This is a genomic window from Microbacterium capsulatum, assembly GCF_030865425.1.
Taxonomy (GTDB): domain Bacteria; phylum Actinomycetota; class Actinomycetes; order Actinomycetales; family Microbacteriaceae; genus Microbacterium; species Microbacterium capsulatum.
The window spans coordinates 1-114048 of the sequence record NZ_JAVFCB010000003.1 but is presented as its reverse complement, the minus strand read 5'-3'; the positions used below and the strand labels follow the sequence as shown (position 1 = coordinate 114048).

Annotated in this window: 101 protein-coding genes (1 of these 101 only partly in view); 67 read left to right on the top strand and 34 right to left on the bottom strand. The window is 71.3% G+C overall.

Annotated elements, in window-relative coordinates:
- From RBR11_RS05980 to RBR11_RS05900, 17 genes are all read left to right on the top strand, one after another.
- Positions 1–1175: the 3' portion of a DUF58 domain-containing protein gene (locus RBR11_RS05980; RefSeq protein WP_308488405.1), read on the top strand. Its footprint begins 109 nt before the window's first position; only the last 1175 of its 1284 coding nucleotides appear in the window; its start codon lies beyond the left edge, outside the window; it ends in the stop codon at positions 1173–1175.
- Positions 1172–3460, top strand: a complete 2289-nt coding sequence (locus RBR11_RS05975) for a transglutaminase TgpA family protein (protein ID WP_308488404.1) — start codon at positions 1172–1174, stop codon at positions 3458–3460. The genes RBR11_RS05980 and RBR11_RS05975 overlap by 4 nt, the downstream gene beginning before the upstream one ends.
- Positions 3460–4272: a PP2C family protein-serine/threonine phosphatase gene (locus tag RBR11_RS05970; protein WP_308488732.1), complete on the top strand. Its 813-nt coding sequence runs from the start codon at positions 3460–3462 to the stop codon at positions 4270–4272. Before RBR11_RS05975 ends, RBR11_RS05970 begins: the two co-directional genes overlap by 1 nt.
- Positions 4259–5713, top strand: a complete 1455-nt coding sequence (locus RBR11_RS05965; protein WP_308488403.1) for an FHA domain-containing protein — start codon at positions 4259–4261, stop codon at positions 5711–5713. Before RBR11_RS05970 ends, RBR11_RS05965 begins: the two co-directional genes overlap by 14 nt.
- The gene (locus RBR11_RS05960; RefSeq protein ID WP_308488402.1) at positions 5713–7404 is read left to right on the top strand and encodes a serine/threonine-protein kinase; all 1692 of its coding nucleotides are present in this window, start codon (positions 5713–5715) and stop codon (positions 7402–7404) included. The genes RBR11_RS05965 and RBR11_RS05960 overlap by 1 nt, the downstream gene beginning before the upstream one ends.
- Positions 7401–8147 carry an FHA domain-containing protein gene (locus RBR11_RS05955; protein WP_308488401.1) on the top strand — a complete coding sequence of 249 codons (747 nt, stop codon included), beginning with the start codon at positions 7401–7403 and terminating at the stop codon, positions 8145–8147. The genes RBR11_RS05960 and RBR11_RS05955 overlap by 4 nt, the downstream gene beginning before the upstream one ends.
- Positions 8144–12550 (top strand): FtsK/SpoIIIE domain-containing protein, encoded by a 4407-nt coding sequence (locus tag RBR11_RS05950; protein WP_308488400.1) that lies wholly within the window; start codon positions 8144–8146, stop codon positions 12548–12550. Before RBR11_RS05955 ends, RBR11_RS05950 begins: the two co-directional genes overlap by 4 nt.
- Before the next feature lie 119 nt (positions 12551–12669).
- Entirely contained in the window at positions 12670–12933 is a 264-nt protein-coding gene (locus RBR11_RS05945) for a WXG100 family type VII secretion target (protein WP_308488399.1), read from the top strand.
- A 65-nt stretch (positions 12934–12998) separates the two neighbouring features.
- Positions 12999–13856: a WXG100 family type VII secretion target gene (locus RBR11_RS05940; RefSeq protein WP_308488398.1), complete on the top strand. Its 858-nt coding sequence runs from the start codon at positions 12999–13001 to the stop codon at positions 13854–13856.
- A gap of 9 nt (positions 13857–13865) precedes the next feature.
- Positions 13866–14477, top strand: coding sequence for a hypothetical protein (locus RBR11_RS05935; RefSeq protein WP_308488397.1), 612 nt, complete (start codon positions 13866–13868; stop codon positions 14475–14477).
- Positions 14474–15676, top strand: a complete 1203-nt coding sequence (locus RBR11_RS05930) for a DUF805 domain-containing protein (protein ID WP_308488396.1) — start codon at positions 14474–14476, stop codon at positions 15674–15676. The genes RBR11_RS05935 and RBR11_RS05930 overlap by 4 nt, the downstream gene beginning before the upstream one ends.
- The gene (locus tag RBR11_RS05925; protein WP_308488395.1) at positions 15676–17382 is read left to right on the top strand and encodes an FHA domain-containing protein; all 1707 of its coding nucleotides are present in this window, start codon (positions 15676–15678) and stop codon (positions 17380–17382) included. Before RBR11_RS05930 ends, RBR11_RS05925 begins: the two co-directional genes overlap by 1 nt.
- 14 nt (positions 17383–17396) lie before the next feature.
- Positions 17397–17795: a DUF4190 domain-containing protein gene (locus RBR11_RS05920; RefSeq protein ID WP_308488394.1), complete on the top strand. Its 399-nt coding sequence runs from the start codon at positions 17397–17399 to the stop codon at positions 17793–17795.
- A gap of 150 nt (positions 17796–17945) precedes the next feature.
- Positions 17946–19412 carry a variant leucine-rich repeat-containing protein gene (locus RBR11_RS05915; protein ID WP_308488393.1) on the top strand — a complete coding sequence of 489 codons (1467 nt, stop codon included), beginning with the start codon at positions 17946–17948 and terminating at the stop codon, positions 19410–19412.
- 532 nt (positions 19413–19944) lie between these two features.
- Positions 19945–22176, top strand: coding sequence for an ATP-dependent Clp protease ATP-binding subunit (locus RBR11_RS05910; protein WP_308488392.1), 2232 nt, complete (start codon positions 19945–19947; stop codon positions 22174–22176).
- Positions 22177–22550: 374 nt separating this feature from the next.
- Positions 22551–23918 carry an 8-oxoguanine deaminase gene (locus RBR11_RS05905; RefSeq protein ID WP_308488391.1) on the top strand — a complete coding sequence of 456 codons (1368 nt, stop codon included), beginning with the start codon at positions 22551–22553 and terminating at the stop codon, positions 23916–23918.
- Between the two features lie 50 nt (positions 23919–23968).
- The gene (locus RBR11_RS05900) at positions 23969–25432 is read left to right on the top strand and encodes a nucleobase:cation symporter-2 family protein (RefSeq protein WP_308488390.1); all 1464 of its coding nucleotides are present in this window, start codon (positions 23969–23971) and stop codon (positions 25430–25432) included.
- 219 nt (positions 25433–25651) lie between these two features.
- Here RBR11_RS05900 and RBR11_RS05895 read toward each other — a convergent pair whose 3' ends face one another.
- On the bottom strand, positions 25652–27022 hold the full coding sequence (locus RBR11_RS05895; RefSeq protein ID WP_308488389.1) for a glucose-6-phosphate dehydrogenase: 1371 nt from the start codon (positions 27020–27022) through the stop codon (positions 25652–25654).
- 66 nt (positions 27023–27088) lie between these two features.
- Here RBR11_RS05895 and RBR11_RS05890 point away from each other — a divergent pair, with 66 nt between their 5' ends.
- On the top strand, positions 27089–28981 hold the full coding sequence (locus tag RBR11_RS05890; RefSeq protein WP_308488388.1) for a glycoside hydrolase family 15 protein: 1893 nt from the start codon (positions 27089–27091) through the stop codon (positions 28979–28981).
- Positions 28982–29062: 81 nt separating this feature from the next.
- On the opposite strand, the gene RBR11_RS05885 is transcribed toward RBR11_RS05890, so the two are convergent.
- The 3 genes from RBR11_RS05885 to RBR11_RS05875 form a co-directional block, all read right to left on the bottom strand.
- The gene (locus RBR11_RS05885) at positions 29063–29650 is read right to left on the bottom strand and encodes a nitroreductase family protein (protein WP_308488387.1); all 588 of its coding nucleotides are present in this window, start codon (positions 29648–29650) and stop codon (positions 29063–29065) included.
- A gap of 120 nt (positions 29651–29770) precedes the next feature.
- Complete coding sequence (locus RBR11_RS05880; RefSeq protein ID WP_308488386.1) at positions 29771–30871, bottom strand: ABC transporter permease; 1101 nt, start codon at positions 30869–30871, stop codon at positions 29771–29773.
- Positions 30868–31764 (bottom strand): ABC transporter ATP-binding protein, encoded by an 897-nt coding sequence (locus RBR11_RS05875; protein ID WP_308488385.1) that lies wholly within the window; start codon positions 31762–31764, stop codon positions 30868–30870. Before RBR11_RS05875 ends, RBR11_RS05880 begins: the two co-directional genes overlap by 4 nt.
- A 127-nt stretch (positions 31765–31891) precedes the next feature.
- On the opposite strand from RBR11_RS05875, the gene pnuC reads away from it, so the two are divergent.
- Together pnuC and RBR11_RS05865 are read left to right on the top strand one after the other, a co-directional pair.
- On the top strand, positions 31892–32605 hold the full coding sequence (pnuC, locus tag RBR11_RS05870) for a nicotinamide riboside transporter PnuC (protein ID WP_308488384.1): 714 nt from the start codon (positions 31892–31894) through the stop codon (positions 32603–32605).
- 135 nt (positions 32606–32740) lie between these two features.
- A complete protein-coding gene (locus RBR11_RS05865; protein WP_308488383.1) occupies positions 32741–33313 on the top strand; it encodes an NADPH-dependent FMN reductase in 573 nt (190 codons plus the stop codon).
- Positions 33314–33537: 224 nt separating this feature from the next.
- On the opposite strand, the gene RBR11_RS05860 is transcribed toward RBR11_RS05865, so the two are convergent.
- Genes RBR11_RS05860 through RBR11_RS05850 form a run of 3 tightly spaced genes read right to left on the bottom strand, consistent with a single transcriptional unit; the run spans position 33538 to position 36813 of the window.
- Complete coding sequence (locus RBR11_RS05860; RefSeq protein WP_308488382.1) at positions 33538–34734, bottom strand: benzoate/H(+) symporter BenE family transporter; 1197 nt, start codon at positions 34732–34734, stop codon at positions 33538–33540.
- Between the two features lie 49 nt (positions 34735–34783).
- Complete coding sequence (locus RBR11_RS05855) at positions 34784–35506, bottom strand: response regulator (protein WP_308488381.1); 723 nt, start codon at positions 35504–35506, stop codon at positions 34784–34786.
- Positions 35503–36813 carry a sensor histidine kinase gene (locus RBR11_RS05850; protein ID WP_308488380.1) on the bottom strand — a complete coding sequence of 437 codons (1311 nt, stop codon included), beginning with the start codon at positions 36811–36813 and terminating at the stop codon, positions 35503–35505. Before RBR11_RS05850 ends, RBR11_RS05855 begins: the two co-directional genes overlap by 4 nt.
- 379 nt (positions 36814–37192) lie before the next feature.
- Here RBR11_RS05850 and RBR11_RS05845 point away from each other — a divergent pair, with 379 nt between their 5' ends.
- The 5 genes from RBR11_RS05845 (at position 37193) to RBR11_RS05825 (ending at position 41809) form a co-directional block, all read left to right on the top strand.
- Entirely contained in the window at positions 37193–37636 is a 444-nt protein-coding gene (locus RBR11_RS05845; protein WP_308488379.1) for a VOC family protein, read from the top strand.
- Between the two features lie 30 nt (positions 37637–37666).
- Positions 37667–38398, top strand: a complete 732-nt coding sequence (locus tag RBR11_RS05840; RefSeq protein ID WP_308488378.1) for a winged helix-turn-helix transcriptional regulator — start codon at positions 37667–37669, stop codon at positions 38396–38398.
- A gap of 20 nt (positions 38399–38418) precedes the next feature.
- Positions 38419–39042, top strand: coding sequence for a dihydrofolate reductase family protein (locus RBR11_RS05835; protein WP_308488377.1), 624 nt, complete (start codon positions 38419–38421; stop codon positions 39040–39042).
- A gap of 170 nt (positions 39043–39212) precedes the next feature.
- Positions 39213–40487, top strand: coding sequence for a carboxypeptidase-like regulatory domain-containing protein (locus RBR11_RS05830; RefSeq protein ID WP_308488376.1), 1275 nt, complete (start codon positions 39213–39215; stop codon positions 40485–40487).
- A gap of 194 nt (positions 40488–40681) precedes the next feature.
- Positions 40682–41809 carry a carboxypeptidase regulatory-like domain-containing protein gene (locus RBR11_RS05825; RefSeq protein WP_308488375.1) on the top strand — a complete coding sequence of 376 codons (1128 nt, stop codon included), beginning with the start codon at positions 40682–40684 and terminating at the stop codon, positions 41807–41809.
- A gap of 37 nt (positions 41810–41846) precedes the next feature.
- Here the strand turns inward: RBR11_RS05825 and RBR11_RS05820 are convergent, their stop codons facing one another.
- A complete protein-coding gene (locus tag RBR11_RS05820) occupies positions 41847–42746 on the bottom strand; it encodes a Cof-type HAD-IIB family hydrolase (RefSeq protein WP_308488374.1) in 900 nt (299 codons plus the stop codon).
- A gap of 2 nt (positions 42747–42748) precedes the next feature.
- On the bottom strand, positions 42749–43594 hold the full coding sequence (locus RBR11_RS05815) for an exodeoxyribonuclease III (RefSeq protein ID WP_308488373.1): 846 nt from the start codon (positions 43592–43594) through the stop codon (positions 42749–42751).
- A 335-nt stretch (positions 43595–43929) separates the two neighbouring features.
- Between RBR11_RS05815 and RBR11_RS05810 the strand changes: the two genes are divergently transcribed.
- On the top strand, positions 43930–44520 hold the full coding sequence (locus tag RBR11_RS05810) for a DUF6611 family protein (protein ID WP_308488372.1): 591 nt from the start codon (positions 43930–43932) through the stop codon (positions 44518–44520).
- Positions 44521–44610: 90 nt separating this feature from the next.
- Here RBR11_RS05810 and RBR11_RS05805 read toward each other — a convergent pair whose 3' ends face one another.
- The 3 genes from RBR11_RS05805 to RBR11_RS05795 form a co-directional block, all read right to left on the bottom strand.
- On the bottom strand, positions 44611–46797 hold the full coding sequence (locus tag RBR11_RS05805) for a malate synthase G (protein ID WP_308488371.1): 2187 nt from the start codon (positions 46795–46797) through the stop codon (positions 44611–44613).
- Positions 46794–47228 (bottom strand): GlcG/HbpS family heme-binding protein, encoded by a 435-nt coding sequence (locus RBR11_RS05800; protein WP_308488370.1) that lies wholly within the window; start codon positions 47226–47228, stop codon positions 46794–46796. Before RBR11_RS05800 ends, RBR11_RS05805 begins: the two co-directional genes overlap by 4 nt.
- 117 nt (positions 47229–47345) lie before the next feature.
- Positions 47346–47888, bottom strand: a complete 543-nt coding sequence (locus RBR11_RS05795; RefSeq protein ID WP_308488369.1) for a YbhB/YbcL family Raf kinase inhibitor-like protein — start codon at positions 47886–47888, stop codon at positions 47346–47348.
- A 118-nt stretch (positions 47889–48006) separates the two neighbouring features.
- Between RBR11_RS05795 and pyrE the strand changes: the two genes are divergently transcribed.
- Together pyrE and RBR11_RS05785 are read left to right on the top strand one after the other, a co-directional pair.
- Entirely contained in the window at positions 48007–48582 is a 576-nt protein-coding gene (gene pyrE, locus RBR11_RS05790; protein ID WP_373889775.1) for an orotate phosphoribosyltransferase, read from the top strand.
- Positions 48583–48703: 121 nt separating this feature from the next.
- Entirely contained in the window at positions 48704–49606 is a 903-nt protein-coding gene (locus RBR11_RS05785) for an ROK family protein (RefSeq protein WP_308488367.1), read from the top strand.
- A 180-nt stretch (positions 49607–49786) separates the two neighbouring features.
- On the opposite strand, the gene RBR11_RS05780 is transcribed toward RBR11_RS05785, so the two are convergent.
- The 5 genes from RBR11_RS05780 to RBR11_RS05760 all read right to left on the bottom strand — a co-directional run bounded on the left by RBR11_RS05780 (position 49787) and on the right by RBR11_RS05760 (position 52706).
- Entirely contained in the window at positions 49787–49960 is a 174-nt protein-coding gene (locus RBR11_RS05780) for a hypothetical protein (RefSeq protein WP_308488366.1), read from the bottom strand.
- Positions 49957–50529, bottom strand: a complete 573-nt coding sequence (locus tag RBR11_RS05775; protein WP_308488365.1) for a YdeI/OmpD-associated family protein — start codon at positions 50527–50529, stop codon at positions 49957–49959. Before RBR11_RS05775 ends, RBR11_RS05780 begins: the two co-directional genes overlap by 4 nt.
- A 2-nt stretch (positions 50530–50531) precedes the next feature.
- Positions 50532–51335 carry an HAD-IIA family hydrolase gene (locus RBR11_RS05770; RefSeq protein WP_308488364.1) on the bottom strand — a complete coding sequence of 268 codons (804 nt, stop codon included), beginning with the start codon at positions 51333–51335 and terminating at the stop codon, positions 50532–50534.
- Positions 51336–51684: 349 nt separating this feature from the next.
- Complete coding sequence (locus RBR11_RS05765; protein ID WP_308488363.1) at positions 51685–52317, bottom strand: metal-dependent transcriptional regulator; 633 nt, start codon at positions 52315–52317, stop codon at positions 51685–51687.
- 38 nt (positions 52318–52355) lie between these two features.
- Entirely contained in the window at positions 52356–52706 is a 351-nt protein-coding gene (locus RBR11_RS05760) for a hypothetical protein (RefSeq protein WP_308488362.1), read from the bottom strand.
- Between the two features lie 156 nt (positions 52707–52862).
- On the opposite strand from RBR11_RS05760, the gene RBR11_RS05755 reads away from it, so the two are divergent.
- On the top strand, positions 52863–53462 hold the full coding sequence (locus RBR11_RS05755; protein WP_308488361.1) for a DUF1003 domain-containing protein: 600 nt from the start codon (positions 52863–52865) through the stop codon (positions 53460–53462).
- A 9-nt stretch (positions 53463–53471) separates the two neighbouring features.
- Here the strand turns inward: RBR11_RS05755 and RBR11_RS05750 are convergent, their stop codons facing one another.
- Positions 53472–54764, bottom strand: coding sequence for an Nramp family divalent metal transporter (locus RBR11_RS05750; protein ID WP_308488360.1), 1293 nt, complete (start codon positions 54762–54764; stop codon positions 53472–53474).
- Positions 54765–54834: 70 nt separating this feature from the next.
- On the opposite strand from RBR11_RS05750, the gene RBR11_RS05745 reads away from it, so the two are divergent.
- The gene (locus RBR11_RS05745) at positions 54835–55494 is read left to right on the top strand and encodes a TrmH family RNA methyltransferase (protein ID WP_373889774.1); all 660 of its coding nucleotides are present in this window, start codon (positions 54835–54837) and stop codon (positions 55492–55494) included.
- 78 nt (positions 55495–55572) lie between these two features.
- Here RBR11_RS05745 and RBR11_RS05740 read toward each other — a convergent pair whose 3' ends face one another.
- The 3 genes from RBR11_RS05740 to RBR11_RS05730 all read right to left on the bottom strand — a co-directional run bounded on the left by RBR11_RS05740 (position 55573) and on the right by RBR11_RS05730 (position 58798).
- Positions 55573–55818 (bottom strand): hypothetical protein, encoded by a 246-nt coding sequence (locus tag RBR11_RS05740; RefSeq protein WP_308488359.1) that lies wholly within the window; start codon positions 55816–55818, stop codon positions 55573–55575.
- A gap of 115 nt (positions 55819–55933) precedes the next feature.
- Positions 55934–57253: an MATE family efflux transporter gene (locus tag RBR11_RS05735; RefSeq protein WP_308488358.1), complete on the bottom strand. Its 1320-nt coding sequence runs from the start codon at positions 57251–57253 to the stop codon at positions 55934–55936.
- Positions 57254–57361: 108 nt separating this feature from the next.
- Positions 57362–58798 (bottom strand): HNH endonuclease signature motif containing protein, encoded by a 1437-nt coding sequence (locus tag RBR11_RS05730; protein ID WP_308488357.1) that lies wholly within the window; start codon positions 58796–58798, stop codon positions 57362–57364.
- Between the two features lie 181 nt (positions 58799–58979).
- Here RBR11_RS05730 and RBR11_RS05725 point away from each other — a divergent pair, with 181 nt between their 5' ends.
- On the top strand, positions 58980–59504 hold the full coding sequence (locus RBR11_RS05725) for a DnaJ family domain-containing protein (RefSeq protein ID WP_308488356.1): 525 nt from the start codon (positions 58980–58982) through the stop codon (positions 59502–59504).
- Between the two features lie 83 nt (positions 59505–59587).
- On the opposite strand, the gene RBR11_RS05720 is transcribed toward RBR11_RS05725, so the two are convergent.
- Positions 59588–60097: a hypothetical protein gene (locus RBR11_RS05720; RefSeq protein WP_308488355.1), complete on the bottom strand. Its 510-nt coding sequence runs from the start codon at positions 60095–60097 to the stop codon at positions 59588–59590.
- On the bottom strand, positions 60094–60537 hold the full coding sequence (locus RBR11_RS05715; protein WP_308488354.1) for a DM13 domain-containing protein: 444 nt from the start codon (positions 60535–60537) through the stop codon (positions 60094–60096). The genes RBR11_RS05720 and RBR11_RS05715 overlap by 4 nt, the downstream gene beginning before the upstream one ends.
- A 168-nt stretch (positions 60538–60705) precedes the next feature.
- Between RBR11_RS05715 and RBR11_RS05710 the strand changes: the two genes are divergently transcribed.
- From RBR11_RS05710 to RBR11_RS05645, 14 genes are all read left to right on the top strand, one after another.
- On the top strand, positions 60706–61452 hold the full coding sequence (locus RBR11_RS05710) for a response regulator transcription factor (protein ID WP_308488353.1): 747 nt from the start codon (positions 60706–60708) through the stop codon (positions 61450–61452).
- A gap of 10 nt (positions 61453–61462) precedes the next feature.
- On the top strand, positions 61463–62620 hold the full coding sequence (locus RBR11_RS05705) for a sensor histidine kinase (protein ID WP_308488352.1): 1158 nt from the start codon (positions 61463–61465) through the stop codon (positions 62618–62620).
- Positions 62621–62849: 229 nt separating this feature from the next.
- Positions 62850–63032 (top strand): Flp family type IVb pilin, encoded by a 183-nt coding sequence (locus tag RBR11_RS05700; RefSeq protein ID WP_308488351.1) that lies wholly within the window; start codon positions 62850–62852, stop codon positions 63030–63032.
- 105 nt (positions 63033–63137) lie between these two features.
- Positions 63138–63542 (top strand): TadE family protein, encoded by a 405-nt coding sequence (locus tag RBR11_RS05695; RefSeq protein ID WP_308488350.1) that lies wholly within the window; start codon positions 63138–63140, stop codon positions 63540–63542.
- Entirely contained in the window at positions 63482–64573 is a 1092-nt protein-coding gene (locus RBR11_RS05690) for a pilus assembly protein TadG-related protein (RefSeq protein ID WP_308488730.1), read from the top strand. The genes RBR11_RS05695 and RBR11_RS05690 overlap by 61 nt, the downstream gene beginning before the upstream one ends.
- A 74-nt stretch (positions 64574–64647) precedes the next feature.
- Entirely contained in the window at positions 64648–65421 is a 774-nt protein-coding gene (cpaB, locus tag RBR11_RS05685; RefSeq protein WP_308488349.1) for a Flp pilus assembly protein CpaB, read from the top strand.
- Positions 65418–66743, top strand: a complete 1326-nt coding sequence (locus RBR11_RS05680; RefSeq protein WP_308488348.1) for a CpaE/TadZ family protein — start codon at positions 65418–65420, stop codon at positions 66741–66743. The genes cpaB and RBR11_RS05680 overlap by 4 nt, the downstream gene beginning before the upstream one ends.
- Positions 66740–68326: a TadA family conjugal transfer-associated ATPase gene (locus tag RBR11_RS05675; RefSeq protein WP_308488347.1), complete on the top strand. Its 1587-nt coding sequence runs from the start codon at positions 66740–66742 to the stop codon at positions 68324–68326. The genes RBR11_RS05680 and RBR11_RS05675 overlap by 4 nt, the downstream gene beginning before the upstream one ends.
- Positions 68323–69279, top strand: a complete 957-nt coding sequence (locus RBR11_RS05670) for a type II secretion system F family protein (RefSeq protein ID WP_308488346.1) — start codon at positions 68323–68325, stop codon at positions 69277–69279. Before RBR11_RS05675 ends, RBR11_RS05670 begins: the two co-directional genes overlap by 4 nt.
- Complete coding sequence (locus tag RBR11_RS05665) at positions 69279–70175, top strand: type II secretion system F family protein (RefSeq protein WP_308488345.1); 897 nt, start codon at positions 69279–69281, stop codon at positions 70173–70175. The genes RBR11_RS05670 and RBR11_RS05665 overlap by 1 nt, the downstream gene beginning before the upstream one ends.
- A gap of 27 nt (positions 70176–70202) precedes the next feature.
- Positions 70203–70850, top strand: coding sequence for a prepilin peptidase (locus tag RBR11_RS05660; protein ID WP_308488344.1), 648 nt, complete (start codon positions 70203–70205; stop codon positions 70848–70850).
- Positions 70851–70904: 54 nt separating this feature from the next.
- Complete coding sequence (locus RBR11_RS05655) at positions 70905–71333, top strand: SRPBCC family protein (RefSeq protein ID WP_308488343.1); 429 nt, start codon at positions 70905–70907, stop codon at positions 71331–71333.
- Between the two features lie 58 nt (positions 71334–71391).
- Positions 71392–73359 carry a M13 family metallopeptidase gene (locus RBR11_RS05650; protein WP_308488342.1) on the top strand — a complete coding sequence of 656 codons (1968 nt, stop codon included), beginning with the start codon at positions 71392–71394 and terminating at the stop codon, positions 73357–73359.
- 306 nt (positions 73360–73665) lie between these two features.
- On the top strand, positions 73666–74058 hold the full coding sequence (locus RBR11_RS05645; protein ID WP_308488341.1) for a hypothetical protein: 393 nt from the start codon (positions 73666–73668) through the stop codon (positions 74056–74058).
- A gap of 3 nt (positions 74059–74061) precedes the next feature.
- Here the strand turns inward: RBR11_RS05645 and RBR11_RS05640 are convergent, their stop codons facing one another.
- Complete coding sequence (locus RBR11_RS05640) at positions 74062–75531, bottom strand: peptide MFS transporter (RefSeq protein WP_308488340.1); 1470 nt, start codon at positions 75529–75531, stop codon at positions 74062–74064.
- Between the two features lie 149 nt (positions 75532–75680).
- Between RBR11_RS05640 and RBR11_RS05635 the strand changes: the two genes are divergently transcribed.
- Positions 75681–77066: a glycine--tRNA ligase gene (locus tag RBR11_RS05635; RefSeq protein ID WP_308488339.1), complete on the top strand. Its 1386-nt coding sequence runs from the start codon at positions 75681–75683 to the stop codon at positions 77064–77066.
- A gap of 253 nt (positions 77067–77319) precedes the next feature.
- On the opposite strand, the gene RBR11_RS05630 is transcribed toward RBR11_RS05635, so the two are convergent.
- Complete coding sequence (locus RBR11_RS05630) at positions 77320–78216, bottom strand: RNA polymerase sigma-70 factor (RefSeq protein ID WP_308488338.1); 897 nt, start codon at positions 78214–78216, stop codon at positions 77320–77322.
- Positions 78213–78809 (bottom strand): carboxymuconolactone decarboxylase family protein, encoded by a 597-nt coding sequence (locus RBR11_RS05625; RefSeq protein ID WP_308488337.1) that lies wholly within the window; start codon positions 78807–78809, stop codon positions 78213–78215. The genes RBR11_RS05630 and RBR11_RS05625 overlap by 4 nt, the downstream gene beginning before the upstream one ends.
- A gap of 112 nt (positions 78810–78921) precedes the next feature.
- Between RBR11_RS05625 and RBR11_RS05620 the strand changes: the two genes are divergently transcribed.
- The gene (locus RBR11_RS05620) at positions 78922–79740 is read left to right on the top strand and encodes a serine hydrolase domain-containing protein (protein ID WP_308488336.1); all 819 of its coding nucleotides are present in this window, start codon (positions 78922–78924) and stop codon (positions 79738–79740) included.
- A 368-nt stretch (positions 79741–80108) separates the two neighbouring features.
- On the opposite strand, the gene RBR11_RS05615 is transcribed toward RBR11_RS05620, so the two are convergent.
- A complete protein-coding gene (locus RBR11_RS05615; protein ID WP_308488335.1) occupies positions 80109–81065 on the bottom strand; it encodes a helix-turn-helix transcriptional regulator in 957 nt (318 codons plus the stop codon).
- A 66-nt stretch (positions 81066–81131) separates the two neighbouring features.
- Between RBR11_RS05615 and RBR11_RS05610 the strand changes: the two genes are divergently transcribed.
- Positions 81132–82274: an epoxide hydrolase family protein gene (locus RBR11_RS05610; RefSeq protein ID WP_308488334.1), complete on the top strand. Its 1143-nt coding sequence runs from the start codon at positions 81132–81134 to the stop codon at positions 82272–82274.
- 288 nt (positions 82275–82562) lie between these two features.
- Complete coding sequence (locus tag RBR11_RS05605; RefSeq protein WP_308488333.1) at positions 82563–83036, top strand: S-ribosylhomocysteine lyase; 474 nt, start codon at positions 82563–82565, stop codon at positions 83034–83036.
- Between the two features lie 460 nt (positions 83037–83496).
- On the opposite strand, the gene RBR11_RS05600 is transcribed toward RBR11_RS05605, so the two are convergent.
- Positions 83497–86559: an alpha-mannosidase gene (locus RBR11_RS05600; protein WP_308488332.1), complete on the bottom strand. Its 3063-nt coding sequence runs from the start codon at positions 86557–86559 to the stop codon at positions 83497–83499.
- A gap of 97 nt (positions 86560–86656) precedes the next feature.
- On the opposite strand from RBR11_RS05600, the gene RBR11_RS05595 reads away from it, so the two are divergent.
- Together RBR11_RS05595 and RBR11_RS05590 are read left to right on the top strand one after the other, a co-directional pair.
- Entirely contained in the window at positions 86657–87679 is a 1023-nt protein-coding gene (locus RBR11_RS05595) for a LacI family DNA-binding transcriptional regulator (protein WP_308488331.1), read from the top strand.
- Between the two features lie 87 nt (positions 87680–87766).
- Entirely contained in the window at positions 87767–88240 is a 474-nt protein-coding gene (locus tag RBR11_RS05590) for an adenylyltransferase/cytidyltransferase family protein (RefSeq protein ID WP_308488330.1), read from the top strand.
- Between the two features lie 988 nt (positions 88241–89228).
- Here the strand turns inward: RBR11_RS05590 and RBR11_RS05585 are convergent.
- The 3 genes from RBR11_RS05585 to RBR11_RS05575 are packed head-to-tail and all read right to left on the bottom strand — an operon-like array spanning position 89229 to position 93297.
- Positions 89229–90530 (bottom strand): sulfatase-like hydrolase/transferase, encoded by a 1302-nt coding sequence (locus RBR11_RS05585; protein ID WP_308488329.1) that lies wholly within the window; start codon positions 90528–90530, stop codon positions 89229–89231.
- A complete protein-coding gene (locus RBR11_RS05580) occupies positions 90527–91873 on the bottom strand; it encodes a glycoside hydrolase 5 family protein (protein WP_308488328.1) in 1347 nt (448 codons plus the stop codon). Before RBR11_RS05580 ends, RBR11_RS05585 begins: the two co-directional genes overlap by 4 nt.
- A complete protein-coding gene (locus RBR11_RS05575; protein ID WP_308488327.1) occupies positions 91870–93297 on the bottom strand; it encodes a sulfatase family protein in 1428 nt (475 codons plus the stop codon). Before RBR11_RS05575 ends, RBR11_RS05580 begins: the two co-directional genes overlap by 4 nt.
- A gap of 190 nt (positions 93298–93487) precedes the next feature.
- On the opposite strand from RBR11_RS05575, the gene RBR11_RS05570 reads away from it, so the two are divergent.
- The 5 genes from RBR11_RS05570 to RBR11_RS05550 are packed head-to-tail and all read left to right on the top strand — an operon-like array spanning position 93488 to position 99702.
- Positions 93488–94786, top strand: coding sequence for an extracellular solute-binding protein (locus tag RBR11_RS05570; protein ID WP_308488326.1), 1299 nt, complete (start codon positions 93488–93490; stop codon positions 94784–94786).
- A gap of 33 nt (positions 94787–94819) precedes the next feature.
- Entirely contained in the window at positions 94820–95791 is a 972-nt protein-coding gene (locus RBR11_RS05565; protein ID WP_308488325.1) for a carbohydrate ABC transporter permease, read from the top strand.
- Positions 95788–96765, top strand: a complete 978-nt coding sequence (locus RBR11_RS05560) for a carbohydrate ABC transporter permease (protein WP_308488324.1) — start codon at positions 95788–95790, stop codon at positions 96763–96765. The genes RBR11_RS05565 and RBR11_RS05560 overlap by 4 nt, the downstream gene beginning before the upstream one ends.
- Positions 96762–98381, top strand: coding sequence for a family 20 glycosylhydrolase (locus RBR11_RS05555; RefSeq protein WP_308488323.1), 1620 nt, complete (start codon positions 96762–96764; stop codon positions 98379–98381). Before RBR11_RS05560 ends, RBR11_RS05555 begins: the two co-directional genes overlap by 4 nt.
- Before the next feature lie 4 nt (positions 98382–98385).
- Entirely contained in the window at positions 98386–99702 is a 1317-nt protein-coding gene (locus RBR11_RS05550) for an alpha-L-fucosidase (RefSeq protein ID WP_308488322.1), read from the top strand.
- A gap of 116 nt (positions 99703–99818) precedes the next feature.
- Here the strand turns inward: RBR11_RS05550 and RBR11_RS05545 are convergent, their stop codons facing one another.
- The 3 genes from RBR11_RS05545 to RBR11_RS05535 form a co-directional block, all read right to left on the bottom strand.
- On the bottom strand, positions 99819–100385 hold the full coding sequence (locus tag RBR11_RS05545; protein ID WP_308488321.1) for an HhH-GPD-type base excision DNA repair protein: 567 nt from the start codon (positions 100383–100385) through the stop codon (positions 99819–99821).
- Positions 100386–100621: 236 nt separating this feature from the next.
- A complete protein-coding gene (locus tag RBR11_RS05540; RefSeq protein WP_308488320.1) occupies positions 100622–101929 on the bottom strand; it encodes a glutamyl-tRNA reductase in 1308 nt (435 codons plus the stop codon).
- 78 nt (positions 101930–102007) lie between these two features.
- On the bottom strand, positions 102008–103489 hold the full coding sequence (locus tag RBR11_RS05535; protein WP_308488319.1) for a hypothetical protein: 1482 nt from the start codon (positions 103487–103489) through the stop codon (positions 102008–102010).
- A gap of 165 nt (positions 103490–103654) precedes the next feature.
- On the opposite strand from RBR11_RS05535, the gene hemE reads away from it, so the two are divergent.
- The 11 genes from hemE to RBR11_RS05480 all read left to right on the top strand — a co-directional run bounded on the left by hemE (position 103655) and on the right by RBR11_RS05480 (position 114022).
- On the top strand, positions 103655–104719 hold the full coding sequence (hemE, locus tag RBR11_RS05530; RefSeq protein WP_308488318.1) for a uroporphyrinogen decarboxylase: 1065 nt from the start codon (positions 103655–103657) through the stop codon (positions 104717–104719).
- The gene (locus RBR11_RS05525; RefSeq protein ID WP_308488317.1) at positions 104716–106248 is read left to right on the top strand and encodes a protoporphyrinogen/coproporphyrinogen oxidase; all 1533 of its coding nucleotides are present in this window, start codon (positions 104716–104718) and stop codon (positions 106246–106248) included. The genes hemE and RBR11_RS05525 overlap by 4 nt, the downstream gene beginning before the upstream one ends.
- Before the next feature lie 175 nt (positions 106249–106423).
- Positions 106424–106798: a hypothetical protein gene (locus RBR11_RS05520; RefSeq protein ID WP_308488316.1), complete on the top strand. Its 375-nt coding sequence runs from the start codon at positions 106424–106426 to the stop codon at positions 106796–106798.
- A 1-nt stretch (position 106799) separates the two neighbouring features.
- Positions 106800–107204 (top strand): phage holin family protein, encoded by a 405-nt coding sequence (locus tag RBR11_RS05515; protein WP_308488315.1) that lies wholly within the window; start codon positions 106800–106802, stop codon positions 107202–107204.
- Positions 107194–107466 carry a hypothetical protein gene (locus RBR11_RS05510; protein ID WP_308488314.1) on the top strand — a complete coding sequence of 91 codons (273 nt, stop codon included), beginning with the start codon at positions 107194–107196 and terminating at the stop codon, positions 107464–107466. Before RBR11_RS05515 ends, RBR11_RS05510 begins: the two co-directional genes overlap by 11 nt.
- Positions 107467–107576: 110 nt before the next feature.
- Positions 107577–108287, top strand: coding sequence for a hydrogen peroxide-dependent heme synthase (hemQ, locus tag RBR11_RS05505; protein WP_308488313.1), 711 nt, complete (start codon positions 107577–107579; stop codon positions 108285–108287).
- Positions 108284–109306, top strand: a complete 1023-nt coding sequence (gene hemC, locus RBR11_RS05500; protein ID WP_308488312.1) for a hydroxymethylbilane synthase — start codon at positions 108284–108286, stop codon at positions 109304–109306. Before hemQ ends, hemC begins: the two co-directional genes overlap by 4 nt.
- Positions 109307–109318: 12 nt before the next feature.
- Positions 109319–110113, top strand: coding sequence for a uroporphyrinogen-III synthase (locus RBR11_RS05495; RefSeq protein ID WP_308488311.1), 795 nt, complete (start codon positions 109319–109321; stop codon positions 110111–110113).
- A complete protein-coding gene (hemB, locus tag RBR11_RS05490; protein WP_308488310.1) occupies positions 110110–111114 on the top strand; it encodes a porphobilinogen synthase in 1005 nt (334 codons plus the stop codon). Before RBR11_RS05495 ends, hemB begins: the two co-directional genes overlap by 4 nt.
- Before the next feature lie 129 nt (positions 111115–111243).
- A complete protein-coding gene (gene hemL, locus RBR11_RS05485) occupies positions 111244–112566 on the top strand; it encodes a glutamate-1-semialdehyde 2,1-aminomutase (protein ID WP_308488309.1) in 1323 nt (440 codons plus the stop codon).
- Positions 112567–112792: 226 nt separating this feature from the next.
- Positions 112793–114022 carry an integrase core domain-containing protein gene (locus tag RBR11_RS05480; protein ID WP_419956798.1) on the top strand — a complete coding sequence of 410 codons (1230 nt, stop codon included), beginning with the start codon at positions 112793–112795 and terminating at the stop codon, positions 114020–114022.
- Positions 114023–114048 lie beyond the last annotated feature (26 nt).

The following is a 114048-nucleotide window of genomic DNA, read 5'->3' as shown; positions in this document are numbered from 1 at the left end:
GAGCGGCGCTCGCCGCGGTCGGCCGCAGGCTGCGCATCGCCACCGCGCTCGGCTGGGCGCTCGCGGGCGTCGCCGTCCTCGCGCTCGCCGCCGGCGTGCTCTGGGGGTGGGCCGAGCTGATCGCCGTCGGGGCGGCCGCCGTGCTGGTGCTCGTGCTTGCGGTCCCGTTCGTGATCGGACGGGCGCAGTACGCCGTCGCCGTCGAGCTGGCCTCACCTCGGGTCGTCGTCGGGGAGTCCGCGGTCGGGCGGGTGGTCGTGCGTGCAGCCGGACGGCGCGGGTCGCCCTCCGCCTGGATCGTGCTGCCTGTGGGGCAGGCGAAGGCGCAGTTCCGGGTGCCGCGGCTGGCCGCGGATGCCGTGCACGACGAGCTGTTCCAGATCCCCACCCAGCGCCGTGCGGTGCTCACCCTCGGACCGGTCTCCTCGGAGCGCACGGATCCGCTCGGCGTCCTGCGTCGTGAGGTCGCCTGGACCGAACCGACCCAGCTGTACGTTCATCCGCGCACCGTGCCGCTGGACGGCGACACGACCGGTCTTCTGCGCGATCTCGAGGGACTGCCGACGCGCGACCTCGCCGACGACGACGTGTCGTTCCACGCGTTGCGCGAGTACGTGCCCGGTGACGACCTGCGTTACGTGCACTGGAAGTCGACCGCCCGCACGCAGAAACTCATGATCCGGCAGTTCGAGCAGACCCGGCGCTCCCAGCTCGTGATCGCCCTGTCGACCCGCGCCGACGAGTACTCCGACGACGACGAGTTCGAACTCGCCGTGTCGATCGCGGGATCCATCGCGGTGAGCGCTCTGCGGGACGGGAAGGACGTGCGGGTCGCGGCGTCCGAGAGCCTGCTGCACGCGCCCACCCCGGCCGCCCTGCTCGACCTGCTCTCCGGTGTGGAGCGCACCGCTGCCGCGGCGACGCTCGCAGAGACCGCTCGCACCGTCGCGACCAAGGCCCCCGCGGTCTCGATCGTCGCGTTCGTGGCCGGATCCGCGGTCCCGCTGCAGCAGCTGCGGCAGGCCGCCACACGGGTCCCTCCCGCCGCGCAGGCGCTGGCGCTGCGGGCGACCTCCGCGGAGAGCCTCGCCCGGCACGTCGTCGGCGACCTCGTGACCGTGGACGTGCCCGCTCTCGGCGAGCTGCGCCGCGCCATGTCGGCGGTGGCGACATGAAGTCCCGTTCCTGGACAGACGTCACGGTCATCGTCGTCTTGATCGGCCTGGCCATCGTCCCGCTCTCCTCGGCGTTCCAGAGCATCGGGTTCTGGGTGGCCGCGAGTGCCGGAACACTGCTCGGCGCCCTCATCGCGGTCCTCGGCGCCTGGCGTCGCTGGGGCGTGCTCGTCGTCGCCGCGGCGGTGGTGGTCGCGTACTTCCTCGTCGGCGGGGCGATCGGGCACGGCGACATCGCCTTGTTCGGCGTCGTGCCCACGCTGAGCGTGCTCAGCGCCCTCGCCACCGACGCCGTGGAGGTCTGGCGGCAGCTGCTCACGCTGCCGGCGCCGTTCCAGGGCTTCGGTTCGCTCGTCATCGGACCGTTCATCGCCGCCCTGATCGCGGCCACCGTCGCGGTCACCATCGCAGTGCGGGTGCGCCGCGTGCTCTTCGCCCTCATCCCGACCGGGATGCTGCTCGTGTTCGCGATGGCGTTCAGCACCTACCTCGGTTCGTTCCCCGTGGCGGTCGGCGCCGCGTTCGCCCTCGTGGGGGTGAGCTGGGCGGCCTGGTGGGCGCAGCGGGCTCGACATGCGGGGGAGCTGGCCGTCGTCGGCGAGCAGGCCCCCTCCCGGTCGGGCAGGGTCGTCGGCGCGGCGATCGCCGGCGCCATCGTCGTCGCTGCGGCGGCCGGGGGCGGTGCGGCGGCCGCGATCGCCGCCCCGAACCGCGACGTGCTGCGCGATCACGTCGTCCCTCCGCTCGAGCTGCACGACTACGCCTCACCGCTGATGAGCTTCCGGAAGTGGACGCGGGACGGATCCGACTCCTCGCTTTTCGACGTCACGGGGCTCCCCGACGGGGTGCCGGTACGCCTCGCCACCCTCGACCTGTACGACGGCATCGTCTACAAGGTGTCCGGCAGCGGAGGCCCGGGATCCGGTGTGTTCAGCCGCCTCGGGCGCTCGGTCGACGATCCCCTTCACGGAACGCGCGCCCGGATCGGGATCACGATCGACGACCTCGGCGGCGTGTGGATGCCGACGGTCGGCTACCTCGACGACTTCGCCGCGGAGGGCAAGGTGGACGCCGAGGCCGTGAACTACAACGCCGCGACCGGCACGGCGGTGGTCACCACGGGCCTGAGCAAGGGCTCGCACTACACCCTCGATGTGACGGTGCCCGCGACGCCCACCGACGCCCAGCTCGCGAAGGCGCAGGTCGCGAAGATCAGCATGCCGGCCCCTGCCAAGATCCCGGACGCGATCTCCGGAATCATCGGCGACACCGTGCCGTCCACGGGCACCCCGATCGAACAGATCAAGGCGCTCGAGGCGTTCTTCCGCAAGGGGTACTTCAGCCACGGCCTGGCCGGTCAGGCGGCCTCCCGCTCGGGCCACTCCCTGAACCGCGAGCAGGCTCTCGTCGGGCAGGAGCAGATGATCGGCGACGACGAGCAGTACTCGGTCGCGATGGCGCTCGCGCTCGCCCAGATGGGTGTGCCCTCCCGCGTCGTGCTCGGCTTCACGCCCGCGGCCGGAAAGACGGCCGTCACCGGCAAGGACGTGCACGCGTGGGTGGAGGTGCCCTTCGACGGCGCGGGCTGGGTCGCGTTCCACCCGACCCCGCCGGAAGACAGGATCCCCACCGAGCAGGCGCCCAAGCCGCGGCAGAAGCCGCGTGCGCAGGTCGCCCAGCCGCCGCAGCAGCCGCAGGAGCCGGCGCAGCTGCCGCCGGCACCACCCGTCGAGGACTCTCAGAAGGGCCATCAGCCGGTCGACCTCGGCTGGCTGTGGGCGACGCTGCAGATCACAGGGCTGTCGCTGCTCGTGCTGCTGGTTCTGTGCGGCCCGTCGATCGCCCTCGCGATCCTCCAGGCGCGTCGTCGTCGCGGCCGTGCGGGGCGTGGCGGAAGCGTCGGCCGGGTCGACGGCGGGTGGGCGGAGCTCATCGACGCCGCGGGCGATGTCGGCTACGCGGTCCCGCGGGGCGGAACGCGGCGCGAGCAGGGTGCGGCGCTCGACGCGCGCGTGCCCGAGGGCGGGGCCGTGGCACTCGCGCACCGAGCGGACGCTGCGGTGTTCGGGGCGGGCGAACCCGACGAGGCCGATGCCCGGCAGTACTGGGCGGACACGGAGCAGGCCCGGGTGCTCCTCGCACGCGCCATGCCTTGGCATCGTCGCGTGCGGGCACGTCTGTTCCCCGCGTCTGTGCTGCGCGGGATCCGCCGGCCGAGGCTGCGCGGGTTCCACCGGCCGGTGCTGCGCCTTCCTCTGCGCCGGAAGAACGGGGAGTCGACGTGATGCGCCTGAACGGCGTGGAGCTCGCCTGGGGATCGGCCTCGGATCGCGGGCTCCGCCGTCCGCGCAACGAGGACTCCCACCTCGCCGAGGCCCCGCTGTTCCTCGTCGCCGACGGCATGGGCGGACACGAGGCCGGGGCTGAGGCGAGCGCGCGGGCGATCGCCGAATTCACCGGTCTCGTCGGCACTCGCCTCGCTCCGGACGCCGTTCAGGAGGCCTTCGCGCGGGCGGCGCGCAGTGTCGACGAGCTGGGATCCGGATCCTTCCCGCCCGGCACCACGCTCTGCGGTGCGGTGCTCTGCGAGCAGGCGGGCGAGCCGTACTGGGTGATCCTCAATGTCGGCGATTCGCGGACATACCGGCTCTTCGGCGGCTCGCTGGCCCAGATCAGCGTCGACCATTCATCCGTGCAGCAGCTCATCGACAGCGGCAGCATCTCGGCCGCCGAGGCCGAGCGGCACCCGCAGCGCAGTGTCATCACGCGCGCTCTGGGGGCGGGATCCACGGCGACACCGGACTACTGGCTGCTGCCGGTCGTGACCGCGGAGCGTCTGCTGGTCTGCTCCGACGGGCTCACCAAAGAACTCGGTGCCGACGACATCGGGCGTGTCCTGTGCGACGAGCCGTCGCCCCAAGGCGCCGCCACGAGGCTCGTGCACGAGGCGCTGCTCCGAGGCGGGCGCGACAACATCACGGTCGTCGTGGTCGACGTGATCGAGGCGCTCACCGATGAGGAGAGCGAGGACGACACCGCGGGCGCCACCTTGCCGCGCCCGGCGGAGCAGGAAGGGGAAGCGCATGGTCGCCTATAGTCGGGGGGATTGGACCGCGGTCGTCGGTAAGGGCGTGGCGGCGCTGTTCTCAGCGGAACTGCCGGCCGCGTCCGTGAGTGCCATGTGGTCGGCGCTGTCCGCCGACCCCGTGCCCGGCGCGGTGATCCAGGTGCTCGTGGGCTCCTTCGGCTCGTCCCTCGGCGCGCTGCCCTCGTTCGCCGTCGCGTTCCGCGACGAGGACGCGGACGAGGTGCGGCTCATGGTGCGCGGCACCGCCCGTGCACGATTGACCCGGGCCGACGGCTCGGTCGAGGAGGTCGGCGGGCTGGGCGTCGCTACCTGGAGCGAGCGCTCGGTGGCAGGCGTGGTGGCCGTCGAGCTGGCGGGCGCCGGCGACGAGCCGGTGCTCTACCCGCTCGCCGACGGCGTGGCTGCGGTCGGTCGGGTGCACTGGGAGCTCTCGCGCGTGCGGACCGAGATCGACACCTCGGCGCCGCACCGCCCTGTGATCGGCGAGACGGCAGCCTCGGAGGGCACCCGATCCGCATCGACCGCTCCGGATCCGATCCCGGTCGCCGCCGCGCCGGCTCCGGTCGAGGAGTCCGAGGACGACGGCCGGCATTCCGAGCCTTCTGCGCTCGCAGAGCCGATCGTCATCGCCGAACCGCCCGATCCCGCGCCGTCGGACCCCGATCCTCGTGACACCGTGCCCATCGTTCGCGCGACCGAGCTCGACGAGCCGGCCGCAGAAGCGAGCGCGGACGAGACTCTCGGCTCGGTTCTCGGCCAGACCTACGTCGCCCCGCTCGACGAGACGTTCGGCGAGACCTCGGACGATGAGACCGCGGAGGACGGGGAGGAGGCGCCAGACCTGACCACCGGCTACGACCACCTGCTCTGGGGTGAGACACGGATCCAGTCCGTGGAGGCGGCGGCGGTGCGTCCCGAGACCGCCCCGGGCTCGGTCATGATCACGGGGATCCCCAGGGGGACGTCGACCGGCGCACCCGCGGCGGCTCCCGCCGGCCCGGCGGGCGTGCAGCAGGGCGATCACGACGGCGAGACGGTGTCCGCCGAGCATCTGCTCGGGCTCCAGGGGCTGGTGGCTGCCGCGGTCGCAGCGCCGGCGGCCGTCGCTGCGTCCGCACCCGCCGTGCTCCTGGTGTCGTCGGGGGAGCGGGTCGTGCTCGACCGCGGCGCCGTGATCGGCCGTCGTCCCAGGGCCGTGCGCGCGACAGGGCTCATCCCCCACCTGGTCACGGTCGACAGCCCGAACCAGGACGTCTCGCGCAGTCACGTCGAGCTGCGGGTGGAAGGGGCCGACATCGTCGCGACCGATCTCAATACGACCAACGGCACGCGGCTGCTGCGGGTCGGGGCTGAGCCGGTGCGCCTGCACCCCGGCGAGGCGACGCTTCTCGTCGGCGGCGACCGGCTCGACCTCGGCGACGACATCGTTCTCTCCTTCGAAGGGCTGTGATGGCTGCGCGTCCTCCTTCCAGTCCACCCGTCATCCCGGGCTTCGAGAGCATCCGCCTGCTCGGCTCCGGCGGCTTCGCCGACGTGTTCCTGTACCAGCAGTCGCATCCGCGCCGGCAGGTCGCGGTGAAGGTGCTGCTCAAGGAGCGCATGGCCGCGTCCACCATCGCGGGGTTCACCGAAGAGGCGAACGTGATGGCGCAGTTCGCGAATCATCCGTCGATCGTCGCCGTCTACCAGGCCGGCGTCTCGGACGACGGGCGCCCGTACCTCGTCATGGAGTACTGCTCCAAGCCGAACCTGCAGATGCGGCACCGCGCCGAGCGGTTCAGCGAGGCCGACACGCTGCGGATCGGGATCCAGATCGCGGGAGCCATCGAGACCACGCACCGCGCCGGGATCCTGCACCGGGACATCAAGCCCGCGAACATCCTCGTCACGGAGTACGGCAAGCCGAAGCTCACCGACTTCGGAATCTCAGCGGCCGGCGGGCAGGAGCTCGTCGGCATGAGCATCCCCTGGTCGCCGCCCGAGTCGCTCGCGGTGCCGCCGACCGGCACTGCCGCGTCCGACGTGTACTCGCTGGCCGCAACCCTGTACACGCTGCTCGTGAACCGCACGCCGTTCCAGATCGTGGGCGGGGCGAACAGTGAGATCGACGTGATCTCGCGGATCCAGGCGGCGCCGCTGCCCCCGCTCGGCCGCCACGACGTCTCGGAGGAGCTCGAGGCCGTGCTGCGCCGCGCCATGGCCAAGCGTCCTGAGGACCGATACGCGAGCGCGCTCGAGTTCGCGCGCGCCCTGCAGCGCGTGCAGATCGGCCTCGGCATGCAGCCCACATCGATCGACGTCGTCGAGGAGGAACTCGCCTCGACCCCGCATGACGACGGCGAGGAGGAGACGCGCTTCCGCGGCATCGTGCGGATCGACGCGCAGACCGGGACGACCGTGCCCGGCGCCTCCACCGCCTCTGTCGCGCCGGCGGGCACGACGGTCCCGGATCCGACGAAGGTGCTCGGGGGGTCGCCTGCCGGACCGTCGGCCGATACATCGGGGGCGACTCGTCACGGCGCCCTTGGTGCTGCGGCAGGCCTCGCCGCCCCTCTCGACGACGCGAGCGTGGTGCGTCCGCCCGACACCGTGTCGCCGGCGCAGGGATACGTCGCAGGCCCCGTGCTCGGCGACCCGGGTGCATTCGCCGCCCCCATCGCCGCCGCGGTCGACGAGACGATCGTGCGCGAGTCCGCGGCGCCGTCTCAGTCCCCGCCGGAGGCGTCGCCGAAGCGCCGTCGTGGTGCGCGGATCGGCCTGCTCGTAGGCGGGGTGGCACTCCTCGCGGCCGTCGTGACGATCGCGCTCGTGGTGGTGCCGCCCGGGTCGGCGGCCCCGAAGTCGAGCTCCTCACCGGATCCGATCGACGTCGGAAGCGACCAGCCGGTCGACGTCAAGGACCTGAAGGGCATCGTGACGGGCGACCAGGTCGCGTTCATGTGGACCGACCCGGATCCGAAGAAGGGCGACACCTATCGCTGGCGCCCGGTGGTCGCGGGTCAGGAGTCCACGTTCCAGACCTCGACGGCGGCGACCGCCACTGTTCCGGTCGCCGCGGGCGGCCGCACGTGCATCCAGGTGCTGCTGGTACGCGCGTCCGGGGTGGCCTCCGCCGACGGCGTACAGGGATGCGCGCCATGACCGGATCGATCGCGGTCGTCGCCGGTATCACGCCCGATCCGGACGAGCCCGCGCTGCACGTCGAGTACTGCGGGGAATGGCACGCGCTGCGCGCCGGCGGCAGCATGTCCATCGGCCGCGAGGCCGACCTCGTCATCGATGACAATCCGTTCCTGCACCGGCACCTGCTGGACGTGCGCCAGGTCGAGGGGCTCTGGGTGATGTCGAACGTCGGTACCCGGCTCGCGGTCACGGTCACGGACGGTGCGGGGCGGCTGCAGTCGTGGCTCGGCCCCGGAGCCCGGCTGCCGCTCGTGTTCGGGCTCACCACGGTCGTCTTCACCGCCGGGCCGACGACCTACGAGCTCTCCGTGCACATGGCCGAACCCGCGTTCGCCGAGGCGGCACCGAGACCGGTGCACGGCATCACCACGGTCGGCGACGTCACGCTGACTCCCTCGCAGAAGCTGGTGATCCTCGCGCTCGCCGAGTCGATGCTGCTGCGCGACGGCGTCGGGATGGGGGAGATCCCCACCGGTGCCAGGGCTGCGGCGCGCCTGGGCTGGAGCATCACCCGCTTCAACCGCAAGCTCGACAACGTCTGCGACAAGTTCGACCGCCTCGGTGTGCGGGGGCTGCGCGGCGGCATGCGCTCGTACGCGACCAACCGACGGATCCGCCTCGTCGAGTACGCGATCGCCGCACGGATCGTGACCCGGGCGGATCTCCCGCTCCTCGACATGAGCCCGGAGGACACTGCATGAAGCTGAAGGTCACTCTTCACTCGGGCTCCGCCCGCACCGATCTCGCGATCACCGTGGATGCGACCGCGACCGTGGGCGACGTCGCCCGACGGCTCGTGCGGACGGATCCCCAGGGGATCGGATCCGGCGCGTCCGCGGGCGGCGCCGTGTCGCTGCGGATCCTCGACGCGTCCGCACCGCACGGCGGGCGCCCGCTGGCTGCCGACACGACCATCGCCGAGGCCGGGCTGCTCTCGGGCATGCACGTCGAGGCGATAGCGGTGCCCGAACAGGATCGCTTCGCGCCTCGCGACCGCGGGCCTGCCGCCGCCCGGCTGCGGGTGCTGGCCGGACCGGACGCCGGTGCGGAGTTCGCCCTCCCCGAGGGCGCGACCGTGATCGGGCGGGACCGCGACGTCGACGTGCGTCTCGGCGATCCGCTGGTCTCCAAACGGCACGCCAGGATCAACGTCTCCGACCGGATCGAGATCGTCGACCTCGGATCCGCGAACGGGGTGGTCGTGGACGGGACCCGCATCGGCCGGGTCGTGCTCGGGCCGACGGACACGGCGACGATCGGCGACTCGGTGCTCTCTCTGTCCCGCCTGCAGCAGGGCGGGGCGGCCTCCGCGCCGCAGATCGACCACATCCGCTCTCCGCGCGTTGTTCCGCGCTTCCCGGGCGAGAAGGTCGCCGCGCCGGCGCCGCCCCAGCTGCCTCCTCGGCAGCGCTTCCCGTACATCGCGCTGGCCGCGCCGCTCGTGATGGGCGCCGTGATGTGGGCTCTGACCGGTCAGCTGCTCGGCGTGCTCATGATGGCGATGAGCCCCTTGCTGCTCGTCGGCGCGTTCATCGATCAGGCGCTCGTCGGGAGGCGCACGCTCAAGGCCGGGAAGAAGGCGTTCGCGGGGGCGATGCAGCTCACTCGGGAGCGGCTCGACGAGCTGCAGACGCGAGAGCGCACGGTGCGCGAGGAGGAGCTGCCCAGCCTCGCCGCCCTGCAGCAGGACGCGCTCCGGCTCGGACCGCTGCTGTGGACGGAACGCGCCGAGTCCGGCACGTTCCTCGCCGTTCGCACCGGCACCGGTGCAGATCGCTCCCGCACCGAGGTCGAACTGCCTCCCGCGCAGCAGACCCTGCCGGAGAGCATTCGCGAGCTGCACGAGCTCCGCGACCGCTACGCGACGATCGCGGACGTGCCGGTGGCGGTGGCGCTGCGGGAGTCGGGATCCGTCGGCGTCGCCGGATCGCTTGCCCGCGACGTCGCGCGGGGGCTGCTCGCCCAGCTCGCGATCCGGCACGCCCCGACCGAGATGGCGATCGCGGCGCTCATCCCGCCGACCGCCGCACCCGAGTGGCAGTGGCTGGCGTGGCTGCCCCACACGAGCACAGCCCACAGCCCTCTCGGCGGGGTGCATCTCGCCGACAACCGCGGTGCTCTCGGCGCGGTGCTGTCGCGGATCGAGGAGGCCATCGACGCTCGGATCGGGGACGTCGCGCGACGTGGCATCATCGACGAGTCCGCGCCGTCCGACATGCCCGAACCTCGTGTCCCGGCGCTCGTCGTGTTCGTCGAGCACGGCGTGCCCGCCGACCGGGCGAGGCTGACCCGCATCGCCGAACGCGGCCCGGACGCCGGCGTGCACCTGGTGTGGTGCGCTCCGAGGGTCGAGCAGCTGCCGGCGGCCTGCCGCGCGGTGGTGCACGTGGACGATCAGGGCACCGCCGCAACCGGACAGGTGCGTCACGGCACGCTGGCCACTCCCATCGTTCCGGAGCGGCTCGACATCGCCGGGGCCGAGTACCTCGCCCGTCAGCTGGCCCCGGTCGTCGACATCGGCACGCCGGACGTCGACGACTCCGACCTGCCGCGATCCATCGGGCTGCCCGCGCTGCTCGGAGACGACGTGCTCGATGACGCGGACGCGATCGTCGACCGCTGGCGCCAGAGCGGATCCATCACGGCACGCGGCGACGCTGCCGCCCCGCGCAGGCGAGACGGGACGCTGCGGGCGGTGTTCGGCCATGCCGGATCGGAGCCGTTCTCGCTCGACCTGCGTGCCGACGGCCCGCACGCGCTCGTCGGCGGAACGACCGGCGCGGGAAAGAGCGAGTTCCTGCAGTCCTGGGTGCTCGCGATGGCTGCCGCGCACAGCCCCGACCGGCTCACGTTCCTGTTCGTCGACTACAAGGGCGGAGCGGCGTTCGCCGACTGCGTCCAGCTTCCGCACACCGTGGGGCTCGTCACCGACCTCTCCCCGCACCTCGTGCGGCGGGCGCTCGAGTCGCTGCGCGCAGAGCTGCGCCACCGCGAGCATGTGCTCAATGCGGCCGGCGCGAAGGATCTCGCGTCGATGGAGAAGAGCGGGGATCCGGCGTGCCCGCCGAGTCTCGTGATCGTGGTCGACGAGTTCGCCGCACTCGTGCAGGAGGTGCCCGAGTTCGTCGACGGCGTCGTGGACGTCGCTCAGCGCGGCCGTTCGCTGGGCCTGCATCTGGTACTCGCTACCCAGCGCCCGGCGGGCGTGATCAAGGACAACCTGCGTGCCAACACTAACCTGCGCATCGCCTTGCGGATGGCCGACGCCGAGGACTCCGCCGACATCCTCGGCGATCAGATGGCCGCCTTCTTCGACCCGTCGGTCCCCGGCAGGGGAGCGGTGAAGATCGGGCCGGGCCGCCTGATCCCGTTCCAGACCGGCTACGCCGGCGGGCACACCAGCGGTGAGCCGCCGACGCCCCGGATCGACGTCGCCGGCCTGGGCTTCGGCGTGCACGCCGACTGGGAGGAGCCGCAGGCCGAGCAGGTCGCCGTGGAGAGCGGCCCGAACGACATCTCCCGCATCGTGCGCACGGCGGGCGAGGCGGCGACCCGTGCCGGGATCCCCGCGCCGCGGAGACCCTGGCTCGACGAGCTCGCGGCGGTGTACCGGTTCGACCGGCTGCCCAACCCGAGGGTCGACACCGCGCTGCCGCTCGGCGTGATCGACGAACCGGCCCGGCAGGCACAGCCGGCGTTCTTCTTCGAGCCCGACGACGGCAACCTGGTGATCTTCGGGGCGGGCGGAGCCGGCAAGAGTACGGCGCTGCGCACGATCGCCGTCGCGGCCGCGGCGACCGCCCGTCACGGCGGACCGGCGCACGTCTACGGCCTCGATTTCGGCTCCCGGGGTCTCAGCATGCTCGACGGGCTCCCGCACGTCGGCGCGATCATCCAGGGCGACGATGAGGAGCGTGTGGTGCGCCTGCTGCGCCTCCTCCGTGACATCGTCGACGAGCGTGCCGTCCGCTATGCGGCCGTGAACGCCGGATCCGTCTCGGAGTACCGTGCGCTCGCGCAGGCGCCCGAGGAGCCGCGTATCCTGCTGCTCGTCGACGGGATCGGTGCCTTCAAGGAGCAGTACGAGTTCGGGGCCGCGCATCTGAGCGCCTCGTTCAGCGCTTTCGCTCAGATCGCCGCGGACGGTCGCGCGCTCGGCGTGCATGTGGTCGCCACGGCGGATCGGCCGAATGCGTTGCCGACCTCGATCGCGTCGACCATGCAGCAGCGCATCGTGCTGCGACTCGCGCACGAGGACGACTACCTCATGCTCGGTGCGCCGCGCGACGTGCTGAGCCCGGTCTCCCCGCCAGGGCGGGGCATCGTGCGCGGGCTGGAGGTGCAGATCGCCGTGCTCGGGGCGAGCGGGAACATCGCCGAGCAGGCCCGCGAGATGGAGCGGCTGGGTCGCAGCCTCGGCCGCGCCACGGGTCCCCGGCCTGCCGGCGTCGGACGGGTGCCCGAGCATGTGCTGCTCGCGGATCTTCCGGTGGGCCCGGCCGAGACCCCGGTGATCGGCGTGGACGACGTCACGCTGGGCGCCGCGGTCGTGCGCACCAGCGGTCCGCTGCTGCTCGCCGGCCCTCCGGGCAGCGGGCGCACCACCGCGGTCGCGACGCTGGGCGCCGCGGTGCGTCGAGCGGATCCGGCCCTGCAGACGGTCCTGCTCTCGTCGCGGCGCAGCGTGCTCGCGAGCGCCGGATGGAGTCGCAGGGCCGAGGGCCCGGAGGCCGTGCTCGCCCTGGCGTCCGAACTCGTCCCGCGGATCGAGGCTCGCGAGCGCTTCGCGCTCTTCGTCGAAGGGCTGCCAGAGTTCACCGGGACCGAAGCGGAGTACGAGCTCGACCGGCTCGTGAAGGCCGCGGCCCGCGAAGAGCTGTTCGTCGTCGGCGAGGGCGAGTCCTCCACCTGGTCGCAGGCCTACACGCTCGGGCAGCCGTTCAAGGCGTCGCGCCGGGGGCTCATCCTCGTGCCGGGAGAGATGGACGGGGACCTGCTCCTCGGGACTCCGCTCGGCCGGATCCGTCGTGCGGATTTCCCCGCTGGCCGGGGATTCCTCATCGCGGGAGGCCGTGCCGCGAAGGTTCAGGTGGCGCATGTGTGACGGTCCGCGGATGGGACATGTTCTCCATCGACAGCCCCGCGGGGCCGCCCCTAGCTTGTGGGTATCGCAGGAGCGAGAAGACGTCGGATCGATCGATCCGCAGAGGAAAGGAAACCGACATGGCCGTGTGGGGTCTTGACGTACAGCAGGTCCGGCAGCTGAGCACCCAGCTCAGCCAGAAGGCGTCGGACATCGACTCAATCCTGAGCAGCCTCACCGGCGCGCTCAACAACACCCAGTGGGAGGGCCCCGACGCGACCAAGTTCCGCAACGACTGGTCGGGCCAGCACACCTCCGCGCTGAAGCAGGTCGCCCAGGCTCTCCGCGACGCCGCGCAGAACGCCCAGCAGAACGCCGCTCAGCAGGAGCAGGCCTCGCAGTAAGCCCGGATCGGCCCGCCACGACACGTCGTCGCGGCGGGCCGGGAACGATTCAGAAGGGACCGCCCATGGCCATGTACGGTGCGGACATCGCGCAGCTGCGCACCCTCGCGCAGCAGTTCGACCGCCACGCGCAGCAGCTGGACGCGCATCGGATGACGGTGGGCAGCGCGATCCAGATCTCCGCCTGGCTCGGGCCGGTCGCTGTGCGCTTCCGGCACCTGTGGGACTCGGATTACAGCCGCCGCGTGCACAGCGCGGCCGAGACCCTGCGCTCCGCCGCAAACGACCTGCGCCGCAACGCCGACGAGCAGGATCGGGCGAGTGCGGCGCAGGGTCGGGCGATCGGAGGTGGCTCCGCGCGCGGCCTCGTCGGCATCCCGGGATCAGTCGGATCCTTCGTCCAGGACGTGGTGATCGATGGATCCAAGTCGTTCTCGGATGTCGTCGATATGGCGGGGTCTGTCGTGAGCAACGTGACAGGGAAGGACTTCGACGTCTGGAAGGTGGTGCCGCACGGTTCTTACATCAGCTCTGCCTTGAAAGGTATCGGCCTCGGCGATGACGCGGCGCGGTTGGCGCTGGCGGTCAGGGAGGGTGACTGGTCGGGGGCAATGCTCACCGCTGCCGACGGGGCCTTCTCGTTTACGCCGAGCCCCATATCGATGCTCTGGGGCGGCATGAAGGAAATGACAGGCTTCTTCATCCCTCTGGATCAGGCGTCGCGGGATGAGCACATGGCGTGGATGGAAGGGCGCGGCTATTCCGAAAGCGAGATCGCCACGCGCTATTCGGGCTTGCAGGGTTTCATCAATCTCGGCAACGACAACGTCGAGCGCAAGGCTCCGTGGATGAACAGGATTGCGGAGACGGCCATGCAGGGCCCCGCCGACTGGCTGCTCTCCATGGGCATCAAGGTCTATTAAAGGACGACCATGACAGATTCTCGGGAACCGGCGGGCAGCGGCCTGCTCCTGCCGTTCGAATCGCTCGCGCTACTCGGTGCGGGGCCGCAGGGGGCAGCGGCGATTTGCAACTACGGGGTCGGGTCCGACGGATTCGAGGGCGGGTTCATGCAGCTCATCGGCAGGCTCGACGCCGCTGATGACGCCGAGAGCACGGCCGAGCGCGAAGTGTCCCTCCTTGTCGCTGCCGCTGCGAGGCGGGCACACGGCTGGATCAGCATCCGCTCCGATGGCTCGCTGGTGCCTCCGGCGATTGTGATCCTGAGCGAAGGAGCGACCTTGGTCGCGGTTCTGCATGGTCCGGTCGTCGAGTACGCACTCGGCGACGATGATCTCGTTTCGCGGGTGATCCGTGGCGCGCTGGAGTCTGATCCGACAGCGCGCCTTCGCGTCACGCTGTGCGACCGGGACGAGGTGATCGTCGATGCGTACTTTGCGCAGGGGGACGTTCGGCTGGCGGCAAAGGATGCCGATCGGTTCGAACGATGCGTCCAGGCGGCGGGAGAGGGGTTCGACCGGCTCGCCCAGGCTTTGGTCTCGGAATCCGCCGGCCGGCAACCGCCGGTCCCCGTGAATGCGTGACGCCCGACGTCGCCGCCTCGTCGATCGGCGATGATCCGCACCCGCGACCCCCTTGGAGCAAAACGATGACCATCCAACCTGTGGCTGAACCGCCGCTCGACCAGCCGTACTACGGGGCACCGTTCGACGCGGTGGCCCGGCGCTTCGTGAAGAAGGCCTTCGTCTACACGGGACGCGCGAGTCGCTCGGAGTACTGGAAGACGGCGCTCCTTGTGGACGGCGGCTATTTGGCGGTCGAGATCCTGCTGACGATCGCCGGGGTGGTGACCGTGAGCATGTACGACAGCGGAATCGTCGCGTTCCTGAGCGTCGTCGGGCTGCTCGTCTGGATCGCGTTCCTCGCGGGATCGGTCATGATGATCTCCGTCGGTGTACGCCGTCTGCACGATGCGGGCCGCTCGGGGTTAACGCTTCTGTTCGCGCTGATCCCTTTCGCTGGGCCGATCATCACGCTCGTGTTCCTGCTGCAACCGTCGGACCCGCGGGGCGCGCGATTCGACGGCCCTCCGGGTGGCCGGGCATCCTTCGGGGCGGTCGTGCCCGGGATGGCGTACGAGTGGCCGGTTTCGCAGCCCTACGCTGCGCCGGCCGTTCCCTCGGTGCCGCCCGTGCCCGCTGTCCCGGCCGCCGAGTTTGCCACGTCGTCCGGGGGGTTCGCTGCGCCGACCGTGCCGTCGCTGCCCCCGGCTCCAGCGATCCCAACGATGGCCGTTCCACCTGTGCCAGCGGCACCGATCCAGGCAGTCCCGGGAATCGTGCCGCCCGCTCCCCCGGTACCCGTTGCTCCGCCGATGCCCGAAATCGTCGCTCCCGCCGCCGATGACGGCCTTGACGCGACCCGGATCACGGTGCAGCCGACCGGATCCTGGCGGATCGTGCTCACCGACGGGCGGCAGATCGCACTCGGATGTTCTGCACGACTGGGACGGGATCCGGGAGCTGATCCGTCGGATCCGTCCGCTCTTCTCATCCCGCTAGACGATGCGGCGAAGTCGATCTCGAAGACGCATGCGGCACTCTCGGTCACGGAGGACGGGGTCCTCGTCACCGACCTGCACTCGACCAACGGCACGGTCGTTCGTTTCGCCGACGGCACGCCGACCGTGCTCGCGCCGGGCGCGCCCTTTCTCGTTCGTGCCGATGCCGAGCTGCGGATCGGCGAGTACACGATCCGACTGGGTAAGGAAGCAGGTCTCTGATGGGGAAGCCGCACAAGCTGGCCAAGGCACGGATCGAGATCGACTCCGACTTGTCGATCGACCGCACGATCGAGATCGCACGCCACGCCGTGGGCACGCAGAGAAGCCTGCGGATCATCGGGGAAGGAGCGAGCGGGATCCGGGTCGCCCTGACCGGTCTGCTCGGCGGGGCGCTCATGCATTTCGTGGTCTCCGCCGAGGATGCGGACGGCCGCACCAGGGTCGTCAGCGCGATCGAGCAGTACCGCACTTCGCAGACCACCGTGTATTTCATCCCGGTGGGTCCGAAGTCGATGGAAGGCATCGGGATCTACCGCAGGTTCATGACGACCTTCGGGCAGGCCATGCAGGCGGCTGATCCCTCGGCGCGGATCCGGATGGTCGAACGCGAAGACCGGGAGCCGGTCGTATCGACGCCCTCGGCCGTCCCGACATCCTCCGCGCCAGAAGAGATCCACCCTCCAGAGGTCTCTGCGGCGGTACCGGCGCCGGACCCGGTCCTTCCTGCCTTCGCACCGTCCACGGGGGCGGTCTCCGCGGTGTCTCTCCCCGCGGAGACCGTCGCGTCCGACAGGCCTGTGCCGGCCGCCGTCGCGCCCCCGGTGCCCGTGCCTCCCACGCCCCAGGCTCCCGGGCCTGTCACGCCTGCGCCCCTGGGGCAGGAAGGCGGCGGTGTCAGCACGGCCTCGGGGATCAGCGAGTCGACCGCCCGGACGGTGCAGATCGTCGGTGGTGCGATCGCGGTCGGTGGGCTCATCTTCTGGTACGCGACGCCCAGCAACGTCACGGTGGGACCGATCCTGGTCTTGGTGTTCGGCGGGGTCATCGCCGGTATCGGCTTCCTGCTCGGCCGCAGGGCGAACTCCGCCGCCGCCGACGAGCTTGCCGCCAAGCTGCGCCAGGAACGCGCGCGGAACAGTGCCGAGGCGATGAAAGCAGATACGGACGCGCCCGTTCCGCCGGCTTCGTCGAACCCGCCCGGGGCGCTGGTTCCGGTGCCGCCGATTCCGCTGACGACGACCGGGGTGTCGGCGCCTGCACCGCTTCCGCCGATGCCGGAACCGCTCACGCAGCTTCCAATCATTCCCCCGGTACCTGCCCCGGTCGCTGCTACACCGGTCGTGGTCCCGTCGGACGAGCGGGTTCCGCCCGTGGTTCCGGGGTGGGTCCCGCCGCCCGCGGAGCGCGCTGGCGAGGTGATCGCCTCCATCCCGGGCCTCGCGCCGACGGATCCCGCCTCCGCGGCGAGCGATTCCGCGCTGGGCGCAACCGCGCCGTCAGGTCCGGCGGTCGCTGTCGACCAGGAGGACGACCTCGATGTGACTCGCGTAGTTTCGCCTGCCGCGGCCTGGCAGGTCGTCCTCCCCGACGGGCGGACGCTCCCGATCGGTTCGGCGATGCGCTTCGGGCGCGACCCGATCGCGGATCCGACCGAGCCGGGAACCGTGCTGGTGCCGCTGCGGGATCCGGCGAAGTCGATCTCCAAGACCCATGCGCAGCTTCAGCTCCGCGACGGGGAGCTGTTCGTCACCGACCTGCACTCGACGAACGGCACGGCGATCGTCATCGACGGCTCGGCGACCAGGGTCCTCGTCGAGCAGCCGCACGCCGTCCGGCGCGACGCAGACCTGCGCCTCGGCGAGTTCGTCATCCAGATCCGGCATGCCGGGCAAGCCGGCGCGGATAGCCAAGCCGGCCTCGGATAGCAAGGAGAAGTCACATGTTCGGTGGACTCAGCGGGTGGCACCTGATCATCTTGTTCGTGGTCGTCGTTGTGGTGGTTGTCGTAGTGATCGTCGTGACCGCAAGCGCATCGAACCGTCGCCGGACGGCTCAACCGCAGGGAGGAGTCGGCCCGGACGGCTACCCGTTGTCGACGCGCACGAACACGATGGCGATCTTGTCTCTGATCTTCGCGTTCTTCATTTCGCTGCTCGCTGTCGTCTTCGGGCATGTCGCTCTCGCGCAGATCCGGCGAACGGGCGAGCAGGGGCGCGGGCTGGCCGTTGCCGGGCTCGTGCTCGGGTATCTCAGCATCGCGGCGGCGGTCATCGGGGTGATCATCTGGATCGTGATGTTCACGCAGCTGGCGCATTACGGCTCCGCATACGGCGGTTGAGGAGATCGCAGATGTCCTGACCTGAGACGCCGCCCGATCACGAAGGGCGCCCGGTGGGACATATTGCCCATCGCGGGTCACGCGCGGGTGCGGTGAGATCGGGACACAGTGATCCCGGCAGAGGATCTCGAGGGATGAGAGAGAGTTCGCATGGACAGGTTGGGCGCATGGACAGCACTTCACGATCCTGCGACGGCTGCGGCGGACCTCGCGGCGATCGCCGCCCAGTACCCTGAGTTCGCGAGCGCTGTCGAGGTGCATCCGAACGCCTACCCCGAGCTCGTCGGGTGGGCGCGGCACACGGTCGCAGCCCTTGCCGCCGGGGGTGCGCGGACGACTCCGGCAGCGCCGCTCCTCGAGGTCGGGGAAACCGAGCGGTCAGCCGGGGACGACGTGCCGTCAGTGCGCCCGGCCGCTTCCGAAGTGCTCGCGCCCGACCCGGCATTGTTCGCACCGAGCTTCCAGGCGGTCACGCCCGATGCGTCGGCCGGCGAGGCCATGAGTGTTGCCGGCGAGCCAGTCGCCGAACCCGGGGCGGGAATCACACCTGCGCGGAAGTGGCGCCTCAGCGACCGCCGAGTGCTGTGGACGGTCGGCGGCGTGCTGGCGGTTCTTGTGCTCATCGGCGGTGGCGCCGCGATCTGGAACGCGGCTCTCGTGCCGCAGAGGGAGAAGGACGCCGCGGTGGCCGCGTTCCACGACGACGCAGCACAGCTTGACACTGCAGCGTTTACCCTCGCGTCGTCGGCGAAGAACGCTCACGACCTACTGGCCGCGATCGGCGACGACTCCGTCGCCGATCCGAGCGCGCGCGCCTCGCTGCAGAAGCTCGTCGACGAGGCCGCCAAGGTTGACGTGACCAAGCCGGGCATCGCCGGTGACACGGCGGCGATCAAGGGCCAGACGGCAGATCTGCAGAAGCGAGTCGAGACGATCCAGAAGCTGTCCTCCGGTCTCGACGACGGCGTCAGCGCGGTCAAGGCCAGCGCGCAGGCTCTCGTCGATCGCAAGATCGCTCCCAGCTCGACGTACACGATCGAGGCGACGGACGGCAACGGGAACAAGGAGAGGATCACGATCAAGATCGGATCCTGGGTGAAGGGATCCGATGCCGCCACTCTCGACAAAGCGTGGAACCTGGTCGGCGGTAAGGACAAGATGCCGCTGTCCGTCGGGTCGGACGGCTTCACGCCGGCCGACGGCGCCTTCGTGTTCGGTACGGTGCAGATCGAGAACCTCACGACCGCGTTCCCGGCCGCGAACTTCAGCGGAGGCAGTGCGTGGGTCTACCTGACGCCGCTGATCAAATTCGACGGAATGTTCACGAACTGGCACGACCCCAGCTTCGAGGGGATGGGGGCCACGATGCAGGCCAGGCAGTACTCGTCCGGGTCCGCGTCCGATGCGGTCGGCGGGGCGCATCCCCTCATCAAAGCTGACATGTCGAAGGGGAACACCTGGGGGCCGGTCCCGTTCGTGATCGGGCTCGACACGGTCTTCACGCCGAACAACCCGAATGGCAACCCGAAGCTCGACGACATCCAGTTCTCGCTGGGGTCGACCATCGTCGCGAAGGTGACCGGTGACACCACGTTCCGGATCGGGAAATCCTGGTGAACGGATGAAGAGTGATCACCCGATCCGCCCGAATGCCGGTCCCCGCCCTGGGGGCCGGCATTCGGCGTCTCAGGGATTCACCGCGCCGGACTCGGCGCCGTCGCCGTGGATCGGACCTATGACGGGGTTCAGCTCGGAGAAGTCGCACACCTCGGTGGCCTCTGCGAGGGCGAGGTCACCGGCTCCCTGAAGCAGTCCTCGGTGCTGAGCCCGACGACATCGCCGAGGCGGATCGTCAGCTGCGGCTCGCGGTCCCCGAACACGGAGCTGTACTGATCCGCCGTCGGACGCAGGGCGCACGGTCTTCGTCCGACAGCATCCCGGGTCGCCGGCGGGAGGATCCGTGTTCGAAGTGCGCAAATCGCCGGATCCGTGGTCGGAATGGCGCCATTTGCGCGCTTCGAACGAAAGAGGCACGCCGTGTCTTGTCGGCGTCGGATCTATCCGATAAACTTGAGTCCAATCAACTCAACTTTGGGATCCGCATCCTTCCGCGGTCCCGCGCACATGCAAGGAGACTCCAGGAGGACGAATGGCCACCCCGCAGACGGCACCGCAGGAAGAACAGAAGTCGGCTCTCGAGCAGTTCGGGATCAACCTCACCGATCGCGCACGGCACGGCAAGCTCGACCCGGTGATCGGCCGTGATGCCGAGATCCGCCGGGTGAGCCAGGTGCTCACCCGGCGCACGAAGAACAACCCGGTGCTGATCGGCGAGCCCGGTGTGGGCAAGACCGCCGTCGTCGAGGGTCTCGCGCAGCGCATCGTCGCCGGCGACGTGGCCTCCTCGCTGCAGGACAAGGAGCTGGTCACCCTGGACATCTCGGCGCTCGTCGCCGGAGCGATGTACCGCGGCCAGTTCGAGGAGCGCCTGAAGAGCGTCCTCAAGGAGATCACCGAGTCCGACGGCCGGATCATCACGTTCATCGACGAGCTGCACGTGCTCATGGGCGCCGGCGGGGGAGAGGGATCCGTCGCCGCCTCCAACATGCTCAAGCCCATGCTCGCGCGCGGGGAGCTGCGCCTCATCGGCGCGACCACGCTCAACGAGTACCGCGAATTCATCGAGAAGGACGCCGCCCTCGAGCGGCGCTTCCAGCAGGTGTACGTGGGCGAGCCGAGCGTCGAGGACACGATCGCGATCCTGCGCGGCCTGAAGGAGCGCTACGAGGCGCACCACAAGGTCGCCATCGCCGACGGCGCGCTCGTGGCCGCCGCGTCGCTCTCGCACCGCTACATCCCGAGCCGGCAGCTGCCGGACAAGGCCATCGACCTCATCGACGAGGCCGCGTCGCGTCTGCGCATGGAGATCGACTCGGCACCCGTGGAGATCGACGAGCTGCGACGGCACGTGGACCGCCTGAAGCTCGAGGAGCTCGCACTGAAGAAGGAGAAGGACGAGGCGTCCAAGACGCGCCTGGCGACCCTGCGCGCCGATCTGGCGGCCGAGCAGGAGAAGCTGCACGGCCTGCAGGAGCGCTGGGAGCGCGAGCGCGCCTCGCTGAACCGCGTCGGCGACCTGAAGACCCGCCTCGACGCCGCCCGCGTGGAGGCCGAACGCGCCCAGCGCGAGGGCAACCTGGAGAAGGCGTCCCGGCTGCTGTACGGCGAGATCCCGGGCCTGGAGCGCGAGCTCGTCGAAGCCGAGCGGACCGAAGCCGCCGACGAGCAGGCCGGCGGCCGCATGGTCAACGACCAGGTCACCGACGAGGACATCGCGGCCGTGATCGCGGCCTGGACCGGGATCCCGGTGGGCCGGCTGATGCAGGGCGAGACCGAGAAGCTGCTGCACCTCGAGCGCGAGCTCGGCAAGCGCCTGATCGGGCAGAAGGACGCCGTCGCGGCGGTCTCCGACGCGGTGCGCCGGTCGCGGGCGGGGATCAGCGACCCCGGCCGCCCGACCGGTTCCTTCCTGTTCCTCGGACCCACCGGCGTCGGCAAGACCGAGCTCGCCAAGGCGCTCGCCGAGTTCCTCTTCGACGACGAGCACGCCATGGTGCGCATCGACATGTCGGAGTACGGCGAGAAGCACTCCGTGTCGCGGCTCGTCGGCGCCCCTCCGGGCTACGTCGGCTACGAGCAGGGCGGCCAGCTCACCGAGGCCGTGCGCCGGCGCCCGTACAGCGTCGTGCTGCTCGACGAGGTCGAGAAGGCGCACCCGGAGGTGTTCGACGTGCTGCTGCAGGTCATGGACGACGGCCGGCTCACCGACGGCCAGGGGCGCACGGTCGACTTCTCGAACGTGATCCTGATCCTGACCAGCAACATCGGATCCCCGATCCTCATCGATCCGACGCTCTCGCCGGACGACAAGCGCGACGCCGTCATGGCGCTCGTGCGGCAGGCGTTCAAGCCCGAGTTCGTGAACCGCCTCGACGACATCGTGATGTTCTCCGCCCTCACCGAGGACGACCTCGCGCAGATCGTCGAGCTCACGATCGACCAGCTGCAGCGCCGGCTCGCCGAGCGCCGGCTGACCCTCGCGGTCACCCCGGACGCGCGGTCGTGGCTCGCCCAGCGCGGGTACGACCCGGTGTTCGGCGCCCGTCCGCTGCGCCGCCTCATCCAGACCGAGGTGCAGAACAGGCTCGCGACCGCGCTGCTCTCGGGCCACGTGCGCGACGGCGACGTCGTGCGCGTGGCCATGTCGGCGGACGGATCCGGTCTCGTGCTCACGAGCGCCGGTCCGGTGCCGGCGGAGGAGCGGCGTGCCGACGGCGGCCCCGACGACGACGTGATCGAGGCCGAGCTGCTCGACGACTGAGTCGGGTCGCCCCTCCGACCGCTGCTCGCGAATCGTCGCCATTCCTTCGGAATGAGGGCGTGTCGCGACCAGCGAGCAGGGTGGTGGCGGGGGTCCCAGCGGGGGTGGCGGGGTCTCCAGCGGGGGTGACGGGGTCTTGAGCGGTGGTGTGCGGGCGTTGCTGTGGTCGCCCTGCAAATCCACAGTTTTCCGTCACACGGAACAAATCGTCCGCATTTCGAAAGAAATGCTTGACTCCCTGTGAGTCGGCTGGTAGAAACGACGGTATGCCTCCGCGCCCGGAGGCCACCTGGATCAGCAGACAGGTCAAAACTGAGCTGGCCCCCCGTGGGGCCTGCGTTCGGCTCCACGAGTCGAACAAGGGAGTCACCTCGATGTCCGCAACGAAGCACAGCGTCTGGCTGAAGAACCCGCTCGGGATCTACACCGGAGCCGACGCGGATGCGTCCGGAGGGCTGGTCGTCGAAGACGGCCGCATCGCCGAAGCCGTGCCCGCAGGGGCGGAGCCGACCCGACGCGTGGACGAGATCGTCGACGCGTCGCGGCACGTCATCATCCCCGGCCTGATCAACACGCACCACCACTTCTACCAGACCCTCACCCGCGCCTGGACCCCCGTCGTCAACGCCGAGCTGTTCCCGTGGCTGAAGGGCCTGTACGGGGTCTGGGCGGGCCTCACCCCGCGCGATCTCGAGCTCGCCACGACCGCCGCGCTCGCCGAGCTGCTGCTGAGCGGCTGCACGACCGCCGCCGATCATCACTACCTGTTCCCGAACGGGCTGGAGGAGGGGATCGACGTCCAGGTCGACGTCGTCAAGCGGCTCGGCATGCGCGCGACGCTGACCCGCGGATCCATGTCCCTCGGCGAGAAGGACGGCGGCCTGCCCCCGCAGAGCACCGTGCAGGACCCCGACGTGATCCTCGCCGACAGCGAGCGGCTCGTCGGGGCCCACCACGAGCGCGGCGACGGCGCGTTCGTGCAGATCGGCCTCGCGCCGTGCTCGCCGTTCTCCGTCACCACCGGCGTCATGCGCGACACCGCGGCCCTCGCCGAGCGCCTCGACGTGCGCCTGCACACCCACCTCGCCGAGACGATCGACGAGGAGGACTTCTGCCGCGAGACCTTCGGCCTGCGCACGGTCGACTACCTGGAGAGCGTCGGCTGGCTGGGCGAGCGCACCTGGCTAGCGCACGGCATCCACTTCGACGACGCCGAGATCGCCCGGCTGGGCGCGGCCGGCACCGCCGTCTCGCACTGCGCCACCTCGAACATGCGGCTCGCCTCCGGCATCGCCCGTGCCGTCGAGCTGCAGGAGGCCGGCGTGCCGGTCGGCCTCGGCGTCGACGGATCCGCCTCCAACGACGGATCCAACATGATGATGGAGGTGCGCCAGGCCCTGTACCTGCAGCGCCTGCGCTACGGCGCCGCCGCGGTCACCCCTGAGCGCGCGCTCGGCTGGGCGACCGCCGGATCCGCCCGCGCCCTCGGCCGCAGCGACATCGGCGTGCTCGCCCCCGGCAAGCAGGCGGATCTGGCGATGTTCACGCTCGACGAGCTGCGCTTCTCCGGCAGCCACGACCCCCTGGCCGCGCTGCTCCTGTGCGGCGCCGAACGCGCCGACCGGGTCATGGTCGGCGGCACCTGGCGCGTCCTCGACGGCCGGATCGTCGGTCTCGACGTGCCCGAACTCATCGCCCACCACAGCGAAGCCGCCCGGCGCCTGCTCGCACGGCACGGCTGAGCTCCCCGATTTCCCCCAAAGAAACCCATTCACCCGACGAAGAGGTCGAAATGACTACCAAACAGAAGAAGGCCGCGCGCCGGCCGGAGGACGAGCGCCTCCCGATCGGCGCCACCATCGGCTACGGCATCCAGCACGTGCTCACGATGTACGGCGGCATCATCGCGCCGCCGCTCATCATCGGGCAGATCGCCGGCCTGAAGGCCGACCAGATCGGCGTGCTGATCGCCGCGTGCCTGTTCATGGGCGGTCTCGCCACGATCCTGCAGACCGTCGGCGTCCCGTTCTTCGGATCCCAGCTGCCCCTCGTGCAGGGCGTCTCGTTCGCGGGCGTCGCCACCATGGCCGCGATCGTCACGAGCGGGGGCGGGCTGCCCGCGGTCTTCGGATCCGTCATCGCGGCATCCGTGATCGGTCTGCTCATCGCCCCGGTGTTCGCGACGGTCATCCGGTTCTTCCCGCCGGTCGTGACCGGAACCGTGATCACCACGATCGGTCTCAGCCTCCTCCCGGTCGCCGCCGGCTGGATCGTCGGCACCGGGGAGGGCGGGGCGGCGAAGGGTGCTCCGGCGAGCAACCTGCTGCTCGCCGGCATCACCCTCGTGATCGTGCTGATCCTCAGCAAGATCCCGGTCGGCGCGATCTCGCGCCTCGCGATCCTGCTCTCGATCGTGCTCGGCACGATCGTCGCGGTCTTCCTCGGTCAGGCCGACTTCAGCAAGGTGCTCAACGGCGACATCTTCGCCTTCCCGCAGCTCTTCGGCTTCGGCCTGCCGACGTTCCCGATCGCGGGCATCATCTCGATGTTCATCGTGATCCTGGTCACCCTGACCGAGACCACCGCCGACATCCTCGCGGTGAGCGAGATCGTGGGCACCAAGGTCGACTCCAAGCGCATCGCCGCGGGCCTGCGCGCCGACATGCTCTCCAGCGCCGTCTCGCCGATCTTCGGCAGCTTCACCCAGTCCGCGTTCGCGCAGAACGTCGGCCTGGTCGCGATCACCGGCGTGAAGAGCCGCTTCGTGGTCACCGCCGGCGGTGGCGTGCTCGTCGTCCTCGGTCTGCTGCCCGTGCTCGGCCGTGTCGTCGGCGCGATCCCGTCGCCGGTCCTCGGCGGCGCCGGCCTCGTGCTGTTCGGCTCGGTCGCGGCGTCCGGTATCCGCACGCTCGCGAAGGTCGAGTACCGCGACAACATGAACCTCGTGATCGTGGCCTCGTCGCTCGCGATCGGCATGCTCCCGATCGCCGTCCCGACGATCTACTCGCAGATGCCGGCCTGGTTCGTGACGATCTTCCACTCGGGCATCAGCTCGGCCGCGGTCACCGCGATCCTGCTGAACCTGCTGTTCAACCACCTCGGCGGCAGCGCACGCAAGAACGCGTTCGCCGCGGCACCGACCCGCAGCATCCCGGTCGCCTACCTGGACGCGTTCGAGGAGGGCGACTCGATCGTCGACGGCAAGATCCTCGACAAGGACGGCAACGAGGTCGCGGTGCACCACCCGGAGCACTGACCCGGATCCGATCCGCACGACGGACGCCGTCTCCTCCGGGAGGCGGCGTCTCGTCGTTCGCCCCTTCTTCCCGGCCGAACGCCGCTGCTCGCTGGTCGCGACACGCCCTCATTCCGCCGGTTCAGCGACGATTCGCGACCAGCGAGCAGAGGTAGGCGGGTCCAGTGCGGGGACCGGGGAGGGAGCGACGGGAGGAAGGGGGAAGAGGGCGGCCGGATCTCAGTGCGAGGTCGTCCAGTCCTCCGGCCCGAGGGATCCGGCGGGGTACTCCTGCAGCGGGACCGCGCCGCTGCGCCAGGCGTCGCGGACCGGCTGGATGATCCGCCAGCACTGCTCGGCGGCGTCCGCGCGGACGGACAGGGCGACGTCGCCGTCCAGGATCTCGCTGAGCACCTCGGTGTACGCCAGCAGGGTGCCCTCGCCGAGGGGCGTCGACAGCACGTCGCGGCGGAGGGCGAACGGATCGTCGCCGCCGTTCACGTTGAGCTCGAGGTCGATCCGGTCAGGTCCCAGCGTGAACCGCAGCACCCCGCCGTCGGTCGGCGTCCCGGTCAGGCCCTCGGGGAGGTGCCGCACGGGACGGAACGTGACGACGATCTCCGCGCGGCGTTCGGCGAGCGCCTTGCCGCTGCGCAGGGTGAACGGCACGCCCGCCCAGCGGGCCGTGTTCACCTCGCAGGTGATCTCGGCGAGGGTCTCGGTCTCCCGGGACGGATCCACCCCCTCCTCGTCCGTGTACGCGGGCACCGGCCGGTCGCCGCTCCTGCCCGCGGTGTACCGGGCGCGCCGGGTGGACGCGATCGGGTCGTCGCCCTGGATCCGGGTGGCGCGCAGCGCGGCGGCCATCGCGTCGCGCAGGTCCACCTCGTCCAGATCCGCCGGCTGCTCCATCGCGAGGATCGCGAGCACCTGCAGCAGGTGGCTCTGGATCATGTCGATCATCGCCCCGGCCTTGTCGTAGTACCGGGCGCGGTTCTCCAGGGCGAGCGATTCGTCGTACCGCACGAGCACCGACTGCACCTGGTCGGCCGACCACACCGGCTCGACGAGACGGTTCGCGAACCGGACCCCCATGATGTTCAGGATCGTGGACCGGCCGAGGAAGTGGTCGACGCGGAAGATCCGGTTCTCCGGGACGATCCGCAGCAGCAGCCGGTTCAGCTCGGCGGCGCTCTGCTCGTCGCCGCCGAACGGCTTCTCCAGGGCGAGCACCGTGTGCTCCGGGAGCGGGATGTCGACGAGCTTCTCGCACGCCGCGAGCGCGATCGCCGGCGGCAGGGCGAAGTAGATCACGAGCGCACCCTCGATGCCCTCCACGAGCGCGGCGATCGCATCCGGATCGGTGACGTCGGCCTGCACGTAGGTCGTGCCCGCGATCCGCTCCTGCTGATCCCCGGCGTCCTCCGCGGCGAAGGCGGTGCGGACCGCCTCCTGCCAGCGCTCGTCGGACCAGTCGTCGGATCCGGCCCCGCGGAGCACGAGTTCGCGATCCGGCTGCCGCTGCAGCAGCTGGGCGATCGCGGGCAGGAGCAGGCGGGAGGTGAGGTCGCCGGAAGCGCCGAGGATGAGCAGCGTCGTCGGGGTCGTCATGCCCCCACGATAGGCCGGGCCCTTTGGCGCGAGAAACCACTTCCCGCATGAGACAGCATCGCAGACGTGGTGCCTCATGCTGGATCTGGTTTCTCGCGGAAGAGGACCGCGCGTGGCCGAGACCGCCGCGCCCGGTGGCAGACTGCGCTCATGAGCACACCCATCGAGGACTACGCCCTGCTCAGCGACGCGAGGACGGCGGCGCTCGTGTCCCGCGCCGGCGGCATCGACTGGCTCTGCGCGCCCCGCCTGGACGCGGCGTCGCTGTTCGGGGCCCTGCTCGGCGGCAAGGAGCAGGGGCATTGGGATCTGCGGCCGGCGGATCCCTCCGCCACCCTCACCCGCCGCTACGACGGCGACACCTTCACGCTGGTCAGCCGGTGGCAGACGGCGGACGGGACCGCCGACGTGCGCGAGTGGATGCCGATCGGAGCCGACGGCGCGGATGCCGCGTCCGCCGGCGAGAACCGGACGGACGTGATCCGGCGGATCATCGGAATCGAGGGCACGGTCGCCTTCGTGCAGGAGCTGCGGCTGCGCTTCGACTACGCCCGGGCGGTGCCCTGGGTGCGCCAGACCGGCACCGCGGAGGAGCCGGCGCTCACCGCGACCGCCGGGCCGGATGCGGTCGTGATCCGCGGCGCCGCCCTGCACCCGGACGGGCGCAGTCACGCCGGCACGGTCACGGTGTCCGCGGGGGAGCGCGTCGACCTCACCCTGACCTGGCATCCGTCGTACCGGCCGGAGCCGGCGCGGCTCGACGTCGACGCCGCCGAGCGCGAGACCCGGGACTGGTGGCAGCGCTGGTCGGCGCGGATCCGGGATCGCGGACCGGACGCCGACGCGGTGCGCCGCTCGCGGCTCATCCTGCGCGCCCTGACCAACCGCGACACGGGCGGGATCGCCGCCGCGGCGACCACGTCGCTGCCGGAGGACTTCGGCGGGGAGCGCAACTGGGACTACCGCTACGTGTGGCTGCGCGACGCCGCCCTGGCGCTCGAGGCGCTCATCGACCACGGCCTCGTCGACGAGGCCGTCGCCTGGCGGGACTGGCTGCTGCGCGCCGTCGCGGGGGATCCGGCCGATCTGCAGATCATGTACGGGATGGCGGGAGAGCGCGATCTCCGGGAGCGGGAGATGCCGTCGCTGCCCGGCTATGCGGGATCCGCCCCGGTGCGGGTCGGGAACGGCGCGGAGGGGCAGTACCAGGCCGACGTGGTCGGCGAGGTCATGGTCACGCTCGCCGCCGCACGACGGGCGGGCCTTGCCGAGTCGACCCGATCCTGGTCCGTGCAGCGCGTGCTGCTGCGCCACGCCGAGTCGCAGTTGGACCGTCCGGACAACGGCATGTGGGAGATCCGCGGGGATCCGCGGTTCTTCACGCACTCCCGGGTGATGCTGTGGGCCGCGTTCGACCGCGGGATCACGGGCGTCGAGCGGGACGGCCGGCCGGGACCGGCGAAGCAGTGGCGCACGGTGCGGGACGGGCTGCGCGCCGAGATCGACGCGCGCGGCGTGCGCGACGGCGGGTTCGTCCAGCACGACGACACGGACGAGGTGGACGCGGCGCTGCTGCTCATCCCGCGGACCGGGTTCTGCGCGCCGGACGATGAGCGCATGCTCGTGACCGTCGAGCGGATCGAGCAGACGCTGATGCGCGACGGGCTCGTCCTGCGCTACCGCACCTCGAGCGGGGTGGACGGGCTCTCCGGGGCGGAGCATCCGTTCCTCGCCTGCTCGTTCTGGCTCGTGGAGCAGTACGCCGCGACCGGCCGCACGGACGACGCGCGCCGGCTCATGACGCGGCTGTGCGCGTACCGCAACGATGTCGGGCTGTTGAGCGAGGAGTACGACCCGGTCGGTCGCCGCCAGGTCGGCAACACCCCGCAGGCGTTCTCGCACCTGGCGCTGATCCGCGCTGCCGACGCGCTCGCCGCGGCCCGCCACCGGATGCGCTGAACCCGAGGCGGTGAACGCGGAACGCCCTCCCCGCAGGCGGGGGAGGGCGTTCCGATCGGGTTGCTGCTTCGCGTCGGCCGATCAGGCGGCCGCGACCACGCTCTCGACGAGCGGGCGGCGGGTGCGGGGAGCGGTCTCGCGCTCCTGCAGGGCCTCAGGCAGGGCGGCGAGGTCGCCGAGCTCGCCGAGCGCGACGACCGTCAGCGGCACGAAGCGCTCATCGAGCCCGCTCAGGGCGCGGACGGCCTCGCGGTCGAAGCCGCCCATCTGGTGCACGACGAGACCGTCGTGGTGGGCCTGCACGCTGAGGTGCGCCACGGCCTGGCCGAGGTCGTAGGCGGCGAACGGAACGGGCTGGCCGTCCTCGGTCTCGGTCTCGGCGATCGCCACGATGAGCGCGGCGGCGTGCGGGGCCCAGGTCTGGTTGAAGCCCATCAGCGCGGCCTGGATGCCGTTGTGCAGGGCGGTGCCGCGGCGCGCGACGAGGAAGCGCCACGGCTGCGAGTTGTTCGCGGACGGCGCCCAGCGGGCGGCCTCGAGGGCCGAGGCGAGCTTCTGCTCGTCGATCGGCAGCTCGGTGTCGAAGGCGCGGGGGCTCCACCGGTCGGCGAGCACCTCCATGACGGGGTGGTCGGTGTCGGCGGTACGGTCCAGGATTGCGGTGCTCATGGCGAGGCCTTTCGGTTCAGATGGTTCCGGACCTCGTCGTCCGCACAGGACGATTCAACACTTCATGCGTATGAATATTCCCGGAGCCGGCGATCCCGGATCCCGGACCCGGTCGGAGCCTCAGCCGCGCAGCGCCTCGCGCAGCGTCACACGCGCGCCCATCCGCAGCAGCGAGCGCTCGTAGATCTTCGCCGCGACGAGGATCGCCGCGACGCACGTGGCGAGCAGGACGATGAGCGAGAGCAGCGGCTCCCACCACTGCGCATCGCCGACGAACAGCCGCACGGGCATCGCCACCGGCGCCGAGAACGGCACGTACGACAGGATGGTCATCGCGACCGGGTTGCCGTTGAGCAGGATCACCAGGAAGTACGGCGCGATCACCAGCATCGTGATCGGCATGGTCGTGGATCCGATGTCCTCCTGCCGCGACACCAGCGACGCGGCCGCGGCGAACAGCGATGCCAGCAGCACGAAGCCGAACAGGAAGAACACCGCGAACCAGATCAGCGGGGAGCCGAGCCCCTCCAGCACCGCGTTCTGCCCGGTCACGATCAGCCCGACCACCGCGATCGCCCCGAGCAGCAGGATCTGCGCCATCGCCAGCACGGTGTTGCCGATGACCTTGCCCGCCAGGAGCACGCGCGCGGGGATCGCCGCCAGCAGCAGCTCGACCACCCGGGTGGACTTCTCCTCGACGACGCTCTGCGCCATCGTCGCACCGAACGTCGACGCGGCCATCAGGAAGACGACGCCGAACCCGAGCGCGACGAAGTAGCGCAGCAGCCCGTTCGTCGCCTCCGGCTCGAGGATCGTCACCTTCGGCGTCTTCGCGAACAGCATCTGGAGGCTGCTCGGGGCGCTGGTCAGGGCCACGATCGTGTAGCCGAACGCGGGATCCGCCGACGGGATCAGCGCAGCGTCGACCTTCCCGTCGCGCACGAGCTTCTCGGCCGCGGTCGGGTCTGCGGCCTCGGTGACGGCCAGCCCCGGCAGCCCGTGCACGGCCTGGGCGGTCTCGCTGGTCACGGCGACCTTCGTCTCGGACACGTTCTTGCTCATGAATCCGCCGATGAGCACGCCGGCGAGGGCGATCAGCAGCAGGATCCCGGTGGAGATGAGGAACGCCTTGCTTCGCAGCTTGGATCCGATCTCGCGTTCGGCGACGAGCCAGATGCCGCCGCTGGCGGAGAGCGAGCCGACGGGGGTCGTGGTGCTCACAGGATGACCTCCTTGAAGATCTGGGCGAGAGAGGGGCGCTGCGGGGCGAACGAGTGGACCTCGCCGTGCCCGATCGCGGTGCGCAGGACCCGCTGCGCGTCCTCCGGGGAGGGCGCGTCGAAGACGGCGGTGCCGCCCTCGAAATCGACGACCGCGATGCCGGGCTCGGAGCGGATCCAGCCCGCATCCCCGTCGGAGACCAGCTCGTAGCGCGGCGAGGAGTGCCTCGCGCGCAGCTCCTCGCGGGATCCCGCCGCCCGGATCGTGCCGGCCGCGATGATGACGAGGTCGTCGCAGAGGCGCTCCACGACGTCGAGCTGGTGCGAGGAGAACAGGATCGAGCAGCCCTGCGCGGCGCGCGACTGCAGCACCCCGGCGACGACGTCGACCGCGAGCGGATCGAGGCCGGAGAACGGCTCGTCGAGGATCAGCACCTCCGGGTCGTGCACGAGGGCGGCGGCGATCTGCGCGCGCTGCTGGTTGCCGAGCGACAGCGACTGGATCGTGTCGTGCAGGCGCTCGCCGAGGCCCAGTTCGACGAGCAGCTCCTCACCGCGGGCGGTCGCGTCGGCCTTGGCGAAGCCGTGCAGCCGGGCGAGGTAGGTCACCTGCTCGAGGACCTTCATCTTCGGGTACAGCCCGCGCTCCTCCGGCATGTAGCCGAAGTGCCGGCGGTCGGCGTCGGTGACCTCGCGGCCGTCCAGCCGGACGGATCCGCCGTCGGAGGCGAGCACGCCCAGCACGATCCGCATGGTCGTGGTCTTGCCGGCGCCGTTGCCGCCGACGAAGCCGGTGAGCCGGCCGGGCGCGACCTGGAAGGAGATGTCGTCGAGCACGCGCCGCGAGCCGTAGCTCTTGGTGACGCCGGAGAGGTCGAGATGCCCTGTGGTCATGACCCCACGCTATTGACGGCCGCGCGGGCGGGCATCCCCCGCGCGGCGGATCCGTCACCGGGGTCGGGTACGTCGTCGGGCGCAATAGCATGATCTGCATCGCCGCCGGGGGGCCGAGAGGAGAACCATGGATGTCCTGCGGTGGCTCATCGACGCCTTCGGCGCGACCATCGTGCTGCCGGGCGGGCAGACGCTGCTGGTCCGCGAGGTCGTCGGCAACGTCTTCGGGCTGGCCAGCGCGCTCGGCGGCCTGCGTCGGCGCGTGTGGGCATGGCCGGCCGGGATCATCGGCAACCTGCTGCTGCTGACCGTGTTCCTCGCGAGCATCGTGAATCCGCACAGCTCGGCACCGGAGCTGCTCGGCCAGGCCGGGCGTCAGGTCATGTTCATCACCGTGTCGGTCTACGGCTGGGCGCGGTGGAGCCGCGACAGGGACGCCGCCGGCATCGCCGTCACCCCGCGGTGGGCGACCTGGCCGACCCGGTTCGTGCTGATCGGCGTGCTCCTGGGCGGCACGGCGGCGCTGACGCCGCTGTTCACGGTGCTCGGCTCCTACGCCCCGGTGTGGGCGGATGCGTGGACCTTCGTCGGTTCCCTCCTCGCGACGTACGGCATGGCGAAGGGCTGGACCGAGTTCTGGCTGATCTGGGTCGCCGTCGACACGGTCGGGGTGCCGCTGCTGTTCAGCGCGGGCTACTACGCCACCGGCACCATGTACCTGTTCTACGGCGGCTTCACGATCGCGGGCTTCATCGTCTGGGCGCGGGCGGATCGGCGGACGGCGCCGGCGGTGGACGCGCCGCACCCGGACGCGACGCAGCCGGACGCGACGCGGCGGTGACCCGCGCGGATCCCGATCCTGCCGTAACAAATCTTCATTCAACGGAATAGATCGCGGAAGGCCCCCGTTGGCCCTCTCCAGCGGCACGACGTCGCACCGGCGCGGCCGGATGAGCAACAGCAGAAGGAATTCCCCGTGACTCACAAGATCGGCTACATCGTCGGCAGCCTCTCGAGCACCTCGATCAACCGTCGCCTCGCCTCGGCCCTCACCAAGCTCGCCCCGGAGGGCGTTGAGCTCGTCGAGATCTCCATCGCCGACCTGCCGTTCTACTCGCCCGACCACGACGCCGCCTACCCGGCCTCGGCGCTCGCGTTCAAGCAGGCCCTCGCCGACGTCGACGGCGTGCTCATCATCACCCCCGAGTACAGCCGCTCGATCCCGGGCGTCCTGAAGAACGCCCTCGACTGGTCGGCCCGCCCGTGGGGCCAGAACTCCTTCGACGGCAAGCCCACCGCCGTCATCGGCGCCTCGGTCGGCGCGATCGGCACCGCCGCCGCGCAGCAGCACCTGCGTGCGATCCTCGGCCACTTCAACGCCGTGACCATGGGCCAGCCGGAGGGCTTCCTGCAGGTCACCCCCGAGCTCATCGCCGAGGACGGCACCGTGACGGTCGAGGGCACCGCGGATTTCCTCGCCGGCTTCCTCGCCGCGTTCGACACGATGGTCACCCGCGTCGAGGCCGCTCGCGCGCACGTCCTGGTGTGATCAGCCGTCTCCCGCGCTGACGCGCTTCCCCGATGCCCCTGGATCCTCGGATCCGGGGGCATCGTCGTGCTCCGGGACGCTCATCGTTCCTTCCCGTCGCGAACTCTGTCGCTTTCCGGACGGAATGGCGACAGATTTCGCGACGGGAGCGAGATAGGGCAGCGACGGGAGCGGGATAGGGCAGGGACGGGAGCGGGATAGGGCAGGGGGCGGGAGTGGGGCCGTCAGCGGCGGCCGGCGTGCAGCACGGCACGCACGAGCAGGCCGGCCAGCAGCGCCCAGAACGCGGCGCTCACACCCCAGAACGCGACGCCGGATCCGGCGACGAGGAACGTCACGACGGCGGGCGTGCGCTCGCCGGGGTCGTCGATCGCCTGCTGCACCGCCGATCCGAACGCGCCGAACAGCGCGAGGCCCGCGACCGCCGGGATCACCGCGGCCGGGGCGAGCACGACGAGCGCGGCGAAGACCGCCGAGAAGACGCCCAGGACGACGTACGACACCCCCGTCGAGACGCCCGCGATCCAGCGGCGTGCGGGATCCGGTTCCGCGTCGGGAGAGGCGGCGAGGGCGGCGCTGATCGCGGCGAGGTTGATCGCATGGCCGCCCGCGGGGGCGCCGAGCGCGGTGCCGAGGCCGGTCACGAGCATGGCCGGCCGCCACGGCACGGCGTAGCCGAAGCTGCGCATGACCGCGACGCCGGGCACGTTCTGCGACGCCATCGTCACGATGAACAGCGGTAGCGCGATCCCGACGAGCGCGCCGACCGTGAACGTCGGCAGCGTGAATCCGAGGTGCGGCAGCAGTGCGGCAGGATCCAGCCTCGAGCCCGTCGACGGGCCGCCCGTCGCGATGCCGACGACAATGACGACCGTGGCCGTGACGAACGCGAGCGGCACCGCCCAGCGCGGGGCGATCCGCGCGCACACGAGCCAGGTCAGCACGACCGGGATCACGCCCCACGGGTTCTTCAGGATCCCGGTCACCGGGGCGAGGCAGAGCGGCAGCAGCACGCCGGCGAGCATCGCCTGCGCGATCGACGGCGGGATCGCGGCGATCAGGGATCCGATCCGCGGCACGAGCGCGGTGAGCAGGATGAGTGCGGCGACGACGAGGAACGCGCCCACGGCCGCGGGCCAGCCGCCTTCCACGGCGCCGGACGCCGCGAGCAGGGCGGCGCCGGGTGTGGACCACGCCGACGTGATCGGCATCCGGTACCGCCAGGCCAGCACGATGCACGCGACGCCCATCGTGAGGCTCAGCGCGAGCAGACCGCTCGCGGCCTGGGCGTGCGAGGCGCCGACCGCGCCGAGCCCGGTGAGCACGACCGCGAACGAGCTCGTGAAGCCGACGAGCGCGGTGACCAGCCCGGCCAGGATCGGGCGGGACAGGCGGGCGGTCCCTCGCGCGGTTTCGGCCATGGACAGAGGCTAGCGGGGCGTCGGGGGCGGACGTGTTCGCCGCCGCGGCTCAGTGCAGGCCGAGCCGGTGCGCGAGCACGACGGCCTGCACGCGGTCGCGGGCGCCGAGCTTCTGCAGGATCCGCGACACGTGCGTCTTCACGGTCGCCTCGCCGATGTACAGCTCGGCCGCGATCTCGGCGTTGCTCCAGGCCTCGGCGACGAGCCGCAGCACCTCGGACTCGCGTTCGGTGAGCGGCTCGGACGGGCCCGCGGTCGGCAGGGCGGTCGCAGGAGCTCGGCCCGGATCGGCCCCTGAGCCCGTCGAAGGGCCCGACACCGTCGACGGGGCCGATCCCGCCGGATCCGCGAACCGCCGCAGCACCCGCCGGGTCACCTCGGGTGCCAGCATGCCGTCGCCCGCGGCGAGGGCGCGCACGGCCGCGACGAGCTCCTCCGGCCCGGCGTTCTTCAGCAGGAAGCCGCTCGCCCCGGCGTCCAGGGCGGCGAAGAGGTAGTCGTCCCTGTCGAAGGTCGTGACGATCGCGACCGAGGCCGTGATCCGCGGGTCCGCGCCGATCCGCCGCGTCGCCTCGAGGCCGTCCATGTCCGGCATCTGCACGTCCATGGTGATGACGTCGGGCTGCAGCGTCGCGGCGAGCTCGACCGCCTCGGATCCGGTCCCGGCCTCGCCGATCACCGTGATGTCCGGCTGCAGGTCGAGGATCGTGCGGAACCCGGCGCGCAGCATGGCGTGGTCGTCGACGAGCAGCACGCGGATCGGATCGGTCATGCGGGGGCTCCGGCGGTCGGGGCGGGCGCTGCCGCGGCGTGGTCGGGGCCGGCGAGGGCAGGACCCGCGGCGTCGAGCGGCACCGTCGCGCGCACCCGGAAGCCTCCGGTCGGCCGCGGCACGAGCTCGATCGTGCCGCCCGACGCTGCCGCGCGCTCGCGCATGCCGAGCTGGCCGAGCCCGGGCCGCAGCGTCGGCACGACCCGGCCCGTGTTCACGACCTCGAGCTCGACGACCGTGCCCTGAGCGCTCCGCTCGTAGCGGATCCGCACGTCCGCCTCGGCGTCCGGCCCGGCGTGCCGGCGGGCGTTGGTGAGCGCCTCCTGCGCGATCCGGTACAGGTTCACCGCGGTCACCCGGGGCACCGGGATCGGATCGCCGAAGACCTGCAGTCGCGCGGGCAGGCCCGCGGCCGTGGAGGCCTCGACGAGCGCGGGGATGTCGTCCATCCCGACCGTGGACGCGCCGTCTTCGGCGTCGCCGGGTGCCCGCAGCGTGTCCAGCAGCTGGCGGAAGTCGCGGATCGCGTCGCGCGCGGCCGTCTCGATCCCGCCGACGAGATCCGCCGCCGCCTGCGGATCCTCCGGGATCATCATCCGCGCGGCCCCGGCCTGCACGCCCATGACCGACACGTGGTGCGCGACGACGTCGTGCAGCTCGCGGGCGATCCTGACCCGGTCGAGGGCGACCGCCTGCGCGGCGCTGAGCGCGCGTTCGCGCTCGAGCTCGGCGGTGCGCTGCTCGAGGGCGGCGCGCTGCGCGGCCGCGCTCCAGCTGCGCTCGCCGAAGTAGTAGGCGCCGCCGAAGTACAGCACGTTCAGCATGACCTGCAGCATCATGAACGCGACGAGCGGCGAGAAGAAGCCCGCGGCGACGTCGGCCTTCGCGGCCTGCTCGATCGCCTGCCGGTACATCTCGACGACGAGCCACACCGCCATCACGACGATGATGCCCGCGCGCACGAGGAAGGCGCCGCGGCGCGAGTTCATCCACGCACCGACCGTGTACAGCGCGATGAACATCGCGATGTTGCCGACGTAGATCTCCGGGACGCGCACGGCCGTGGCGACCACGAACGCGAGCGAGACCACCACGGCGACCGCGGCCGGCCGGCGCCGGCGCAGCGAGAGCGCCGCGGTGATGACCAGCACGTAGGGGATCGCCGTCCACAGCGCCGCCTGCTGCGAGCCGTAGACCTTCGCGATCGACGACAGCCCCGCGCTGAGCACCCCGCCCACGAGCAGGACGGCGGCGAGGATCAGGTCCTGGCGCAGGTCGCGCGGAGTCGGCGTGCGGGTGAACGGCATTCCTCCACCGTAGGACGGGCGGATCCGGGGCGGCATCCCCCGCAGGGCGGATCCGGACCGGTGGCCGGTCCCCGCGCAGCGGATCCGGCCCGGTGCGCTTCCTCGCGACGGCCAGTCGCGGGAGTTGGAAACCGTCGCTCCGACGACTCGCGGATGGATTCCGCCGCTCCGGGCGCGGCGGGAGCGACGTTTTCCATCCCCAGCGCGGGCTCCGGATCCTCAGAGGTGGATTCCGCCGCTCCCAGCCGATCCCGCGCAGCGATTTCCATCTCCCCAACAACGGATCCCGCGGGCAAACTTGCTATTGACAAGCAAGCTTGCTTTTTACAAGCTTGACCCAACGGACCCGAGCACAGGGCCCACCGACAGAGGAGTCATCGTGACCAACGTGTTCGTCAACCTGCCCACCACCGACCTCGACCGTGCCAAGGCCTTCTACACGGCGCTCGGATGCGAGCTCAATCCCCAGTTCACGGACGACAACGGCGCGTGCGTCGTGTGGGACGAGAACGTCTACTTCATGGTGATCACGCGCGAGTTCTTCTCGACCTTCACCGACCTGCCGATCGCGGATCCGACCCGGACGCTGCAGGTCTCGGTCGCGTTCAGCCGCGACTCCCGCGAGGACGTCGACGCGATCATGGCGAAGGGCCTCGCCGCCGGCGGCGCCGAGCCGCGGCCCGCGCAGGACTACGGCTTCATGTACTCGCGCGACCTGAACGACCCGGACGGCAACTCGCTCGGCTTCCTGTTCATGGAGCCGCGGGCGGCCGAGGTCGGCCCGGAGGCGTACATGGCCGAGCAGGCGGGCGTGCAGTCCTGAGCCGCGCCGGGACGAGGGGACGGATCTGAGATGGCCGCGCGCAGCTACGGCCAGTACTGCGGCGTCACCACCGCCGTCGAGCTGATCGGCGAGCGGTGGGCGCTGCTCATCGTGCGCGATCTGCTCGTCGGGCCGCGCCGGTACACGGATCTGAAGCAGGGACTGCCGCGGATCCCGACGAACATCCTGTCCACGAGACTGAAGGAGCTGCAGGAGGGCGGCGTGGTGCGCCGGGTGCCGCTGCTCGGCTGCGGCCTGGTCTACGAGCTGACCCCGTACGGTCGGGCGCTCGAGCCGATCGTCCTCGCTCTCGGGCGCTGGGGGTTCCAGGCGATGGGCGATCCGGACGAGGGCGACGTCGTCACGCCCGACTCGCTCACCATGGCGCTGCGCACCGCGTTCCGGCCGGAGGCGGCCGAGCGGCTCGACGTCGAGCTGCACGTCGGCGACGTGGCGCTGCGGGCGATCGTGCGCGACGGCGCGCTCGCGGTGGCGCAGCTCGCGCCGCCCGCGCCGCCCGTGGGAGGGGTGCTGCCGGCAGGGGAGGCCGAGGCCGTGCTCGTCGCCGGCCCCGGCATCCGTCGCCTGATCGGCGGCGAGGTCACCCCTGCCGAGGCGATCGCGCAGGATCTCGTCGCCGTCGTGCGGGGGGAGGAGCGGATCCTGGACGTCTTCGCCCGCGTGTTCCACATCGATCCGGTCGCCGGTCTGGACGCGCCGGGATCCGCGAGAGATGCTTCGAATGCAGCGATGACCGGATAACGCGTGAAGGAGCTCACATCATGACCGGACGCATCATCATCGACCTGTTCACCACTCTGGACGGCGTCGCCCAGGCGCCGGGCGGTCCGGACGAGGACACCTCCGACGGCTTCCGCTTCGGGGGCTGGCAGGCGACTCTGCCCAGCCAGGCCGTCATGCGCAGCGTGACCGAGGGCATGCAGACCCTCGACGCGCTGCTGCTCGGCCGGCGCACCTACGACATCTTCGCGGGTTACTGGCCGGAGCACACGACCGGGCCGGAGGGGTTCATCGGGCAGCTCTTCAACCGCGTGCCGAAATACGTCGCGTCGCGCGACGCCGGGATCGAGCTCGGCTGGCAGGGCAGCACGCGGGTGGGCGACGACCTGGCGGCCGAGATCGCCGGGATGCGCGAGAGGCATCAGGACGTCCACGTGATCGGCAGCGTCGGCTTCGTGCAGACCCTGCTCGCCGAGCAGCTCTACGACGAGCTGCAGCTGTGGGTGTACCCGATCGTGCTGGGCCAGGGCAAGAAGGTGTTCCCGGACGGCGCACGCCCCGCCAACATGCAGCTGGTGCACGCTGAGAGCGGTGATGGCAGCACGCTGCTGCTGCGCTACGCCCCGCTGCCGGGCGAGCCGACGACGGGGATCATGGGCGGCTGAGCGCTCGCGGCGGGCGAGCGGGGACCTGTGTGTTACACGGATCCCTATATCGGTATTCATTCTGTATGCGACAACGACTCGCCGCGATATATTGATGTGCGCCTGGGCTCGATCAGGCTCCGGCCGGCTTGAGGGACGAGCGCGGCCGTTGACCCGATGAACGGAGGCGGATGAGCGCACGTGCGTCGTCCGCCGGTCGCAGAAGCGCGCCCGGTGCCCTGCTTTCGCTCTCCCGGCTCCTGACCCGGGAGAAGGCATCGCACGCCGACCACTCCTGGACCACCGGGTCCATCAGCGGGGTCGTCACCGGCGCCGCGGACGGTTCCCCCCTCGAGGGCGTCGCCGTGCGTGCGGCTCTTCCGGGCACGGGGATGTCGGCGTCCGTCCGCACGGCCGCCGACGGCTCGTACACGATCGAGGGCCTCGTCGCCGAGGGCTGGACCGTGTCCTTCGCCCACGAGTCCTCGGACTGGATCGGGCAGTACTGGAACGGGGCGGCCGAGCCATGGAGGGGCAGCCCGGTCCGCGTCGTCGCGGGCGAGACGGTGCCAGGGATCGACGCCGCGCTCCAGGCGGGCGGCTTCCTCGCCGGCTCCGTGCGCCGGGCCGCGGATGGAGCGCCGGTGCGCGGATCGGTCACCGCGCGCGGCGCGAGCGGCTCGTTCCGTGCCGCGATCCGCGACGACGGCTCCTACCTGCTGCAGGTGCGCCCCGGCGAGTACACCGTGTTCTTCGACTCGCTCGATCCGCTCACCTGCAACGAGTACTGGCCGGGAGTGGTCGCCGCGGGCAACGCGATCCCCGTCGTCGTCGCCGCCGGCAGCGCGATGCACGGGCTGGACGCCCGTCTGGCGTCGACCGCCACGATCACCGGGACGATCCGCGCGGGCGGCGCCCCCTGCCCGACCGCCTGCGTCGAGGCGTGGACGGACGGCGAACGGGTCGCACTGGCGTGGGCCCGGAAGGACGGCAGCTATCGCCTGACCGTCCCCGAGGGCACGTACAGCCTGGTCGCCCGGGGCGGGCGTCTTCCGGCGGTCGCAGCGCCGTACTCCGGCCGCACGGCGGCCGCGGGCGCGGCCTCGCTGGTGGCGACCGTGGCCGGGGTGCCGTGCCGCGCGGACTTCGATCTCGATCCGAGCCCGCCCACCGTCGTGCTGTCGTCGTCGACGGTCCGGCCCGGGGATGCGGTCGAGGTCACGGGATCCGGATTCCCGGGCGGAGAGCGCGTCACGGTCACGCTCGATGAGGCGCTGACCCTCGCGACGGTCGAGGCGGGGGAGGGTGGAATCGTCTCGGCCGCGGCCGTGATCCCGGCGGACACGGAAGCCGGCGAGCACGTGATCGGCCTCACCGGATCGTTCTCCGGAGTCGCCGGCAGCGCTCGCGTCACGGTCGTCTCCCCGGACGAGGAGTCCGTGCCGACCCCGGCCGCTCACGCCTGACGGGTGTCGATGCGGGGCGGCCGACGTCGTGGTGCCCGGAGTCCGGTGCTCGGAGTCCGGGACGTGACTGCAACGACATCTCCCTCAGACTTTGCTGGGAGAAACCTATGGTACTAGTGTGAATCCGTGCCCGGGGGGACCGGGTTCGGCTGACGCCCGACGACGGGGCGGCCATTCACTCGAGGGGGACAACGATGCCCACACGCACGCCCGGACGCCGCGGATGGAAGAGCGCGCTGACCGCGCTGCTCGCCGCCGCGCTCATCTTCGCCGGCGCAGGAGCCGCGCATGCGGACTTCACGACCGGATCCATCAGCGGGACCGTCACCCGCTCGTCGGACAGTCTGCCCGTCGCCGGCATCACCGTGTCGGCAGGGCCCCGGTGGGCTGTCACGGGCGCGGACGGGACGTACACGATCGACGGACTTGCGCCCGGAGACTACAAGGTCACGTTCGCCCAGAGCTCGGAAGACTACATCACGCAGTACTGGCACGGCGCTTCCACCTGGAACGCCGGCACGCCCGTCACCGTGGTCGTCGGTGAGACGACGACGGGCATCGACGCCGTGCTGGCACCCGTCGCCTCGATCTCCGGAACGATCCGGGTGGACGGCGCGCCCTTCCACCGCGCTCGCGTCGAGGCCTGGGCGAACGGCGAGTTCGTCGCGATGGCCTGGGCCTGGCAGGACGGCACCTACCATCTGAGCGTGCCGGCGGGCACCTACACGCTCGTCGCCAAGGGAGATGAGTTCCCGGTCGTGGAGCCGCAGTACTTCGACCACTCGAGCACCGAGGCCGGTGCGACGACGGTCACGGTCACCGCGGAGGAGCCCAGGACCGGCGCCGACTTCGACATGACGCGCATGCACGCGCCCGTCGCACTGTCCACCGGCACGGTCCACCCCGGCGACACGATCACGGTGACCGGGTCCGGTTTCGTGCAGGGGGAGTCGGTCGGGATCGTCCTGCACTCCACGCCGGTCACGCTCGCGACGGTCACCGCCGCTTCTGACGGTTCCGTCTCGGCGACGGTGACGATCCCCGCGGACACCGCGGTCGGCACGCACCAGATCGTGCTCACCGGCGTCTCCTCCACCCTCGACGGCAGCATTCCGCTCACCGTCGCCGCGGCGCCCGCAGCCGGCGACCCCGCGCAGGGCGACCAGGGTCAGGGCGGACAGGGCGGAAACAGCCAGGGCACCGGCTCGGCAGCGGCGACGCTCGCCGAGACCGGCTCCGAGATCCCGGTGTTCGCCGTCATCGCGGCCGCGATCATGCTGCTGCTCGGAACCGCGCTGATCCGCGCCCGCCGCCGGGCCTGAGCCCGGGCCGCGCCGACTGCTGGCGGACTGACCCCGGTCAGCCCGCCAGCAGTCGTTCGAGCACGGCGGCCACGCCGTCCTCCGCGCTCGAGAGCGTGACCTCGGTCGCGGCGGCGAGGGCATCGGGCTCGGCGTTCGCCATGGCGACGCTGCGGCCGGCCCACCGAAGCATGGCGACGTCGTTGAGCGCGTCGCCGAACGCGAGCACCTCGGACGAGTCGATGCCGAGGCTCCCGCACAGCTGAGCGAGCCCGGTCGCCTTCGTGACGCCCTCGGCCATGACCTCGACGAACGGGGCGCCGGAGAGCGTCGCCTCGAAGCCGGTCGGATCCAGCTCGCCGAGCGTCGCGAAGACCTCCGTCGTCGGGATCGTCCGGTGCCGGATCACGAGCTTCAGGCTCGGCGCCGCCAGCACCTCGTCGAGCGGGACGGCGCCCATCGTCGCGGGGTCGCGCTTGTGGTCGCCGTGCGCCGCGACCTCGGCGTAGCCCTCCTGCGCGACGAAGACCTCGCCGGCCTCGCGCACGCTCGCGTACAGCAGATCCGGGATCCGCTCCGCCAGTTCGCGCGCGATCCGCTGCTGCACCGGCACCGCGATCTCCTCGGCGAACAGCCGCTCCTGCGTCGTCAGGTGGATCGCGTACGCGCCGTTGCCGCACAGCGCCCAGCCGTCGAAGCCGGCCTCCTCCGAGATCGCGCGCAACCCGATCGGCTGCCGCGCCGTGACCGGCACGACGACGATCCCGGCGACCCGGGCGGCGTCGAGAGCGGCACGGGTGCGCGCGGTCACGTGGCCGGTCTCGTCGAGCAGCGTGCCGTCGAGGTCGGTGGCGATGAGGCGGATCGCCGCGCCCTGCGCCTCGGCGGCGCGCCCGCGTCCGGGGTCGGCGGACCCGCGGACCGAGGGATCCGCAGGGAGGGCCGAGACGTCGGTCATGGTCAGGCGAAGATCATCGGCAGGTCGTCGTCCTCGGCGGTCCCCGCGAGGTTCAGGTCGACGACCACGGGGACGTGGTCGCTGGGCTGCTCGCCCTTGCGCTCGTTGCGGTGGATCGCGGCACCCTGCACGGCATCGCCGAAGGCCTTCGAGCCGAGCACGAAGTCGATCCGGATCCCCTCATTGCGGGGGAACTTCAGGCGCTGGTAATCCCAGTAGGTGTAGCCCTCGGGCAGGATCGGGCGCACGACGTCGTGCACGCCGGCGGACTCCAGGGAGAAGAACGCCGCGCGCTCCTCCGGCGAGACGTGCGTGGACGTGCCCACGACGATGTCGGGATCGCCGTTGTCGTGGTCGAACGGGATGATGTTGAAGTCGCCGACGAGGGCGAGCGGCAGGCCGGGCGACGCGGCGAGCTCGGCCGCGGTCGCGGTGCGCAGCGCCTCGAGCCAGTGCAGCTTGTAGGCGAGGTGAGGGTCGCCGAGCGACCGGCCGTTCGGCACGTACAGGCTCCACACTCGCACGCCGTTGATCATCGCGCCGATCGCGCGCGCCTCCTGCGGCGCGTTCGGGCCCTCGTGGCCCTTCGCGAAGCCGGGCATGCCGTCGAACGCGTGGCGGACGTCGGTGATCGGCTCACGGCTCGCGATCGCGACGCCGTTCCACTGGTTCAGGCCGTGCACCTCGACGTGGTAGCCGGCGTCCTCGAACGGGCCGTACGGGAACTGCTCCGGCTTGCACTTGATCTCCTGCATGGCCAGCACGTCGATGTCCTCGCGCACGGCGAACTCGACGGTGCGGGCGACGCGGGTGCGGATGGAGTTGACGTTCCAGGTGGCCAGGCGCATGGATCCAGCCTACGGGCGACCGGGGACATCGCCCCGCCGTCGGACGGCTCCCCGCTCGGGCCCGCCTGCCCAGGCCGCTCCCGCCCGCCCGCCCAGGCAGCTCCCGCCCGCCCGCCCAGGCAGCTCCCGCCCGCCCGCCCAGGCAGCTCCCGCCCGACCGCGCCCGCTCTCCCGGTTTCGAGGCGCGATGTCTGCCGCATCCGGACCCGATATCGAGCGAACTTCGCGCTTCGAAACCGGCAGGGTGTTCGGGAAGCGCGGGGATCCGCGGGGCACCCGCATGCGTTCCGTATGGATCCGGTACCCGGCCCGAGACCCGGACGCAGGGTGGAGCCATGGTCATCGAACAGCGATCCGCGTTCCCGGAGGGGACCCCCTCCGGTTCCGCGAGGGTGCGCGCCCCGCGCACGCACCGCCCTCGCCTGCACTGGGGGTACCTGTCGCGCACGGTCAGCCGGTACGGCGTCGTCTCGAGCCTGCTCGTGATCTACCCGCCCGAGGCGTCGGAGCGGGATCGACGGCGCGCGGAGATCTCCCGCTGCTATCCGCCCGTCGCGGGAGGCGCGGGCCTCATCCTCTGGATCGCGCTCACCGCGGTCGGCGTCCCGCCGCTGGCCTCCGCGCTCCTGCTCGGCGCGCTGCTCGTCGCGGCGGGGGTCGCCCTCGCCCGGAGCACGCGAACGGTGCGGCGCGCGGCCGCCGCGCTCTGGTCGTGCAGCCCGATGCGCGGGGAGAGCAGCGAGCAGGGCGAGCACCGGCGCCGGCTGGACGCCCTCGCCGACACGATCCAGGCCGCGAGTCTCGCCTACCGGTCCGGCGCGATGGATCCGGGCCGGTTCGAGCGGATCTGGCACTCCGCCTACGCGCACGCCGCGGCGACGAGGCCCGGCCCGCGGTGGGTCGAGGCGCAGGTGCCCGCACACTGACGGCGGGGACGCCGGCGCGAAGACGCCGAGAGGCGGGCGGGCCCGGGTGGATCCGCCCGCCTCTCGATGGCAGGGCCTCGGGGCCGCGGCTTACGCCGTGACCGCTGCGGCCTGCTCGGCCTTCTTCTCGCGACGCAGGCCGTGCAGCAGCGGCTCGGTGTAGCCGCTCGGCTGCGCGGCGCCCTCGACGATCAGGCGGCGGGCAGCGGTGAACGCGATACCCGGCTCCTCGCCCTCGGCGAACGCGAGCGGCTCGTAGTTCGGGTCCCCGGCGTTCTGCTCGTCGACCACGACCGCGAGACGCCGCAGGCTGTCGTCGACCTGCGCCTCGGTGATCACGCCGTGGAGCAGCCAGTTCGCCAGCAGCTGGCTGGAGATGCGCAGCGTGGCGCGGTCCTCCATCAGACCGATGTCGTGGATGTCCGGGACCTTCGAGACGCCGATGCCCTGGTCGATCCAGCGCACGACGTAGCCGAGGATCGACTGCACGTTGTTGTCGATCTCCTCGGCGACGACCTCGGGCGTGAGCGCGCCCTCGTCCGCGAGCGGCGGGACGAGCAGGCGGTCCAGTGCGCTGTCGTCGACCGGCGGCAGCGTCGCCCGCACGGTGAACGGGTCGACCTCGTGGTAGTGCAGCGCGTGCAGCGTCCCGGCGGTCGGCGAGGGCACCCACGCGGTCGAGGCGCCGGCGAGCGGGTGCGCGATCTTCTTCTCGAGCATGTCGTGCATGAGGTCGGGCTCGGCCCACATGCCCTTGCCGATCTGCGCGCGTCCGCTGAGACCCGCGGCGACGCCGATCGCGACGTTGCGGTCCTCGTAGGCCTTCATGAACGGCTGGGCCTTGATGCCGGCCTTCGGCAGGAACGGGCCGGCGTGCAGCGAGGTGTGGATCTCGTCGCCGGTGCGGTCCAGGAAGCCGGTGTTGATGAACACGACCCGGTCGGATCCGGCGGCGATCGCGGCGGCGAGGTTCGCCGAGGTGCGGCGCTCCTCGTCCATGATGCCGACCTTCATGGTGCGCGCGGGCAGGCCGAGGAGCTCCTCGACGCGGCCGAACAGCTCGGTGGCGAACGCGACCTCTTCGGGGCCGTGCATCTTGGGCTTGACGATGTACATCGAGCCGGTGCGGGAGTTGCGGCCGCGGTTCGGGCCCTCGAGCTCCGGCAGCGTGCCGAGCGCAGTCATGATCGCGTCGACGATGCCCTCGAACACCTCTTCGCCGTTGCGGTCGAGCACGGCGGGCGTGCGCATCAGGTGGCCGACGTTGCGGATGAACAGCACGGCGCGGCCGGGGAGCGTGATCTCGCCGCCGTTCGCGGTGCGGTAGGTGCGGTCCGGGTTCAGCGCACGTGTGAACGTGCGGCCGCCCTTGGTGACGGACTCGGTGAGGGTGCCGTCCATGAAGCCGCGCCAGTTGCGGTAGCCGAGCGCCTTGTCGTCGCCGTCGACGGCCGCGACCGAGTCCTCGAGGTCGAGGATCGCGGTGAGCGCGGACTCCAGGATGATGTCCTGCACGCCGGCGGCGTCGGTGCTGCCGATCCGTCCGGTGCGGTCGATGAGGATCTCGGCGTGCGTGCCGTTCTGCACCAGCAGCACCGCGCCGGGGGCGTCGGCGTCGCCGGTGTAGCCCACGAAGCGGGCGGGGTCGGCGAGGCGGCGGTCGCCGGCGGCGGTCGAGACGACGAGGCCGTCCGCGTCCACGCGGTAGCCGGTGGCCTCGGTGTGCGAGCCGTCGGCGAGCGGGGCGATGCCGTCGAGCAGGCGGCGGCCGTAGGCGACGACCGCGGCGGCGCGGGCGGGGTTGAACTCCGTGCCGGGGGCGAGCTCGCCGGTCTGGTCGATCGCGTCGGTGCCGTACAGGGCGTCGTAGAGGGATCCCCAGCGGGCGTTCGCGGCGTTCAGCGCGAAGCGGGCGTTCAGCAGCGGCACGACCAGCTGCGGACCGGCCAGGGTGGCGATCTCGGGGTCGACGTTCTCGGTGGTCACGCTGACCGACTCGGGGACGGGGACGAGGTAGCCGATCTCGGTGAGGAAGGCGCGGTAGGCGGCCGGATCCGGCAGACCCGGGTTCGCGCGGTGGTACTCGTCGATCTTCTGCTGCAGCTCGTCGCGCTTGGCGAGCAGCGCCGCGTTGCGGGGCACGAGGTCGTGGACGATCGCACTCGCCCCCGCCCAGAACGCGTCGATGTCGCGACCGGCATCGGCAAGCGACGCCTCGGCGAACTCGACGATCGGCGCGGCGACCGACAGGTCCGCGCGGGAGAGGTACGAGGTCATAGTTCCATTCCTTCTGTGCGTGCGCCGAGGCGCTTCAGGGTTTCCAGGGCGATCTCGGCGTCGAGCGCCGGGGGTCCGCCGGCGATGCCGAGGCCGCCGACGTGGAGGTCGCCGAAGAAGATCGGGACTCCGCCGTCGATCGTGGTCATCTTGCCGCCCGTGCCGAGAGGCAGGGTCGCGGCGAGCGCCTCGGAGATCTGGCCGGTTCGGCGGCGGATCGAGGCGCTGCTGAAGGCCTTGCGCTGAGAGGTGTCGGCGCTGTGCGGCGTGGAGCCGTCGGCCATGCCGTAGGCGATGAGCGTCATCGAGGGGTCGGCGACGGCGGCCACGGTCGGCAGCCCTCGCTCGGCGCCGATCTCGAGGGCGATCGCCACAGCGCGTGCGGCCGTCTCGTACGTGATCGCGACGGTCTGTCGGTGCGTGGTGGACATCGGTGTCTCCTCGGCGTGATTTATCTCGATGTCGAGATTACTCTCGCGGCGAGATTACCACAATGTGAAGCTTAAGTTCCACCTATCGAAAGAACGAACGCGGATCCGCGGGGCGCGCTACCGGACAGACGGATCCGCGGTGCCGATCAGGATCCCGCGCGCGAGCACATGGAAATGCCGGTTGAAACCGAGGTAGGCGGGCGTCTCCCGACCGGTCAGATCGATCTCCGCGATGTCGAGCGCGTCGACCGTGAAGAAGTAGCGGTGCACGCCGGTGCCGGCCGGCGGAGCCGCCCCGATGTAGCGCGGCAGCCGCGCCTCGTTCGGGAGCGTGACCGCCGCGGCCGGCAGGGATCCGCTCTCCCCGTCGCCCGCATCGGCCGGCAGCGACCGCACGTCCGCGGGGATGTTCGCCACCGCCCAGTGCCAGAAGCCGGTGCCGGTGGGGGCGTCCGGATCGAGCACGCTCAGCGCGAAGCTCTTCGTGCCGGCCGGCGGCTCGCCCCAGACGAGGCCGGGGGACCGGTCCGCTCCGCCGCGCGATTCCGACCACGCCCACGCGGGCAGCGGCCCGCCGGCGTCGAAGTCGGGGCTCGACAGCTCCAGCGGCGGCACCGGCCTCAGCCGGGCGAGGGCGGCGTACGGATCGAGGTCGAGCATGGGGGATCCTCCCTGGTGTCTCCGTCTCGGGTCTCCGCCAGTCTCGCACCGTCCTCCCCGCCGGGCCAGGGGGATCCGCGGGCCTGGGCGCGGCGAACCCGCGTCCTAGACTGTGACCGTGACGCTCAGCACCCCTGAACTCGAAGCCGACCGCCAGGCCCTCATCGCCCTGATCAAGGACGAGGCGGTGTTCCACGGCGATTTCACGCTCTCCAGCGGCAAGAAGGCGACGTACTACGTCGACATGCGCAAGCTGACGCTCGACCACCGTGCGGCGCCCGCGATCGGCCGCATCGTGCTCGACCTGCTGCAGGGGCTCGACGGCATCCAGGCCGTCGGCGGCCTCACTCTGGGCGCCGACCCGATCGCCAACGCCGTCATGCACGAGTCCGTCCGCGCGGGCGCACCCGTCGACGCGTTCGTCGTGCGCAAGGAACCGAAGGACCACGGCCGCGGCCGTCAGATCGAGGGCGCCGACGTCACCGGCAAGCGCGTCGTCGTCGTCGAGGACACCTCCACCACCGGCGGATCCCCCCTGAAGGCCGTCGAGGTGCTCCGCAAGGCCGGCGCCGAGCCGGTCGCGGTGATCTCGATCGTCGACCGCAAGACCGGGGCGCAGGCCGCGATCGAGGCCGAGGGCCTGCAGTGGCTCGCCGCGATCGACCTCGACGACCTGGGTCTCGCACCGCAGTGATGACCTCGGGCGCGGACATCTGCACGATCGCGCGAGGTCTGCACGATCGAATCGCGGATCGGGTCGTGCAGACGTCGCAGGATCGTGCATCCGTCGCGGGTGACCGGGCGGAGCGGGCCGCATGACTGCGGTCGCGCTCGCCGTCGACGTCGGCGGCACCAAGCTCGAGGCCGCGCTCGTGCGCGACGACGGCAGCGTGGTCGACGGCACGCGCAGCCGCCGCCCAACCGGACCCGACGCCACGTTCGCGTCGATGCGGGCCGCGATCGACGAGGTGGTCGCGCACGCGCTCGCCGGTCTGCCCACGGATGCGGCGCTGCTCGGCGCGGGTGTCGGCAGCGCCGGCCCGATCGACCGCGAGCAGGGCACGATCATCCCCGTGAACATGCCGGGCGCCCGCGGGTTCGACCTGCGCGGAGCGGTCCGGGAGTCCGCCTCCGCGGTGACCGGGACGGATGTCCCGACGGTGTTCGCGCACGACGGCGGCTGCCTCGCGCTCGCCGAGTCGTGGCTCGGCGCCACCCAGGGCGCGGCCACGTCGCTGTCGATCGTCGTCTCGACGGGCGTCGGCGGCGGGTTCGTGATCGACGGCCGGTACATGCCCGGCGCCTCGGGCAACGCCGGCCACCTCGGCCAGGTGCACGCGACGCCCGAGCTCACGGTCGAGCAGGTCGCCTCCGGCCCCGCGAGCGTCGCCTGGGCGCGCACGCAGGGCTGGACGGGTGCTGCGGGTGAGGATCTCGCCCGCGACGCCAAGGCCGGGGATCCGATCGCCCGCGCCGCGATCGAGCGCTCCGCGCGCACCGTGGGCCTGGCCCTCGGCGACGCCTCGACCCTCGTGGACCTCGAGGTCGTCGCGATCGGCGGCGGCTTCTCCCGCGTCTCGGACGACTACGTCGAGCTCGTGCAGGCCGCGCTCGCGGAGACGGCGCAGCACGCCTACTCCCGGGGCACCCGGGTGGTGCGCTCGGGGCTCGGCGACGAGGGGCCGCTCATCGGTGCCGCGGCGCTGATCCTGCGGTAGCTGCCCTCGGGCGGTGCCCGTCGATCGCCTCGTTTCGTCTCGCTCCTCGCTGGTCGCGAATCGTCGTCAAAGCCCGGGAATGAGGGCGTGTCGCGACCAGCGAGCGGATGGGGCGGTGCCCGTCGATCGGCGGGGTCTGGAGATCGTTTCGTCTCGCTCCTCGCTGCGCTCGGGGCTCGCTCAACGACCGGATGAATCCTTGTCGTCCTCGTCCCACGGCCCCTCCCACCACGGGCCGTGGCCGTCGCCGCGACCGCGCCGGCCGCGGAAGAACTGCACGATCCAGACCGTGAGCGCCGCGAGCGAGATGAGCAGCAGCACGACGAGCAGCAGCTGGTTGTCGCCGGGGGTCATGGCCGCCTCCCCTCCGCGGCGTCGGCGGCGACCTTCGCGATCCGCGCGGCCCGGGTCTCCGGGCGCTTCGCCATCGCGATCTGCGTGAGCGCGAACTTCTTGGCCGAGGGAGGGAACGCGTCCCAGCCCGCACGCGCGGCCGGCGACGCATCCAGTGCGGCGGTGAGGTCGTCGGGTTCGATCCCCGCCTCCGGTCCGTCCAGCACGGTCCACGCGCCGTTCGCCTTCGCGGCCTCGATCGCGCGGATCCCGGCCGCTTCGAGCAGTCCGGCCGCCTCGAGCGCGGCCACGCGGGCCTTGTTCGTCGCCGCCCACCCGCTCGACGCCTGGCGCGGTGCGAACCACAGGCCGCCGATCCGCTCGTCGAAGCTCCGCACCGGCCCGTCGATCCATCCGAAGCACAGGGCCTGCAGGATCGCGTCCTCGTAGTCGATGTGCACGTCCTCGTTGCCGGGCCGCGGGCGCACCAGCCAGGCGCCGGCGGAGGAGGCGTGGTTCTCGGCGAGCCAGGCGCGCCAGGCTGCGGCGTCCGCCGCGACCACCCTGACCCCGTCGTCGAGCGCACCCATGGTCAGTCCGTCCCGGTGGGCGCTTCGACAGGCTCGGCGACCAGGTCGATCACGCCGCCGAAGATCTCGTCGGGGCGGAACGGGTACTTCTCCATCTCGGCGCGGTCGCTGATCCCGGTCAGCACGAGCACGGTGTGCAGGCCCGCCTCGATGCCGGCGACGATGTCGGTGTCCATCCGGTCGCCGATCATGCCGGTCTTCTTCGAGTGCGCGCCGATCTTGTTGAGCGCCGAGCGGAACATCATCGGGTTCGGCTTGCCGACCACGTACGGATCCTTGCCGGTCGCCTTCGTGATGAGCGCGGCGATCGCGCCGGTCGCGGGCAGCGGACCGTCGGCGCTCGGACCGGTGGCGTCGGGGTTGGTGACGATGAAGCGCGCGCCGCGCTCGATGAGCCGGATCGCCTTCGTGATCGCCTCGAAGGAGTAGTTGCGGGTCTCGCCGACGACGACGAAGTCGGGATCCGTCTCGGTCATGATGAACCCGGCCTCGTGCAGCGCGGTGAGGATCCCTGCCTCGCCGATCACGAACGCGGATCCGCCCGGCAGCTGCTGCTTCAGGAAGTCGGCGGTCGCGAGGGCCGAGGTCCAGATCCGCTCCTCCGGGACGATCAGGCCGCTCGAGCGGAGCCGGGCGGAGAGGTCGCGGGCGGTGAAGATCGAGTTGTTCGTGAGGACCAGGTACGGGATCCCGTCGCGCTCCCATCCTGCGAGCAGGTCGGCCGCCCCGGGCAGGGCGTCGTTCTCGTGCACGAGCACGCCGTCCATGTCGGTGAGCCAGCATTCGATGTCCGCGCGTTCGACCATGCGCCCAGCCTAGGACCGGACGGTTACGGGCGGATGTCGGGGCGGGCGATTGGCGCGGTGGGGCCGTGCGCGCCCGCCGGGGAGATGGATTCCGCTGCTCGCGGGGCGCGTGGAGGACCGGTTTCCATCTCCGGCGCGAACGTGCGGATGCGGGGAGATGGATTCCGCTGCTCGCGGGGTGCGTGGAGGAGCGGTTTCCATCTCCGGCGCGAACGCACGGACGTGTGAAGATGGATTCCGCTGCTCGCGGGGTGCGTGCAGGCGCGGTTTCCATCTCCGGGTCCGACGGGCGTGGGTTCGGGGCGAGGGTGCGAGCGGTGTGCTCGACCCGCGGCGGTCCCGGCGGGCCTCAGGCCGACAGCCACACGACCTCGGCCGCGCCGTCGGGCAGCGCCACGTCGGCGCCGCCGATCCGCAGCCCGTCCTCGAGCACCGTGACCTCGCCGCCGATCGCCACGCCCGCCGACTCGAGCGCGCGCAGCAGCTCCGGATCGCGGTCGTCCACGCGCAGCACGCGTCCGGAGTGCCCGGCCGGTGCATCGACCAGCAGCACGAACGGGGTGCGCTCGACCGCGCCCGCGGAGTCGGGGATCGCGTCGCCGTGCGGGTCGAAGCGCGGGTGCCCGAGCCGGGCGTCGATGCCCGCCAGCAGGCGGTCGCTGATCGTGTGCTCGAGGACCTCGGCCTCGTCGTGCACCTCGTCCCAGGCGTAGCCGAACTCGCGCACGAGCCAGGTCTCGATGAGGCGGTGCCGGCGCAGCATGGTCAGGGCGCGGCGCTCGCCGTCCTCGGTGAGCCGTACGGCGCCGTACGGCACGTGCGAGACGAGGCCCGACGCGGCGAGCTTCTTCACCATCTCGGTCACGCTCGACGGCGCGATGCCGAGCTTCGCTGCGAGCTGCGACGGGGTGATCGGCACCGGCTGCCACTCGGTGTGCGAGTACACCGTCTTCAGGTAGTCGTCAGCCGCGGGGGATGCCACGGATCCACCCTAGCCGGGGACCGGATCCGGATCCGCGGTCAGTGCCCGATCGCGGAGATCACCGCGAACGCGGCCTGCCCCGCGAAGAACATGATCGCGAAGCCGGCGAGGGCGCCGACGAGGGAGAGCCGGCCGTCGAACCCGTCGACCCCGCGCATGCCGATCGACCGGGCGCGGAACGACAGGATCAGCGTGAGCGCGCCGAGCACGAGCTGCACCCACGGGCTGCCGACCGGGAGCAGCTTCGGGACAGCGAGGAACAGGATCCCGAGCGCTCCGGTGACGATCGACGCCCAGGTGCAGATCCGCACGCCCCGCCGGGCCGCGGCGGCCGCCTCGGCCCTCTGCGCAGCGATCTGTGCGGCGGAGGGACGACGGGAGCGGGCCATCCCTCGAGCCTACCTGCGGCACCTGTGCGGATCCGGGCCTCGTGCCGTCCGATCGATCCAGGCCGGCGGTGGGGCGTAGCCGCATCGCGGGCGCGCGCGGGAGACTGGACGCATCCACCGGGATCCGCGCGTGCGGACGCAGGACGGGAGCAGACGATGTCCAGTGAGAACTTCACCGCGTTCCTCCGGCGGCTGCCCTCGGGCAGCGCCCGCCCGTCGCCCGAGAGCACCTGGCATGAGCGGGCCAAGAGTCAGCTCACCCTCGGCGAGCGATCGGCGGATCGACTGCGCAACGCGATGGGGAGCTGGGGGTTCGTGGGCGGGTTCGTCCTGTTCATGGCGGCGTGGTGGATGCTCAACACCGCCAAGACGACGGCGTGGGATCCTTACCCGTTCATCCTGCTGAACCTCTTCCTCAGCATGCTGGCGGGTCTGCAGGGCGCGATCCTGCTCATCGCCGCCAAACGGCAGGATGCGATCGCGGCGGCCCTCGCCCAGCACGACTTCGACACCAACGTCGCAGCCAAGGCCGACATCGAGGCGCTGCTCGAGATCAACCGGCGTCAGCTCGAGATGATCGCCGAGCTGCAGGGCATCGCGCAGCAGCTGCTGCCCCCGCGGGCGAGGGACGCGGCGCGGGCGGCGGGCACGCGGATGGCCGCCGAGAAGGAGGCCGAAGTGCAGGAGGCCGTGACGCGGGCGGCCGACGAGGCGGGTGGCGATCATCCGCAGGCCGGGCGGCCGGAGAGCGCGTAGGGACGACCGTCAGGATCCGGTCAGCAGCAGCCAGAGCAGCACGCCGTTCAGGGTGACGAGCAGAGCCGCGGCGACGATGCCGGCAATGGTCGTCCAGGGGCGGTTCACGTGCGCGCCGAGGGTGCGCCGCTGGGCGGTGAGCGCGACGAGGGGGATCAGCGCGAACGGGATCCCGAACGACAGCGCGACCTGGCTGAGCACGAGGGCGAAGGTCGGATCCACACCGAGGCCGAGGATCAGCAGCGCCGGGACGAGGGTGATCAGACGCCGGAGGGGCATCCGGATCCGCACCCGGAGCAGCCCGCTCATGATCTCGGCGCCCGCGTAGGCGCCGACTGCCGTCGACGCCAGGCCCGACGCGAGCAGCCCGACGGCGAACAGCACGCCCACGACCGGCCCGAGCTGCGCGGACAGCGCGGCGTGCGCGCCCTCGAGCGTGTCGGTCCCGGCGACGCCGGGAAGAGTCGTGGCGGCGAGCAGCAGCATCCCGACGTTCACGGCGCCGGCCACGACCATGGCGAGCGTCACGTCCCATCGGGTGACGGCGAGCAGCTGCGCGATCGGGGTCCGCGCGGGCCTGTCCGTGCTCGTCGCGCCGTGCGCGGGGGCGGATCCGAACCGGTCCCTGGTGAGCGCGGAGTGCGCGTAGATCGCATGCGGCATGATCGTCGCGCCGAGGATCGAGGTCGCCAGCAGGACGGATCCGGAGTCGGTGAAGCGCGGCATGAGGCCCGCGAGCGCCCCGGTCGGCGAGGGCGGCGCGACGACGAGCCCGGCGAGGAAGCCGAGGGCGATCACGGCGAGCAGCCCGATCACGACGAACTCGAACGGGCGCGCGCCGCGCCGGCCCTGCACCGCGAGCAGCAGCATCGACGCAACGCCGGTGATCGCGCCGCCGAGCAGCAGCGGGACGCCGAACAGCAGTTGCAGGGCGACCGCGCCGCCGATCACCTCGGCGATGTCGGTGGCCATCGCGACGAGTTCCGCCTGCAGCCAGTACGCCCGGCGCGCGGTGCGGTGGTGGAGGCGGTCGCCGAGCAGCTCGGGCAGGCTCTGACCGGTGACGACGCCGAGCTTCGCGGACAGGTACTGCACGAGCCACGCGATCACGTTCGCCACGAGGACGACCCAGACCAGCAGGTAGCCGTAACGGGCGCCGGCGGTCATGTTGCTGGCGACGTTGCCCGGGTCCACGTAGGCGACCCCGGCGACCAGGGCGGGCCCCAGCAGAGCCGCGCCGGGGAGGCCGGCCGCACGCGGCGCGCGCCCGCGTGCGGCGAGGGTCTCGGCGGATTTAGGCATGCCGAAATCCTAGCGCTGTTTTAGGCTCACCGAAATATCTGGATCGGGTGCCGGCCGTTACGCTGGCGGGATGCAGGATCCTGCGCATCGCGCCGCCGCCGACGGGGAGATGCCCGCCGGCCCCGTCTCCCACGGCGTCGGTCCGTGGCCCGGGGAGTGGCCGGTCGAGGCGCACTTCGATCCCGATCTGCTCGCGCACGGCGACACCCGCAACGTCGTCGACCGGTACCGGTACTGGCGGATGGAGGCGATCGTCGCCGACCTGGACACCCGGCGGCACCCGTTCCACGTCGCGATCGAGAACTGGCAGCACGACATGAACATCGGCTCGATCGTGCGCAGCGCCAACGCGTTCCTCGCCGACACCGTGCACATCGTCGGGCGCCGCCGCTGGAACCGTCGCGGCGCGATGGTCACCGATCGCTACCAGCACGTCGTGCACCACGAGGACGTCGCCGCCTTCGCCGCCTGGGCCGCGGCGGAGGGGATCCCGATCGTCGCGGTCGACAACACCGAAGGCGCCGTTCCGGTCGATCGGGCCGACCTCCCCGAGCGCTGCGTGCTGCTGTTCGGCGCGGAGGGGCCCGGGCTGTCGGAGGAGGCGCTCGCCGCGGCCGCGGGGCACGTCGAGATCACCCAGTACGGATCCACGCGCTCGATCAACGCGGGCGCGGCGGCCGCCGTGATCATGCACGAGTGGTGCCGGAGGCACGCCGGCCCCGCGGCCTGAGACGCCCGGTCGCCGAGCATGCCTGAGGCCCGGTCGCTGAGCCTGTCGAAGCGCGGTCGCTGAGTCTGTCGAAGCGCGTCAGTCGCGGTCGATGCCGAAGGTGTGCTTCATCAGGGCGTTGACATCGCGGTCGAGCGAGCGGATCTCGGTGCGGAGTTCGGCGATGTCTCCCTTGATCTCGGCGCGCAACCCGCCGATCTCGCCGCGCAACCCGCCGATCTCGCCGCGCACCACCCGGACGAACATCGTCGACACGATCGTGATCATGCCGAACATCCCCGCCGCGAACACGCCGATCAGCGTCCACACCTGCGGTTCGTTCATGGTCAGCACCCCTCCAGTGTCGCGCGGATCCATCCAGCGTGCCAGTGCCCCGGGCAGCGGTGGAGGCCCCGCCAGGATCGGTGCAGAACCGAGCCGTCACGCCGCCGGTGCAGGATCACACTCCGACGGTGAGCCACCGTCCGGTCCGCACGCGCAGGCCGAGCGTGGCGAGGCGCGCGCACAGGTAGACGCCGAAGAAGGCGACCGCGAGCCAGATGAGGCCGGGCGCGCCGTCCACCCGGGTCGCGGCGATGATCGCGAGCGCCGGCAGGAACGGCACGAGGTTGAGCCCGCCCGCGATCGCCAGATACCGAGCGTCGCCCGCGCCCATGAGCACGCCGTCGAGCACGAACACGATCCCGGCGATCGGCTGCGCGACGGCCAGCACGAGCAGCGCCGGCTGGATCAGCGCCGCGAGCGCCGGGTCTCCGGTGAACCCGAGCCCGATCACGCCCGAGAGCACGGCGATGAGCGCGCCGACGATCACACCGAACCATGCGCCCCAGGCGACGGTGCGGGCCAGCACGTGCCGCGCACCGTCGGGATCCGACGCCCCCAGGCTCTTGCCGATGAGCGCCTGCGCGGCGATCGCGAGCGCGTCCAGAGCGAACGCGGCGGCGGAGAAGATGGTGAACACGACCTGCCAGCCGGCGAGCTCGCGAGTGCCGATCCCGGTCGCCACGCCGACGGTCGCGAGCAGGGCGACGCGCAGGCTCACGGTGCGCAGGAACAGCCAGCCTCCGGAGCGGGCGGATCCGCGGATCCCGGACAGCTCCGGTGCGACCGAGGCGTCGTGCCGCCGTGCCAGCCGTCCGATCACGAGCACGTAGGCGCCGACCATCCCCCACTGCGCGACGACGGTGCCGAGCGCCGAACCGGCGATCCCCCAGCCGAAGCCGTAGATGAACAGCGCGTTCAGCAGGGCGTTCGCCGCGAAGCCGATCCCGGCGATCCACAGCGGCGTGACGGTGTCCTGCATGCCGCGCAGCAGGCCGGTCGCGGCGTAGACCACGAGCATCGCGGGCAGCCCCCACATCGAGGGCACGAGGTAGGCGCTCGCCTGAGCGGCGACGTCCGCGCTCGCACCGAACAGCCGCACGATGACGGGGACGAGGAAGGATCCGACCACCGCGAGCACAGCCCCGAGACCCAGGGCCAGCCACATCCCGTCGATCCCGACCGAGACCGCGTCGCCGTGCTCGCCCGCACCGAACCGGCGTGCGACCGCCGGCGTCGTCGAGTAGGCGAGGAAGATCATCAGGCCGACGACCGTCTGCAGGATCGCGGACGCGATGCCGAGCCCCGCGAGCGGAACCGTGCCGAGGTGGCCGACGAGCGCGGAGTCGACCAGGAGGAACGCCGGCTCCGCCACGAGTGCGCCGAGCGCCGGCACGGCGAGACGGAGGATCTCGCGGTTGAGGGTCACGGACGGCACCCCACGAGCCTAGAGGCGGGCAGGGACACGGGTCTTCGCGCTCCCGCTCGGACGACCCAGGCCGGAAGGAGCGCCCGAAGACGGGGTGCCGGAGCGCGGTAGCCGGCCTCATGGCGAGAGCGCCTTCGCGAGGGCTCGGCCGGTGTCGGGCCGGACTCTCGGCCGATGCCATCCGCCGTGCGGATCCCACCAGGCCGGTCCTCGGATCTCGGGGGTCCCACCGCGCATGCGGATCCTCCACCCGGAGATGTCGAGGGTGCGGTGGTGATGCCAGCACAGGGCGACTCCGTTGCCCGTGTGCGTGCGGCCGCCGCGGGAGTGCTCGGTGACATGGTGGATCTCGCACCAGGTCGCCGGTACGGGGCAGCCCGGGATCAGGCACTCCCGGTCCCGCAGCACGATCGCCCGGCGCTGGACCGCCGTGAAGATGCGGGCGGTCGTCCCGAGCGCGACGATCTGCCCCCGCTCGTCGAACAGCACGCGTTGCACGCCGCCCGCGCAGGCGGTGTGCCGCGCGACCCCGATGGGCGCGTCCCAACCGGTTCCCTCGACCGAGGCGCGACCGGTGCCGTTCGCGTAATCCTCCGCGGTGACGGACACGACCAGGGTCGGCGCGGCACCGCCCAGCGTCGGGAATCCGTCCGACGCGGCAGCCGCCGTGAGGATGGTCGCAAGCGCGTCATGACGCCTCTGCGCCGGGGTGCGCGGATCGACCGGATCCGGGAGGTCCGACCCGCCACCATCATCTGTGGCGAACACGACACCCGAGGGATCCGCGACGGATTCCTCGGCCCTCGGATTGAGCAGCGCATCGAACAGGCGCTGCAGCTGACCGGCGACGTCGGGAAGCAGCCCGCCGCTCACCGGAACCACCCCGTCCCTCGGCTGCCCCAGCGTCAGCCCGCGCTTGCGGTTCGCCAGCGCATCCGCGGGCTCGGATCCGTCCGGATCGAGCGCCAGCGCGATGTGGTGCGCGAGTGCCGACAGCTCATCCGTGGTCGGCGCAGGCCCGGGCCGGCCGGTGTCGTCCGCGAGATCGAGGCCTCGCGCCGAATCGGACAGCAGCCGGTCCGCCGCGGCACGCTCCTCCGCGCCGATCCGCTGCGCAGCGCGTTCGAGCGGCGCGGTCGCGGCGAGGAGCCCGGTGAGCGACAGCTCGCCGTCGCGCATCGCGTCGGCCAGCGCCTGGTAACGCGCCGGCAGGGTCTCGCCGCTGGACAGCTGGATCGCACCGTGCACGGCACGGGACGCGTGCACATACCGGCGGGCCGTGCCCGTGTCGACCCGCAGAGTCCGACGCAACAGCTCCGTCACGTCGCGGCACCCGGCGCGCGGAGACACCCGCTCGGCGGAGGACCGCGTGTCCCGATCCGCCACCTCGCCCGCCGCCGTGGTGATGAGCGCGTCCAGCCGCCGCTGCACCCGCCCTGCCGCGAGGACGAGCTCCACGAGATCCGAGGCGGCGAGGTCGTCGAGTCTGGGCTCGCGCACCCCGGCGAGCAGCGCGTCCAGCTGCTCGAGAACCGCGGTCGTGGTCGATGTCATGCCCCCATTCAATCGCGAGCCACCGACATTCGAACCCCAGATCAGGAGCAATATCCGATCTGTGGACAAGTCGCCGGAACGTGCCCCTGTGGAGGACGAGATCACGAGCGGGGAAGGCGCGAGAACGGCCGCCGGAAGGATCCCGGCCGTACCCTGGAAGGACGGCGGAGGAGGCCGCGTCATGACGGATCCGGATCACGCGCGCCGGGCGCAGGAGGTGCGCCGGCGCCAGGGCGAGGAGCGCCCCGCGCCGTCCGCGCTGAACGCCGAGACCATGCCCTCGCTCGTGGAGACCGCGATCCAGGTCGCCATGCGGCAGGGGCGGTTCGACGACCTGCCCGGCGCGGGCAAACCGATCCCGGGCCTCGGCGACCACCACGATCCGGACTGGTGGATCCGCCGCAAGATCGAGCGGGAGAACCTCACCGGCCTCGGCCCGCCGGCGCTCATGCTGCGGGTCGAGGATCGCGAGCTCGAGGCGCGACTCGACGCGCTGCCCCGCGAGCAGGACGTGCGCGCCGTGCTCGCGGACTTCAACCGCCGCGTGATCGAGGCCCGGCGTCAGCTGCTCGGCGGCCCGCCGGTGGTGACGAAACCACGCGATGTCGACGCGGAAGTCGAGGCGTGGCGGGCACGGCGCGTCCCCGCCGCGCCCGAACCGGCTCCACCCGCCCCGTCGAAGAGGCGCCGTTTCCGACGCGGCTGACGCCGCGCCCGGATCACGCCGAGCGCACCGCATCGACCCGAGGGCGGATCGCGCCGTCCGCACCGCGTCGACCCGGGCCCGGATCACGCCGTCCGCACCGCCGCACCCCGCCGCGCCCGCACGCGGCGCCACACCCACAGCGCTCCGAACCTCTCCGCCCCCGGCAGCACCAGCACCGCCGCCGAGAGCGCGACCAGCACCGGATACTGCGCGATGAGCTGATCCGACGACCAGTACAGCATCAGCGTGCCGATCGACCCGAGCGCGGCCAGCAGCGTGAGCACGCGGCCCAGACCGAGCACGAGCAGCACCCCGAGCGACACCTCGAGCAGCGGGATCGCGACCCCGAACAGCCCCGGCAGCGCCTGCATCACAGACCCCAGCGGGCGGAAGTAGAAGGGCGCGCGGCTGTTGCCGGCCGTTCCGTGCGCGACGAGGAGGATGTCGGCGGATCCGAATCCCGCGCGGTACTTCAGGATCCCCTCCTCCAGCCAGAGCACGCCGGCCGCGATCCGCGCCGCACCGCCGAGCAGCGCCGCGACGAGCATCCACGGCCGGGAGGAGCGCCGCCCGCCACCCGGGAGACGGCTCATGACAGCGCGGCGGCCCCGAACACCGCCTTGGCCTTGTCGCAGTGGATCACGACGTGGGTGTACATCGAGGTGTCCACGCCGCTGAGCATGAACGTCTGGGAGTCCTTGTCGAACGCGACGGCGTCGATCTCCTTGCCCGCCGAGACGGCGGCCTCGTCGGTGCCGGTGGTCAGGTAGACGTGCAGGTCGGGGCCCTGGTCGGAGGAGAAGCCGGTGAGCTTCAGCTCGGATCCCGAGACGGTGACCATGCCCTTCACGCTCTTGCCGTTCAGGCCCATGAAGGTGCCGGTCTTCTGCATGTCGTGCATGCCCGAGGGCATGGGCGAGGCGGACGTCGCCGGAGCGGCGGGCGCGGAGGACGGCGAGGACGGGGAACTGCATCCCGCCAATGAGAGGCCGAGGGCGAGGACGGCCATGGGGATGAGTGCGGTCTTGCGCATGAGTGCTCCATTCACGGCGGGCGGCGCGCGTTGCGGGCCGTCCGGATTCGAGGCCGGTCGGCCCGGGGACACAGGTGACGCTAGGCGGGTCGCACCCTGTGGAACCGACTTCTTTCGAGGCCGTAAGGATCCGGATCCTGGCGCGGCGGGCGGGGCTAGCCTCGGAACATGAACGACGGGATCGCGGCAGGTCCGCCCGCGCCGCCGGCGGATCCCCCCGCGGTGCTCCCGCGGGTGGTGATCGTCGAGGACGACCCCACCGTGCGCGCCGCGGTCGAGCGCTACCTCGCCGCGAACGGCTACTGGGTCGACGGCTTCGGCGACGGCGTGAGCGCGCAGCGATCCGTCCAGGCGGATCCCCCCGACGTGCTCATCGTCGACCGCATGCTGCCCGGCCTCTCCGGCGACGAGCTGGCGCGCGACGCCCGCGCGCGCTCGGCCGTGCCGATCATCATGCTCACGGCGCTCGGCGAGGTCGAGCAGCGCATCGAGGGCCTGGAGACCGGCGCCGACGACTATCTCGTCAAGCCCTTCGCGCTGCGCGAGCTGCTGCTGCGGGTCGGCGCGCTGCTGCGTCGGTCACGAGCGGCCGCGGCCCCGACGCGGGAGATCGTCAAGGGCGACTTCCGCCTGGATCCGGCCCGCCGCCGCGTGCACGTGCGCGGGGCGGAGGTGCCGCTCGCCACCCGCGAGTACGAGCTGCTCGCCCACCTCGTGCAGCACGACGGCGAGGTGCTCTCGCGCGACGACATCCTGCGCGAGGTCTGGGGCTGGTCCTTCGGCGAGGCGTCGACCGTCACCGTGCACGTGCGCCGGCTGCGGGAGAAGATCGAGCGGGATCCGCGCCACCCGCTGCACCTGCTCACCGAGTGGGGTGCCGGGTACCGGTTCTCGGCGGACGGATCCGGACCGTGAGGAGTCGCTCATGATGCCTCTCGACGCACTCGACGTGCTGCTGATCGTGCTCACCGCGCTCGGCTGCGCGGCGGTGGTCGCGCTCGTCGCGGTGCTGATCCTGCGCCGGGCGCGGCGGGCGGGCGTGACGTTCCGGCTGGTCGTCGTCGGGGTCGCGTCGGTGCTCGCCCTGGCGACGGGCGTGATGGCGATCTCCGCCGAGATGTACCTCTCGGCGCACGACTTCACCATCCTGGTCTGGGTCGTCGGGGCGGCGCTGCTGTGCGCGGTCGCGACCGCGTGGATCACGGCGCGGGCGGCGCGGTCGTCGGTGCAGGAGCTGTCGGCCGCGGTCCGCCGGGTCGGCGAGGGCGACGTCGTCGACGGCGGTCGCAGCGGCTGGCGGGAGTTCGACGAGCTCTCCGCCGAGCTCGCCGAGGTGTCGGCGAAGCTCAGCGAGGCGCGAGCCGAGCTGGAGCGGCTGGACTCCGACCGCCGGCGCTTCCTCGCCTGGATCTCGCACGACCTGCGCACCCCGCTCACCGCGATCCGCGCGCTCGCCGAGTCGGCCGAGGCGGGGCTCGCCGATCCGGACGCGTTCCCCGGCCAGGTGCGCGCCCAGGTCGACACGATGGGCCGGATGGTCGACGACCTGTTCGAGCTGTCCCGGATCACCTCGGGCTCGCTGCGGCTGCGCACCGAGCAGGTCGAGCTGCTCGACGTGGTGTCGGACGCGGTGGCCGACGTCCGCGCCGCGGCGGGGGAGCGCGGGGTGCGCATCGTGCAGGAGGGCATCGACGGGCACGTGCTGTGGGCGGATCCGCATCAGCTCACCCGGGTGATCGTGAATCTGCTCACGAACGCCGTGCGACACGCACCTGCCGGATCCGAGATCCTCGTGTTCGCGGAGTCGCCGTCGCCGCACCGGCTCGTGCTCGCGGTTCTCGACCGGGGTGCGGGCGTGGCGGTGGAGGACCTGGACCGGATGTTCGAGGTCGGCTGGCGTTCGGATCCGTCGCGGGGCGGAGCAGGCGCCGGAGCCGCGGTCGACGCGGTCGCCTCGGGGGCGGGCCTGGGTCTGGCCATCGCGCGCGGCCTCGCGCGAGCGCACGGCGGCGACGTCTTCGCAGAGCACACCGATGACGGGTTCTGCGTGAAGGTGCTGCTGCCCGTGGCGCCCGAGTCCTGACCGTGCACCGGGACGTGCGCAGGCTGTCCGCCACGTTCAGGAGACTCATTGGGTTTTCGACAGAAATATTGGTCTACTGACATCTTGCGTAAACGGATGCCCAGGGTCCACTATATGTTCATTGATGCGGCGTGGGCTGGGGAAAACCCTCGCTATCACTGGGGAACTCTCACTTGGGGGAGATCTGCACGATTCGGCCGTGTCATTTATTGACCCGAAAGGTGCAATCATGCTCAAGGCATTTGTCAAGGCGCAGGCGTTCCTGAACTCGCTCCAGGCGGAGGAGGAAGGCGCGACCGCCGTGGAATACGGCCTCATCGTCGCCCTCATCGCGGTGGTCATCATCGCGGGCGTCACGCTGCTGGGGAAGAACCTTCTGGCTCTCTTCAACAACATCGCCGGCGCGATCTAGTCGCGGGCTTCGCGATCCGAAGTGGCGGACCGCTCGCTCGGTCCGCCACCCGGTCGCCCGCTCCTGCGGAGCGGGCCACGAATGTCGTGTCGTCAGGGGGATGTCATGAAACGGATGCGTGAGGATCGCGGCGTTGCGGCGGTCGAATTCGCGATCCTGCTCCCGGTGCTCATCTTGTTGATGTTGGGCATCTTCGAGTTCGGACGGCTGTTCAACGAGCAGGTCACAGTGACCAATGCGGCCCGCGAGGCCGCTCGGGTGATGGCGATCGCGGACGATCCGTCCGCCGCCGCCGCGGCAGCCGTGCACGCCGCAGCGCCGAGTCTGAATCCCGGCCTGACGTCCGGTGAGGTGAGTCTGAATATCACCTCGTGCAAGAGCAATCCCGGAAAATCGGTGGTGGCGACCGTCACTTATCCGGCTCAACTGCTGTTTCCGGGATTCTGGAAATGGGCGACGGGAAGCACTCTGACGCTCACGGGATCGGGGCAGATGATATGCGGTGGCTGAGAGATCTTCTCCGGGAGCAGCAGGGGGCGACCGCGGTTTTCGTCGCGCTTCTGATGGTGCCGCTCCTCGGGATCGGCGCGATCGCCGTCGATGTCGGTGCGCTCTTCGCCGAGCGCGCACAGTTGCAGGACGGCGTCGATGCGGCCGCGTTCGCGGTGGCGTCGTCCTGCGCGAAGAACGTGGCGACCTGCGGGGTGAACGCGCAGGCGCTCGCGCAGCAGTACGTCACCGGGAACGCGTCGATCCCACGGGGTGCGACGGCGAACAACCCGGTCATCAACCTCAATGCGAACACCGTCACGGTCACGGCGCAGACGAATGTCAACCACATTCTCGCGGGCGCGATCGTCGGCGGCAGCAGCGAGAAGGTCACCGCGTCCGGATCGGCCCAATGGGGCACCCCGATCGCCGGGAAGACGCTGCCGCTGGCAATCGGTCTGTGCGAATTCGCCGTGCATCCGCCGACGGATCCGAGCAATCCGAACCCGATCAAGATCCTCGTGCAGTACAACACCCAGGCGCGCGCCGGATGTGATCCGACCTATGCTCCGGGCGGCTTCGGCTGGCTCAATGCGACGGCCTGCGTGGCGAACATCGACTTCACCGCCGGCTCGATCTGGGTGAAGGGCCAACGGGGCAACAGCATCGCGCAGAGCGGATGCACGGAGGCGGGCAACATCGCTCCCCTGCGCGGCACCACCGTGCTGATCCCGATCTACGACTCGTTCAAGCAGGTCAATCAGACCTGCACCGAAGCGAACGTCCAGAACGGCGGAACGATCTGCTTCCACCTCCTGGAGTTCGCGGCCTTCAAGCTCACCGGATTCAAGCTGTCGGGCAGCAGCGCCTACGTCGATCCGACGGCGCCGGCGTGCAACGGCAGCTGCCGAGGGCTCCAGGGCTACTTCCTGAAGTACGTCGCGGTCAGCGACGCCTTCACGCTCGGCAACGGGGGACCGGGCTCCGACGGGTTCCAGGTGGTCCAGATGATCATCACGCCCTCGGAGATGTCCAGTCTCACCGGCCACTGATCCGTCCCCGCAACCCTTAACCAGCCGGGCTCCGACTTCGTTTCCCGGCACCGATATATCGAAAGGACCGACCAATGAAGACCAGGATCATCGGTGCGATTCTCGCCCTCGTCCTCGCCGCTGTCGGCGCCTTCTTCCTGATCACGTACGTGCACGGCGCGGACGCCCGGGCACAGCTGGGTGCGCAGCTCACCGACGTGTACATCGTGAAGACGGAGGTCCCGCGCGGGACGCCGGGGGATCAGATCAAGGACTACGTCACTTCCGACAGCGTGCCGAAGCGCAACGTCGTGCCGGACGCGGTCACCGACCTGTCCAAGCTCAACGGACTTCTGGCGTCCGCCGACCTGCTGCCGGGCGATCAGCTGAGCTCCGCCCGGTTCGCGAGCTCGGAGAACCTCGCCGGCTCCGGAGACATCCCCGTACCCGCCGGCATGCAGCTGCTGTCCTTCTCGCTGCCGGCCGATCGCGTCGTCGGCGGACAGGTCAAGGCAGGCGATCACATCGGACTCATCTCCACGACGGACCCCGCGCAGAGCGGGGGCGTCCACGTGGGCTATCCCGATCCGATCGACCCCGTCACCCGGTTCACGTTCCACGGAGTGCTGGTCACTCGGGTTCAGGGCCTGGTGAAGACGTCGAAGGACGGCTCGAACGGCTCGACGGGAGACCAGCAGTCGAGCACCACGGTCATGCTGACGATCGCCCTGAGCGCGAACGACGCGGCACGCTGGGTCTGGTACACCGAGGGCGTTGCGGGCAACTACGCGCACATGTGGCTGACCCTGGAGAACGCCAAGACCAGCAACAGCGGTGCTGGCCCGATCACATCCGGGAACGCAGGATGAGTACGCCATTCCTGCTGGTCAGCAGGTCCGCCGAGTTCGAAGCGCGTCTGCGGGGTCTGCTCGGCGGCCGACTCCTCATCGTGCCCGGCGCGTTCCTGACGTTCGGTGCTCCGACCGTCGCCGAACAGATCGACGGCGAGCCGAAGATCGCGTTCATCGGACCCGTCGTGAACTACGAGGAGACGCTGTCGCTGGCCAACGAGTTCACCGCCCGGTTCCCGGACCTCGCCCTCGTCGTCGTGCGGGAGCAGCGGGGCGACCTCGAGGACTGGGTCGACGAGCTGCACCTGCAGGCGGTCGTCAGCCCGCTCGCCGACGACGATCAGCTCAAGGCGTCGATCGCCGAGGTGGTGCAGTGGATGCTCGCCGAGGGGAGGGCGACCGTCGGCGAGTTCCGCCCTCGGCCCGCCGCCGACGCGGACGACCTGTCGAGAGCGTTCGCCGAACTCATGGGCGACGTGGACCTCGAGGAGGTCGGCACCGCGATCGAACCGCCCGTCGAGGAGGAGCCCGCCGAGCCGGAGACCCCGCAATGGGAGTTCCCGCCGCTCGTGTCCGGCAAGCGCCCCGAGGCCTTCGCGGTCGTCGCTCCCAAGGGAGGGCAGGGCAAGACCACGATCTCGATCAACCTCGCCGCAGGACTGGCGAAACTCGCCCCGAACTCGGTCGTGCTGGTCGATGCCGACACCCAGTTCGGCGACATCTCCGCCGCCCTGGATCTGCGCCCCGAGGCCACCATCGTCGAGGCGACCTCGGACTCCGCGGCGGACGAGCTCATCCTCAAGACCATGCTCACCCACCACAGGGACAACTTCTTCGTGGTGGCCAGCGCGCCCTCGCCCGAGCTCGGTGACGAGATCCCGCCGCAGGCCCTCGCCCGCCTCATCCAGCAGCTGCGGGGCATCTTCCGCTACGTCGTGGTCGACACCACCCCGGGCCTGGGGGAGCAGACCCTCACGGTGATCGAACAGGTCACCGATGCGGTGTTCGTGGCGAACTTCGGCGTCCCGTCGCTGCGCGCACTGCGCACCGAACTCGAGATGCTGCGCACGCTCGACCTGCTGCCGGCCAACCGGCGCATCGTCGTCAACCAGAGCGAGAAGAACGTCGGCATCACCGTGAAGGACGCCGAGCAGATCATCGGCGCCCCGGTCGACGTCGAGGTGCCGCGATCGAGCGCCGTCGTGCTGGCCAGCAACCGGGGCGTGCCGCTCATCGACGACGATCCCAGGGATCCTGCCGCCCGTGCGCTCTCCATCCTGGTCGCCCGCGTCGGCCACGACCCGAATTCCCGCTCACTCAGGAGGCAACGCAGATCATGACTCTCTATGACCGCCTCAACGCCCGGCGCGCCGCCGAGGCGAACGGCGCCCTGCCGGTGATCCCTCGGCCCGCACCCGTCGAACCGGCTCCGCTGGTCGAACAGGCGCCGCCGACCGCGCCGGAGCCCGCCCTCATCACCGCCGATCCGCCGACCGCCGGTCACGACATCGGGTCCGACGTCGTGACCGACGAGGCCCCGCCCGCCGGGGCCGCCGAGGCCACCGCTTCGGCAGCCGCGAGTCCGTCGGCGGACGCATCGGCTCCGGCCCGCGAGCACGTCGTGGACGCGCTCGCCGGGGTGAAGGAGAAGGCCGCGCAGGAGCTGTTCGGCCGCATCGGCACCCGGCTCAACGACTCCTCCCTCACCGAGGAGCAGCTGCACGACCTCGCCCGCAAGGAACTGGCCGAGATCGTCGCGGCCGAACAGCTTGCGCTCACGGTCTCCGAGCGCAACAGGCTGATCGACGACATCGGCGCCGACGTGCTCGGCTACGGTCCGCTCGAGCCGCTGCTCGAGGACGACAACGTCACCGAGATCATGGTGAACCGCTTCGACCAGATCTACGTCGAAGTGCGCGGCCGGATCCTGCCCGTCGCCGCGCGGTTCACCGGTGAGCCGCAGCTGCGTCGCGTGATCGAGCGGATCGTCGCCCGGGTCGGGCGCCGCATCGATGAGGCCTCGCCGATGGTCGACGCGCGGCTCGAGGACGGATCGCGCGTCAACGCGGTGATCCCTCCGCTCTCCGTGGACGGCTCGTCGCTCACGATCCGGAAGTTCGCCGCGACGCCGTACACCATCAACGAGCTCATCGGGTTCGGTTCGGTCAGCAACGAGGTCGCGGCCGTGCTCGATGCGGCCGTCAAGGCGAAGCTGAACGTGATCGTGTCGGGCGGAACCGGCACGGGCAAGACGACGCTGCTCAACGTGCTCTCCGGGTTCATCCCGGGCGATGAGCGCATCGTCACGATCGAGGACGCCGTCGAACTGCAGCTGCAGCAGGACCACGTGGTGCGGCTCGAATCCCGCCCGCCCAACATCGAGGGTCGTGGCGAGGTCACGATCCGCGATCTCGTCCGCAATTCGCTGCGTATGCGCCCCGACCGCATCGTCGTCGGCGAGGTGCGCGGCGCCGAGTCGCTGGACATGCTGCAGGCGATGAACACCGGCCACGAGGGATCGATCTCGACGATCCACGCGAACTCGCCGCGCGACGCCGTCAGCCGCCTGGAGACGCTCGTCCTGATGGCCGGCATGGACCTGCCGCTGCGCGCGATCCGCGAGCAGATCTCCTCGGCCGTCGACGTGATCGTGCAGATCCAGCGGCACAAGGACGGCGGGCGCAGGATCACCCACGTCACCGAGGTGCACGGCATGGAGGGGGAGATCATCACCCTGCAGGACGCCTTCGCGTTCGACTATTCGGCCGGCTTCGATCCCGAGGGTCGACTGCTCGGGCGACTCAAGCCGACCGGCGTGCGTCCACGATTCGCGGAACGGATCGCGGACGCGGGGATCCGCCTGCCGATGTCGTTGTTCCAGGAGGACGTGTTCGACGCCCCGCACCCGGGTGGTGCCCGATGAGCGCCACGCTGCTGTACTCGGGACTGGCCGCCGGCGGGCTCGCTCTGTTCGCGGTCGTGCTCCTGGTGATCGCGCCGCCGGCTCCGCGGATCGCCCGGGCACGGCGTCTCGCTCCCGGCGTGGAGCACGTCACCGCGCTCTCCCGGCTCACCACCCGCACCACCGAGGCGCTCGACGCCGCCGGTGTGAAGCGCCGACGCAGGTTCTTCAGCGAGGACGAGCTGGAGCTCGCCGGGATCGCCACCGAGCCTTCCGGCGTCGTGATCCTGGTTGCGGCCGGTTCCGGTCTGCTCGCCGTGCTCGGTGCGCTGCTCGGTCTCTCCAGCGGTCTGTCGCTCCTGCTCGCAGTGATCTTCGCCGTGCTCGGCCCGTTGCTCGCGAAGCTCATCATCCGCGCGCGCACGTCCGCCCGCCGGGCGAAGTTCGCCGAGCAGATCGACGACCTCGTGCAGATGATCGCGGGGGCCCTGCGCGCCGGTCACGGGCTCAACCGTGCGATCGCCGCGGTCGCCACGGAGGCGGATGCCCCCGTGTCGCATGAGCTGGCCCGCATCGTCAACGAGACCCGTCTCGGCCGTCCGCTCGCCGACGCGCTGCACGCGGTCGCCGAGCGGATGAAGAGCCCCGACTTCGAATGGGTGTCGCAGGCCATCGCGATCAGTCAGGAGACGGGCGGCAACCTCGCGGAGGTGCTCGACCAGGTCGGCGCGACCATCCGCGAGCGGGGTCAGATCCGCCGGCACGTGAAGGCGCTCTCGGCGGAAGGGCGGCTCTCGGCGATCATCCTCGTGCTGCTCCCGATCGGCGTCTTCGTGCTCGTCACGCTGGTGAATCCGGGCTACATCTCGTTCTTCTTCACGTCCCTGATCGGCGTGATCGCGCTGATCGTCGGGCTGATATTGGTGATCCTCGGCACCATCTGGGTGTCGTATTCGGTGAAGGTGACATTCTGATGCCCATCCTCGTGCTTCTCATCGTCATCGCCACGGCTCTCCTGTTCGGAGTGTTCGTCTTCCTGCTGTTCCCGTCCGGCAGACGCCGGGGATCCCACGCCGTGTCGCCGGGGGGTGACGCGGCCGCGGTCGTCGTGGCGCCCGACGTCGGGCCCGTGCAGCAGGCCTCGATCGGGGCGCGTCTGGTCGCGGCGGCTCCCCACGGGTACATCGGCTGGCTCGAGAAGCAGACCATCTTCGCCGGTCGGCCGGGCGGATGGACGCCGAACGCAATGGCCGTCTGGAAGATCCTGCTCCCGCTGATCGCCCTCGTGCTGGGTCTGCTCCTGATCGGGCAGATGGGTCCGACGCCGTTCATGCTCTTCCTCGTGTTCTTCGCCGTCGTGCTCGCCTTCTTCCTCCCGGATGTGCTGATCAACTCACGGGCGCATGAGCGTCAGCAGGCGATCCGGCTCGCGCTGCCCGACATGCTCGATCAGATGACCATCGCCGTGGAAGCGGGTCTCGGCTTCGATGCCGCCCTCGTCAAGTCCGCACGCGGCAGCAAGGGGCCGCTCGCGGACGAGCTCGTGCGCGTCCAGCAGGACATGGCCATCGGGCGGACCCGCCGCGACGCCTTCCACGACCTGGAGCGTCGGACGAACATCGAGGAGCTGCGCCGGTTCGTGCGCGCCGTCGTGCAGGCCGACGCCTACGGCATCGCCCTGGGCGATGTGCTGCGCGTGCAGGCGGGCGAGATGCGGCTCAAGCGGCGCCAGCGGGCCGAGGAGCAGGCGCAGAAGGTGACGGTGAAGATCCTGCTCCCGCTGATCTTCTGCCTGCTGCCGGCGCTGTTCGTCATCGTGATCACCCCCGCCGTGGTCGGCATCGTCAAGGCGTTCACGGGAATGGGCTGAGCCGGCGCGACCGGTACCATGCCGATCATGCCGCTGCCCCTGCTCGCGCTCGCCGGCGCCGTGGTCGGCGCCGCTCTCGGATGGTGGCCGCTGCACGTCTGGGCCGCCCGTTCGGTGAAGACATCGACCGTCGGCCGGGCCGCCCGCATCGCGTCCGCCGCGGCGACGGCGGCGTCGTTCGCCCTGCTCGTATGGCGTCTGGCCGACGGATCCGACGCGCCGGCCCTGCCCGCCGCCCTCGCCTTCGCCGCCGTGGCCGTGGTGCTCGGGGTGGTCGACGTGCTCGAGAAGCGCCTGCCCAACACCACGATCGCGACGATGCTCGGCGCCCTGGCCGTCGCGCTCGTGCTCGCCGCCGCCCTCACCGGCGAGTGGTCGCGCCTGCTCGGCGCGCTGGTCGGTGCCGCCGTGATGTTCGCGCTGTATCTGATCCTCGCGCTCATCTCACCGCGGTCGATGGGGATGGGCGACGTCAAGCTCGCGGCACCGCTCGGGCTCCTCCTCGGGTGGTTCGGTCTCGAGCCCTGGCTGTTCGGACTGCTCTCGGCGTTCGTCTGCGGCGGCGTCGTCGCGGTCGTCATGATCGCGGCGCGCAGGACCACGCTGCGCGGATCCCTCCCGTTCGGTCCGTCGATGCTCGTCGGGGCCCTGATCGGGGTGCTGATCGCCGGCTGAGGTTCGCGTGCCGCGGGTCTTCTCCCGGCCCCGTCCACGCGGGATAATCGGTTCATGCCCATCGCATCCCGGACGATCGAGATCGCCGCCCCCGTGGAAACCGTCTTCGCGTTCTTCACCGACCCCGCCAACGACAGGAAATGGCGCGGCGGCGTCAAGGAGATCCAGGCGCAGGGCGCACCCGGGGTGGGTGCAACCGTGCATCAGGTGATCGCGGGGCCGGGTGGCCGGTCGATCGACGCCGACATCCGGATCACCGAGTACACCGCGCCGACCCGCTACGCGTTCGCCGCCATCGCCGGCCCCGTGCGCCCGGTCGGCAGCTACACGTTCGAGGAGACGCCGGGGGGCACGCAGGTCACGTTCGACCTCTCCGCCGAGGTGACCGGCCTGAAGAAGCTGTTCATGGGCGGGCCCGTGCAGAAGAACATGGACGGCGAGATGGCCGCGCTCGACAAGGCGAAGGCGCTCCTGGAGGCCTGACCCGCCGGGGCCGCGATCGGGCCCTCGGAATGTCGTCCCGGCCGCATAGGCTGATCGCATGACCGACGTTCTCCCCTCCGGCCTCGCCATCGGCGAGTTCGACTCCGCGATCCGGCCGCAGGACGACCTGTACCGGCATGTCAACCACACGTTCCTCACGACCACCGAGATCCCCGCCGACAAGGCGCGCTGGGGGTCCTTCCACCTTCTCGCCGACCAGGCCGAGAAGGACGTCCGCGCCATCATCGAAGAGGCGCAGACGGCCGAGCCCGGCACCGAGGCCCGCAAGATCGGCGACCTGTTCGCGAGCTTCATGGACACCGAGCGCATCGCCGCGCTGGGCACCGCGCCGCTCGCCGGGCCGCTCGCCGCGGTCGACGCGATCGGATCCATAGCCGAGTTCGTGGCGACGATCGGCTCCTTCGACCGGCAGGGGATCGCGGCGCTGATCGGCGTGTTCGTGGAGCCGGATCCGGGCGACCCCGAGCGGTACGTCCCGTTCGTCGTGCAGGCGGGACTCTCCCTGCCGGACGAGAGCTACTACCGCCTGGAGAACTTCGAGGGCACGCGCGCGGCGTACCGCGCTCACCTGGAGCGGATCCTCACGCTGGCCGGAGTGGCCGACGCCGCAGACCAGGCCGACCGCGCGTTCGCGCTCGAGCACGATATCGCCGGCCACCACTGGGACAACGTGGCCAGCCGCGACGCCGTCAAGACGTACAACCTGAAGACCTGGGACGAGTTCCAGACGCTCGTCGGCGTCGACCTCGCGCCGTGGCGCGACGCCGTGGCCGGTCCGGCCGGCGCCGCGGCTTTCGCGGAGGCCGTCGTGTACCAGCCGAGCTTCTTCGAGGGGCTCGGATCCCTGCTCGTCGCCGACCGCCTGGACGACTGGAAGGCGTGGCTGCGCGCGAAGGTCGTGCACGGTCTCGCCGCGTACCTCACCGACGACATCGTGCAGGAGAACTTCTCGTTCTACGGCACCGAGCTCACCGGCGTCCCCACGATCCGGGAGCGCTGGAAGCGCGGCGTCTCGCTCGTCGAGGGATCCCTCGGCGACGCGGTCGGCAAGGTCTACGTCGAACGGCACTACCCGCCGGCCGCGAAGGCCGCGATGGACGCGCTCATCGCCAACCTGCTCGAGGCGTACCGGCAGTCGATCGGCACTCTCGAGTGGATGAGCCCGGAGACCCGCGAGCGCGCACTGGCCAAGCTCGCCACCTTCACGCCGAAGATCGGCCACCCGAAGACCTGGCGCGACTACTCGACCGTGGCGATCGAGGAGGACGACCTCGTCGGCAACGCCGGCCGCGCCGCGCTCTTCGAGCACGACCGCCAGCTCGGCAAGGTCGGCAAGCCGATCGACCGCGACGAGTGGTTCATGTCGCCGCAGACGGTCAACGCGTACTACAACCCGCTCATGAACGAGATCGTGTTCCCCGCGGCGATCCTGCAGTACCCCTTCTTCGACGCCGACCGCGACGCGGCGGCCAACTACGGCGGGATCGGATCCGTCATCGGTCACGAGATCGGGCACGGCTTCGACGATCAGGGCAGCCGCTACGACGGCGACGGCAAGCTGCAGGACTGGTGGACCGACGAGGACCGCGCGGCGTTCGAGGAGCGCACCGGATCCCTCATCGCGCAGTACGACGCGCTCGTGCCGGAGGGGCTGGACGGCGAGCACCACGTCAACGGCGCCCTCACGATCGGCGAGAACATCGGCGACCTCGGCGGACTCGGCATCGCGCTGAAGGCGTACGAGATCGCGCTGGCGGGTGACGCGGCACCCGAGATCGACGAGCTCACCGGCGTGCAGCGCCTGCTGCTGTCCTGGGGCCAGGTGTGGCAGCAGAAGAGCCGTGAGGCCGAGACGATCCGCCTGCTCACGATCGACCCGCACTCCCCGAACGAGTTCCGCTGCAACCAGATCCTGCGCAACATCGGCGCGTTCTACGACGCGTTCGGCGTGACGGAGACGGACAAGTTGTGGCTGGCCCCGGAGGAGCGCGTCACGATCTGGTGAGTCGCGACCGGCGGACGCCTCGTCGGCCGTTCGCCCGGAGATGGATTTCGCCGCTTGCAGGCCTCTGCGGGCGGCGTTTTCCATCTCCGTGACGTGGCCGGCCCGGGACAGAGATGGGTTTCGCCGCTCCGGGGGACGGCGCGGCAGCGCTTTCCATCTCCGGCGGTCGGGCGGCGGGCGGCGGGCCGGGCGGCCGGGCCGGGTCCGGGCTGGGTCCGAGCCGCGGGCCGGGGGCGGGCCGGCGGGTCCGGGCCGGGTCCGGGCCGCGGGCGGGCCGGCGGGCCTCCGCCCGGCTAGGCTCGGCGCATGATCCCCGCAGACTGGACGCCGCACCGCCGGGACGACGGCGAGCTGCTCGGCTGGATCCGGCCCGAGGGCGACGACTGGCTCGCCGTCGACGTGCTGGGCCGCGAGGTCACCGGCGGGATCGACTGGCTCGATGCGGAGGCGGTGCTCGAGGAGTACGGGATCCGCTGGCTGGCCGACCCGTGGATCCTCGAGGGCGAGTCCGACGGGCTGCTCCGCGTCCAGATCGTCGAGGTCGTCCCCGAGGGCGACGGCCGCATCGTGGTCAAGGTCGACGACTTCGGCGACATGCAGCGCCCGCCGACCCGGCGGTACCGGCTGGACTGGCCGATCCCGCCGCGGCTGCGCCCGGCCGGCCCCGGTGACCCGGACGGCCGCACCTTCACCCGCTGATCGTCAGCGCACGCCCTTCATGAGGGCCATCACCGGCCGCACCGACAGCAGCAGCCCGATCCCGACGAGGATCGCGATCCCCCCGAGGATCGAGAAGTACGGCACCTCGTTCTTCGGGTTGTAGAACTGCACGAGCCAGCCCGAGATCGCCGTGCCGAGCGAGATCGACAGGAAGAACAGCGCCACCATCTGCGTGTGGAACGCGGTCGGGGCGAGCTTCGTCGCCGCCGACAGCCCGATCGGCGACAGCAGCAGCTCCGCGACCGTGAAGACGAGCAGGATCCCGACGATGGCGAGCAGCGGCGTCGAGTTCGCGGCCCCGCCTGCGAACGGCAGGAACAGCAGGAATGCGACGCCCATGATGATCGCGCCGAACGCGAACTTCACCGGCGTGGACGGCTGGCGGTCTCCGAGCTTCGTCCAGATCGCGGCGAACACGCCCGACAGCACGATGATGAACACGGGGTTGATCGACTGCACCCACGAGACCGGCATCTCCCAGCCGAACAGGTTCCGGTCCAGGCGCGTGTCGGAGTAGACGGTGAGGACCGTGAACTGCTGCTGGTACAGCGACCAGAACGCGACGCTCGTGATGAACAGCGGCAGGAAGCCCCACACCCGGGAGCGCTCGGTCGCAGTGATCCTGCGGCTGGAGAGGATCACCGCGAAGTAGGCGATCGTCGCGACCAGCGCCGCGAGGATCACGATGGTGGACAGGTTGTCGGCGCGGATCACGCCGGCCAGCACGAGGACCACGATGACCAGGATCGCGGCGCCCGCGACGATCCCGACGAGCGGGTAGCGGCCGCGCGGCAGCGGGTTCACGATGCGGTGCGACTCGGCGGGCAGCGCGCGGCGCCCGAACGAGTACTGCAGCAGGCCCGCCGCCATGCCGATCGCGGCCAGGCCGAACCCGAAGTGGAAGCCGATGCTGCTCTGCAGCAGCCCCGTCAGGATCGGGCCGAAGAAGGCGCCGAGGTTGATGCCGAGGTAGAACAGCGAGAAGCCGCCGTCGCGCCGCGGATCGTCGGCGGAGTAGAGCGTGCCGACGACCGAGGTCGCGTTCGCCTTCAGCCCGCCGGATCCGATCGCGATGAGCACGAGGCCCACGCCGACCCCGGCGATGCCGGGCAGCAGCGCGAGGGAGATGTGTCCCGCCATGATGACGATCGCACTGAAGAACAGCACCCGCTCGGATCCGAGCATCCGGTCGGCGATCCAGGCGCCGAGGATCGTGGACAGGTACACGGATCCGCCGTACGCGCCGACGATCCCGCCGGCGACCGCCTTGGGCAGGCCGAGACCGCCCTCCGTCGCCGAGTAGTACAGGTAGATGAGCAGGATGCCCTGCATGCCGTAGAAGCTGAAACGCTCCCACATCTCGACGCCGAACACGTGCGCGAGCGCCCAGGGTTGCCCGAAGAAGCGCGTGTCGTGATCGCCGGTGTGCTCGGCCTGCTGTGTGGTGCTCATGCTTCGACCGTACGCCCGTGCCGGGTCGCGCACGGACGGGCGGCCCCGGCAGGGGAGCCCCGATCCACGGGCCCGGAGCCGCGCCGATAGGATTGGACCGCGCTCTTTCCGCGCATTCTCCCCGCATCATCGCGACCATTGGAGCCACCGTGGCCGAACAGTCCCGCCTCGACAAGGTCATCGCCCTCGCCCGCCACCGCGGGTTCGTCTTCCAAGCGGGTGAGATCTACGGCGGTTCCCGCTCGGCCTGGGACTACGGCCCCCTCGGCACCGAGCTCAAGGAGAACATCCGCCGGCAGTGGTGGCAGACCTTCGTGCGCGGCCGCGGCGACATGGTCGGACTCGACTCGTCGATCATCCTGCCCAAGCGCGTGTGGGAGGCGTCCGGCCACGTCGCGACCTTCACGGATCCGCTCGTCGAGTGCCTGCAGTGCCACAAGCGGTTCCGCGCCGACAACCTGCTCGAGGACTTCGAGGCGCGCAAGGGCCGCAAGGCCGAGAACGGCCTCGCCGACGTGCCCTGCCCGAACTGCGGCACCAAGGGCGAGTACACCGAGCCGAAGGCGTTCTCCGGCCTCGTGAAGACCTACCTCGGCGTCGTCGACGACGAGTCCGGCCTGCACTACCTGCGCCCCGAGACCGCGCAGGGCATCTTCGTGAACTTCTCGAACGTGCTCACCGCGAGCCGCAAGAAGCCGCCGTTCGGCATCGGCCAGGTCGGCAAGGCGTTCCGCAACGAGATCACCCCCGGCAACTTCATCTTCCGCACCCGCGAGTTCGAGCAGATGGAGATCGAGTACTTCGTGCCGCCGGCCGACGCACAGGAGTGGTTCGAGCACTGGGTCGAGGAGTGCTGGGACTGGTTCGTCGACCTCGGGATCGACCCCGCCAACATGAAGCGCTTCGACGTCCCCGAGGACGAGCGCGCGCACTACTCCGCCGGCACGATCGACGTGGAGTACCGCTTCGGCTTCCCGGGCAAGGAGTGGGGCGAGCTCATGGGCGTCGCCAACCGCACCGACTACGACCTGCACAGCCACAGCGAGGCGTCCGGCTCGTCGCTGAACTTCTTCGACCAGGCGTCCGGCGAGAAGTACATCCCGTACGTGATCGAGCCGTCGTTCGGCCTGACCCGCTCGATGATGGCATTCCTCGTGGACGCCTACGTCGAGGAGGAGGTGCCCAACGCCAAGGGCGGATCCGACGTGCGCACCGTCCTGAAGCTCGACCCGCGCCTCGCCCCGGTCAAGGTCGCCGTGCTGCCGCTCTCGCGCAACGAGCGGCTCTCCCCGCTCGCGCGCTCGGTCGCGGACACCCTCCGCGGGCACTGGGCGATCGACTTCGACGACGCCGGCGCGATCGGCCGCCGCTACCGCCGGCAGGACGAGATCGGCACCCCGTTCTGCGTCACGGTCGACTTCGACTCGCTCGAGGACGACGCCGTGACCGTGCGCGACCGCGACACCATGGCGCAGGAGCGCGTGCCCCTCGCCGAGCTCGACGCCTACCTGTCGGAGCGCCTCCGCGGAGCCTGATCCGACGATCCGCCTCGGCCCCTCTGGGGCTGACGATCCGCCTCGGCCCGTCTGGGGCTGACGACAGAGATGGAAAACGCTGCTCCGGCGATGCCGCGAGCGGCGTTTTCCCTCTCTGCGGCCGTCGATCTCGCCGTCGAAGATGACTTTCGCTCCTGCGCGCGGGCGCACAGACGCACTTTCCATCTTCGAGCGGCGGGATCCTTCGAGCGGCAGCATCCTTCGAGCGGCGGGATCCGGCATCCGTCGGAGTTCAGCGGGCGAGCGGAGCCTCGGATCCGATGCCGGAGAGCTTGTGCGGGTTCGCGACCGAGAAGACGCGCGAGATGCGACCGCCCTCGACCGTGAAGCTCACCGCGGCGAGCAGCTCGCCGCCGATCACGATGCGCGCGCCGAGCAGGCCGTTGACCCGGATCGGCGCGATCTCGAACGTCGTGTCGAGCTTCGCGAGGCTGCCGCGCAGGAACGCCACGACCTTCTCCGCGCCGAACAGCGGACGCCGGGCGGCGCCGGAGACGAGGCCGCCGCTGTCGGTGACCGACACCACGTCGGGCGCGAGTACGTCCATGAGCGCCTGCACGTCGCCCGACTCGAGGGCGGCGATGAAGCGGCGCACGACGCGGTCGTGCTCGGAGGAGTCCACCGCGACGCGGGGACGCCGCGCGGCGACGTGGTCGCGGGCGCGATGCGCGATCTGCCGCACCGTCGCCGGCGCCTTCCCGACCGCGTCGGCGATCTCGTCGAAGGGCACATCGAACACCTCGCGCAGCACGAACACCGCGCGCTCGGTCGGGCCGAGCGTCTCGAGCACGGTCAGCATCGCGACGGACACGCTCTCGGCCAGCACCACGTCGTCGGCGACGTCCGGGGTGGTCAGCAGCGGCTCGGGCAGCCACGGCCCGACGTACTCCTCGCGCCGTCGGGACGAGGCCCGGAGCAGGTTGAGCGCCTGTCGCGTGACGATCCGGACCAGATAGGCGCGCGGGTCGTGTACGTCGCCGCGGTCCGCCGAAGCCCAGCGCAGCCAGGACTCCTGCAGGACGTCCTCGGCGTCGGCGGCGGAGCCGAGGATCTCGTACGCCACCGTGAACAGCAGCCCGCGGTGGGTCGTGAACGGGTCCTCGGACACCGCACCCATCGCCTCGCTCATGCCTGCGACGCTACGCCGGCCGGGGCCGCGGTGGCCAGCGGGGCCAGTCCGCACGCGTCGGCGAACCCGTCGGAGTGGATGCCGAGCGCGATGTTCATCCGGGCGGTCGCGTTGAGGAAGCCGACCTTCGCCGCCAGCTCCAGCAGCGCCGGGGCGCCGATCGCGGCGAGCAGTTCGTCGGACAGCTCGTCGGTGACGGCCGGCGGGGTCTGGCTCATGGCCTCGGCGTACTCCATCACTCGGCGCTCCAACGGCGTGAACCTCGTCGACTCGCGCCAGATCGGCACCTCGCGGGCCTTGTCCTCGTCGAGCCCGTGGTCGCGGGCCAGGAAGTAGTGCAGGTCAAGGCAGAAGCTGCAGCCGACCGTCGCGGCGGACGCCATCGCGGCGAGTGTCGAGAGGCCCTGATCGAGCTCGTGCCACTTCTCGGCCTTGCGGCCGAATCCCATCATGTCGGTGAACACCGGGCGGTGGTGCCACAGCACCCCGATCGACTCGGGCACCCGGCCGAACATCTTCTTCGTCGCGAACTTCACGATCCCGCCGTACAGTCCGGTCACCGCGGTCGCGGGGACCCTGGTCTGGTTCGTCATGATCTCTCCTCCGTCGGCGCGGTTCTCGCGCCCTCGACATGAAGACACCGCCGGGGCCGGAAGTGTGACACCCGGGCCGGATGCGGTGCCTCGCGCGTGGGACGATGACTCGGTGGACACGACGACCTTCACCGCGACCGACGGCTTCCCGCACCCGGCCCTGGTGGGAGTGACCGGCCCCGACGGGACACGGGCGGTGCAGGGGGATCCGCAGGCCGTGCTTCCACTCGCGTCCGTGACGAAGCCGCTCACCGCCTGGGGCGTGCTCGTCGCGGTGGACCGGGGGCTGGTGGATCTGGACGAGCCGGCGGGCCCCGCGGGTGCGACCGTGCTCGACCTGCTCGACCACACCAGCGGGCTGCCGATGGAGGGGTCCGAGCCGCAGAGGGCGCCGGGGGAGCGGCGGATCTACTCGAACGCCGGGTTCGACGCGCTGGCCGCGCATGTCGCCGACGCCGTCGGCATGGACTTCGCCGACTGGATGCTGCGCGAGGTCACCCTGCCGCTCGGCATGGAGCGGACCGACGTCACGGGCCGGCCGTCGGCGGGGGCGAGCGCCTCGATCGAGGATCTGCTCCTCTTCGGCCGCGAGGTGCTGCGCCCGACCCTGATCCCCGTGGCGCTGCGCGACCGCGCGCTCACCGTGTCCCACCCCGGGCTGCGCGGCCTCGTGCCCGGCTACGGCTCGTACGCCGACAATCAGTGGGGCCTGGGGTTCGAGCTCAAGGGTGTGAAGTCGCCGCACTGGCTGAGCGACGCCTTCCCGCCCGAGACGGCGGGCCAGTTCGGCGCGCTGGGCAGCTTCCTGTTCATCGACCGCTCGCGCGACCTCGCGGCGGCCTTCCTCTCCGGCGTCCCGTTCGGCGAGGAGCACAAGCGGATCTGGCCCCCGCTGACCGACGAGATCGTCGCGCGGTACGGGCGGAGCTGATCCGACGCGGCCGGGACCTGGGCCTGCGGCCGGATCCTTCGCCCGCTGGCCGGATCCTTCGCCGCTGGCAGGATCCTTCGCCCGCCGGCCGGATCCTTCGCCCCCTTCGGTCGGAGATGGATTCCGCTGCTCCCGCCGGTCGCGCGGCAGCGATTTCCATCTCTGAGCCCAGGGCTCTCTTGGGCGGAGATGGAAAACGCTGCGCCGCGACAGGTCGGAGCAGCGAATTCCATCTCCCGCGCGCGGCCCGCCGGCCCGGAGCCCCGCCAGCCCGGAGTCCCGCCGCCCCGCCGGCCCGGAGCCCCCCCGGCCCGGAGCCCCGGAGCCCCGCCGATCCGTCGACTCGCGGCGCGGAGACGCGACGCGGCTCAGGATCCGGCGACCGCGCGGGCGTACCTCTCGGAGAGCAGCCGGAGCCGGGGGATCAGCTCGGGCGGGGACTCGACCGTGAAGTCCATCATCAGCATGCCGATGTAGGCGGCCACGGTGTCGAGGCTGTCGGCGCCGGTCACGAGCACGCTGTGCTCGGCGTCGATCGGCTCGACGACACCCACGGTCGGGTTGATCCGGTCCAGCACGGCCTGGGCCGGCGCGTCGATCCGCAGCCGGGCGTGCACGGCCCAGCCGCTCGCCGCGATCGTGCGCATCGCGAACGCCGTGTAGTCGCCGCCGGGCAAGGGCTGCGGATCGAACCGGCGGCGGGTCGGCATGCGCAGCGACATCCAGTCCACCCGGTAGGTGCCCCACTCCCCGTCGACGGGATCCCGCGCGACGAGGTGCCAGCGCCGCTGCCAGCTGAGCAGGCGGTACGGCTCGACGAGCACGGGACCGTCCTGGTAGTCGAAGCGCAGCCACTCCGCATCGCGGATCGCGGCGGCTACGGCGGCCAGCACCGCCGGATCCACCTCGGGGTCCGGGGCGTCGGTGCCGATGTTCTCCTCGCCCCGGTCGATCGTCGAGCCGAGCGCGTCGACGAGCGGGCGCAGATGCGACGGCAGCACCTGCTCGATCTTCGCGAGGGCACGCGACCCGGACTCCTCGATCCCGGTCACCCCGGCGGCCATCTGCAGGCCGACCGTCACCGCGACCGCCTCCTCGTCGTCGAGCAGCAGCGGCGGCAGCTGGCCGCCGGATCCGAGCCGGTATCCGCCGACGGATCCGCGCACGGCGTCCACCGGGTAGCCCAGATCGCGGAGCCGCTCGATGTCGGCGCGCACGGTCCGCGGGCTCACCTCGAGCCGGGCGGCGAGTTCGGCGCCGGTGCGACCGGAGCCCGTCTGCAGGAGGGAGAGCAGGGTGAGCAGGCGGGCGGAGGGACTGGCCATCGGATCCTCGAAGAAGTTCACTCATTAGGAACGAATCCAGCCTAATGGCCTCCTACCGTGGAACACATGAACACCACCGCAGCACTCGCCACACGCCCGTTCACCGTCTCGGTCAGCGACGCCGAGCTCGCCGACCTGCAGGACCGCCTCGCCCGCACCCGCCTGCCGCAGCCGGCGCCGGCCGACGACTGGACCACAGGCACCCCGAACGACTACCTGCGCGAGGCGATCGAGGCCTGGCGCGCGTTCGACTGGCGCGCGGCCGAGGACCGGATCAACGCGTACCCGCACTTCGTCGCCGAGATCGACGGGCAGGACATCCACTTCATCCACGTCCGCTCCCGCCACGAGGGCGCGACGCCGCTGCTGCTCGCACACACCTACCCCGGATCCTCGGTCGACTACCTCGACGTCATCGACCGCCTCGTCGACCCGGTCGCGCACGGCGGTCGCGCCGAGGACGCCTTCGACGTCGTCATCCCCGACGCCCCCGGCTACGGCTTCTCCCAGCCGGTGACCGAGGCGGGGTGGACCATGCCCCGCGTCGCCCGGGCCTACGACCGGCTCATGCGCGGCCTCGGCTACGGCTCCTACGGCGTGCACGGCTCCGACAACGGCGCGATGGTCGCCCGCGAGCTCGGCCTGCTGAACCCGGAGGGCTTCCTCGGCCTGCACGTGCTGCAGCTGTTCTCGTTCCCCTCGGGCGACCCGAGCGAGTTCGAGCGCCTCGAGCCGGCCGACTACGCCGGACTCGAGCACATGCAGTGGTTCCAGTCGGTCGGCGGCTACAACACGATGAACGCCTCACGCCCGCAGACCGTGGCGGTCGGCCTCAGCGACTCCCCGATCGGACTGCTCGCCTACAGCGAGCTGTTCAACAGCTTCGGCAACGGCACCTCGCTCGTGCCGCTCGAGAAGATCCTGCTCGAGGTCAGCGTGAACTGGTTCGCGAACGCCGCCGCCGGCATGAGCCGCAGCTACTTCGAGAACGCGCAGGCCCCGGCGGAGCCGCGGGTCAATCACGCGCCCACCGGCGTCTCCGTCTTCAAGGACGACTTCCAGACGATCCGCGTCTTCGCCGAGCGCGACAACGACGACATCGTGCACTGGAGCCGCTTCGACGAGGGCGGTCACTTCGCCGCCCTCGAGCGACCCGATGTGCTCGCCGGCGACATCCGCGCCTTCTTCGCCGGGCTCCGCGAGGGCTGAGCCCCGACGGGGCCGGGGAGGCGATCCGGCAGAGATGGATTCCGCTCCCTCCAGCGCAGCGGGGCCGGCGAAATCCATCTCCGGGCGTCGCCGCCGTGGCACCGGAGATGGATTCCACTGCTCAGAGGCCGTGGCCGGCGGCGAAATCCATCTCTGCCGCGCGAGTGGATCCGGATCCGTCATCGTGTTGCGTCGGGAGGCCCACCGCCGGGGGAGCGCCGAGTAGCCTCGGATCCGGGCCGGATCCTGGCCCGGCATCCCCGCAACGCCACCCGAAGGAGATCCGTCATGGCCGAGGTCGAGAGCTTCACCCTGGATCACACCGCCGTGAAGGCGCCCTATGTGCGCCTGATCGGCGTCGAGAAGGGCCCGCGCGGCGACGAGATCTCGAACTTCGACGTGCGCCTCGTGCAGCCGAACGAGGGCGAGATCCCCACCGCCGGCCTGCACACGATCGAGCACCTGCTCGCGTCGCTGCTGCGCGACCGCGTCGACGGCGTCATCGACATCTCGCCGTTCGGCTGCCGCACCGGCTTCCACCTCATCATGTGGGGCCGCCCCGAGGTGTCCGTGCTCGTCGACGCGATCACCGACAGCCTGCGCTTCATCGCCGAGAAGGCCGAGTGGAGCGATGTGCCCGGCGTCTCCGCCGTGGAGTGCGGCAACTACCGCGACCACAGCCTGCACAGCGCCCGGGAGTGGGCGGCGCTGATCGTCGAACGCGGCATCAGCCGCGACGCGTTCACGCGCATCCTGGCCTGAGTTTCGCCTTCCGCCACGCGGATCCCCTCCTCCACCTCTGCTCGCTGGTCGCGACACGCCCTCATTTGCGGGGTTTGGCGACGATTCGCGACCAGTGAGCGGGGGTGGGTGACTCCGCTGAGCGCCCGCACCCCTAATGCCGACCCCCCTTAACGCCGCGCCCCTCCTGATCGACGTGGATCAGGAGGGGCGCGGATGCCGTATGGGGGTCTCGCTCAGAAGTCCTCGCCCTCGGCCTGCGAGGGGTGCTTGTCGAACCAGTACGGGCGGCCGAAGTGAAGAGTGGCGTCGCTGTCGAAGAGATCGGTCGTGTCGTTGCGGTCCATGAGGAGCTTCCTGATGCGTGGGCGGGGGGCTTGCTTCCCAGTCTCAGGCACGACCCGCTGCTCTTTCGGGGATCCGTGGGTGAAAGAAGAAGGATTCCTTCGCTTTCCGAAAGAGCCGAGTGATCCCTCGGAGATCAGGCCCGGACGATCCGCAGCGTCCGCACCTCGAAGGGACGCAGCGAGAGCGCGCCGCCGGTGCGCGGATCCGCCAGCTCGTCCTCGATGAGCGAGACCTCGCGGATCCCGGCGTGCGCGAACCCGACCGACAGGGTGCCGGTCGCGCGGCGGCCGAGCGCCTCGTACACGCGCACGATCACGTCGCCCGAGCGGTCGTCGGCGAGCTTGACCGCCGAGATCACGATGCCGTCGCCGCCGATCGCGACGAGCGGCTCGACGCCGTGGTCGCCGCGGACGACGGTCGCCGGCGCGTTCAGCTTCTGGCCCTCGGCGGTTGCGATCGCCGCATCGGCGCCGACCACGAGGCCGACCGTGATCTCGTGCACGCCGTGGTCGGTGTCCGGATCCGGGAACCGCGGGGCGCGCAGCAGTGACAACCGGACGGTCGTCGTGGCCTCGTCGCCCGAGGACTCGCGGCCGGTGTCGTAGCCGTAGACCGAGTCGTTCACGAGCGCGACGCCGAAGCCGTCGTCCTCCGCCGCCAGCACGAACCGGTGCATCGAGGTCTCGAACTTCGCCGCTTCCCAGCTCGTGTTCACGTGGGTCACCCGGCGCTGGAAGCCGAACTGCGTCTCCGCCACCGTCTCCCGGGCGAACACGTCGAGCGGGAACGCGAGCTTGAGCAGCTTCTCGGCCTCGTTCCAGTCGATCCGGTTGCGCAGCAGAAGGGTGCGGGATCCGGGCTCGAGCGTGATCGTCTGCCGCAGCTGCGACTGGGAGAACGAGCGCTCCACGACGACCTCGGCGCGACCGTCGACGAGCGACGCGGCGATCGAGGAGACGTCGACGAGGTCGTCCACCCGGTTGCGGTAGTACCCGTCGATGTCCCACGCGTCCCACATGTTCGGGAAGTCCTGGTGCAGCTGGAACAGGTTCGCCGGTTTCCCCGCCGGGATCGCCTCGCGGCCGGTGGCGAGGTCGACCGCCGAGACGATGAGACCGTCGGCGGAGACGAGGATCGTGACGAGGTCGTTCGTGAGGCGGAAGCCGCCGTCCTCGTCCGTCAGGGTGACGCGCGTTTCGTCTCGGTCGGCTGCGCCGTCCTCGCTCGACGACCCCGCGGCGGCTGCGCCGTCCTCGCTCGACGACCCCGCGGCGGCGGCGCCGAGCGCGCCCGCACCCCCGACCGGGGTGTGCACCGGACGGAAGACGATGTCGCGATCCCCGGATCCGGCCAGCGCGGCACGGGCGACCGACGCGATCGCGGAGGCGGCCTCGACGACCTGGGACAGCACGGCCACGGCTTCGCGGTGCACCCAGGCGATCGACGTTCCGGGAAGGATGTCGTGGAACTCGTGCAGCAGCACCTGCTGCCACAGCGCGTCCAGCTCGTCGTGCGGGTAGGCCGCGCCGAGGCGCACGGCCGCTGTCGACGCCCACAGCTCGGCCTCGATGAGCGCCTGCTCGGCGCGGCGGTGCGTGGCCTTCGTGGCGTGCTGGCTGGTGAGCGTGCCGCGGTGCAGCTCGAGGTAGAGCTCGCCGACCCAGACGGCCGGATCCGGCAGCTCGGCCTTCGCGGCGTCGAAGAACTCGTCGGGGTGGATCCACTCGACCTGTGCGGATCCCTCCAGCGACGCGAGCCGCGAGGCCTTGCCCGTCATCTCGCGGGTCGTGCCGCCGCCGCCGTCGCCCCAGCCGACCGGCGCGATCGACATCGTCGCCCGGCGGTTCTCCTTGAACTGCCGCGACGCCTTGGCGACCTCCATCCCGCTCAGCTGCGAGTTGTAGGTGTCCATCGGCGGGAAGTGCGTGAAGATCCGGGATCCGTCGATGCCCTCCCAGTCGAACGTGTGGTGCGGGAAGACGTTGCGCTGGTTCCAGGAGATCTTCTGCGTGAAGAACCACTCGAAGCCGGCCCGGCGCATGAGCTGCGGCAGGGCGGGGGAGTAGCCGAAGCTGTCCGGCAGCCAGACGCCCTTCGAGCGGATCCCGAACTCCTGCTCGAAGAAGCGCTGCCCGTACGAGAACTGCCGCACGAGCGACTCGCCCGTCGGCATGACCGTGTCGGACTCGACCCACATGCCGCCGAGCGGAAGGAACCGGCCCGCGGCGACCGCGGCATTGATTCGGGTGTAGACCTCGGGGCGGTGCTCCTTCATCCACGCGTACTGCTGCGCGCTGGACATGCCGTAGCGGAACTGCGGCTGCTCCTCGAGCAGGGTGGTCATCGACGAGGTGGTGCGGGCGACCTTGCGGATCGTCTCGCGCACGGGCCACAGCCAGGCGGAGTCGATGTGCGCGTGGCCGACCGCGGCGATGCGGTGGGCGCTCGCGTCGGCCGGCGCGGCGAGCACGTCGGCGAGCCGGGCGCGGGCATCGCCGGCGGTGGCGACGATGCGCTGCAGGTCGAGCACGTCGAGGGCGTCGTCCAGCGCCTGCAGGATCCGCATGCGCCGCGGGCCGGTCTCCGGCAGCTCGGCCTGCAGCTCGAGGAGCACCTCGAGGTCGAGCGACAGTTCGAACACCTCGGGCTCGAAGACGGCCAGGTCCATGTGCCGCACCCGGTACAGCGGCTCGGGGGAGGAGGTGAGGATGTCGCCCTCCTGCGTCGGCAGGAAGGGGTGGTAGTCGAGCAGGACCGGGTTGGACGCGCCCTCGAGATAGAGCTCGACGTCCTCCTCGCCCTCGGCGCGCTCGGTCACCGGCAGCCACTGGTTGCGCGGGTTGAGGCTCTTCACCGGCGTCCCGTCGGGGCGGTACGCCAGGGCCTCGCACTGGAAGCCGGTCATGTTGACGTCGAAACCGAGGTCGATCAGGGCCTCGACGCGGCGGCCGGCCCATTCCGCGGGCACGGTGCCGCGGATCCGGAACCAGGTCGTGCCCCACGCCGGTCCCCACTGCTCGCCGGCGTGGAACGGCGCGTACTCGAGGGCGAGGCCCTCGGCGGCCGGGATCGGCTCGCCGGGCAGCGCGTGGACGGCGATGGAGAGCGGGATCCGCGCGGAATGGATCGCGGGGCGCACGCGCTCGGTGAGCACGCGCTTCACCCGGCCGACGGTGAGTGAGGTCTCTTCGTGCACGGGCGCTCCTTCGCGATGCCAGGATAAGGGGAGCCCGCAGGGATGACACGGGCAGAGATTACTAAAACGATCTAGTACGAGATAGTACGGTGAGTCTATGTCACAGGCGAAGCGCACCACCATCGCCGATATCGCGCGCCTCGCCGGCGTCTCGCCCGGCGCGGTCTCGTTCGCCCTGAACGGGCGGCCCGGCGTCAGCGAGCAGACCCGGCAGCGGATCCTCGACATCGCCGAGGCACACCAGTGGCAACCCAGCTCGGCGGCCCGGGCGCTGGTCGGATCCCGCGCCGGCGTGGTCGGCTTCGCGGTCAACCGCCCCGCCCGCACCCTCGGCACCGAGGCGTTCTTCACCGATCTCATCGCGGGCGTGCAGTCCGCCCTCGCCCAGCACGGCATCGCACTGCAGCTCGTGGTGGTCTCCTCGATCGAGGAGGAGATGGCGACCTACCGGCGCTGGCGCAGCGCGAACCAGGTCGACGGCGTGATCGTGATCGACCCGCGCGACGACGATCCCCGCCTCGCCCTGCTGCCCGCGCTCCCGCTGCCGGCCGTCGTGATCGGCAGCGGCGACTCGGCCGGCGATCCGCCCGCGATCTGGCTCGACGACGAGGCCGCCGCGCACGCCCTGTTCGACTACCTCGCCGCGCTCGGCCACCGCGAGATCGCCTACGTCTCCGGGCCCGCCGAGTTCCAGCACACCCGGATCCGCGCCGAGGTGCTCGCCGCGCTCTCCCGCCGCGACGTGGCGGGCGAGACCCTCGTCACCGACTTCTCGCCGGCCGCGGCCACCGCCGCCACTCGCACGCTGCTGAGCCGCACCGACCGTCCGAGTGCGATCGTCTACGACAACGACGTGATGGCGATCGCGGGGCTCCGCGTCGCGCAGGAGATGGGTGTCGCCGTGCCGGCGGCGCTGTCGATCGCCTCGTTCGACGATTCGGTCGTGACGGGGCTCGTGCACCCCTCGATCACCTGCCTCACCCGTGACACCTTCGCCCTCGGCGAGCAGGCCGCGGCGTTCCTGCTGGAGCGGATCGACGCCGCCGAGCCGCTGCCCGCCCGGCGCGGCACGACGCCCGCGCTCACGATCCGGGAGAGCACCGCCGCGCCGCAGCGCTGAACGGGGCGGTCCTCCCGCGCTCCGCGGTCACTCAGGCTCGCCGAGGCTGATCCGATAGAGTGCAAGCGCCGACGAGAGGGGGCGCCGATGGATGGCGTGAAGAAGCACCAGGACTACAACCCGGGGCCTCGTGTCGGGATCACGTTCTCGACCTTCGACCTGCTGCACGCGGGGCACATCATGATGCTCGCCGAGGCCAAGCGCCAGTGCGACTACCTGATCTGCGGCCTGCAGATGGACCCGACTCTGGACCGGCCCGAGAAGAACGCTCCCACGCAGACCGTGGTCGAGCGCTACATCCAGCTGCGTGGCTGCCAGTACGTCGACGAGATCGTGCCGTACTCGACCGAGCAGGACCTCGAGGACATCCTGCGCTCGTTCAAGCTCGACGTCCGCATCGTGGGCGACGAGTACGAGGACCGCGACTTCACCGGCCGCGCGTACTGCGAGGAGGCCGGGATCGAGCTGTACTTCAACACCCGGGATCACCGCTTCTCCAGCTCCGGTCTGCGCAAGATCGTCGCCGCCAAGGAGGCGGAGCGGATCAACGGCCAGAGCTGACGCTCGCCCCGCGGATCCGATCCGCCTCGCACCGCGGATCCCGATCGCGCTCGCGTCGCGGATCCCGATCTGCTCGCGCCGCGGATCCCCGATCCGCTCACGTCGCGGATCCCGATCCCTCGCCCCTCAGAGATGGCTTTCGTCGCTGCAGTCCGATTCGGAGCAACGAAACCCATCTCCGACGCGACGGGCGTTCACGTCGGAGATGGAAAACGCCGCCGCTGGCACGTCCGCAGCAGCGCTTTCCATCTCTGACGCTCGCGCCGCGGGTCCGCTCGCGTCGCGGATCCCGATCCGCTTGCGCCTCAAAGATGGCTTTCGGCGCTCCGGCGTGCCTGGGAGCGACGAAATCCATCTCCGGCGCGACGGTCGTTCACACCGGGGATGGAAAACGCCGCCGCCGGTACGTCGGCAGCAGCGCTTTCCATCTCTGATGACCGGCCGCGCCCTCTCGCGCGTGACCGGCCGCGCCCTCTCGCGTCGCGGATCCCGATTCGCTCATGCCTCAGAGATGGGTTTCGCCGCTCCGGCGCGCCTGGGAGCGACGAAATCCATCTCCGACCCGACGGTCGTTCACATCGGGGATGGAAAACGCCGCTGCCGGTACGTCGGCAGCAGCGCTTTCCATCTCTGACGCTCGCGCCGCGGATCGGGATCCGCTCGCGCCGCGGATCCCGATCCCTCGCCCCTCAGAGATGGCTTTCGTCGCTGCAGTCCGATTCGGAGCAACGAAACCCATCTCCGACGCGACGGGCGTTCACGTCGGAGATGGAAAACGCCGCCGCCGGTACGTCCGCAGAAGCGCTTTCCATCTCTGACCGCCGGACAGGTCCTCACGCCCTGCACCTCACGCCCCCGCACGTCACGCCCCGCACGTCACGCCCCGCGCGTCACGCCCCGCACGTCACGCCCCGCACGTCACGCCCCGCGCGTCACGCCCCGCGCGTCACGCCCCGCGCGTCACGCCCCGCACGTCACGCCCCGCACGTCACAGCCAGGGCGCCGGGTCCCAGTCGAACGTCTTCGCCCAGGCCTCGACCTCGGCGCGCAGGGCGGCGGCGATCTCGGGGTGCTGCGCCGACAGGTCCTCGGCCTCGGCCGGATCCTCGTCCAGGTTCGCGAGCATCGCGCTGCCCAGCTGGAACCGCCCGCCCAGGTGCTCCCGGGCCGACAGGGTGAGCTTCCACGGTCCCCGGCGCGCGGCCAGCTGAGGGCCGTACTCCCAGAACAGGGTGCGCTCCTCAGGCAACGGCTCGAGCTCCCGCAGGGCGGCGAGCACGCTCGTGCCGTCGGCATCCGCCGCGGCGGGCGCGCCCGCGGCCTCGAGCACGGTCGGCAGCAGATCCATCATCGCGCCGGGCTCGGACCACTCCGCGCCCTGCGGCAGCGCCGAAGGCCACGCGATGATCGCCGGCACGCGGATCCCGCCGTCGAACAGCGATCCCTTGTTGCCGCGCAGGCCCCCGGTCGATCCGCCCTGGTAGTCGATCTCCTCGCCGTTCAGCCAGTTCCGGCTCTCGGTCGACGGGCCGTTGTCGGAGGAGAAGAACACGATCGTGTCGTCCGCGATCCCGGCCTCCTCGAGCGCGTCCAGGATCCGGCCCACGCCGTCGTCCATCGCGGAGATCATCGCCGCCATGATCCGGCGGTCGTCGGGCAGCTCGGGGAAGCGGTCGACGTACTCCGCGGGGGCGTGCATCGGGTAGTGCGGCGCGTTGAACGGCACGTAGCAGAAGAACGGATCCGCGGCGTTGTCCGCGATGAACGCCACCGCCTTGTCGGTGAGGACCTCGGTGAGGTAGCGGCCGTTGTCGTAGACCTCGCGCTCGTCGTCCCACAGGTCGTGCACGGGGTTGAGGCCCTGACCCCAGTAGAAGATGTGCGAGTAGTAGTCCACGCAGCCGGCGAGGAAGCCGAAGTGCCGCTCGAAGCCGCGGTCCAACGGACGGTAGCCCTCGCCCACCCCGAGGTGCCACTTGCCGAAGATGCCGGTGCGGTAGCCCTCTTCCTGCAGCCGCGAGGCGAGCGTGGGCTGCGCCGGCAGGCCCGGAGTGCCGCGCTTGCCGCCGAGGATCTCCTGCACACCGGCGTGCACCGGGTGACGTCCGGTCAGCAGCGCCGCGCGCGACGGCGAGCACACCGGCGAGTTCGAGTACCAGTTCGTCATCCGCACGCCGCGGGCGGCGAGCCGGTCGAGGTGCGGGGTGCGGATGTCGTCGCTGCCGAAGCAGCCGACGTCACCGTAGCCGAGGTCGTCCGCGTAGATGACGACGACGTTCGGGCGGTTCATGCGGAATCCTCCGTGGCGGTGGGCTCGTCGTCGACGACGGTGTTGTTCGAGGAGTAGACGCCGACGCCGGCCCTGAGGTCGGGGCGGATCAGCTCCGTGATGCCGCGGGCGGCGAGGGCGGCCGGATCCGCCGCGACGGTCGACGTGACGAAGGCGGCGTCGATCCCTGCCGCGCACGCGTCCACCCAGGCCTGGAAGATCGCGCCTCCCGGGCTCATCGCGGCCCGGCTGACCGGGATCTCCTGCTCGTCGACCTCGACGACGATCGCGGTCGGGCGCGCCGGGGTCTGCTGCCGCGCGCGCAGCTCGGGGATGATCTCGGCGTAGCGCTGCCCGATCGGCTTCGCCGCGCCGGACCGGTCGATCAGGCCGAGCGAGTACTCCAGCTCGGGGTAGTCGGCGAGTTCGCGGCCCACGTCGTGCGAGCACCACCACGTCACGCCCCACAGGTTCTCCGTGCGCACCGCCGCGCGCACGGTGGCCTCGAGGAAGTCGGGCGTCTGCTCGGGCGTCAGGCAGTTCGACGGAGCGCCGACCTCCTGGAGCCAGATCGGCCGGCGCGGATCCGTCGCGAACGCCCGGGACAGCTCGATCATGTACTCGGCGTGCCGATCGCTCGCCGCCGAGCGCCCGCCGTAGCGCTGCGCGGTGCCGTTGAAGATCCACGAGTGCACGGTCGTCATCGCGCCGATCCGGGTGGCGTGCGTCGGCACGAAGCCGTGCCCGTCCAGGTACCAGGCGGCGTCGTACTCGCTGTGCACGTGCGGAAGGCCCGGCGCGGAGCGCTCGGCCGCGTCGAGCAGCGTGGTCAGCCAGGTCGCCGCCTCGTCCGTGGTGACCGGCCAGGGCGAGGGGTGCACGGCGGCGGAGAACTGGTTCGTCTCATTGCCGAGCGTGAAGCCGAGGAAGTTCGGCGCGTCGCGCAGGGCCGCGCCGAGCCGCTCGACGAGCGCGACCTGCCCGCTCAGGGCCAGCGGGTGCGTGAACATGTTCTTGTCGTGCCAGGTGAACAGCCACGACGGGATGAAGTCGAAGCTGGACAGGTGGCCCTGGATGACGTCGACGCTGGCGTCCAGCCCGAACTCGGCGGCCACGTCGACCACGGCCCGCACGTCGGCGACCGCCTTCGCGCGGATGAGCGTGCGGTTCGGCTGCAGGATCGGCCAGAGCGGGAAGATCCGCACGTGGTCGAGTCCGAGGCGGGCGAGGCCCGCGAAGTCGCGGCGCACGTCGTCGAGGTCGAGGTCGAGCCAGGAGTGCATCCACTCGTTCGACGGGGTGTAGTTCGCGCCGAACCGCAGCGGGGCGGCCGGAGCCGCCGGTGCGTCAGGACTGGGGGTCATCGGGTACGTCCTTCCGGAACGGGCTGGCGAGGATGGGGCGCGTCGCCGAGCTCCTGCTGGAGATCCCACAGCCTCAGGGTCAGCTCACGCCGGATGTCGGCGTACGCGGGATCGAGATGCACGCTGGTGAGCTCGTACGGATCCTTCTCGAGATCGAAGAGCTCCCACTCCGGAGGATAGGTCGTGTCGCCCGTGTTCGGGAGTCCCATCCCGTCGGCGTAGTAGTAGATGAGCTTGTACCGCTCGGTGCGCACCCCGTAGTGCGCCCAGACGTGGTGCATGTGGTCGTCGTGCTCGTAGAAGCGGTAGTAGTGCGCGTCGCGCACGTCCACCGGATCCGGCCCGGTCACCAGGTCGACGAGGCTCACGCCCTGCATGCCCTCGGGGGCGGCGACGCCGGCGAACTCGAGCAGCGTCTGCGCGATGTCGACGTTCGAGACGAGCGCCGACGTGCTGCCGCCCCCGGAGACCCGGGCCGGGTAGCTGAGCACGAGCGGCATTCGCAGAGACTCCTCGTACATGAAGCGCTTGTCGAACCAGCCGTGCTCGCCGAGGTAGAACCCCTGGTCGGAGGCGTAGATCGTGATCGTGTCGTCGGCCCGGCCGCTCTCCCGCAGGAAGTCCGTGAGCGCCTGCACGCCCTCGTCGACGGCGGCGACGCAGCGCAGGTAGTCCTGCATGTAGCGCTGATACTTCCACACCGCGCGCTCCGCGTAGCCGAGCTCGGTCGGCGGCTGGACTTTGAGGTCGATGTCGGTGAGGTAGTCGGCGATCCGCATCGTGGCGTGGTGCGCGGGGGTTCCGCGGCCCTCGTAGTCGTCCTCGAAGGTGACCGGGAGGGGGATCGGATCCGCGAACAGGTCCGCATGCCGCGGGTGCGGCTCCCAGGGGCGGTGCGGCGCCTTGTGCCAGACCAGCACGCAGTAAGGCTCGTCGCCCTGCCCGCGCATCCAGTCCAGCGCCCGCTCGGTGATGATGTCGGTCACGTAGCCCTCGCGCCGCACCGGTCCGTCGGCGGTGAGGAACATCGGGTCGAAGTACTCGCCCTGGTCGGGCAGCACCTCCCAGTGGTCGAAGCCGGCGGGGTCGTGCTCGGGGCCGTGGCCGAGGTGCCACTTGCCGAACATCGCGGTGCGGTAGCCGGCGGCCTTGAGCGCCGTGATGAACGTCTCGTGGTCGTTCGTCAGATGCGTGGCGAGCGTGGTCACCGTGCTCGTGTGGCTGTACGTGCCGGTGAGGAACGCGGCGCGGCTCGGCGTGCACAGCGCGTTCTCGACGAGGGCCCGATCGAAGCGGACGCCCGCCTCGGCGATCGCGTCGATGCCCGGCGTGGTGTTCACCACGGAGCCGTAGCAGCCGATCGCGTTCGAGGCGTGGTCGTCGGTCAGCACGAACACGATGTTGGGGCGACGGGGGGAGCTCATCGCTGTCCTCTCCAGTGGGGTCAGGGGTGCCGATCGGCCGGTCGCCCGCGGGCCGGATCCGCCGGTCCGTTTCCGGTCCGGCTGGACGCGCCGCGTTCGCTATGCCATAGTGAGCACACTATAGCGTTTTAGTAGCGGGACGCCAGAGCCGGAGGGTGCGGGTCCCAGGACCATTCGAAGGAGAACGTCCATGAAGATCCGATCGACCCTTGCCGTCGGCATCGCCGCGGCCACCGCGCTCGCGCTCACCGCGTGCACCGGGGGAGGCGCCGCGACCGGAGGCGGCGGATCCGCCGGCGGCGAGATCAAGGGACAGGTCACTTTCCAGACCTGGTCGCTGAAGAACGACAAGTTCACCCCGTACTTCGAGAACATCGTGAAGGCGTTCGAGAAGGAGCACCCGGGCGCGACGGTCAAGTGGATCGACCAGCCCGCCGACGGCTACGAGGACAAGATCCTCCAGCAGGCCGAGTCCGGCGAGCTGCCCGACGTCGTGAACCTCCCGCCGGAGTTCGCCCAGGAGCTGGCCAAGGCCGGTCAGCTGGTGGACGTGAAGAAGGTGTCGAGCATCATCGGCGACTACGTCGACGGCGGCGTCGCGGCTTACACCTACGACGGGATCAAGGGCACGTACGCGTTCCCGTGGTACCTCGGCACCGAGCTGAACTACTGGAACACGGACCTGCTCGCCAAGGCGGGCGCCGCCGCCCCGCCGAAGACCTTCGACGAGACGCTGGATGTGGCCTCGGCGCTCGCCAAGGCCGGCGTGCAGACGCTCTCCGACGTGCCGAGCCCGAAGTCGCTGCAGATCGACATCAGCGACGGCGGCGGGACCTACGACTTCGTCAAGAACGGCAAGTTCGTCTTCGACACTCCCGCGGCGGAGAAGATCGTCGAGCGGTACGCGGCACTGTACAAGGAGGGCGCGATCAGCCCTGAAGCGCTTCAGAACGCGGGGGCGGCGAACGCCAACGTCAACAACTTCAACAAGGGCACCGTGGCCTGGACCACCGCCGGCCCGAACTACATCGACAAGAACCTCGCGGTGAACGCGCCCACCCTGCTGCCATCGGTGAAGGTCTCCGCCGGCTTCGGGCAGCCGCCGCTGTTCGTGCAGGGCGTCAGCGTCTCGGCCAAGGCGAAGAACCCGGCCGCCGCCCTGGCGTTCGCCGAGTTCGTCACGAACGACGCCAACCAGATCGAGTTCATGAAGCTCGCCGCGGGCTTCTTCCCCGGCACGAAGAAGGCGAACCAGGATCCGTCGAAGTTCTCCGGCACCGCCCAGAACGCGCAGCAGACCGAGGCCACCAAGCTCGCCGCCGCGCAGATGGACAAGGCCCGGGTCCCCGGCGCTCCCGGCACCGGCTACGTCGACTCGATGGAGAACTACGCGAAGCAGCAGATCGCGCTCGCGATCAAGGGCGACATCACGGCCAAGCAGGCCCTGACCAAGTCGCAGGACTACGCCAACCAGAACGCCGCGAAGTAGGGCCGAAGGCCGCAGGCGGAGGGGGGGTATCCGATGAGAAGACAACGCTGGTACACGCCGTACCTCCTGGTGCTGCCGGGGGTGGTGTGGGTGGCCGTGTTCGCGCTCTGGCCCTTCCTGAACACCATGATCCTGGCGTTCACGGATGCGCGCCCCCTCCGCCCGGTCGCTTTCGTGGGGCTGGAGAACTTCACCCGCCTCTGGGCCGACGAACGGTTCGGCTACGCCCTGTCGACGTCGCTCGTGTACGTGCTCGTGTGCGTGCCGCTGCTGACGTTCCTGCCGCTGCTGCTCGCGCTGCTCGTGCAGCGCAAGGTGCCCGCGGTCGGATTCTTCCGGACGACGTTCTACTTCCCGGTGATCGCGTCGGCCGTGGTCGTCGCGATCGTGTGGGAGTTCCTCTTCTCCGGCGACGGCACGATCAACTCGGCGCTGAAGTTCTTCGGTCTCGCCGACCGGCCGATCGAGTTCCTCTCCGACCGCTGGCTGCTCATCTTCTGCGCCATCGGGCTCACGGTGTGGAAGGGCCTGGGCTACTACATGGTCGTGTACCTCGCCGCCCTCGGCAACGTCGGGCGGGAGCTGCACGAGGCGGCCGCGATGGACGGGGCGGGCTCCTGGCGACGGTTCTGGTCCGTCACGGTCCCCGGCGTGCGCGGACCGATGATGCTCGTCTCCGTGCTCATCTGCGTCGCCGCGACCCGCGTGTTCACCGAGCTCTACGTGCTCTCCAGCGGATCCGGGGGCCCCGGCGGCCGGTCCATGAGCATGGTGATGCTCATCCAGTCGATGGGCAAGGGCCTGAACGGCCAGATCGGGTACGCCTCGGCGATCTCGCTCGTGCTGTTCCTGCTCACCCTGATCCCGCTCACCGTGGTCGGGATCGTGAACAACGCGGACGCGCTCCGCGAGATGCGCCAGGAGCGCCGCATCCGGCGTGAGCTGCGCGCCGAGCAGCGCGCTCGGCGCAGCGGATCCGGATCCCGGGCGGAGGCGACGGCATGACGTACACGGAGGCCCCGGCGACCGCCGGCGTGCTCGAGCAGACCGAGGAGGCGGTCGCGAAGCGCCGCGGGCCCCGCCGCGAGCCGCGCCCCCGCGAGCCGCGTCACCGCGAGAAGCCGTACCGCACGCGCGGATCCGCCGACATCATGAAGCCGTCGCTCGGCGGGCTGATCGGCAAGTACGCGCTCCTGGTCGGGATCCTCGTGGTCATGGTGTTCCCGTTCGTGTGGCAGCTGTCCACGTCGTTCAAGGGCTCCTCGGAGGACATCTACTCCTTCCCGCCGAACCTGATCCCCCGCGCGTTCACCCTCGACCACTACGCCGAGGTGTTCCGCACGATCCCGGTGCTCGACTACGCGCGCAACTCGCTGCTCGTCGGAGTCGGCACCGTGCTCACGAACGTGGTCTTCGCGACCCTCGGCGGCTACGCCATGGGCTGCCTGCGCTTCCGCGGCAAGGGGATCGTGATGGCGGTCTTCTTCTCCACGCTGCTGCTGCCCGGCGAGGTCACCCTGACCAGCCAGTACCTCACGGTGAAGTCGCTCGGGCTCGCGAACACCCTGTGGGGGGTGTTCCTGCCCGGCGCGATCGCGGCGATCAACGTGCTGCTCATGGCCGCCGCCTGCCGGATGATCCCCGCCGACACGCTCGACGCCGCCACGATCGACGGCGCGAACACGCTGCAGCGGCTGCGGCACATCGTCTGGCCGAACATCCGCGGCATGGTCTCGGTCGTCGCCCTGTTCGCGTTCATCGGCTCGTGGGACGAGTTCCTCTGGCCGCTCGTCGTGCTGTCCGATCCGGCGAACTACACGCTCACCGTCGGCATGAACTACCTGAACTCGAACTTCGGCTCGAACCCGCGCGTGATCGCGGCGGGCACCATGATCGCGCTCGTGCCGATCATCCTCCTCTTCGCCGTGCTGCAGAAGCAGTTCTTCAAGGGCGTCGAAGAGGGGAGCGTCAAGGGGTGATCTGCCCGGCCCCTGAGCCCGTCGAAGGGCGCTGGATCGCGCTCCCGCAGCCCACGGCGTTCGAGCCGGCGGGCGGGCTGTGGGCGCCCGCCCGGGTGCGGGTCGTCGCGGACGGGCCGGGTCTGGACCGCGAGGCCGAGCGGATCGAGGGGGAGCTGAAGGCGCTCGGGATCGCGGGGGCCTGCGCGGCGGCGGATCCGGTGCTGCGACTGCGGCTCTCGCCGCTCCCGGAGGATCCCGAACCCCGGTCGTTGAGCGACACGTCGACTCGCCGGCGCTCGCTCAGCGCAGGTCTCCGCGAGACGAGACGCGGCGATTCCAGGGACGAGTCTTTCCTCATCGAGGTCGCCGACGACGTCGTCGTGACCGCGGCCGGGCCGGTCGGGGTGTTCCGGGCGACCCGTCAGCTGCTGCACAACCTCCGCGCGCAGGGCGGCGTCCCGCGGGGGAGCGTGCAGTCGGCGCCCGCGGTGGCCGAGCGGGGACTGCACCTCGACGCGGCGCGCAAGCACTACCCCGCGGCGTGGATCCGGCAGCAGCTGCATGCGGCGGCCGACGTCGGGATCAACGTCTTCCAGTGGCACTTCTCCGAGAACGAGGGGTTCCGGCTGGAGTCGGAGGCCTTCGGCGAGGTCGTCTCCGTCGCACACGTCACGCGCGCGGAAGCGGCCGGGATCGTCGCCCTCGCGCGCGACCTGCACATCGGGATCGTCCCCTCCCTCGACATGCCGGGGCACCTGCGGCAGGTCCTGTCGGCGCACCCCGACCTGCGGCTCCCGCCCGGGCTCGAACCCGCGGATCCCGAGCACGCCGGCATCCTCGGCACGGACCACGCCCTCGACATCACCCGGGACGAGGCGGTCGACTTCGCGCTCCGGCTCATCGACGACATGGCACCGGTCTTCCCGCACAGCTCGCGCTGGAACCTCGGCGGCGACGAGTTCGTCGCGTTCGAGCGGATCGACGACTACCCTGCGCTGACGGACGCCGCGCACGAGCGGTTCGGGCCGGATGCCACCGGGTTCGACCTTCTCACCGCGTTCGTCAACCGCATCGCGGCGCACCTGCGCGGGCGCGGGCTCGAGCCGCGGGTCTGGAACGACGGGATGCTCCGCAGCGCCGTGGTCGAGCTGGATCCGGACGTCGTGCTGACCTGGTGGACGAACTGGCACCGCGGAATGCGGCCGGTCTCCGCCGCGATCGCCGCAGGCCACCGGCTGGTCAACGTGAACGACGCGATGTTCTACTACGTGCTCGGCGAGAACGCCGGGTATCGCCATCCGACGGCCGAGCGGATCTGGGCCGCGGACTGGCACCCCGGGCTGTTCCCGGGGCTGTGGGGGGAGGCGGGTCAGGGCACGGTGCGGCAGGAGCTCGCGCGGCCCTACCCCGAGTTCCTGCTCGGCTGCTCCTTCGCGATCTGGTCGGATCGCCCGGATGCGCAGACGGCGGACGAGGTCGCGGAGGGGATCCGCGGGCCGCTGCGGGCCATGGCCGAACGCGCGTGGAACGCCGGATCCGCGCTCGCGCTCGCCGAGTTCGACGAGATCGACCGGGCGATCGGGACCGCGGCCGCCGAGCCCTGCGATGAGGGACGGCCGCCGGTCGTATCCTGACGCAATGAGCATCACCGCGCAGACCGCGGCCCTCCGCCCCACGCCCGCGCAGCTGCGCTGGCAGCGGGCCGGGGTCGCCGCGTTCTTCCACTTCGGGCTGAACACGTTCTTCGGCGTGGAATGGAGCGACGGCACCCTGCCCCCCTCCGGGTTCGACCCGGCACGGCTCGACGCGCGGCAGTGGGTGGCCGCGGCGCGCACCGCCGGAGCGCGGCACGTCGTGCTCACCGCGAAGCACCACGACGGGTTCTGCCTGTGGCCGACCGCGACGACCGACTACTCGGTCGCGGCGAGTCCGTGGCGGGACGGCGGCGGAGACGTCGTGCGCGAACTCGCCGACGCCTGCGCCGAGGCCGGGATGGGCTTCGGCGTCTACCTCTCGCCCTGGGACCGGCACGAGCGGCGGTACGACGACCCCGCCGCCTACGACGACTTCTACTGCGCCCAGCTGACCGAGCTGTGCACCCGGTACGGCGACCTCGTCGAGGTGTGGTTCGACGGGGCCGGATCCGCCGGGCGCTCCTACGACTGGGAGCGGATCATCGGGATCGTCCGCGAGCACCAGCCCGATGCGGTCGTCTTCAACATGGGCGACCCCGACATCCGCTGGGTCGGCAACGAGGACGGCCTCGCCGAGGATCCGGTCGAGTACGTGGCCGACACCACCCCGAACGACGTGCACACCGACGCGACGCTCGGCTTCGGCGGTGCGCGGTACCTGCCGCCCGAGTGCGACGTGTCGCTGCGGCACGGCTGGTTCTGGCAGCCCGACGACGAGCCGAAGAGCCTCGAGCACCTGCTCGGGATCCACTACCGTTCGGTCGGCCTGGGCGCGAACCTGCTGCTCAACCTCCCGCCGAACCGCGAGGGCCTCATCGACGCCGTCGACGTGGCGCGGCTCGAGGAGTACGCGGCAGAGCTGACCCGCCGCTTCGGGGCGCCGCACGAGGGTGTGCTGACCGCGCTCGGCGACGGAGTGTGGCGGGTGGAGTTCGCCTGCGACGTCACGATCGACCACCTCGAGCTCGAGGAGGTGCTCGAGGACGGGCAGCGGATCGCCGGGCATCGGGTGCGCGCGGCGGACCCCGCGGAGGGCGCGGGCGAGGAGATCTGCGCCGGCGGGACCGTCGGGATCCGTCGCCTGCACGCGTTCCCGGCCCGCGCCGTGCGGAGGATCCTGATCGAGCTGGACGGACCGGCGGACGGCGCGGCTCCGGCGCTCGCCGCGGTGCGCGCGTACCGGACCGGTGCCGAGTCCGCACCGGCGGTCCCGTCGACGGAGGAGTACCGCGCCGCCGACGACGACATGATCATGATGTGAGGCGGGTTCTCGGTCGTTGAGCGAGCCAAGCGAGACGAAACGCGTCCGGAGAGTCGCCCCGTTTCGTCTCGGTCTCGCTGCGCTCGTCCTCGCTCAACGACCCAGGAGGGCCGACGTCAGCCCTTCGCGGCGGCCTTCATCGCGCGCTTGTGCTCGCGGACCTTCGTGAGCGACTCCGGCGAGACGATGTCGGCGACCGAACGGAAGGATCCGTCCTCCCCGTACGGCGCGGACGCCTCCCGCCAGCCGGCCCCGGTGAAGCCGTACTGCTTGCCGAGCAGCGCGAGGAAGATCTTCGCCTTCTGCTCGCCGAAGCCCGGCAGTTTCTTCAGCCGTCGGAGCACCTCGGCCCCGTCCGGGTCGCCCTCGGTCCACAGGGCGGCGGCGTCGCCGCCCCAGTCGTCGACGAGCGTCTGGCACAGGGTCTGCACCCGGGTCGCCATGGATCCGGGGAAGCGGTGCACGGACGGCGACTGCTTGAACGCGGCGAGGAACCCCTCGGGGTCGTACCCGGCGATCGCGGTCGCGTCGGTCGCGCCGGTGCGCTGCTCGATCTTGAGCGGACCGGCGAACGCGGTCTCCATCGCGACCTGCTGATCCAGCAGCATGCCGATGAGGAGCGCGAGCGGGTTGTCGGTGAGGAGGGCGTCGGCGGCGGTGTCTCCGGTGATGTGAAGGGCCATGCGTCCAGTGTGGCATCGGAGGTCCCGGCGTGCCGTCCGGATCCGGGGAGATGGAAAGCGCTGCCATGCGAACGGTGCCGGCCCCGAAAAGCATCTCCCGGGGGAGCGGCTGTCGTTCCGGGGATGGAAATCGTCGCCGCGAGCCGTGCGCGGGACGCGAAAAGCATCTCCGACCCGCGCGCGTCGGGGCCGCCTCAGGCGGCGGCGGGCCGGCCTCAGGCGGCGGCGGGCCGGCCTCAGGCGGTGGCGGCGTCGCGGTGCTCGGCGGCGGGCTCGGCGGTCAGCCCGTACAGCGCCTCGACCGCGGAGATGAACTCGGAGCCGCGGCCCTGCGCGGCGAGCTCGTGGGCGCGGCTGGTCGGGGTGTGCAGCAGCACGCCGGCGAGGTGGCGCATCGCCTGCTCGACCTGTCCGTCGTCGCCGCGGCGCCGGGCGCGCTCGATCTCGGCCTCGAGCAGCTCGAAGATGTGCGCGCGCAGGGCGACGACCGCGGGGGTGACGCTCTCGCGGGCGCCGACCTCGTGGAAGGTCGCCGCGGCCTCACGCACGATCGAGCGCGCGGCGTCGGTCGCCTGCAGCTCCTCGAGCGGCGCGTGCAGGCGGATCGTCTCGAGATCGAGCAGCGCGACCCCTTCGACGCCGGTGACGTCGGGGTGCACGTTGCGGGGCATGCCGAGGTCGATCACGAGCTGCGACGGGACGGATCCGGATCCGATCACCGGGCACCCGGGGGCCGTCGCAACGGGCGACACGGCCAGGCCGCGGCCCTCGCGCAGGATCGCCGCGTCGAGCACGGCGTCCGCGGCGGTGGTGCAGGTGATCACGACCGAGGCGTGCGCGGCGGTGCGGGCGTACTCGCCGGCGGTCAGGGCGCGGATGCCGTACTTCGCGGCGAACGCGGCGGCCCGGCCGGAGGGCGAGTGCACGCTGATGTCCTCGGCGCCGCGCTCGCGGAGAGTGGCCAGGGTGACCGCGGCGTAGGCGCCGGTGCCGACGAGCAGCACCCGGGCGGCGCTCCAGTCCGCGATCCGGCTGTCGGCGAGGTCGAGGGCGAGGCGCACGAGCGAGCGGCCTGCACGGCCGAGCGCGGTGTCGTTCTTCACCCGGCGCTGGGCCTCGCTGGCGCGCTGGAACAGGCGCTCGAGCTCGGGGGAGGTGGTGCCGTTCTCCCGGGCCGAGGCGAGCGCACGGCGGACCTGGCCGGCGATCTCGCCCTCGCCGGAGACGACGGACTCCAGCCCGGAGGCGACGGAGAACAGGTGCTCGACCACGCGCGGGCCGATGTGCACGGCCGAGGCGGTGGACAGCGTGTCGGCGGGGATCCCGCTGTGGTCGGCGACGGCGGTCATGATCCGGTCGACGTCGTCCGCGGCAGCGGATCCGTCCACGTCGACGTAGGCCTCGAAGCGGTTGCAGGTCGCGAGCACGACGGCTCCGCGGGACTCAGCCGAAAGGGAACCGGCAAGGTCTTCCGGGGTGCGGCTGAGTCGCTCGAGGAGGTCGAAGGGGGCGGTCTTGTGATTCGCCGTGACGCAGAGCAGCACGCTGGGATTCTACGCGTACGGGGCTTTGAGGATCCTGCGCGTCGTCGTGCGACGTCATCCGGAGCCGGTCGCCGCGCGTCAGCCCTCCGGCTGGGCTGCCACCCAGGCCTTCCAGTCCTCGATCCGGAGTCCGGGCCGCATGGTCGCGACGACCTGCTGGGCGAACGGTCCCGTGCCGTCGGCCGCCAGGAGCATCCGGTAGTCCGCCTGATGCTGGTCGAGGAAGTAGAAGTACGAGCCGGCGGTGAGATACGCCATCGCGCTGAGGTCCTTGTCGGTGAAGCTGTGCTCGGCGAGCACGTCCGCGATGTCGCCGTTCAGCACCGCGTCGCGCACGTCGCCGGTCGTGAACAGCTCCGCGGCATAACCGACGTGCTGCGCGGCGACCGACTCGGCGTAGCCCTCGCTCACGGCGATGTAGTCCGTGCCGGCACCTGACCGGTCGTACGGCGCGGGGTCGTGCGTGTTCTGCATGTAGTGCGCGAACTCGTGGGCGAAGACATAGCCCTCGCCGTCCGCGAGACCGCCGGGGCCGAGGAAGGCGAGCGCGCCGCCCGGAAGCGTGTCGCCCGTGGCCACCCCTGTGGCGATCAGGGCGGATCCCTGCGAGGGGCGCACGTCGGTGCGGCAGAATCCCGCCGTCCCGTCCGCGCCGCCCGGGCCGTAGGCGTGCGCGTAGTCGTCGGCGTCCTCGGTCACGTAGGCCACGAACCCGTCGAGGCGCGCGTGGGATCCGGCCCACTCGGGGCGGGCGAGCACGTCCTCCGCGGCGCCCTCGGCCTCGGCGAGCCGCGCATCGACGAGCGCGCCCTCGTCCTCGTCGGCGAACAGCGCCACGTGCTCGCCGCGCGCGACGGCGATCCGCTCGCCGCGATCCCAGGGCATCGGGTACATCGCGTCGAGGGCGACGACCCGGGCGTGGGATCCGGTGCCGCGGATCGTCGCGGCGTACAGGAACGTCGCGAGCAGTTCGCCGCCGCTTCCGCCGTCGCGCGCCTCCGAGACCGCGTGGAAGCCGCCGAGCCCCATGTTGAACGCGAGCTGCACCGGGCCGGTGCGGCTGTTCGACTCGGCGACCCCGAGGGTCCAGCCCAGCTTCTTGGTCTCGTCCCAGATCGCGGCCAGATGCTCGGCGCTCGACCCCTCGCCGATACCGATGAACGCGGTGCGGTCGTTCGCGTTCATGGCCCGCGTCAGCCGGCTGGTGACGTCCTCCGCGTAGGCGTCGCCGGGCGACGACGAGCCGGACGGACCCGCGTCGGACGACGCCGAGGACGTGCGGATCAGAGTGGTGAGGAGCGCATCGCCCGTGACCACGGCCCCGCTGATCCCGACGGCGACGGCGGTGACAGCCGCGACGATCCACGGCCACTGGCGCCGTCGGCGCGGGGCGGGTGGGATCGGCCCGGTCGGCCGAGTCGCGGCCGACCCGAAACGCGGGGCCGCGAAGAGATGCCCGCCGGACAGCACGCCGTCGTGCGGGCGGGCCGCCGGCCGCGGGGTCGGCGTCATCGGCGGTGCGGGCGGGGTCGGCTGCGGGAGGCGGGTGTGCTCGTCCACGGGATCCCTTCGGTCGGCGGCGGTGCGCGTCGTCGCACACCGGGGACGGCGGATCCCTGTCTGCATTCTGGCGGTCGCGGACGTTCCCGCGCGAGCGCGGAAGATCACGATCCGGATCCGACGGCGCGGACGACGCCGCACAGGACCGTCGGGGAGAATGGGGCCATGGCCCTCACCGAAGCTCCGCTGTTGCGCGCCCTGGCCGGCGACCGTCCCGACCGCACCCCGGTGTGGTTCATGCGTCAGGCAGGCCGGTCGCTGCCTGAGTACCGCGAGCTGCGCGTCGGCACGCGCATGCTCGACGCGTGCCTGACCCCCGACCTCGCGGCCGAGATCACGCTGCAGCCGGTGCGCCGGCACGGCGTCGACGCCGGCATCTTCTTCAGCGACATCGTCGTGCCGCTGCGCCTCGCCGGCGTCGAGGTCGAGATCGAGCCGGGCCGGGGTCCGGTCTTCGCGGATCCCGTGCGCACGGCCGCGGACGTCGACCGGATCACCGCGATCGACCCGGAGGGCCTCGACACCTCGGCGATCCGGGAGGCCGTGCGGCTCGTCGTCGCCGAACTGGGCGGGACCACTCCGCTGATCGGCTTCGCGGGCGCCCCGTTCACGCTCGCCGCCTACCTCGTCGAGGGCGGGCCGTCGAAGGAGCACCTGCGCGCCCGGGCGATGATGCACACCGATCCGGGATCCTGGAACCGCCTCGCCGGCTGGCTCGCGCGGGTCTCGCGCACCTTCCTCGACGCGCAGCACGCGGCCGGCGCGAGCGCCGTGCAGCTGTTCGACTCCTGGGCAGGCTCCCTGAGCCAGGCCGACTACTGCGCCTTCATCAAGCCGCACTCCGCCGCCGCGGTGGACGGGATCGATGCGCCGGTCATCCACTTCGGCGTGGGCACCGGGCCCTTCCTCGCCGATATGCGCCTGGACGGCCGCGCCGACGCGGTCGGCGTCGACTGGCGGATGCCGCTCGACGAGGCCGCCGCCGTGCTCGGCGACGACGTCACCGTGCAGGGCAACATCGACCCCGCTCTGCTCACCGCGCCGTGGCCCGTGCTCGAGGCGCATGTGCTGGATGTGCTGCGCCGCGGATCCGCCGCGCGCGCCCACATCCTGAACCTCGGCCACGGGGTGCCGCCCGAGACCGATCCGGCCGTGCTCACCCGCATCGTCGAGCTCGTGCACGCGACGCCCGTGGAGGATCCGGCGGTGACCGCCGGAGTCGCGGGATGACCACGGATCACGCCGCCCCCGAGCTCGCCGAGCGGGCCGCGCGGCTGCGGGTCGCCGTGATCGGCGGCGGGGTCGCCGGGCTCGTCGCGGCCGAGGCGATCGCGGCGATCGGGGCGCACGCGACCGTGTTCGAGTCCGCCGATGCGGCGGGCGGGGCGGTCCGTCGCGGCGAGGCCGACGGGCTGTCGTTCGACGCCGGGGCGGAGAGCTTCGCGGTGCGCGGCGGCCATGTCCGTGCGCTCGTCGAGGACCTCGGCCTGGGCGGGCTCGTCGTCGAGCCGGAGCCGGGAGGAGCCTGGGTCGCGGGAATCCCCGGTGGTGCGGCGCCGCTGCCGAAGGGCGGACTGCTGGGGATCCCGGCGAACCCGTTCGCGGAGGACGTGCGCCGCGTGATCGGCTGGAACGGCACCTGGCGGGCCTGGCTCGACCGGCTGCGGCCCCCGCTCACGATCGGCCACGACCGCAGCCTCGGCCGGCTGGTGCGCAAGCGTATGGGCGACCGCGTGCTCGAGCGGCTCGTCGCGCCGGTGAGCACGGGCGTGTACTCCGCGCATCCGGACGACATCGACCTGGACGTCGCCGCGCCCACGCTGAACGCCGCGCTCACCCGCGCCGGATCCCTGTCGGGCGCCGTCACCGAACTCACGGGCGGGTCCGAGCGTGCCCCGGGAGCCGCCGTGCAGGGGCTCTCCGGCGGGATGACCGCGCTCGTCGACGGCCTGGTCGCCCGGATCGAGCTGCTCGGATCCGAGGTGCGCACGGCGTCGCCCGTCGAGGCGCTCGACCGCGACGGCGACGCCTGGATCGTGCGGGTCGACTCCGGCCGGTCGTTGAGCGAGGACGCCGCAGGCGACCGAGGCGAAACGCGGTCACCGGCGGAGGACGTCTCGTCTCAGCCCGCTCGCTCGACGACGGACGCCCCCACCCGCTTCGACGGCGTCCTCCTCGCCGCCGACGAGGCCACCGCCCGCCGCCTGCTGGCCCCGCACGTCCCCGCCCTCGACGCGGTCGCCGCCGGATCCTCGCCGCGGATCGAGATCGTCACCCTCGTGCTCGACGCGCCTGCTCTCGACGCGGCCCCGCGCGGATCCGGCGTCCTCACCGTCCCCGGATCCCACATCGCGAAGGCCCTCACGCACAGCACGGCGAAGTGGGCCTGGCTGCGTTCGGCCGCCGGGTCCCGGCACGTGGTGCGGGTGTCGTTCGGCTCGCAGGGCGAGGACCCGGCGACCGCCGGCCTCGACGACGACGCGGCCGCCACTCTGGCGCTCGCCGAGGCCTCGGCCCTGCTCGGCGTCGACCTGCAGCCGTCGCAGATGCGCGGCAGCCACCGCGCCCGGTTCGTGCAGGCGCAGCCCTCCGCCGTGCTCGGAGCGGCCGAGCGCAGGGCCGCCGCGGCCGCCGCGATCGCCGCCGTCCCCGGCGTCGGCGCGACCGGCGCTTGGCTCAGCGGCACCGGTCTCGCGCAGGTCGTCCCGCACGCGAAGGCCGAGGCCGAACGCCTCCGCCACGCCCTGCTCTGGCGCTGACCACCCTCTGTTCGCTGGTCGCGACACGCCGCTCTGAAGCCCGGATGAGGGCGTGTCGCGACCAGCGAGCAGGGGAGAGCGGGGGAGCCGGGGCCTGGATCCGGTTAGATGCCGAAAACGGAATATGGGGTTACGCTGGAAGTCCGCAAGACCGACCACCACGTGAGGAGACCCCATGAAGGGGAAGATCGGACTCGTCGTCGGACTCGGCATCGGCTACGTGCTGGGCACGCGCGCCGGGCGCGAACGCTACGAGCAGATCAAGAAGCAGTGGCTCAAGGTCTGGAACCTCGACCCCGTGCAGGCGCAGGTGTCGAAGGTGCAGGACTTCGCGAAGGCGCAGGCGGCGGCGGTGCCGCAGGCGCTGTGGACCGGAGCCGTGAGGGTCGTCAAGGCCGCGCGCGCCGAGGGCACCCCCGGCCAGCGCGTCGACTCCACGATCGCGACGGGAAAGTCCGCCGCGGAGGACGTGAAGCGCGCCGCGGAGGAGACCGTGCACGCGGCCGGGAAGACCGCGGAGAAGGCCGCCGAGCAGCACGACGGCGAATGACATGGCCAAGAACTTCCGGGACCGTGCCGACGACAGCCTGCTGACGCTGCTCGGCGACCTCCCCGACCTGGTCAGCAACCTCGTCAAGGCGGAGATCGACGCCGCCAAGACCTGGATCGCGCGCACCGCGAAGGATGCGGGGATCGGCAGCGTCTGGTTCCTGGTCGCGCTGTTCTTCCTGTTCTGGACGGTCCCGATCGTCCTCGTCTTCGCGGTCGCCGGGCTCTCGTCCTGGTTCCCGGTGTGGTTGTCCGCGATCATCACGTTCGGGATCCTGCTGCTCGCCGTGCTCGTGTTCGCGCTGCTCGGGATCCTGAAGTTCCGCAAGGTGCTGCGTCGGGAGAACCCGGCCCAGGCCGTCGCGACCGACATCCGCATCGTGAAGGAGGCCGGCGATGGCCGCTGACGCCGAACTGCCCCGCACGGCCGTCCCGAACGGGATCGTCGACCCGGTGGCCTCCGCCCGTGCCGAGCTCAAGGCGGCACTGCACGCGATCGAGGAGAAGGGCAACGTGCCCCGACGCGTCGAGAAGGCGTGGATCGAGGGCGAGGCCAAGGCGCGCGCCTTCGTGCGCCGCAACCCCGTGGCCGCGGTGGCGGCCGTCGTCGGGGTCGCCGCGACGGTCGGCGGCGTGGTCTGGGTGCTCGCCCGCGCGATCTCCCGCTGACTCCGGCGATCCGGTCCGCGAGGCTCTCGACGCGCGGCCCCGAGGCTTTCGACGGGCCCGGATCCGTCACGCCGAACCCGGCGCATAGCCGGAGGGGGCAGACTGGAGGCATGGCCGACGCTGTTGAAACGCCCGTGACCGCTTCCGCCGACAACGGCGCCGACTCGCCCAAGGGGTTCACCCTGTGGGCCGTGTGGCGCCGTGACCCGTCGGCCCCGGTGACCGAGTCCGACGCCACCGAGCTCGAGGACATCGTCGGTCTCATCGAGGGCAGCGGCATCAGCGTCCGCGGCTTCTACGACGTCTCCGGCCTCAAGGCCGACGCCGACCTGATGGTGTGGCTGCACGGGCCGGACCCGGACGCGCTGCAGAAGGCGCTCCGGCGCCTGCGCCGCACCGAGCTGCTGCGCTCGCTGCTGCCCGTGTGGAACGTGATGGGCGTGCACCGCGACGCCGAGTTCAACCGGCAGCACGTGCCCGGCTTCCTCCGCGGGGTGGAGCCGAAGGACTGGCTCTGCCTCTACCCGTTCGTGCGCACCCCCGAGTGGTACCTCGTCGACGAGGACGAGCGCCGCCGCATGCTCGCCGACCACGGCCGCAAGGGCGCCGCCTTCCGCGGGGTCGTCGCGAACACCGTCGCCGCGTTCGCGCTCGGCGATTACGAGTGGCTGCTGCCGCTCGAGGCGGACGACCTCACCGAGCTCGTCGACCTCATGCGCGACCTCCGCTACACCGACGCCCGCCGGTACGTGAAGGAGGAGGTGCCGTTCTACACCGGCCGCCGCCTGCGATTCGACGAGATCGCCGAGGTCCTGCAGTGACGACCCCCCTCCGCCTCGGCACCCGTCGCAGCGCCCTCGCCCAGGCCCAGTCCGGCCAGGTCGCGAAGGCGCTCGAGAAGGTCGCCGGGCGTCCGATCGAGCTGGTCCCGATCACGAGCGAGGGCGACACGAACCGTGCGTCCCTGTCGGAGATCGGGGGACAGGGGATCTTCGCCACCGCGCTGCGCGACGCCCTGCTGCGTGGCGAGTGCGACCTGCTCGTGCACTCCCTGAAGGATCTGCCGACGCAGATCCCCGAGCGGCTCACGATCGCCGCGATCCCGGCCCGCGCCGACGCCCGCGACGTCGCGATCACCCGCGAGGGCATCGCGCTGCACGACCTGAAGGACGGATCCACGGTCGGCACCGGATCCCCCCGCCGGATCGCCCAGGTGCACGTGCGCAACCCGCGCCTGCACACCGCCGACCTGCGCGGCAACGTCGACTCCCGGCTGAAGCGCGTCGCCGACGGCGAGCTCGACGCCGTGATCCTCGCGGCGGCAGGACTCGGCCGGCTCGACGGCGACCCGCTCGGCGGCCTCACCGGCGAGCTGCTCGGGCTCGGGGAGTGGCCGACTGCGCCGGGCCAGGGCGCGCTCGCCGTGGAGACCGCGGCGGACGCCCCGGCCGACCTGCTCGCCGCCCTCGCCGAGCTCGACGACGAGGCCACCCGCATCGCGGTGACCGCGGAGCGCGCCGTGCTCGAGGGCCTCGACGCCGGCTGCCAGGCGCCGATGGCGGCGCACGCCGTGATCGACCGGGGCCACCTGCGCGTGCGCGCGGTCGTCTACGCCCCGCACGACGGCTGGCGGATCGGCCTGGACGTCACAGAAGCCCTGCACCCAGCCGGCGTGGACGCAGGAAATCTGGACGAGGAGTATATTCATCCCAACGGCAGTGGCAACGGCGCGGACTCTGCCGATGGTGCAGACCCGATCGGCGCAGCGCGCAGGATCGGGTTCTCTGTTGCCCATCGGTTGCTCGAACGTGGGGCGGCTGATCTCCTCCCGCGCTCCTAGAGCTGATGGCCAATGACTGAATCGAAGCAAGAAGCCAAGCCGCTCGCCGGCTGGCGCGTGCTCGTGCCGCGCGGCGGCCCCTGGGGCGACGGCGTCGCCGCGAGCCTGCGTGCGCAGGGCGCCGTGCCCGTCGTCGCACCGCTGATCAACTTCGCGCCCACCACCGACCAGCCCGCGCTCGACAAGGCGCTCGTGAAGCTCGCCGACGGCGACTACGACTGGCTCACCATCACGAGCGCCACCACCGTCGACGTGCTGTTCGCGCACGGCGCGGTGATCCCGACCTCCACGAAGGTCGCGGCGGTCGGCGAGACCACGGCCGCGGCGCTCGCCGCCGTCGGCTATCACGTCGACCTCGTGCCCGACGCCGACAACTCCGCCGAGGGGATGGCCGCGCAGATCATCGCGCTCGAGTCCGCCCCGAAGCGGATCCTCACGCTGCGCAGCGAGATCGCCAAGCCCGTGCTCACCCGGTCGCTGACGAAGGCCGGGCACGACGTGTCCAGCGTCGTCGCCTACCGCACGGTCGGCGTCCCGGTGACCGAGCGGATCCTCCGCGACGTCGAGAACGGGCGGATCAACGCGATCCTGATCACGAGCGGATCCGTCGCCGGGCAGGTGCGGGAGCAGTTCCCGAACATCCCCGACACGACGCTGCTCGCCGCGATCGGGCCGCGCACCGCCAAGGACGCGAAGCGGGCAGGGCTCCCGGTCTCGGTGGTCGCCGACCGGCAGACGGTCGACGCGCTCATCGACGCGGTCTCGCACTTCACGCTTCCGCACGCGGCCGACGAGTTCGCCCCGTGACCGGCGCCTTCTCCCCGGTCCCGGGCTTCCCGGACGTCCGTCCCCGGCGGCTGCGGCAGTCCGCGCCGGTGCGCTCGCTGGCCCGGGAGACCGACCTGCTGCCGCGGCACCTCGTGCTGCCGATGTTCGTGCGCGAGGGGCTCTCGGAGCCCGCGCCGATCGGATCCATGCCCGGCGTCGTGCAGCACTCGCTCGACTCGCTCCGCCGCGCCGCCGTCGAGGCCGCCGAGGCCGGCGTCACCGGCGTGATGCTGTTCGGCGTCCCGGCCGTGCGCGATGCGATCGGATCCGGGGCGGACGATGAGGACGGGATCCTCAACGTCGCGACCGCCGCGCTGGCCGCCGAGGTGGGCGACGCGGTCGTCGTGCAGACCGACCTGTGCCTCGACGAGTTCACCGACCACGGCCACTGCGGCGTGCTCGCCGCGGACGGATCCGTCGACAACGACGCGACGCTCGAGCGTTACGTGGCGATGGCGCTCGCCCAGGCGCGGGCCGGATCGCAGCTGCTGGGGCTTTCCGGAATGATGGACGGCCAGGTCGCCGCGGTGCGCCACGCGTTGGACGCCGAGGGCTTCCAGGACGTGCTGCTGCTCGGCTACGCCGCCAAGTACGCGAGCGCGTTCTACGGCCCGTTCCGCGAGGCCGTCGACTCGCAGCTGGAGGGCGACCGCCGCACGTACCAGCTCGACCCGGGCAACCGGCGCGAGGGCGTGCGCGAGGCGCTGCTCGACGAGGCCGAGGGTGCCGACATCGTCATGGTCAAGCCCGCGATGGCGTTCCTCGACGTGCTGCGCGAAGTGCGCGACGCCGTTCGCGTGCCGGTGTGGGCGTACCAGGTGTCCGGTGAGTACGCGATGATCGAGGCCGCCGCGCAGAACGGCTGGCTCGACCGTGAGCGCACGATCCTGGAATCGCTGCTGTCGATCCGCCGTGCCGGCGCCGACGCCGTGCTGACGTACTGGGCGACCGAGGCCGCCCGCTGGATCGCCCGCGGCTGACCGGTCCGCTCCTCCGTCGAGGCGCTCGCCCTACCGTGTCCCACTTTTTGCACCACCATGTCCCACTTTCTGCTGCTTTCAGGCCTCTCAAGCAGCAGAAATCGGGACACGGATCCCGAAGGAGTCCGCATGACCGACCGCAATGACGACCTGTTCGATGCCGCCCGCGCGGTGATCCCCGGCGGGGTGAACTCGCCCGTTCGCGCCTACGGGTCGGTCGGCGGGACGCCGCGGTTCCTCGCACGTGCGCTCGGCGCGACCGTGACCGACGCCGCCGGCACCACGTACGTCGACCTCGTCGCCTCCTGGGGGCCTGCGCTGCTCGGCCACGCGCATCCCGAGGTCGTCGCCGCCGTGCAGGAGGCCGCGACCCGCGGGCTGTCCTTCGGCGCCCCGACGGAGGGCGAGGTCGAGCTCGCCGCCGTGATCGCGGATCGCGTCCGTGCGGGGGAGGTGCGCCCCGTCGAGCGGGTGCGCCTCGTCTCCACCGGTACCGAGGCGACCATGACCGCGATCCGCCTCGCCCGCGGCGCCACCGGCCGCGACCTGCTGGTCAAGTTCGCCGGGCACTACCACGGGCACTCCGACGGGCTGCTCGCGGCGGCCGGATCCGGTGTCGCGACGCTCGCGCTGCCGGGATCGGCGGGCGTCCCCGCTCCGATCGCCGCGCAGACCCTCGTCATCGACTACAACTCCCCGGAGGCGCTCGCCGCCGTGTTCGCCGAGCACGGCGACCGGATCGCGGCCGTCATCGTCGAGGCCTCCGCGGCGAACATGGGCGTCGTCGCCCCGCAGCCGGGCTTCAACAGGCTGATCGCCGAGACCGCGCACGCGCACGGCGCGCTCATGATCCTGGACGAGGTGCTCACCGGCTTCCGCGTGCACCCGGCCGGGTTCTGGGGCCTGCAGCAGGCCGCCGGCGAGGAGTACCTGCCCGACATCATCACGTTCGGCAAGGTCGTCGGCGGGGGCATGCCGCTCGCCGCGCTCGGCGGCCGCGCGGAGATCATGGATCTGCTCGCGCCGACCGGCCCCGTCTACCAGGCCGGCACCCTGAGCGGGAATCCGCTCTCGGTGGCGGCGGGCCTGGCCACGCTGCGCCTCGCGACCGACGACGTGTATGCCCGGATCGACGCCGCGGCCGCGCGCCTGTCCGCGTCGCTCGAGCGGGCCCTGACCGCTGCCGGCGTCGTGCACGCCGTGCCGCGCGCCGGCAACCTGTTCGGCGTCGCCTTCGCCGCCGAGGCGCCGCGCGACTACGCCCAGGCCCAGGCGCAGGAGGCGTTCCGCTACGCGCCGTTCTTCCACGCGCTGCGCGCGCGGGGCGTGGCCCTGCCGCCGAGTGTCTTCGAAGCCTGGTTCCTCACCGCCGCGCACGGCGACGCCGAGCTCGCCGCGATCGAGGCCGCACTGCCCGCGGCGGCCGAGGCCGCGGCCCGCGCGACCGCCTGACGGTTCCCGATCCGGATCCGGGATCCGGACCCCGATCCGGATCCGGGATCCGGACCGCGATCCGTTCCGGATCCGCCCGCGACGGAACGCTCGCGCTGTCGAAACCCGTCTGCGCGGCCGATATCCGTGCTGTTTTGTCTCAGGACATCGGTGACGGTTCTGTATCAGGACATCGGTGACAGTTCTGGGGGTCTTGGTGGTGACACTTCTCGGCTCAGATTGAGCGGTGTCGAAGAATGAACCTGTTGATGCGCGTGTCCGTCTCGCGATCTCTCGTTGGCCTGCGGATGCTCCGCGTGGGGCGGTGACGTCGTTTTGTCGAGAGCACGAGATCTCGCGGAAGACGTTCTATGTGCTGCTCGCTCGTGCGCGGGAGAAGGGCCCGGCGGCGGTGCTGGAGCCGCAGTCTCGTCGTCCGTCCGCGTCGCCGGCGAAGATCGGCGAGGAGGTGAAGCGGAGCGCGCTGGACGTGCGGGCAGCGCTGGAGCGATCCGGGCTCGACTACGGGCCGATCAGCGTGCACGACAAGATGACATCGATGGGATTCACGACCCCGTCGATCGCCTCACTCGCACGGATCTTCCGCGAAGCGGGCGTCGCCCGGGTGGAGCCAAAGAAGAAGCCGCGGTCCGCGTTCCGACGGTTCGTGTATCCCGCTCCGAACGCGTGCTGGCAACTCGATGCGACCGAGTACGTCCTCGCGGGCGGACGGACCTGCGTGATCTTCCAGCTCACCGATGATCATGCTCGTCTCGCGGTCGCGTCGCATGTCGCGAGGGCGGAGACGAGCAAGGGCGCGGTCACGGTGATGGAGAAGGGGATCGCCCGGCATGGGGTCCCGCAGCGGCTCCTCACGGATAACGGTGCCGCATTGAACCCGCACCGCCGCGGCATCGTCAGTCAGCTCGTCGCCTACGTGAGCACGCTCGGCGTCGTCGCGATCACCGGGAAGCCCGGGCACCCCATGACCCAGGGCAAGAACGAGCGATTCCACCAGACCCTGTTCCGATGGTTGGACAAGCAGCCCCTCGCCGGGACGATCGAGGAACTCCAACATCTCGTGGACCGGTTCGACGTGATCTACAACACCGAGCGCCCGCACCAGGCGCTTCCCGGTCGGAGCACCCCGCAACAGGCCTGGGACGCGACACCGAAAGCTCCCGCGCCAGAGCCAGACCCTGACGCTGCCACCCATCCCGGGGCGACTGGAGATGCCGTCCGGATCGTCCGCACGCACGGCGACATCAGCATCCGCGGCACCACATTCCAACTCGGGAACGAGTTCGCCGGCACTCAAGTCCACGCGATCTGGAACCCCGCCCTGATCATGATCTTCGACGAGCGCGGCACCCTCATCATCGAACACCCCTGGCCACAACCCGGCACCCGCTACGTCGGCAACGGCAGACCCCGAGGATCGGCCCCCAGAAGACGCCCACTGTCACCGATGTCCTGAGACACCAACTGTCACCGATGTCCTGA

Bases quoted from the DNA above. Each gene is read 5' to 3' on its own strand.
- RBR11_RS05975 (WP_308488404.1), top strand. From the start codon at position 1,172: ATGAAGTCCCGTTCCTGGACAGACGTCACGGTCATCGTCGTCTTGATC.
- RBR11_RS05970 (WP_308488732.1), top strand. From the start codon at position 3,460: ATGCGCCTGAACGGCGTGGAGCTCGCCTGGGGATCGGCCTCGGATCGC.
- RBR11_RS05965 (WP_308488403.1), top strand. From the start codon at position 4,259: ATGGTCGCCTATAGTCGGGGGGATTGGACCGCGGTCGTCGGTAAGGGC.
- RBR11_RS05960 (WP_308488402.1), top strand. From the start codon at position 5,713: ATGGCTGCGCGTCCTCCTTCCAGTCCACCCGTCATCCCGGGCTTCGAG.
- RBR11_RS05955 (WP_308488401.1), top strand. From the start codon at position 7,401: ATGACCGGATCGATCGCGGTCGTCGCCGGTATCACGCCCGATCCGGAC.
- RBR11_RS05950 (WP_308488400.1), top strand. From the start codon at position 8,144: ATGAAGCTGAAGGTCACTCTTCACTCGGGCTCCGCCCGCACCGATCTC.
- RBR11_RS05945 (WP_308488399.1), top strand. From the start codon at position 12,670: ATGGCCGTGTGGGGTCTTGACGTACAGCAGGTCCGGCAGCTGAGCACC.
- RBR11_RS05940 (WP_308488398.1), top strand. From the start codon at position 12,999: ATGGCCATGTACGGTGCGGACATCGCGCAGCTGCGCACCCTCGCGCAG.
- RBR11_RS05935 (WP_308488397.1), top strand. From the start codon at position 13,866: ATGACAGATTCTCGGGAACCGGCGGGCAGCGGCCTGCTCCTGCCGTTC.
- RBR11_RS05925 (WP_308488395.1), top strand. From the start codon at position 15,676: ATGGGGAAGCCGCACAAGCTGGCCAAGGCACGGATCGAGATCGACTCC.
- RBR11_RS05920 (WP_308488394.1), top strand. From the start codon at position 17,397: ATGTTCGGTGGACTCAGCGGGTGGCACCTGATCATCTTGTTCGTGGTC.
- RBR11_RS05915 (WP_308488393.1), top strand. From the start codon at position 17,946: ATGGACAGGTTGGGCGCATGGACAGCACTTCACGATCCTGCGACGGCT.
- RBR11_RS05910 (WP_308488392.1), top strand. From the start codon at position 19,945: ATGGCCACCCCGCAGACGGCACCGCAGGAAGAACAGAAGTCGGCTCTC.
- RBR11_RS05905 (WP_308488391.1), top strand. From the start codon at position 22,551: ATGTCCGCAACGAAGCACAGCGTCTGGCTGAAGAACCCGCTCGGGATC.
- RBR11_RS05900 (WP_308488390.1), top strand. From the start codon at position 23,969: ATGACTACCAAACAGAAGAAGGCCGCGCGCCGGCCGGAGGACGAGCGC.
- RBR11_RS05895 (WP_308488389.1), bottom strand. From the start codon at position 27,022: ATGACGACCCCGACGACGCTGCTCATCCTCGGCGCTTCCGGCGACCTC.
- RBR11_RS05885 (WP_308488387.1), bottom strand. From the start codon at position 29,650: ATGAGCACCGCAATCCTGGACCGTACCGCCGACACCGACCACCCCGTC.
- RBR11_RS05875 (WP_308488385.1), bottom strand. From the start codon at position 31,764: ATGACCACAGGGCATCTCGACCTCTCCGGCGTCACCAAGAGCTACGGC.
- pnuC (WP_308488384.1), top strand. From the start codon at position 31,892: ATGGATGTCCTGCGGTGGCTCATCGACGCCTTCGGCGCGACCATCGTG.
- RBR11_RS05860 (WP_308488382.1), bottom strand. From the start codon at position 34,734: ATGGCCGAAACCGCGCGAGGGACCGCCCGCCTGTCCCGCCCGATCCTG.
- RBR11_RS05855 (WP_308488381.1), bottom strand. From the start codon at position 35,506: ATGACCGATCCGATCCGCGTGCTGCTCGTCGACGACCACGCCATGCTG.
- RBR11_RS05850 (WP_308488380.1), bottom strand. From the start codon at position 36,813: ATGCCGTTCACCCGCACGCCGACTCCGCGCGACCTGCGCCAGGACCTG.
- RBR11_RS05840 (WP_308488378.1), top strand. From the start codon at position 37,667: ATGGCCGCGCGCAGCTACGGCCAGTACTGCGGCGTCACCACCGCCGTC.
- RBR11_RS05835 (WP_308488377.1), top strand. From the start codon at position 38,419: ATGACCGGACGCATCATCATCGACCTGTTCACCACTCTGGACGGCGTC.
- RBR11_RS05830 (WP_308488376.1), top strand. From the start codon at position 39,213: ATGAGCGCACGTGCGTCGTCCGCCGGTCGCAGAAGCGCGCCCGGTGCC.
- RBR11_RS05825 (WP_308488375.1), top strand. From the start codon at position 40,682: ATGCCCACACGCACGCCCGGACGCCGCGGATGGAAGAGCGCGCTGACC.
- RBR11_RS05820 (WP_308488374.1), bottom strand. From the start codon at position 42,746: ATGACCGACGTCTCGGCCCTCCCTGCGGATCCCTCGGTCCGCGGGTCC.
- RBR11_RS05815 (WP_308488373.1), bottom strand. From the start codon at position 43,594: ATGCGCCTGGCCACCTGGAACGTCAACTCCATCCGCACCCGCGTCGCC.
- RBR11_RS05810 (WP_308488372.1), top strand. From the start codon at position 43,930: ATGGTCATCGAACAGCGATCCGCGTTCCCGGAGGGGACCCCCTCCGGT.
- RBR11_RS05805 (WP_308488371.1), bottom strand. From the start codon at position 46,797: ATGACCTCGTACCTCTCCCGCGCGGACCTGTCGGTCGCCGCGCCGATC.
- RBR11_RS05800 (WP_308488370.1), bottom strand. From the start codon at position 47,228: ATGTCCACCACGCACCGACAGACCGTCGCGATCACGTACGAGACGGCC.
- RBR11_RS05795 (WP_308488369.1), bottom strand. From the start codon at position 47,888: ATGCTCGACCTCGATCCGTACGCCGCCCTCGCCCGGCTGAGGCCGGTG.
- RBR11_RS05785 (WP_308488367.1), top strand. From the start codon at position 48,704: ATGACTGCGGTCGCGCTCGCCGTCGACGTCGGCGGCACCAAGCTCGAG.
- RBR11_RS05780 (WP_308488366.1), bottom strand. From the start codon at position 49,960: ATGACCCCCGGCGACAACCAGCTGCTGCTCGTCGTGCTGCTGCTCATC.
- RBR11_RS05775 (WP_308488365.1), bottom strand. From the start codon at position 50,529: ATGGGTGCGCTCGACGACGGGGTCAGGGTGGTCGCGGCGGACGCCGCA.
- RBR11_RS05770 (WP_308488364.1), bottom strand. From the start codon at position 51,335: ATGGTCGAACGCGCGGACATCGAATGCTGGCTCACCGACATGGACGGC.
- RBR11_RS05760 (WP_308488362.1), bottom strand. From the start codon at position 52,706: ATGGCCCGCTCCCGTCGTCCCTCCGCCGCACAGATCGCTGCGCAGAGG.
- RBR11_RS05755 (WP_308488361.1), top strand. From the start codon at position 52,863: ATGTCCAGTGAGAACTTCACCGCGTTCCTCCGGCGGCTGCCCTCGGGC.
- RBR11_RS05750 (WP_308488360.1), bottom strand. From the start codon at position 54,764: ATGCCTAAATCCGCCGAGACCCTCGCCGCACGCGGGCGCGCGCCGCGT.
- RBR11_RS05745 (WP_373889774.1), top strand. From the start codon at position 54,835: ATGCAGGATCCTGCGCATCGCGCCGCCGCCGACGGGGAGATGCCCGCC.
- RBR11_RS05740 (WP_308488359.1), bottom strand. From the start codon at position 55,818: ATGAACGAACCGCAGGTGTGGACGCTGATCGGCGTGTTCGCGGCGGGG.
- RBR11_RS05730 (WP_308488357.1), bottom strand. From the start codon at position 58,798: ATGACATCGACCACGACCGCGGTTCTCGAGCAGCTGGACGCGCTGCTC.
- RBR11_RS05725 (WP_308488356.1), top strand. From the start codon at position 58,980: ATGACGGATCCGGATCACGCGCGCCGGGCGCAGGAGGTGCGCCGGCGC.
- RBR11_RS05720 (WP_308488355.1), bottom strand. From the start codon at position 60,097: ATGAGCCGTCTCCCGGGTGGCGGGCGGCGCTCCTCCCGGCCGTGGATG.
- RBR11_RS05715 (WP_308488354.1), bottom strand. From the start codon at position 60,537: ATGCGCAAGACCGCACTCATCCCCATGGCCGTCCTCGCCCTCGGCCTC.
- RBR11_RS05710 (WP_308488353.1), top strand. From the start codon at position 60,706: ATGAACGACGGGATCGCGGCAGGTCCGCCCGCGCCGCCGGCGGATCCC.
- RBR11_RS05705 (WP_308488352.1), top strand. From the start codon at position 61,463: ATGATGCCTCTCGACGCACTCGACGTGCTGCTGATCGTGCTCACCGCG.
- RBR11_RS05700 (WP_308488351.1), top strand. From the start codon at position 62,850: ATGCTCAAGGCATTTGTCAAGGCGCAGGCGTTCCTGAACTCGCTCCAG.
- RBR11_RS05695 (WP_308488350.1), top strand. From the start codon at position 63,138: ATGAAACGGATGCGTGAGGATCGCGGCGTTGCGGCGGTCGAATTCGCG.
- RBR11_RS05690 (WP_308488730.1), top strand. From the start codon at position 63,482: ATGGGCGACGGGAAGCACTCTGACGCTCACGGGATCGGGGCAGATGAT.
- cpaB (WP_308488349.1), top strand. From the start codon at position 64,648: ATGAAGACCAGGATCATCGGTGCGATTCTCGCCCTCGTCCTCGCCGCT.
- RBR11_RS05680 (WP_308488348.1), top strand. From the start codon at position 65,418: ATGAGTACGCCATTCCTGCTGGTCAGCAGGTCCGCCGAGTTCGAAGCG.
- RBR11_RS05675 (WP_308488347.1), top strand. From the start codon at position 66,740: ATGACTCTCTATGACCGCCTCAACGCCCGGCGCGCCGCCGAGGCGAAC.
- RBR11_RS05670 (WP_308488346.1), top strand. From the start codon at position 68,323: ATGAGCGCCACGCTGCTGTACTCGGGACTGGCCGCCGGCGGGCTCGCT.
- RBR11_RS05665 (WP_308488345.1), top strand. From the start codon at position 69,279: ATGCCCATCCTCGTGCTTCTCATCGTCATCGCCACGGCTCTCCTGTTC.
- RBR11_RS05660 (WP_308488344.1), top strand. From the start codon at position 70,203: ATGCCGCTGCCCCTGCTCGCGCTCGCCGGCGCCGTGGTCGGCGCCGCT.
- RBR11_RS05655 (WP_308488343.1), top strand. From the start codon at position 70,905: ATGCCCATCGCATCCCGGACGATCGAGATCGCCGCCCCCGTGGAAACC.
- RBR11_RS05650 (WP_308488342.1), top strand. From the start codon at position 71,392: ATGACCGACGTTCTCCCCTCCGGCCTCGCCATCGGCGAGTTCGACTCC.
- RBR11_RS05645 (WP_308488341.1), top strand. From the start codon at position 73,666: ATGATCCCCGCAGACTGGACGCCGCACCGCCGGGACGACGGCGAGCTG.
- RBR11_RS05640 (WP_308488340.1), bottom strand. From the start codon at position 75,531: ATGAGCACCACACAGCAGGCCGAGCACACCGGCGATCACGACACGCGC.
- RBR11_RS05630 (WP_308488338.1), bottom strand. From the start codon at position 78,216: ATGAGCGAGGCGATGGGTGCGGTGTCCGAGGACCCGTTCACGACCCAC.
- RBR11_RS05625 (WP_308488337.1), bottom strand. From the start codon at position 78,809: ATGACGAACCAGACCAGGGTCCCCGCGACCGCGGTGACCGGACTGTAC.
- RBR11_RS05615 (WP_308488335.1), bottom strand. From the start codon at position 81,065: ATGGCCAGTCCCTCCGCCCGCCTGCTCACCCTGCTCTCCCTCCTGCAG.
- RBR11_RS05610 (WP_308488334.1), top strand. From the start codon at position 81,132: ATGAACACCACCGCAGCACTCGCCACACGCCCGTTCACCGTCTCGGTC.
- RBR11_RS05605 (WP_308488333.1), top strand. From the start codon at position 82,563: ATGGCCGAGGTCGAGAGCTTCACCCTGGATCACACCGCCGTGAAGGCG.
- RBR11_RS05595 (WP_308488331.1), top strand. From the start codon at position 86,657: ATGTCACAGGCGAAGCGCACCACCATCGCCGATATCGCGCGCCTCGCC.
- RBR11_RS05590 (WP_308488330.1), top strand. From the start codon at position 87,767: ATGGATGGCGTGAAGAAGCACCAGGACTACAACCCGGGGCCTCGTGTC.
- RBR11_RS05585 (WP_308488329.1), bottom strand. From the start codon at position 90,530: ATGAACCGCCCGAACGTCGTCGTCATCTACGCGGACGACCTCGGCTAC.
- RBR11_RS05580 (WP_308488328.1), bottom strand. From the start codon at position 91,873: ATGACCCCCAGTCCTGACGCACCGGCGGCTCCGGCCGCCCCGCTGCGG.
- RBR11_RS05575 (WP_308488327.1), bottom strand. From the start codon at position 93,297: ATGAGCTCCCCCCGTCGCCCCAACATCGTGTTCGTGCTGACCGACGAC.
- RBR11_RS05570 (WP_308488326.1), top strand. From the start codon at position 93,488: ATGAAGATCCGATCGACCCTTGCCGTCGGCATCGCCGCGGCCACCGCG.
- RBR11_RS05565 (WP_308488325.1), top strand. From the start codon at position 94,820: ATGAGAAGACAACGCTGGTACACGCCGTACCTCCTGGTGCTGCCGGGG.
- RBR11_RS05560 (WP_308488324.1), top strand. From the start codon at position 95,788: ATGACGTACACGGAGGCCCCGGCGACCGCCGGCGTGCTCGAGCAGACC.
- RBR11_RS05550 (WP_308488322.1), top strand. From the start codon at position 98,386: ATGAGCATCACCGCGCAGACCGCGGCCCTCCGCCCCACGCCCGCGCAG.
- RBR11_RS05545 (WP_308488321.1), bottom strand. From the start codon at position 100,385: ATGGCCCTTCACATCACCGGAGACACCGCCGCCGACGCCCTCCTCACC.
- hemE (WP_308488318.1), top strand. From the start codon at position 103,655: ATGGCCCTCACCGAAGCTCCGCTGTTGCGCGCCCTGGCCGGCGACCGT.
- RBR11_RS05525 (WP_308488317.1), top strand. From the start codon at position 104,716: ATGACCACGGATCACGCCGCCCCCGAGCTCGCCGAGCGGGCCGCGCGG.
- RBR11_RS05520 (WP_308488316.1), top strand. From the start codon at position 106,424: ATGAAGGGGAAGATCGGACTCGTCGTCGGACTCGGCATCGGCTACGTG.
- RBR11_RS05515 (WP_308488315.1), top strand. From the start codon at position 106,800: ATGGCCAAGAACTTCCGGGACCGTGCCGACGACAGCCTGCTGACGCTG.
- RBR11_RS05510 (WP_308488314.1), top strand. From the start codon at position 107,194: ATGGCCGCTGACGCCGAACTGCCCCGCACGGCCGTCCCGAACGGGATC.
- hemQ (WP_308488313.1), top strand. From the start codon at position 107,577: ATGGCCGACGCTGTTGAAACGCCCGTGACCGCTTCCGCCGACAACGGC.
- RBR11_RS05495 (WP_308488311.1), top strand. From the start codon at position 109,319: ATGACTGAATCGAAGCAAGAAGCCAAGCCGCTCGCCGGCTGGCGCGTG.
- hemL (WP_308488309.1), top strand. From the start codon at position 111,244: ATGACCGACCGCAATGACGACCTGTTCGATGCCGCCCGCGCGGTGATC.